At 72.5% G+C, this 114743-nt stretch carries 99 protein-coding genes and 2 tRNA genes (1 of these 101 only partly in view); 46 read left to right on the forward strand and 55 right to left on the reverse strand.

All coding sequences use genetic code 11. The annotated features are described in order from the left end of the window. Positions 1-79 precede the first annotated feature (79 nt). From BSZ37_RS16025 to BSZ37_RS16035, 3 genes are read left to right on the forward strand one after another with little or no spacing between them, the layout of a single operon-like run. Positions 80-1036: a ParB/RepB/Spo0J family partition protein gene (locus tag BSZ37_RS16025; protein ID WP_095511521.1), complete on the forward strand. Its 957-nt coding sequence runs from the start codon at positions 80-82 to the stop codon at positions 1034-1036. Positions 1037-1041: 5 nt separating this feature from the next. Next, on the forward strand, positions 1042-1659 hold the full coding sequence (locus tag BSZ37_RS16030) for a DUF5683 domain-containing protein (RefSeq protein WP_095511522.1): 618 nt from the start codon (positions 1042-1044) through the stop codon (positions 1657-1659). Positions 1660-1710: 51 nt separating this feature from the next. Beyond that, positions 1711-2379, forward strand: a complete 669-nt coding sequence (locus tag BSZ37_RS16035; RefSeq protein WP_095511523.1) for a hypothetical protein — start codon at positions 1711-1713, stop codon at positions 2377-2379. Positions 2380-2464: 85 nt separating this feature from the next. On the opposite strand, the gene BSZ37_RS22135 is transcribed toward BSZ37_RS16035, so the two are convergent. Next, positions 2465-2839 carry a hypothetical protein gene (locus BSZ37_RS22135; RefSeq protein ID WP_179299689.1) on the reverse strand — a complete coding sequence of 125 codons (375 nt, stop codon included), beginning with the start codon at positions 2837-2839 and terminating at the stop codon, positions 2465-2467. Between the two features lie 163 nt (positions 2840-3002). Here BSZ37_RS22135 and BSZ37_RS16045 point away from each other — a divergent pair, with 163 nt between their 5' ends. After that, positions 3003-3725, forward strand: coding sequence for an endonuclease/exonuclease/phosphatase family protein (locus tag BSZ37_RS16045; protein ID WP_179299690.1), 723 nt, complete (start codon positions 3003-3005; stop codon positions 3723-3725). Positions 3726-3740: 15 nt separating this feature from the next. Here BSZ37_RS16045 and BSZ37_RS16050 read toward each other — a convergent pair whose 3' ends face one another. From BSZ37_RS16050 to BSZ37_RS16065, 4 genes are all read right to left on the reverse strand, one after another. Then, positions 3741-3974, reverse strand: a complete 234-nt coding sequence (locus BSZ37_RS16050) for a hypothetical protein (protein WP_095511526.1) — start codon at positions 3972-3974, stop codon at positions 3741-3743. Between the two features lie 34 nt (positions 3975-4008). Beyond that, positions 4009-6384 (reverse strand): acyl-CoA dehydrogenase family protein, encoded by a 2376-nt coding sequence (locus BSZ37_RS16055; protein ID WP_095511527.1) that lies wholly within the window; start codon positions 6382-6384, stop codon positions 4009-4011. A 102-nt stretch (positions 6385-6486) separates the two neighbouring features. Next, positions 6487-6951 carry a methylglyoxal synthase gene (locus BSZ37_RS16060; RefSeq protein ID WP_095511528.1) on the reverse strand — a complete coding sequence of 155 codons (465 nt, stop codon included), beginning with the start codon at positions 6949-6951 and terminating at the stop codon, positions 6487-6489. 98 nt (positions 6952-7049) lie between these two features. Next, the gene (locus BSZ37_RS16065; protein WP_179299691.1) at positions 7050-8195 is read right to left on the reverse strand and encodes a M23 family metallopeptidase; all 1146 of its coding nucleotides are present in this window, start codon (positions 8193-8195) and stop codon (positions 7050-7052) included. Between the two features lie 124 nt (positions 8196-8319). Between BSZ37_RS16065 and BSZ37_RS16070 the strand changes: the two genes are divergently transcribed. Both BSZ37_RS16070 and BSZ37_RS16075 read left to right on the forward strand, forming a co-directional pair. Continuing rightward, positions 8320-8850, forward strand: a complete 531-nt coding sequence (locus BSZ37_RS16070) for a cytochrome c (RefSeq protein ID WP_179299692.1) — start codon at positions 8320-8322, stop codon at positions 8848-8850. Between the two features lie 99 nt (positions 8851-8949). Further along, positions 8950-10740: a hypothetical protein gene (locus BSZ37_RS16075; protein WP_095511531.1), complete on the forward strand. Its 1791-nt coding sequence runs from the start codon at positions 8950-8952 to the stop codon at positions 10738-10740. Between the two features lie 36 nt (positions 10741-10776). Here BSZ37_RS16075 and BSZ37_RS16080 read toward each other — a convergent pair whose 3' ends face one another. Continuing rightward, positions 10777-12843, reverse strand: coding sequence for a S46 family peptidase (locus BSZ37_RS16080; protein WP_095511532.1), 2067 nt, complete (start codon positions 12841-12843; stop codon positions 10777-10779). Between the two features lie 113 nt (positions 12844-12956). Between BSZ37_RS16080 and BSZ37_RS16085 the strand changes: the two genes are divergently transcribed. Further along, positions 12957-13646, forward strand: coding sequence for a lysozyme (locus tag BSZ37_RS16085; protein WP_095511533.1), 690 nt, complete (start codon positions 12957-12959; stop codon positions 13644-13646). 119 nt (positions 13647-13765) lie between these two features. Here the strand turns inward: BSZ37_RS16085 and rplI are convergent, their stop codons facing one another. The 13 genes from rplI to BSZ37_RS22145 all read right to left on the reverse strand — a co-directional run bounded on the left by rplI (position 13766) and on the right by BSZ37_RS22145 (position 25503). Next, the gene (gene rplI, locus BSZ37_RS16090) at positions 13766-14221 is read right to left on the reverse strand and encodes a 50S ribosomal protein L9 (protein ID WP_095511534.1); all 456 of its coding nucleotides are present in this window, start codon (positions 14219-14221) and stop codon (positions 13766-13768) included. 76 nt (positions 14222-14297) lie between these two features. After that, positions 14298-14621 (reverse strand): 30S ribosomal protein S18, encoded by a 324-nt coding sequence (gene rpsR, locus BSZ37_RS22875; protein WP_095512424.1) that lies wholly within the window; start codon positions 14619-14621, stop codon positions 14298-14300. A gap of 180 nt (positions 14622-14801) precedes the next feature. Beyond that, complete coding sequence (gene rpsF, locus BSZ37_RS16100) at positions 14802-15212, reverse strand: 30S ribosomal protein S6 (RefSeq protein WP_095511535.1); 411 nt, start codon at positions 15210-15212, stop codon at positions 14802-14804. A 239-nt stretch (positions 15213-15451) separates the two neighbouring features. Beyond that, positions 15452-16534 carry a peptide chain release factor 1 gene (gene prfA, locus BSZ37_RS16105; protein WP_095511536.1) on the reverse strand — a complete coding sequence of 361 codons (1083 nt, stop codon included), beginning with the start codon at positions 16532-16534 and terminating at the stop codon, positions 15452-15454. 26 nt (positions 16535-16560) lie between these two features. Further along, the gene (locus BSZ37_RS16110; RefSeq protein ID WP_095511537.1) at positions 16561-17001 is read right to left on the reverse strand and encodes a hypothetical protein; all 441 of its coding nucleotides are present in this window, start codon (positions 16999-17001) and stop codon (positions 16561-16563) included. Positions 17002-17006: 5 nt separating this feature from the next. Next, complete coding sequence (locus BSZ37_RS16115) at positions 17007-17432, reverse strand: hypothetical protein (protein ID WP_095511538.1); 426 nt, start codon at positions 17430-17432, stop codon at positions 17007-17009. A 71-nt stretch (positions 17433-17503) separates the two neighbouring features. After that, on the reverse strand, positions 17504-19342 hold the full coding sequence (gene glmS, locus BSZ37_RS16120) for a glutamine--fructose-6-phosphate transaminase (isomerizing) (RefSeq protein WP_095511539.1): 1839 nt from the start codon (positions 19340-19342) through the stop codon (positions 17504-17506). A 150-nt stretch (positions 19343-19492) separates the two neighbouring features. Further along, the gene (gene aroF, locus BSZ37_RS16125; RefSeq protein WP_095511540.1) at positions 19493-20542 is read right to left on the reverse strand and encodes a 3-deoxy-7-phosphoheptulonate synthase; all 1050 of its coding nucleotides are present in this window, start codon (positions 20540-20542) and stop codon (positions 19493-19495) included. Positions 20543-20637: 95 nt separating this feature from the next. Continuing rightward, complete coding sequence (locus BSZ37_RS16130) at positions 20638-21060, reverse strand: TonB-dependent receptor plug domain-containing protein (protein ID WP_095511541.1); 423 nt, start codon at positions 21058-21060, stop codon at positions 20638-20640. Positions 21061-21149: 89 nt separating this feature from the next. After that, positions 21150-21962, reverse strand: a complete 813-nt coding sequence (locus BSZ37_RS16135; protein ID WP_095511542.1) for a DNA/RNA non-specific endonuclease — start codon at positions 21960-21962, stop codon at positions 21150-21152. 144 nt (positions 21963-22106) lie between these two features. Continuing rightward, positions 22107-22895: an LPS export ABC transporter ATP-binding protein gene (gene lptB, locus BSZ37_RS16140; protein WP_095511543.1), complete on the reverse strand. Its 789-nt coding sequence runs from the start codon at positions 22893-22895 to the stop codon at positions 22107-22109. Further along, entirely contained in the window at positions 22892-24508 is a 1617-nt protein-coding gene (locus BSZ37_RS22140; protein ID WP_179299693.1) for an OstA-like protein, read from the reverse strand. The genes lptB and BSZ37_RS22140 overlap by 4 nt, the downstream gene beginning before the upstream one ends. 158 nt (positions 24509-24666) lie before the next feature. Then, positions 24667-25503, reverse strand: coding sequence for a hypothetical protein (locus BSZ37_RS22145; protein WP_179299694.1), 837 nt, complete (start codon positions 25501-25503; stop codon positions 24667-24669). Positions 25504-25779: 276 nt separating this feature from the next. Here BSZ37_RS22145 and BSZ37_RS16150 point away from each other — a divergent pair, with 276 nt between their 5' ends. The 9 genes from BSZ37_RS16150 to BSZ37_RS16190 all read left to right on the forward strand — a co-directional run bounded on the left by BSZ37_RS16150 (position 25780) and on the right by BSZ37_RS16190 (position 32074). Continuing rightward, complete coding sequence (locus BSZ37_RS16150) at positions 25780-26166, forward strand: STAS domain-containing protein (protein ID WP_095511545.1); 387 nt, start codon at positions 25780-25782, stop codon at positions 26164-26166. Between the two features lie 37 nt (positions 26167-26203). Next, a complete protein-coding gene (locus BSZ37_RS16155; protein WP_095511546.1) occupies positions 26204-26755 on the forward strand; it encodes an ATP-binding protein in 552 nt (183 codons plus the stop codon). Then, positions 26755-27891: a PP2C family protein-serine/threonine phosphatase gene (locus tag BSZ37_RS16160; RefSeq protein WP_095511547.1), complete on the forward strand. Its 1137-nt coding sequence runs from the start codon at positions 26755-26757 to the stop codon at positions 27889-27891. Before BSZ37_RS16155 ends, BSZ37_RS16160 begins: the two co-directional genes overlap by 1 nt. A 212-nt stretch (positions 27892-28103) precedes the next feature. Then, positions 28104-28631: a hypothetical protein gene (locus BSZ37_RS16165; protein WP_095511548.1), complete on the forward strand. Its 528-nt coding sequence runs from the start codon at positions 28104-28106 to the stop codon at positions 28629-28631. Between the two features lie 396 nt (positions 28632-29027). Further along, positions 29028-29474 carry a VOC family protein gene (locus BSZ37_RS16170; RefSeq protein ID WP_095511549.1) on the forward strand — a complete coding sequence of 149 codons (447 nt, stop codon included), beginning with the start codon at positions 29028-29030 and terminating at the stop codon, positions 29472-29474. A 1-nt stretch (position 29475) separates the two neighbouring features. Continuing rightward, positions 29476-30333, forward strand: a complete 858-nt coding sequence (locus BSZ37_RS16175; RefSeq protein ID WP_095511550.1) for an endonuclease/exonuclease/phosphatase family protein — start codon at positions 29476-29478, stop codon at positions 30331-30333. A 1-nt stretch (position 30334) separates the two neighbouring features. Continuing rightward, positions 30335-30925, forward strand: a complete 591-nt coding sequence (locus BSZ37_RS16180) for a YdeI/OmpD-associated family protein (protein WP_095511551.1) — start codon at positions 30335-30337, stop codon at positions 30923-30925. Between the two features lie 24 nt (positions 30926-30949). Beyond that, positions 30950-31714, forward strand: a complete 765-nt coding sequence (gene bla, locus BSZ37_RS16185; RefSeq protein WP_095511552.1) for a subclass B1 metallo-beta-lactamase — start codon at positions 30950-30952, stop codon at positions 31712-31714. A gap of 39 nt (positions 31715-31753) precedes the next feature. Further along, positions 31754-32074: a putative signal transducing protein gene (locus BSZ37_RS16190; protein ID WP_095511553.1), complete on the forward strand. Its 321-nt coding sequence runs from the start codon at positions 31754-31756 to the stop codon at positions 32072-32074. Positions 32075-32113: 39 nt separating this feature from the next. Here the strand turns inward: BSZ37_RS16190 and BSZ37_RS16195 are convergent, their stop codons facing one another. After that, positions 32114-32683, reverse strand: a complete 570-nt coding sequence (locus BSZ37_RS16195; RefSeq protein WP_095511554.1) for a GNAT family N-acetyltransferase — start codon at positions 32681-32683, stop codon at positions 32114-32116. Between the two features lie 116 nt (positions 32684-32799). On the opposite strand from BSZ37_RS16195, the gene BSZ37_RS16200 reads away from it, so the two are divergent. From BSZ37_RS16200 to BSZ37_RS16210, 3 genes are all read left to right on the forward strand, one after another. After that, positions 32800-35094: a glutamine--tRNA ligase/YqeY domain fusion protein gene (locus BSZ37_RS16200; RefSeq protein ID WP_095511555.1), complete on the forward strand. Its 2295-nt coding sequence runs from the start codon at positions 32800-32802 to the stop codon at positions 35092-35094. A 1-nt stretch (position 35095) separates the two neighbouring features. Continuing rightward, positions 35096-35617, forward strand: a complete 522-nt coding sequence (locus BSZ37_RS16205; protein ID WP_095511556.1) for a GNAT family N-acetyltransferase — start codon at positions 35096-35098, stop codon at positions 35615-35617. 225 nt (positions 35618-35842) lie between these two features. Continuing rightward, positions 35843-36142 carry a putative quinol monooxygenase gene (locus tag BSZ37_RS16210; protein WP_095511557.1) on the forward strand — a complete coding sequence of 100 codons (300 nt, stop codon included), beginning with the start codon at positions 35843-35845 and terminating at the stop codon, positions 36140-36142. A gap of 59 nt (positions 36143-36201) precedes the next feature. Here the strand turns inward: BSZ37_RS16210 and gltX are convergent, their stop codons facing one another. Beyond that, positions 36202-37683: a glutamate--tRNA ligase gene (gene gltX / locus BSZ37_RS16215; RefSeq protein ID WP_095511558.1), complete on the reverse strand. Its 1482-nt coding sequence runs from the start codon at positions 37681-37683 to the stop codon at positions 36202-36204. A 145-nt stretch (positions 37684-37828) separates the two neighbouring features. Here gltX and BSZ37_RS16220 point away from each other — a divergent pair, with 145 nt between their 5' ends. Both BSZ37_RS16220 and BSZ37_RS16225 read left to right on the forward strand, forming a co-directional pair. After that, the gene (locus BSZ37_RS16220) at positions 37829-38257 is read left to right on the forward strand and encodes a hypothetical protein (protein WP_095511559.1); all 429 of its coding nucleotides are present in this window, start codon (positions 37829-37831) and stop codon (positions 38255-38257) included. Beyond that, the gene (locus tag BSZ37_RS16225; RefSeq protein WP_095511560.1) at positions 38254-41478 is read left to right on the forward strand and encodes a M4 family metallopeptidase; all 3225 of its coding nucleotides are present in this window, start codon (positions 38254-38256) and stop codon (positions 41476-41478) included. The genes BSZ37_RS16220 and BSZ37_RS16225 overlap by 4 nt, the downstream gene beginning before the upstream one ends. A gap of 23 nt (positions 41479-41501) precedes the next feature. On the opposite strand, the gene BSZ37_RS16230 is transcribed toward BSZ37_RS16225, so the two are convergent. Together BSZ37_RS16230 and BSZ37_RS16235 are read right to left on the reverse strand one after the other, a co-directional pair. Continuing rightward, on the reverse strand, positions 41502-42008 hold the full coding sequence (locus BSZ37_RS16230) for an anti-sigma factor (RefSeq protein WP_095511561.1): 507 nt from the start codon (positions 42006-42008) through the stop codon (positions 41502-41504). 1 nt (position 42009) lies between these two features. Beyond that, positions 42010-42606 (reverse strand): RNA polymerase sigma factor, encoded by a 597-nt coding sequence (locus BSZ37_RS16235; RefSeq protein WP_095511562.1) that lies wholly within the window; start codon positions 42604-42606, stop codon positions 42010-42012. Between the two features lie 294 nt (positions 42607-42900). Between BSZ37_RS16235 and BSZ37_RS16240 the strand changes: the two genes are divergently transcribed. From BSZ37_RS16240 to BSZ37_RS16275, 9 genes are all read left to right on the forward strand, one after another. Continuing rightward, a complete protein-coding gene (locus BSZ37_RS16240) occupies positions 42901-44937 on the forward strand; it encodes a peptidylprolyl isomerase (RefSeq protein ID WP_095511563.1) in 2037 nt (678 codons plus the stop codon). Positions 44938-44939: 2 nt separating this feature from the next. Continuing rightward, positions 44940-45809, forward strand: coding sequence for a peptidyl-prolyl cis-trans isomerase (locus tag BSZ37_RS16245; RefSeq protein ID WP_179299695.1), 870 nt, complete (start codon positions 44940-44942; stop codon positions 45807-45809). 139 nt (positions 45810-45948) lie between these two features. Continuing rightward, the gene (locus BSZ37_RS16250; protein WP_095511564.1) at positions 45949-47301 is read left to right on the forward strand and encodes a peptidylprolyl isomerase; all 1353 of its coding nucleotides are present in this window, start codon (positions 45949-45951) and stop codon (positions 47299-47301) included. A gap of 77 nt (positions 47302-47378) precedes the next feature. Beyond that, a complete protein-coding gene (locus tag BSZ37_RS16255) occupies positions 47379-48371 on the forward strand; it encodes an AAA family ATPase (RefSeq protein ID WP_095511565.1) in 993 nt (330 codons plus the stop codon). A gap of 111 nt (positions 48372-48482) precedes the next feature. Next, positions 48483-49886: an amidohydrolase family protein gene (locus BSZ37_RS16260; RefSeq protein WP_095511566.1), complete on the forward strand. Its 1404-nt coding sequence runs from the start codon at positions 48483-48485 to the stop codon at positions 49884-49886. 61 nt (positions 49887-49947) lie between these two features. Then, the gene (locus tag BSZ37_RS16265) at positions 49948-51177 is read left to right on the forward strand and encodes an aminotransferase class V-fold PLP-dependent enzyme (RefSeq protein WP_218830532.1); all 1230 of its coding nucleotides are present in this window, start codon (positions 49948-49950) and stop codon (positions 51175-51177) included. 266 nt (positions 51178-51443) lie between these two features. After that, positions 51444-51602 carry a hypothetical protein gene (locus tag BSZ37_RS22150; RefSeq protein ID WP_179299696.1) on the forward strand — a complete coding sequence of 53 codons (159 nt, stop codon included), beginning with the start codon at positions 51444-51446 and terminating at the stop codon, positions 51600-51602. A 35-nt stretch (positions 51603-51637) separates the two neighbouring features. Beyond that, positions 51638-52411 carry a sigma-70 family RNA polymerase sigma factor gene (locus tag BSZ37_RS16270; protein WP_095511567.1) on the forward strand — a complete coding sequence of 258 codons (774 nt, stop codon included), beginning with the start codon at positions 51638-51640 and terminating at the stop codon, positions 52409-52411. Between the two features lie 333 nt (positions 52412-52744). Further along, on the forward strand, positions 52745-54808 hold the full coding sequence (locus tag BSZ37_RS16275; protein ID WP_179299697.1) for a peptidyl-prolyl cis-trans isomerase: 2064 nt from the start codon (positions 52745-52747) through the stop codon (positions 54806-54808). A gap of 3 nt (positions 54809-54811) precedes the next feature. On the opposite strand, the gene BSZ37_RS16280 is transcribed toward BSZ37_RS16275, so the two are convergent. From BSZ37_RS16280 to BSZ37_RS16315, 8 genes are all read right to left on the reverse strand, one after another. Next, positions 54812-56221, reverse strand: a complete 1410-nt coding sequence (locus BSZ37_RS16280; RefSeq protein WP_095511569.1) for an AMP-binding protein — start codon at positions 56219-56221, stop codon at positions 54812-54814. Continuing rightward, complete coding sequence (gene menC, locus BSZ37_RS16285; RefSeq protein ID WP_095511570.1) at positions 56218-57282, reverse strand: o-succinylbenzoate synthase; 1065 nt, start codon at positions 57280-57282, stop codon at positions 56218-56220. The genes BSZ37_RS16280 and menC overlap by 4 nt, the downstream gene beginning before the upstream one ends. After that, complete coding sequence (locus BSZ37_RS16290) at positions 57279-58199, reverse strand: 1,4-dihydroxy-2-naphthoate polyprenyltransferase (RefSeq protein WP_218830533.1); 921 nt, start codon at positions 58197-58199, stop codon at positions 57279-57281. Before BSZ37_RS16290 ends, menC begins: the two co-directional genes overlap by 4 nt. Next, entirely contained in the window at positions 58196-58540 is a 345-nt protein-coding gene (locus BSZ37_RS16295; protein WP_095511572.1) for a hypothetical protein, read from the reverse strand. The genes BSZ37_RS16290 and BSZ37_RS16295 overlap by 4 nt, the downstream gene beginning before the upstream one ends. A 108-nt stretch (positions 58541-58648) precedes the next feature. Beyond that, the gene (menB, locus tag BSZ37_RS16300; RefSeq protein WP_095511573.1) at positions 58649-59551 is read right to left on the reverse strand and encodes a 1,4-dihydroxy-2-naphthoyl-CoA synthase; all 903 of its coding nucleotides are present in this window, start codon (positions 59549-59551) and stop codon (positions 58649-58651) included. Next, positions 59544-60293, reverse strand: a complete 750-nt coding sequence (locus BSZ37_RS16305; RefSeq protein WP_095511574.1) for an alpha/beta fold hydrolase — start codon at positions 60291-60293, stop codon at positions 59544-59546. Before BSZ37_RS16305 ends, menB begins: the two co-directional genes overlap by 8 nt. Continuing rightward, positions 60290-62089, reverse strand: coding sequence for a 2-succinyl-5-enolpyruvyl-6-hydroxy-3-cyclohexene-1-carboxylic-acid synthase (menD, locus tag BSZ37_RS16310; protein WP_179299698.1), 1800 nt, complete (start codon positions 62087-62089; stop codon positions 60290-60292). The genes BSZ37_RS16305 and menD overlap by 4 nt, the downstream gene beginning before the upstream one ends. A gap of 24 nt (positions 62090-62113) precedes the next feature. Next, positions 62114-63490 carry an isochorismate synthase gene (locus BSZ37_RS16315; RefSeq protein ID WP_095511575.1) on the reverse strand — a complete coding sequence of 459 codons (1377 nt, stop codon included), beginning with the start codon at positions 63488-63490 and terminating at the stop codon, positions 62114-62116. A gap of 153 nt (positions 63491-63643) precedes the next feature. Here BSZ37_RS16315 and ubiE point away from each other — a divergent pair, with 153 nt between their 5' ends. Further along, the gene (gene ubiE, locus BSZ37_RS16320; protein ID WP_425442619.1) at positions 63644-64372 is read left to right on the forward strand and encodes a bifunctional demethylmenaquinone methyltransferase/2-methoxy-6-polyprenyl-1,4-benzoquinol methylase UbiE; all 729 of its coding nucleotides are present in this window, start codon (positions 63644-63646) and stop codon (positions 64370-64372) included. Between the two features lie 3 nt (positions 64373-64375). Here the strand turns inward: ubiE and dapF are convergent, their stop codons facing one another. Next, the gene (gene dapF / locus BSZ37_RS16325) at positions 64376-65251 is read right to left on the reverse strand and encodes a diaminopimelate epimerase (RefSeq protein WP_095511576.1); all 876 of its coding nucleotides are present in this window, start codon (positions 65249-65251) and stop codon (positions 64376-64378) included. 197 nt (positions 65252-65448) lie between these two features. Here dapF and BSZ37_RS16330 point away from each other — a divergent pair, with 197 nt between their 5' ends. Both BSZ37_RS16330 and BSZ37_RS16335 read left to right on the forward strand, forming a co-directional pair. Beyond that, positions 65449-66357, forward strand: coding sequence for a PhoH family protein (locus BSZ37_RS16330; protein ID WP_095512429.1), 909 nt, complete (start codon positions 65449-65451; stop codon positions 66355-66357). A gap of 69 nt (positions 66358-66426) precedes the next feature. After that, positions 66427-67215, forward strand: coding sequence for an MBL fold metallo-hydrolase (locus BSZ37_RS16335; protein ID WP_179299699.1), 789 nt, complete (start codon positions 66427-66429; stop codon positions 67213-67215). A gap of 10 nt (positions 67216-67225) precedes the next feature. Here BSZ37_RS16335 and BSZ37_RS16340 read toward each other — a convergent pair whose 3' ends face one another. Then, a complete protein-coding gene (locus BSZ37_RS16340; RefSeq protein ID WP_095511578.1) occupies positions 67226-67873 on the reverse strand; it encodes an NUDIX hydrolase in 648 nt (215 codons plus the stop codon). A 90-nt stretch (positions 67874-67963) separates the two neighbouring features. Beyond that, positions 67964-68758, reverse strand: coding sequence for an SDR family NAD(P)-dependent oxidoreductase (locus BSZ37_RS16345; RefSeq protein WP_095511579.1), 795 nt, complete (start codon positions 68756-68758; stop codon positions 67964-67966). A gap of 416 nt (positions 68759-69174) precedes the next feature. Here BSZ37_RS16345 and BSZ37_RS16350 point away from each other — a divergent pair, with 416 nt between their 5' ends. Continuing rightward, a complete protein-coding gene (locus BSZ37_RS16350; RefSeq protein ID WP_095511580.1) occupies positions 69175-69453 on the forward strand; it encodes a hypothetical protein in 279 nt (92 codons plus the stop codon). A gap of 81 nt (positions 69454-69534) precedes the next feature. Here the strand turns inward: BSZ37_RS16350 and BSZ37_RS16355 are convergent, their stop codons facing one another. The 11 genes from BSZ37_RS16355 to BSZ37_RS16405 all read right to left on the reverse strand — a co-directional run bounded on the left by BSZ37_RS16355 (position 69535) and on the right by BSZ37_RS16405 (position 82649). Continuing rightward, on the reverse strand, positions 69535-70380 hold the full coding sequence (locus BSZ37_RS16355) for a 3-hydroxybutyryl-CoA dehydrogenase (RefSeq protein WP_095511581.1): 846 nt from the start codon (positions 70378-70380) through the stop codon (positions 69535-69537). Between the two features lie 82 nt (positions 70381-70462). After that, positions 70463-71635 carry a thiolase family protein gene (locus BSZ37_RS16360; RefSeq protein ID WP_095511582.1) on the reverse strand — a complete coding sequence of 391 codons (1173 nt, stop codon included), beginning with the start codon at positions 71633-71635 and terminating at the stop codon, positions 70463-70465. A gap of 146 nt (positions 71636-71781) precedes the next feature. Then, positions 71782-72972 carry a glycosyltransferase family 4 protein gene (locus BSZ37_RS16365; protein ID WP_095511583.1) on the reverse strand — a complete coding sequence of 397 codons (1191 nt, stop codon included), beginning with the start codon at positions 72970-72972 and terminating at the stop codon, positions 71782-71784. 147 nt (positions 72973-73119) lie between these two features. Beyond that, positions 73120-73845, reverse strand: coding sequence for a sugar nucleotide-binding protein (locus BSZ37_RS22880; RefSeq protein WP_095511584.1), 726 nt, complete (start codon positions 73843-73845; stop codon positions 73120-73122). Continuing rightward, positions 73751-74317, reverse strand: coding sequence for a dTDP-4-dehydrorhamnose 3,5-epimerase (rfbC, locus tag BSZ37_RS16375; protein ID WP_095511585.1), 567 nt, complete (start codon positions 74315-74317; stop codon positions 73751-73753). Before rfbC ends, BSZ37_RS22880 begins: the two co-directional genes overlap by 95 nt. A 33-nt stretch (positions 74318-74350) precedes the next feature. Next, positions 74351-76279: a sulfate adenylyltransferase subunit CysN gene (gene cysN / locus BSZ37_RS16380; protein ID WP_095512430.1), complete on the reverse strand. Its 1929-nt coding sequence runs from the start codon at positions 76277-76279 to the stop codon at positions 74351-74353. A 187-nt stretch (positions 76280-76466) separates the two neighbouring features. Next, positions 76467-77381 (reverse strand): sulfate adenylyltransferase subunit CysD, encoded by a 915-nt coding sequence (cysD, locus tag BSZ37_RS16385; protein WP_095511586.1) that lies wholly within the window; start codon positions 77379-77381, stop codon positions 76467-76469. 132 nt (positions 77382-77513) lie between these two features. Further along, a complete protein-coding gene (locus BSZ37_RS16390) occupies positions 77514-79262 on the reverse strand; it encodes an SLC13 family permease (protein WP_095511587.1) in 1749 nt (582 codons plus the stop codon). Between the two features lie 94 nt (positions 79263-79356). Continuing rightward, on the reverse strand, positions 79357-80163 hold the full coding sequence (gene cysQ / locus BSZ37_RS16395) for a 3'(2'),5'-bisphosphate nucleotidase CysQ (RefSeq protein WP_095511588.1): 807 nt from the start codon (positions 80161-80163) through the stop codon (positions 79357-79359). An 80-nt stretch (positions 80164-80243) separates the two neighbouring features. Beyond that, positions 80244-81185: a UDP-glucuronic acid decarboxylase family protein gene (locus BSZ37_RS16400; protein WP_095511589.1), complete on the reverse strand. Its 942-nt coding sequence runs from the start codon at positions 81183-81185 to the stop codon at positions 80244-80246. 57 nt (positions 81186-81242) lie between these two features. Continuing rightward, positions 81243-82649: a UDP-glucose dehydrogenase family protein gene (locus BSZ37_RS16405; RefSeq protein WP_095511590.1), complete on the reverse strand. Its 1407-nt coding sequence runs from the start codon at positions 82647-82649 to the stop codon at positions 81243-81245. A gap of 200 nt (positions 82650-82849) precedes the next feature. Here BSZ37_RS16405 and BSZ37_RS16410 point away from each other — a divergent pair, with 200 nt between their 5' ends. From BSZ37_RS16410 to BSZ37_RS16420, 3 genes are all read left to right on the forward strand, one after another. Then, positions 82850-86545: a choice-of-anchor B family protein gene (locus BSZ37_RS16410; protein ID WP_095511591.1), complete on the forward strand. Its 3696-nt coding sequence runs from the start codon at positions 82850-82852 to the stop codon at positions 86543-86545. 165 nt (positions 86546-86710) lie between these two features. Continuing rightward, positions 86711-86783, forward strand: a tRNA-Lys gene (locus tag BSZ37_RS16415). 46 nt (positions 86784-86829) lie between these two features. After that, positions 86830-86913: transfer RNA gene (locus BSZ37_RS16420), tRNA-Leu, on the forward strand. 2597 nt (positions 86914-89510) lie between these two features. On the opposite strand, the gene BSZ37_RS16430 is transcribed toward BSZ37_RS16420, so the two are convergent. From BSZ37_RS16430 to BSZ37_RS16440, 3 genes are all read right to left on the reverse strand, one after another. Continuing rightward, positions 89511-90314 carry an IS5 family transposase gene (locus BSZ37_RS16430; RefSeq protein WP_425442620.1) on the reverse strand — a complete coding sequence of 268 codons (804 nt, stop codon included), beginning with the start codon at positions 90312-90314 and terminating at the stop codon, positions 89511-89513. A 197-nt stretch (positions 90315-90511) separates the two neighbouring features. After that, entirely contained in the window at positions 90512-91270 is a 759-nt protein-coding gene (locus tag BSZ37_RS16435; RefSeq protein WP_143537694.1) for an endonuclease, read from the reverse strand. Between the two features lie 201 nt (positions 91271-91471). Next, entirely contained in the window at positions 91472-93124 is a 1653-nt protein-coding gene (locus BSZ37_RS16440) for a sensor histidine kinase (RefSeq protein ID WP_095511594.1), read from the reverse strand. 209 nt (positions 93125-93333) lie between these two features. Here BSZ37_RS16440 and hrpB point away from each other — a divergent pair, with 209 nt between their 5' ends. The 3 genes from hrpB (at position 93334) to BSZ37_RS16455 (ending at position 98011) form a co-directional block, all read left to right on the forward strand. Next, positions 93334-95868 carry an ATP-dependent helicase HrpB gene (hrpB, locus tag BSZ37_RS16445; RefSeq protein ID WP_095511595.1) on the forward strand — a complete coding sequence of 845 codons (2535 nt, stop codon included), beginning with the start codon at positions 93334-93336 and terminating at the stop codon, positions 95866-95868. 68 nt (positions 95869-95936) lie between these two features. Beyond that, the gene (locus tag BSZ37_RS16450; RefSeq protein WP_095511596.1) at positions 95937-97019 is read left to right on the forward strand and encodes a hypothetical protein; all 1083 of its coding nucleotides are present in this window, start codon (positions 95937-95939) and stop codon (positions 97017-97019) included. An 11-nt stretch (positions 97020-97030) separates the two neighbouring features. Further along, positions 97031-98011, forward strand: coding sequence for a zinc-dependent alcohol dehydrogenase family protein (locus BSZ37_RS16455; RefSeq protein WP_095511597.1), 981 nt, complete (start codon positions 97031-97033; stop codon positions 98009-98011). A 35-nt stretch (positions 98012-98046) separates the two neighbouring features. Here the strand turns inward: BSZ37_RS16455 and BSZ37_RS16460 are convergent, their stop codons facing one another. Together BSZ37_RS16460 and BSZ37_RS16465 are read right to left on the reverse strand one after the other, a co-directional pair. Then, positions 98047-99201: an ATP-grasp domain-containing protein gene (locus tag BSZ37_RS16460; protein WP_179299701.1), complete on the reverse strand. Its 1155-nt coding sequence runs from the start codon at positions 99199-99201 to the stop codon at positions 98047-98049. Then, on the reverse strand, positions 99198-100589 hold the full coding sequence (locus tag BSZ37_RS16465) for an aminopeptidase P family protein (protein WP_095511599.1): 1392 nt from the start codon (positions 100587-100589) through the stop codon (positions 99198-99200). Before BSZ37_RS16465 ends, BSZ37_RS16460 begins: the two co-directional genes overlap by 4 nt. A 99-nt stretch (positions 100590-100688) precedes the next feature. On the opposite strand from BSZ37_RS16465, the gene BSZ37_RS16470 reads away from it, so the two are divergent. Then, positions 100689-101159 (forward strand): SRPBCC family protein, encoded by a 471-nt coding sequence (locus BSZ37_RS16470; RefSeq protein WP_095511600.1) that lies wholly within the window; start codon positions 100689-100691, stop codon positions 101157-101159. Positions 101160-101263: 104 nt separating this feature from the next. Here BSZ37_RS16470 and BSZ37_RS16475 read toward each other — a convergent pair whose 3' ends face one another. Together BSZ37_RS16475 and BSZ37_RS22155 are read right to left on the reverse strand one after the other, a co-directional pair. Continuing rightward, positions 101264-104305, reverse strand: coding sequence for a serine/threonine-protein kinase (locus BSZ37_RS16475; RefSeq protein WP_095511601.1), 3042 nt, complete (start codon positions 104303-104305; stop codon positions 101264-101266). Positions 104306-104367: 62 nt separating this feature from the next. Continuing rightward, a complete protein-coding gene (locus tag BSZ37_RS22155) occupies positions 104368-104946 on the reverse strand; it encodes an ECF-type sigma factor (protein WP_179299702.1) in 579 nt (192 codons plus the stop codon). A 99-nt stretch (positions 104947-105045) separates the two neighbouring features. Between BSZ37_RS22155 and BSZ37_RS22160 the strand changes: the two genes are divergently transcribed. The 5 genes from BSZ37_RS22160 to BSZ37_RS16500 all read left to right on the forward strand — a co-directional run bounded on the left by BSZ37_RS22160 (position 105046) and on the right by BSZ37_RS16500 (position 112649). Beyond that, a complete protein-coding gene (locus BSZ37_RS22160; RefSeq protein WP_179299703.1) occupies positions 105046-105495 on the forward strand; it encodes a hypothetical protein in 450 nt (149 codons plus the stop codon). An 18-nt stretch (positions 105496-105513) separates the two neighbouring features. After that, positions 105514-106551 (forward strand): DUF4397 domain-containing protein, encoded by a 1038-nt coding sequence (locus tag BSZ37_RS16485; RefSeq protein WP_095511602.1) that lies wholly within the window; start codon positions 105514-105516, stop codon positions 106549-106551. Between the two features lie 192 nt (positions 106552-106743). Continuing rightward, a complete protein-coding gene (locus BSZ37_RS16490) occupies positions 106744-107892 on the forward strand; it encodes an efflux RND transporter periplasmic adaptor subunit (protein WP_143537696.1) in 1149 nt (382 codons plus the stop codon). A 51-nt stretch (positions 107893-107943) separates the two neighbouring features. Then, positions 107944-111153: an efflux RND transporter permease subunit gene (locus BSZ37_RS16495; RefSeq protein ID WP_095511604.1), complete on the forward strand. Its 3210-nt coding sequence runs from the start codon at positions 107944-107946 to the stop codon at positions 111151-111153. Beyond that, positions 111150-112649 carry a TolC family protein gene (locus BSZ37_RS16500; RefSeq protein WP_095511605.1) on the forward strand — a complete coding sequence of 500 codons (1500 nt, stop codon included), beginning with the start codon at positions 111150-111152 and terminating at the stop codon, positions 112647-112649. Before BSZ37_RS16495 ends, BSZ37_RS16500 begins: the two co-directional genes overlap by 4 nt. Before the next feature lie 28 nt (positions 112650-112677). On the opposite strand, the gene BSZ37_RS16505 is transcribed toward BSZ37_RS16500, so the two are convergent. The 3 genes from BSZ37_RS16505 to BSZ37_RS16515 form a co-directional block, all read right to left on the reverse strand. Further along, complete coding sequence (locus BSZ37_RS16505) at positions 112678-113580, reverse strand: aminotransferase class IV (RefSeq protein ID WP_095511606.1); 903 nt, start codon at positions 113578-113580, stop codon at positions 112678-112680. Next, positions 113580-114293, reverse strand: coding sequence for a sulfotransferase-like domain-containing protein (locus tag BSZ37_RS16510; protein ID WP_095511607.1), 714 nt, complete (start codon positions 114291-114293; stop codon positions 113580-113582). Before BSZ37_RS16510 ends, BSZ37_RS16505 begins: the two co-directional genes overlap by 1 nt. Before the next feature lie 68 nt (positions 114294-114361). Then, positions 114362-114743: the final stretch of a caspase family protein gene (locus BSZ37_RS16515; RefSeq protein WP_095511608.1), read on the reverse strand. Its footprint extends 1088 nt past the window's final position; only the last 382 of its 1470 coding nucleotides appear in the window; its start codon lies beyond the right edge, outside the window; its stop codon occupies positions 114362-114364.

Here is a 114743-nt window from a genome sequence, read left to right on the forward strand (position 1 = left end):
CGAGCGCGTCGTGCTCGCCTCCCGCGCCACCCCGCCCGCGTCCTCGAACGACGCCCCCGACGCCTAACCCCTGCCCGCCATGGCCTCCCCCAAGAAAGCGGCCCTCGGGAAGGGTCTCAGCGCCCTCCTCCCCTCCCAGCCCGACGCGCCCGGCGACGAGACCGGCTCGCGCACGCGGCTCTACAACTTCGAAGAGCGCCGTCGCCTCGCGGGCCGCGTGGCCGACCTCGACATCGAGGCGATCCGCCCCAATCCCTACCAGCCGCGGACGGACTTCGACGAGGGCGCGCTCGACGAGCTCGCCGCGTCGGTCCAGCAGCTCGGCATCATCCAGCCGCTCACGGTCCGCGCCCTCGGCGACGGCCGCTACGAGCTCATCTCGGGCGAGCGCCGGCTCCGGGCCAGCCGCCGCGCCGGGCTCAAGCGCGTCCCGGCCTACGTCCGCGAGGCGGACACCGAGGCGATGCTGGAGATGGCAATCGTCGAGAACGTCCAGCGTGAGGACCTCAATCCGGTCGAGGTCGCTCTCGGCTACCAGCGCCTGATGGAGGAGGTCGGGCTGACGCAGGAGGAGGTGGCTGAGAAGGTCGGCAAGAGCCGGCCGACGATCGCCAACACGCTCCGGCTCCTCCGGCTCCCGCCGCGCGTCCAGGCGTCGCTCCGCGAGGGGGCCCTGTCGTCCGGCCACGCCCGCGCGCTCGTCGGCGTCGACGACGAGAAGGCGATGCTGGACCTCCACCGCGCGATCCTCGACGACGATCTCTCGGTCCGCGAGGTCGAGACGCGTGCGAAGCGGCTCCGCGAGGGGGATAAGCCGACGGCCAAGCCGGGCAAGACCGAGAAGCCCGCCTCGGAGGACCCGCTCGCGCCGCGCGACCGGCTCCAGATCGAGGCGATGCAGGACAAGCTCCGCGAGCACGTCGCCAGCCGCGTCCAGGTCAAGCACCGCGCGAGCGATGGCGGCGGGACGATCGAGATCTCGTACTACTCCGTCGACGACCTCGAGCGCGTCGTGACCCGCCTCTTGGAGTCGTAGCAGGGGTGCGCTCGCTTTTCGCGGCCGCCCTCGCCCTCGGGCTGGCGGCGGCGCCGACGGCCCAGGTCGTCGACTCCCTCGCCGCGCCCACCGAGGCGGCCGTACTGGACTCGCTCAGCGGCCGGACGCCCCGCGGCGCCGTTACGCGCGCCCTCGTCATCCCGGGGCTCGGCCAGCTCTACAACCGCCAGCCGGTCAAGGCGCCCGTCGCGACGGCCCTCGTCGTCGGCGCCGTCGTCTACTTCGTGGACCGCCAGCGGCAGTACATCCTCTACCGCCGCGCCACGGCGTACGCGGGCTGCCTCGAGGTCCCGGGCGACCCGGAGACGACGCCCGACCGGATCGAGATCTGCGCGGAGCCGCTCGACGAGTACGGCGACGAGTACGAGGTCGCCAGGGAGCGGGTCGCGACGCCGACCTTCTCGACGCTCAGCTCGGTCCGCAGCCGAGCGCGGGGTCAGCGCGACATCGGAGGCGTGGTGGTGCTCGCGGCCTATGCCCTCCAAGCGCTCGACGCCTACGTCTCCGCGGAGCTGGCCGACTTCGACGTCAGTGAGGACCTCAGCCTCCGCGTGGACCCAACGCCGGACGGTCCCGCGCTCGGCCTCCGCATTCGGCTCTGAGTTTATCCGGAGTCCAGGGAGGCCGATACCGGGACGAAAGCCGGTCGTCCCATGCGCCTCGTCGTCCTCATCGCCCTCCTCTCCCCCGTCGCGTTCGGGCAGTCCGCCCCCGCGAGCGCGCCCGACACGACGGTGGCGGATACAGCGACCGTGGCCTTCCTCCGCCTCGACCGCGTCGCGGACACCCTCGCCGCCGTCCGCGCCGAGCGCGAGCGAATCGAACGAGAGCAGGCCGAGCGGCAGCGTGAGGAGATCGCTGCCGACGTCGCGCGCGCCCAGGCCCAGCTTCCCCACACCGAAGCGCTCGGGACCACAGGCGCCGCGGTGGTCCTCCCGGGAAGTTGGACCGGCCCCGTCACAGTCGCGGAGGGCGAGCTCCCCGACTACGCCCTGTACACGGCGCGGAACGTCAACCCCGCCAGCCCGCTCGAAGGCGCCGTCCTGCGCGTCGAGCGCGTGACGGGCCTCAACGCCCTCTACCGCGAACGGTGGTCGAAGGGCCAGACGACATACGGGTACCACGGCGCGTCGCCCGTCGGGCCGATAGCGGTGCCGGAGGGGCTGGGCCTGGAGGTCTCCGGACCGGGGACGGGCGGCGCCGTCGCGTTCACCCAGCGCGGCGCGACGCTGTGGGCCGTCGCCGTCGAAGCGCCGGCCGGCACCTGGGCGACGCACCGGGCCGACGTCCTGGCGATCCTGGCGAGCGTCCGCCTCCCCTGACGCCGAAGCCGAGGCGGGCAGGGTCCAACGAAAACGGGGCGTGCCGCGGTGGCACGCCCCGTCGCGTTCGGGCGCCGGTCGGGGGCTAGTTGGAGCAGATCGAGCGGAGGATCCGCCGGCGCTCGTCGAGGGTGTCGAGCCAGCGGTGCTCCCCGACCTCGGAGTCCCCAAGGAAGTAGTCCCAGCGGTCGACCGTGTCCTCGTTGAGGACGACCGGCGTGGTCATCGTGGCCGTCCGCTTGAGGAGCGGCTGGAGGCCCATCTGGTGGACGAACGTGATGCGGCAGTCCTCGCCCTCGACGCGACGGACGGAGAGCCAGTTGTCGCCGCAGACGTGGCAGGTGAAGAAGCGAGCCTCGTGCTCGTCGGTCATGAAGTCGAGGTCGTCGGTCTCGTCGGCATCGAGGTCCATCGGGAGCATCGAGTACGAGCCGCAGGCCTTGCACTGGAGGCGATCCATAAGGGGCGGGAGATTCTGTCGGAGGATAACGGATGACGTGGGATCGTCGCACCTTACCTCCCCGTCTTCACCCCCGATTGTCGCCGTCTCCGTGGCCCGTCCCACTCGCATTTCCCCCTATCTCGCCGAGCTCCTGGCCGCCCCCCCCACGGAGCCCATACCGATGGGCCGCCGGCTCCGTGTGGCGTCGTACAACATCCACCGCTGGGCCGGCGTCCGCGGGGGACGCCAGTACGAGCCAGAGCGGGCGTCCGCCGTGGTCAACGAACTCGACGCTGACGTGCTCGCGCTCCAGGAGGTCCTCCGGCCCTTCAACGGCGACGATCCCCTCCGGCAGCTCGCTCAAGACCTGGGCTTCCACCTCGCGTTCGTCGTCACTCGGCTCCACAAACGGGGCGAGCTCGGGAACGCCGTCCTGTCACGGTGGCCCCTCTCTGGGGCTCTGACCATCGACCTTTCGTTCGGTCGGCTGGAGCGGCGTGCGGCCCTCGCCGTCCGAGTCGGCGATGAGGAGCAGAGCCTGCAGGTGGCCGCGACCCACCTCGCCCTCGTCGACCGGACCCGCGCGCGTCAGGTCCGCCACCTCCTCGACCACCCGCACCTCGTCGACGGTCCGGCCGTCCTCCTCGGCGACATGAACGCGTGGCGGCCCACGAAGGCGTCGCGGGCGCTCGACGACCACTTCCGCGACCGCCACCACAACGCGAACTGGCCGGCCTCCTACCCGTCAGTCCGCCCCGTCCTCGCGCTCGACCGGCTGTACGCTCGAGGCGCCCAGGTGGTCGCCCTCGAGACGCACACGAGCGAGGCCGCCCGCCGTGGCTCGGACCACCTCCCGATCATCGGCACGCTAGAGATCGACGAGCGGGACGCGGAGGGCGCCTAGACTCCTCTCCCGGATCTACTCGTCGACCGAGAGGAACCACTCGGCGTGCTCGCAGACGTCCGACTGGCGGTCTTCGTGGAGTACGAGCGTCTCCTCACGGAAGACGATCTCGAAGGCGCCCGTGACCGGCACGGCCCGGTAGCGCTCGTACGTCATCCGGTCGCCCGGCAGCACGAGCGTACCGCGGTCGTCGCGGAACGACTGGCGGACGACGTAGGCCTCGCCGGCGTCGAGGTCGGTGATGCGCATGAGGGGGTCGGCCTCGGTGTCGAGGCGGGCGTGGCTAGGGGTCGAGCGGCAGGCGACCGGAGCCGATCTCGGAACCCAGCACCTCGTCCGGGATGCCGAACGCGTCGACGAGTTCGACGGCGACGGGGCGGAGCCGGTGGAGCAGCCGGTTGACTTCGGTGCGGATGGCCTTCGAAACCGGTGCGTCGATCAGGTTCTGCTCGAGGAACCAGCCGCGGTCCTGCTCGAGGTGCTCCAGGGCGTAGAGGGCGCAGACGAGGCCGAGGAGCGTCTTGATCTGCCCATCCTCGACGGCCTCGACGGCGTCCTGAAACGCCTCCAACACCAACCGCTCGGCGTTCGCGGAGGCGAGGGTGAGCAAGTGATCCTGCACCTCGACGAACGCCTCGAACGAGTCGACGCCGGCGTCGAGGCGGCCCTTGAGCCGGGCGGCGACCTGGACGAGCAGCATCCGCTCGCGTCGCTCGAAGAGGTCGCGGTGCCAGGCCGGATCGAGGAGGTGGTCGCGGTCCGTGTTGCGTCGCGTGAGCGGGTTGATCTCGCCGATACGGACGGCCGCCTGCTCGCGGAGATAGCGGACGAGCCCCCACGCGTTGAGGTCCGAGAACTCCTGCCGGTAGCCGGCCAGGAGGCCCTTCGCGACCTGGAGTTGGAGGACCGTGTTGTCGCCCTCGAACGTGGTGAAGATGTCGGAGTCGGCCTTGCGGTGGGCGATGCGGGCGGACCACCGGAAGCCCTCGCCGCCGCACGCCTCGCGGGCCTCCTGAAGCGTCCGCGTGGCGTGCCACGAGGCCATCGATTTGAGCGCCGCCGCGCGACCCTCGATCTCGCGCGTGTCGCCGCCCATCTCGAGCGCGGCGAAGTCCTCCGCCAGCCGCGCGAGCGCGAACGTCAGGCCGTAGCTCGTGGCGACGAGCGGGAGCAGGCGCCGTTGGTGGCTGAGGTAGTCGAGGATGGCGACCTCGGGCCCGCCCGCCGGCCCGAACTGGCGTCGCCGATCGCCGTAGCGGACGGCCACGGTGAGCCCGGCCTTGGCCGCCGAGTTGGCCGCCGTCCCGACCGCGATCCGCCCGCCCACGAGCGTGCCGAGCATGGTGAAGAACCGCTTGCCGGCGCTCGGAATCGGGCTTTCGTAGGTGCCCTCGGCCGAGACCTCCGCGTAGCGGCTGAGGAGTGCCGTGCGCGGGACGCGGACGTCGTCGAACCAAAGTTGGCCGTTGTCGACGCCGTTGAGGCCCATCTTGTGACCGCTGTCGTCGATCCGCACGCCCGGCATCGGCTCGCCGGACGCGTCGCGGATCGGGACGACGAACGCGTGGACGCCGTAGCCCTCGCCGTCGATCTCGAGCTGGGCGAAGACGGTCGCCATCTGCCCGTGCGCCGCCGCGTTGCCGATCCACTCCTTGTGATCGTGATCACTCGGCGTCCGGATCACCCACTCCTCGGCATCGCGGTCGTAGGTCGCCGTCGTGTTGAGGTCGCGGACGTTCGAGCCGTGGCCGCGCTCGGTCATGGCGAAGGCTCCGGGCATCTCGAGCGAGCCGATCTGAGGCAGCAACTCGCGCCGCTGGTCGTCGCTCCCGAGCGCGTTGACGCTCCCGCCCCACAGCCCGAACTGGACGCCGTACTTCACCACGAGGCTGAGATCGTGCGTGGCGAGGATCTCGAAGACGGCGATGAACTTGGCGATGTCCCCGTCGCCGCCGGCCCACGTCGGATAGGCGACGGCGCCGAGCCCTTCGTCGGCCAGCTTCTGAGTCCACGAGAGGACGACGTCGCGGTAGGCCTCGTTCGAGATCGACGGCTCGGGGTAGGCGAAGAACGGGTCCGAGAGGAGGTCGCGGACGCGGTCCTTCGTCTCGGCGTAGCGCCCGTCGAGGAGCGCCTGCACGGCCGCGACGTCGAACGCGGGTCGTGGGATGCCAACCGGCTCCGCCTCGGGACGGTCCTCGACCAGGTCGCGGAGGACCTCCGGCCCCACCACGCCCAACATGTCCTCGACCTCGCGGAGGGCGCGCGCCGCCTCGGGTGCCAGCCCGGCCCCGTCGCCCGCGCCCACGAGGGCGGCGAGGTCCACGCCGAGGTCGGCGAGGGACTTCTCTGCGAGGTCCGGGACGTGGCGCGCGGCGCGGCGGATCGTGCGGACCCATCCGAAGTAGGTCGTCGCGTCCGGGGGCGAGTCGGGGTCGAGCCACGCAGCGACCTGCTGGCGGTCGGCGTCAGTCATCCACGCCTCGCCCGCGAGGCGATCGCGGGCCGCCGCGATCTCGGCCGGCGTGAGGAAGCCGTCGGCCCAGGCGACGTAGAGGAGCGGGAGGACGGAGGCCACCCCGCAGGAGAGCTCGGCGACGGGGTTGTCGCCCGGGCCAGCGCTCGGCGTGTCGGGCGGGAGGGTCGGCGTGTCGGCCATCGGGTCAAAGGCGGTTCCCGTCGTCAACGGGCGAGGCGCGCGGGGGATGCCCCGCCCCGAACTTTCACTCGCGCCTGAAAACCCAGGGCCCGCGTCCCGTCCTCAGTCTCCCCCCGCATCGACGGCCCGGTTGGCATAGGCCTCGTAGTCGGGGAGCTCCCGCTCGTACGGCCCGCTCATCAACGGCGAGGAGAACACGAAGTCGGCCGAGGCCCGATTGCAGGCGACGGGCACGTTCCACACGACGGCGATGCGAAGGAGCGCCTTGACGTCGGGGTCGTGGGGGACCGGCTCGAGGGGGTCCCAGAAGAACACGAGCACGTCGACCTCGCCCTCGGCGATCCGCGCGCCGAGCTGCTGGTCGCCGCCGAGCGGCCCGCTCCGGAGGCGCTCGACATCGAGGTCGAGCGTCTCGGCGAGGAGCCGGCCCGTCGTGCCCGTGGCGACGATGTGGTGCTCGGCGAGCGCGTCGCGGTTGTAGTGAGCCCAGGCGAGCAGGTCCGCCTTCTGGTGGTCGTGGGCGACGAGGGCGATCCGCTTGCGGGCGGGCGTGGCGAGGGTGGGCATGGCGCCGAGGAGACGGGCCGGCAAGGTCGCGCCCTGCAGCGCCACCGTCACCACCGAATTGGGACCGCGGCCCGGCCCGCCTCGGCGCCGAGGCGGAGCTACCAGCGGGGGGCGCCCTCGGCGGTCGTGGCGTAAAGGGCGAAGTAGCTGTACCCGCGGCGGGCCGGCTCGTAGCTGATGCCGCGGCGCTGGAGCATCCGGTTCGTGCTCCCGTCGGTCAGCCAGATGCCGAGCGAGACGCCCTCGACGGTCGGCCGGTCGACGGGCTCGGGGCCGACCTCGACGCGGATCGGGGCGCCCTCCTGCGTGAACGCGATCCGCCACGCCGGGACGTCGGCGGGGTTCGCGGCGGCGGCCTCCTCCCCCAGCCACGGGTAGCGTTCCAAGAGATCGAGTGGCTTCCCGCCCGGGAGGTCCACGACGTAGCCCTCGTCGAGCGAGCGGACGTACTCGGGGAACGTCAGGCCCGGGTTCTCGCGGAGCGCGAGGTAGAGCTCGGCGGGCGGCACGCCGGCGAGGTTCGTCCCAAAGAACCGGCCGTGGAGGTCGTTCGAGCCGAAGTACGCGGCGAACCAGAGCGGCTCGTGCTCATTGACCATGAACGCGATCTCGAGGTGCGTGTGGGCCCGCGCCCGCCCGAGGCCCCGGCCGGTGTAGCCCATCTTCCCGAGCTGCGCCCCCTGCGCGACGGCCTCACCTTCCGACACGAAAACCTCCGAGAGGTGCGCGTAGAGGCTGTAGATCGGGCTCCCGCTCCACTCGTGCTCGACCACGACGTACTTCCCGTAGCTCGACGCGCCCGCGCTCATGTTGGCGTAGGCCACGCGGCCCCGGTCGATGGCGAACACGGTGTCGATCGGCTCGCCCTGCGCGTCGCGGCCGACGGGCGCGATGTCGACGCCCTCGTGGACGCGCCGGAAGGTCCGCTGCCCGAAGATGGTCGGGACGGGGTCGCGGACGAACCCGTACTGGCCGCCCTCCCACTTTTCCGGCCGGAGCGAGTCGACCGTCATGTTGAGCCCCATGTAGAACTTGTCGGGCGCGTCGTTGAAGAGCGCGCCGTTCTCCGTCGGCAGGACGAGGTCGAGTCCGCCCGCCTCGGTCGACCCGCCGGACGGCTCCGATCGGGCGTCCGAGACGGACCGGGCCGTCGGAGACGACGGGGCATCGACAGGGGCGTCGCCCGACAGCTCACAGCCGGCGAGGACGAGGACGAGAAGGGCGAGGAGCGGCCGGAAGGGCATGGGTCGGCACAGAGAGGGACGGTTTGAACCGGGTGCGTGGGGCCATCCGTTCCGCTCCGCCGATGCGAACCGGGCGAATCCCTGACGCCGGCCGGGCGTCCCCCTCTCCCCCACCCGCCTGCCCGTGACCCGGACCCTCATCGTCGCCCTCCTGTCGCTCGCCGTCGCGTTGCTGTCGCTCCTGACGGCTCTGTTCGCCGCGTTCGCCCCGGACATCCCCACGGTCGCCTCCCGCGACACGGAGCGAGCCACGCGGGCCCGCGCCGACGAGGCGACGCTCCTCGACCACATGGTGCTCATGCAGCGCTACGTGGAGAAGGCCGCGCTCGCCGCCGACGCCGGGAACGGGCCGCTCACCGAGTTCTACGCCCAGAAGATCGACGAGCGCGCCGCGCGCGTGGTCGACGGCGGCTACGTGGTCGACGGGATCGACGTAAGCGCCATCGCGGCCGAGGTGGCGAACCCGCGCGCGGCGGCGCTCGCGGAGGCCGCCGCCAGCCGCGACAGCGCCCGCTTCCGCGAGGCCTACGCCCAGATGGTCGACGGGTGCAACACGTGCCACCGGCGCGCCGGCTACGGCCTCATCCGCATCCAGCGCCCCGACGCCGCGCGCTACCCGTCGCAGGCGTTCGGAGACGAGGCCCCTCCCGAGTAGCACGGACCTGCGAGGCCCACCCGACGTGACGTCGCACAGGTTCTCGGCGGCGTATCGTGTACCGGTCCCGTGCGGAGGACCGGTCCCCTCGCCCGCTCCATGTCACGCCTCCACGTCGCGCTCGCCGCCCTCCTCGTCACTGGGACCGCGGCATGCGGGGGCCCGTCGGCGCTCACGACCTCGGACGGCGGCTTCCCGCTCGCCGCCGCCGACTCGCTCGCCCGGACGCCCGAGGCGGACCTCGACCGGGCCGCCGCCGGCTACCGAGCCCTCCTCGCCGCCGCCGACTGGGCCCTCGCGCCGGACGACTCGGCCCACGTCCGGCGCCACCTCGCCCGCCTCGCGCCGCTGGCCCCCAGGCTCGGCCTCGATGGCGACCTCCGTACCTGGCCGACCGGCACCGGCGCCGACGCCCTCCGCTGGTGGCGTGCCCACGACCCGGCCCCGGCGACCGTCCCGAACGAGCGGCTCCGTGAGCACCTCGAACGCGGCCGGCTCGCCGACGCCGAGTACGTCAGCACGCGCCACCCCTCCGGCCTCGACGGCCGCGGGCGCCTCCTCCTCCGCCTCGGCGAGCCCGAGTGGGTCCGCAGTCCCTACAGCCTTACGCTGGCCCTCGCGTCCGGGGCGGCAGACGGCCTGTTCGTCCGCCCCGAGATCTGGGGCTACCCCTCCGTCTCTGACGCCGCCGTCTACCTCTTCACGCGCGGCGAGGGTGGGATGGAGGAAGTCTCGGCGCGAGAGCTGCTGCCGACCGGACTGCAGATGGGCCCGTCGTTGTCGCGGAGTGGGGAGACCACGATGATCGCCCGGGGGCTCTACGACCTGCTTCGGCCCGTGGCCTTCACGACGCCCGAGTACGCGCAGATTTGGGACCGCGCCGCCCGCTATCTGGACGAGGTCGCACTGGCGAGCGACGGCTCACGCCCGGCGGGTCTCCCGCCCGACCCGTACCTCGTCGACCTCCTCGAGGTCGACCGGATCGACCGGGAGCTCCGTCGGCGGCGCGCGGCGGAGGTCCCACTGACCCTCACGCGGGCAGCGGGAAACGCGATGGGACTCGCCGTCGACGCCCGCCCACTCCGGTTCCGCCAGCCCGACGGCTCGACGCGCGTCGAGCTCGTGTGGACCGTCCCGCCCGACGCCCTCACGGTGTCCCCCATCGAGTGGGCCACGCTCTCCAGCCTCACCGACGCCGACCGCGTGACGGGACTCGACGTCACGCTCACGACCTTCGACGCCGACTACGAGGCGGTCGGGTTCGGGCGCGAGCGGCTCGTGCTCGACGACGAGGCGGCCGGGTCCGGCCTCGCGCCGCGCGTGCTCCAGGTCCAACCGTTCCCGCCCGACGGGTCGCTCGCGCTCGGCGTCGAGGCCCGCTTCGGCGATGTCGTCGCCCGCCGCGCGGTCGTCCGCGCCGACACGCTGGCGCCGCTCCGGATCGCGGGCTTCGAGGTCAGCGACATCCTCCCGGTTACGCTTCCCGCCGAACAGCTCGCGGCCGACCCCAACGAGCTCGCCCTCGCCGACTACCTCCCGTTCGCGGTCACCGGCAGCACGCTTCGCCGCGGCGACCCGCTGGCCGTCGTGTTCGAGGTCTACGGCCTGTCGCCCGGCGACGACGGCCTCGCCCGTTACGCCGTCGCCTACGACGTGACAACGGAGGGGCCGAGAGGCGGGCTGATCGGCCTGTTCGGCGGGCGCCGCGAGCGCCGCGCGGCCTCCGCCCTCACGAATGAGACCGAGGCCGGGCGCGTCCGCGAGGCCGTCGCCGTCGACCTCTCGGCGCTCCTCCCGGGCGACGACCACGTCACGCTCGAGCTCCGCGTGACCGACGAGGCCACGGGCGCATCGGTCACGCGCTCGCTCCCGCTCCGGATCGTCGAGTAGGCCCGCCTCGACGCCGAGGCGGCCCCACCCGAGGCGCTACCGCCGAAGCGTCCCCTCTCGGATCTCCGTCACCAGCCCGTCGAGACCGTACACGTTGGTGAGGGCCTCGACCACCAGCCGCGTGTCGACCATCACGTTCCGTCCGCGCTCGGGCGCGTAGATGTAGTCGCGCACGAGGCCCTCAATCGTCCGGTCGAAGTTGAGCCCGACGAGCTCCCCGTCTCGGTTGACGACGCCCGAGCCCGAGTTGCCCCCGATCGTGTCGGAGGTCGACGTGAAGTTGACCGGCGTGGAGAGATCGACGCGGTCCTCGGCGTCGAGCCAGCGGGCCGGGAGGCCCCACTCGCACGGGTCGGAGGCGCCGGACGTGCAGAAGCTGTGGTACCGGTCGTAGAGCCCGTACATCGTCGTCATCGGCGGGGCGAGCGTGCCGTTGTATGGGTAGCCGCGGACGACGCCGTCGGTGAACCGGAGCGAGAACGTGGCGTCGGGCGGGACGGTGTTGCCGTAGGTCGCGAACCGCTCGCGGCCGAGCTGGCGGGCGATCTCGGCCTCGCGCGCCTCGAACCCGGCCGCGGCCGACTGGAAGTCCTGGATCTGCGGGAGCAGCCCGCGGACGAGCGCGACCGCCTCGTCGTACTCGGCCTGCTCGGGGTCCGGCGACGGCGTGGCCGCGAGGGACTCGGCGAGGAGGCGGTCGGCGGCGGCCTCGGCCGTCTCGCCCTCAAGCGCGTCGGGGAGGGCCTCGCCCTGCGCGCGGTAGTACTGGCGGAGCGCGTCGACCTGGGCGGTGAGGTAGGCCCGCTCCAGCACGGCCGGCCGTTCGGGGACGTTCGCGACGGCCAAGGCGTCGCCGCGCGCGAGGGCGAGCGCGCGGAGCATCAGCGACGAGCTGTACGAGCCGCTGAAGAGGGTCGAGAAGACGCGGTACGCGGCCGCCAGCTTGCGCTTTTCGGCCTGGATCGCGGCCTGCTGGTCGATGAGGGCGGCCGCCTCGGGGCTCGCGTCGCGGAAGGCGCGCTCGGCGGCGGCGCGGCGCGCGACGATGTAGGGGTCCGAGAGCCCGCGGAGCCGGCCCCCATACGCCTTCCGCGCGTTGCTCAGCCCGAAGATCTGGCTCCGGAGCTCGTCCGGGCTCGGCGCCTCGCCCGTCGCGAGGTAGGCCCGGAGCGCGGCCTCGCGCGACTCGATGAATCCGAGCGTTCCGCCCAGCCCGACGTCGCGGAGGAACTCGAGCTCGGCGACCGTCAGCCCGCGCGACGTGCTCCCAGGGTTGCCGATGACGAACACGAGGCTGCCGGCCTCGACGCCCTCCGCCGAGAGCGGGAAGTGCTCCTCCGGCTGGAGCGGCTGCCCGTCGTCGCCGTAGATCCGGAAGAACGCGAAGTCGGCCGCGTAGCGGGGGTACGTGAAGTTGTCCGGGTCGCCGCCGAAGAACCCCAGCGCCTGCTCGGGCGCCATCGCCAGCCGCACGTCGCGGTACCGCCGGAACGTGTACGCCGAGTACCGCCCGCCGTTGTACAGCCCGACGACTTGGACCACGTAGTCGTCAGTGTCGGCGTCCGGGGTCGTGATGCCGTAGGGCTGGAGGAGCCGCGCGGTCACGGCGGCCTCGGCCGTCTCGAACGCGGCCTCCCGCTCGGCGTCGGTCTCGGCCGCGTCGACGGCCGCGCTCATCTCGTCCGTCACGTCGTCGATGGCGACGAGTTGGTCCATCGTGAGGCCGGGCACGCGGCGCTCCTCGTCGAGCGAGGTCGCGTAGAACCCGTTGTCGAGCAAGTTCTCGCCGCCCTCGTCGACGGCCACGACGTGGCGCTGGGCACAGTGGTGGTTGGTGAGGACGAGCCCGTTCGGCGACACGAACGAGGCCGAGCAGCCAGGCATCCGGAGCGACGCGAGGCGCGCGCGGCGGTACCACGCCTCGTCGGGCGCGAAGCCGTACGTCTCCTCGAAGTACTCGGTCGGCGGGTCCTCGAACAGCCACATCTTGCCGCCGTCGAGCGGCCGGGCGCTGACGGTGTCGGGGTCGAACGCGGCCCCTTGCGCGACGGCGGGCGTGGCAACGAGGAGGACGAAAGAGACGAGAAGCGAGAGACGGCGCATCGGAGACGGGAAGGAGGACGCGAAGAAACTAGCACCCCCTCCCACCTCGCTCGGGCCCCGCCGCGGACGGGCCGGACCGCCGCCGTAGACTGCCGGTCCCTCCCCCCGCCGCCATGCCCCACCCCGCGAACGACCCGCTCCGGATCTCCGCCGCCGGCCTCGCCCTCATCGAAGGGTTCGAGGGCTTCGAGCCGGACTGGTACCTCGACCCCGTCGGCGTGCGGACCATCGCCTATGGGTGGACCGGCCCGCTCCCTGACGGCCTCGTCCCGCCGCTCTCGGAGGCCGAGGGCCGGCGCCTGCTCCGCGACACTGTCGGCGCGTACGAGACCGCCGTTCGTCGGCACGTCGAGGTCCCGCTCGCGCAGCCCCAGTTCGACGCGCTCGTCAGCTTCACCTACAACCTCGGCGCCTCGAACCTGTCGACGTCGACGCTCCTCCGGCTGCTGAACGAGGGGAAGCCCGGCGAAGCCGCGAAAGAGTTCGACAAGTGGGTGCTGGCGAACGGAACGCAGCTCGCGGGCCTCGTCCGCCGCCGCGCCGCCGAGCGCGCCCTGTTCGAGTCCGCCCCGGCCCCGCCGATGCCGAGCCCACCGGATCCGCCGCCGGTCGACCCCGGCCCGGAGCCCTACCGGCCCGTCCCGATCACCGACGTCGATCCGATCCCACCGCGACCGCCCCATTTCGTAGAGTCGGACCTCCCCGACCCACTTCCGGTCGACGACCCGCCGCACCCGCGCGTCCACCCCGAGCCGGACCCCGACGATCCTCCCGCCCCACCGGCCGGTCGGTCAGGCTGGTGACAACCCTGTCCGCCTCGGGCGGCCCACCGAGGCGGGCCGGCCCGAGAAACGCACGGCGGGGCGCCTCCCAGAGGGAAGCGCCCCGCGCGCGGTGGGAGCCGTTCTGTCCGAGGGCTCGGCTAGACCGAGGCCTCTTCCGGGACGACCTTGATCTTGAGCTCGGCCGTGATCTCCGGGTGGACCCGGACGGTCGCCGGGTAGACGCCCGTCGTCCGGATGTCCTCCGAGATCGTGATCTTGCGGCGGTCGATCTCGATGCCCTTGGCCTTGAGCTCGTCGGCGATCTGCTGGTTCGTGATCGAGCCGAAGATCCGGTTCTCCTCGCCCGTCTGGACGGGGATGAGGATCTCGGTGTCGTTGAGCTTGGCGGCCAGCTTCTCGGCGTTCTCGCGGGCGGCCTCGATCTTGTGCGAGGCCTGCTTCCGCTCCTCGGCGTACCGCTTGAGGGCGGACGGCGTGGCGGTGACGGCCATCTGGCGTGGGATGAGGAAGTTCCGCCCGTAGCCGGGCTTCACGTCGACGACGTCGCCCTTGATGCCGAGCGTGTCGTGGTCCTCGGTGAGGATGACTTTCATGTCGGTGTTGGTTGTCGGTGGTCGGTCCGCCGGTCGGCCGGTGGGGTCACCGGGGCCGGGCGCGCGGGCCGAGTCCCTACTTGACGTTGTCGGCGGCGAACGGGAGGAGGGCGACCTGACGGGCCCGCTTGATGGCCGTCGTCAGCTGGCGCTGGTACTTGGCCGAGACGCCGGTCATCCGGCGCGGGAGCATCTTGCCCTGCTCGTTGACGAACCGCTTGAGCGTCTCGACGTCCTTGTAGTCGATGTACTCGATGCCGGCCTCGCGGAACGGGCACTTCATCTGCGTGCTCGCGGCGCCGGGCGCCGCGATCCGCTGGAGGTCTTCCGGGTTGGAGGCGGCGACGAGGCGGCGGGCGACCTCGGGCGAGACGGCGCGCGGGGCGGGCTCGGAGCCCATCTGCTGCGCGGCCTGCTCGACGGCCGTCGGCGCGTCGGCGGACGTGGGGACCTCGGCGCTCTCGAGCGCGGCGCCGACGTTGGTCTCCTCGATCTTCGTGACCTCGGGGCCGTCGCCGTCGGCGGCGTCGGTGCCCGAGTTGGAGTTCTGGACTTCTGCCATCGTGTTGGGGGTCTCGGGTTAGGCGCGCTGGACGGGCGGCGCGAGCTTGGGGAGGTCCTGGCCCGACTGCTGGGCCTGGTAGTGCCGCTCCATCTTGGCGTCGTAGCGGAGGACGAGGTGGCGCATGATGTCGTCGTTGATGATCAACGCGCGCTCGATCTTGACCAGCCCGTCGTTCTTGCCGACCGGGAGGCGGAAGTTGACGACGACGTAGTAGCCGTTCCGCTTCTTCTCGATCGGGTACGCCAGCCGCTGGCTGCCGCGCTCCTCGACGTTCTCGACGTGCGCGCCGTTCTCGCTGAGGTACTGCGTCACGCGCTGGACGATGTCCTTCGTCTGGTCCTCGTTGAGGACCGGGTTGATGATGTACATCATCTCGTACATCGGGCCGTTCTCGGCCTGGGCCGGAGCCCCGTTGGCGTCTGCCATGGTGTCCCTGTGGGATACGGTGAGTGTCGTATGCCCGCGGCGCGCCGGGTTGTCTCCCCCGGAATCGGTCCTCCGCGAGCAGGGCGAACGTCCAACCTACCCCACCGTCGCCCCGAGGCGGGCGAAGCGGGGGCGAAGACGGGGTGGGAGAGCGGGCACGACCCGGCAGCTCCACCTCCCCGAGGGCACGCTGCCATGTCCCGGTTCCCCCTTCCCCAGTTCCCGGCGAGCGAAGCGCGCTACCCGTTCGCCGCCTCCTCCATGCGCGCCTCGCGGTCGGCGAGGGCGAGCGCCTTGACGATGGCGTCGAGGTCGCCGTCGAGGACGCCCTGGAGCGCGTGGTTCTTGTCGTCGCCCTCGAGGCGGTGGTCCGTCACGCGGCCCTGGGGCCAGTTGTACGTCCGGATCTTGCCGGAGCGGTCGCCCGAGCCCACCATCTCCTTCCGGGCCGCCGCGCGCTCGTTGTGGACGCGGTCGAGCTCGAGCTGGTAGAGCCGGCTGCGGAGCACCCGGAACGCCTTCTCCTTGTTCTTGATCTGGCTCTTCTCGTCCTGGATCGAGACCACGAGCCCCGTCGGCTCGTGCGTGAGACGGACCGCCGAGTCCGTGGTGTTGACCGACTGGCCGCCCGGCCCCGACGACCGGTACACGTCGACGCGGACGTCCTGCGCGCGGATCTCGACGTCGACCTCCTCGGCCTCGGGCAGCACGGCGACCGTCGCGGCGGACGTGTGGATCCGGCCCTGGCTCTCGGTCTGCGGCACGCGCTGGACGCGGTGGACGCCGGACTCGTACTTCATCCGCCCGAACACGTCCTTCCCCTTCAGCGCGAACGTGATCTCGCGGAACCCGCCGGCCGTGCCCTCGGACGTGTCCATAACCTCGATCTTCCAGCCCTTGCCGGCCGCGTACTTCTGATACAGCTCGAACAGGTCGCCCGCGAAGAGCGCCGCCTCGTCGCCGCCCGTCCCCGCCCGGATCTCGACGATCGCGTCGCGCGCGTCCTCGGGGTCCTTCGGCACGAGCTCCTCCTCGAGGTCCTTTGCCGCCGCCGCCAGCCGTTCGCGGACCTCCTCGAGCTCCACCCGCGCCATCTCGGCGAGCTCGCCCTCTTCCGAGGCCGCCATCTCCTTCAGCCCGTCGGCCTCCTCCTTGAGGTCCTTCCAGCGGCCGGCGGCTTTCACGGCCGGCTCCAGCGACGAGAGCTCACGGCCGAGCTTCGCGAGCTGGCCGGGGTCGCCGGCCACCTCGGGCGTCGACATCTCGGCCAGGACCTCCTGGTACCGAGCGAGCAGGTTGTCGAGGGCGTCGGTGTTGATCATCGGGTCGGCGGCGGCGGACCCGGAAGCTAGCCCCGCGCCGCGGCGGACTCCTCAGCCGGACGCGTCGTCGTCGCGCGAATCGTCTGAAGACTCGGCCCGCCCGCCACGTCGTCGAGGAGGACGTAGAGGTCGGCGCTGTCCCGGTGGCGGACCTCCACGAACGCGCCGCCGCCCGCTCGCACCAGCGGCACGACGGCCGAGGCGGGCAGGAGGCCGTCGCAGGGTGTCTCCGGCCCGATCCCCTCGACCTCGATCCGCTGGCGCTCGGCGTCGAACCGCGTCGACACGACGAGGCGGCGGTCGCAGCCCCGGTCCTCGACTGCCACAAGGCGGAGCCCGTACGCGCTCGCGTCGAGCGCCACGACCGACACCTCGACGACGCCCCGATAGGCCTCGGGCTGGTCACCGACCGCGTCGCACCCGACGACGTGGAGCGCCAGCGCGAGGCCGGTCAGCGCGAGGAGCACCCGCCTCATTCCGCCAGCGACGAGAACGACGTCCGGACCTCCCGGATGCCAAGCCCCGCGAACCCGAGGCGGATTTCGTACTCGTCCGTCTGTTGACCCTGCGACAGGAACACCCGGTAAGCGGCCCCGCCGATGTCGCGCGGGAGGTCGATCGCCACCTCCGCAGGGCCTTCGGCTGTTGCGCAGACGTCGCCGGCCGGCGGCAGCACGTCGCCGAGAGCGATCTCCAGTTCCCCATCGCCCCTATCCGCATCCGCCTCGATCCGGTAGCCGAGGCAGCCGTAGAGGTCGACCGTGCGGACCCGCAGGAAGGGGCCGTCTTCGTAACCGAGGTCGACGACGACGTTCCCCGGCGGCCCGACGGGCTCGGGGCCGACCGTATCACAGGCGACGAGGAGACCCGTGAGGGCGAGGACTGAGAGGAGACGCATGGCGGGAGGTGGAGGGCGTCTCAGGCTAGGCCGACCGCGACGCCTCCGAAATCCCATTCCAGGTCTCCCCTCTATTCGACCGTCACACTCTTGGCGAGGTTGCGCGGCTGGTCCACGTTGCACCCGCGCATGACGGCGATGTGGTAGCTCAGGAGCTGGAGCGGCACGACCGTCAGGAGTGGCTCGAACGCGTCGAGCGTCTTGGGCACCTCGACGACGTACTCGGCCAGTTCGTCGAGCCCCTCGTTCCCCTCATCGGTGATCGCGATGACGGTCCCGCCCCGCGCCACGACCTCCTCGACGTTCGAGATGATCTTGTCGTAGGTCGCGTCGCGCGTGGCGATGAACACGGTCGGCATGAACTGGTCGATGAGCGCGATCGGGCCGTGCTTCATCTCGGCCGCCGGGTAGCCCTCGGCGTGGATGTAGCTGATCTCCTTGAGCTTCAGCGCGCCCTCGAGCGCCACGGGGTAGTTCACGCCGCGCCCGAGGTAGAGGAAGTTGGAGGCGTACCGGTAGTCGCGCGCCATCCGCTCGATGAGCTCGGCGCCGTCGAGGACGGTCTGGATCTGCTCCGGAATCTTCGAGAGCGCCTCGACGTGCGTCTCGAAGTCCTCGTCGGAGAGGACGCCCCGCTCGTGGCCGAGGAGGATCGCGATCTGGGCCAGCACGGCGACCTGGGCCGTGAACGCCTTCGTCGAGGCCACGCCGATCTCGGGGCCGGCGTGGAGGTAGACGCCCGCGTCGGTCTCCCGCGCAATCGTGCTCCCGACGGCGTTGACGAGCCCGATGGCCAGGACGCCCGCGCCCTGCGCCTGCCGGACCGCCGCGAGGGTGTCGGCCGTCTCGCCCGACTGCGAGATCACGACGACCACGTCGCGCTCGGGGTCGAGGACCGGGTTCCGGTAGCGGAACTCGCTGGCGTACTCCACCTCGACGTTCACGCGGGCGAGCCGCTCGATGAGGTACTCGCCCACGAGTCCGGCGTGCCACGACGTCCCGCACGCGCAGATCACGATCCGCTCGGCCGCCGTGAGTTGAGGGAGCACGTCGTCGAGACCGCCCAGCTTGATCTGGCCCTCACCCGGCCGGACGCGCCCGCGCATCGCGTTCGCGACCGACTCCGGCTGCTCCATGATCTCCTTGAGCATGAAGTGATCGTACCCGCCCTTCGCGATCTCCTCGAGGTCCCACTCGAGCTCGTGGACCTCCTTCGAGACGGGCGCGCCCTCGATCTCGAACACCTCATACCCGTCGCGCCGGATCACGGCCATCTCGCCGTCGGAGAGGTACACGACGTTCTTGGTGAACTCGATGAACGGGCTCGCGTCGCTCCCCACGAAGTACTCGCCGTCGCCGATGCCGAGGAGGAGTGGCGACCCGTTGCGGGCCACGACGAGGCAGTCGGGATCGTCCTGGCTCACGGCCACGATCCCATAGGCGCCCTCGACACGCGTGAGCGTCTGGCGGATCGCCTCGGGGAAGTCGAGTCCGGCCTCCTTCTGGACGTCCTCGATAAACCGTGCTAGCACCTCCGTGTCGGTCTCACTCTCGAACGTGTAGCCCTTGTCCAGCAGCCGCTTCTTGATCGACGCGTAGTTCTCGATGATCCCGTTGTGGACGATCGCGAACCGACCGTCCGACGACGTGTGCGGGTGCGAGTTGACGTCGCACGGGGCGCCGTGCGTGGCCCACCGCGTGTGCCCCATCCCGACGGTCCCCTTGACCGGCCGTGACGCGAGGAGGTCGGCCAGCGCGTCGACCTTGCCCTCCTTCTTGCGCACGTCGAGCGAGCCGTTGACGACGGCCACGCCGGCCGAATCGTAGCCGCGGTACTCGAGCCTGCGGAGGCCGTTGACGAGGAGGTCGCCCGCCTCGCGGGGGCCGATGTATCCGACGATGCCGCACATAGGGGTGTTGGGGGTCTACTAGATGGGGAACTCGACGTGGTACCCGACGCGGCCCGGGCCGTTCTCCAAGTCCGGTCACTTCCCCCAAACGTCGCGCGCGGACGCTCCGTGTGGGACCGTCCGCGCCTCGGGGGACCGCTGAAACCTACGCTACGCCAGCGCCGGCGCGCGCTCGCCAGTCGGGAGCGTCCGCCCCACCACCTCGGCGACCCTGCGGACCTGGTCCATCAGGTCGGCGAACGCGTCGAGGTAGAGCGACTGGGGCCCGTCGGAGAGCGCCTCCGGCGGGTTCGGGTGCGCCTCAATCATGAGCCCGTCGGCCCCGCAGGCGACGGCGGCCATCGCCATCGGGCCCACCTTGTCGCGGATGCCGACGCCGTGGCTCGGGTCGACGATGACGGGCAGGTGGCTGAGCTGCTTGACGACGGGCACGGCGCTGAGGTCGAGCGTGTTGCGCGTGGCCGTCTCGAACGTCCGGATCCCCCGCTCGCACAGGATCACGTCGGGGTTGCCCTCGGCGAGGACGTACTCGGCCGACATCAGCCATTCCTCGACGGTCGCGCTCATCCCCCGTTTGAGGAGGACCGGCAGGCCCGCCCGCCCGACCTCCTTGAGGAGCGAGAAGTTCTGCATGTTCCGCGCGCCGATCTGAAACACGTCGGCGTAGCGCCCGACGACATCGACCTGGCTCTCGGTCATGACCTCGGTCACGACCTTGAGGCCGTGGGCGTCGGCCGCGGCGCGCATGATCCGGAGGCCCTCCTCCCCCAGCCCCTGGAACGAGTACGGACTCGAACGCGGCTTGAAGGCGCCGCCGCGCAGGATCCGGGCGCCCGCCGCGGCGACCGCCGCCGCGCTCGTCTCGATCTGGGCCTCGCTCTCGACCGAACACGGCCCGGCCATCACCACCAGCGCGGGCCCGCCGACCGGTACGCCCTCCACGTCGACGACGGTGTCCGTGGGGTGCCCGGCGCGCGCGGCGAACGTGTACGGGCTGGTGACGCGGACCACGTCGCGCACGTCGGCCAGCACCTTGATGTGGCGGAGGTCGAAGTCGGGTGGGACGCCCGTCGCACCGAGGACGACGGGCTCGGCGCCCGTGCGGTGGACGGCGAACCCGAACCCTTCGAGCGCGGCCTCGACGGCGTCGACGCGGGGGCCGTCGGCAGAGGGATCGGGGATGACGACGAGGCCGGCCATACGGGGGGGCTTTCAGTTCGGAATGAAAGTACGAGCCCCCCGCGCCTCAGTTCGCCCTTCACGCCGAGTCCGCCCGCTTCGGCATCGCGGCCGGGCTAGCGCCGACCGTTCGTGGTCGTGACGACGATGACGCCGTTCGCACCCCGCGGCCCGTAGCTCGACGTCTCGGCCGCGCTCTTGAGCACCCGGATGTCGACGATGTCGGCCCGGCGGACGCCCACGAGCGCGCCGCCGATGCCCGGCGACATGGGGGTCCCATCGACCACGTAGAGCGGCTCCTGCCCGCCCATGAACGACGACTCGCCGCGGACACGGACCTCGACGCCGTCGCCCGTCTCGATGACGGTGACGCCCGGGAACCGGCGGAGCTCGGCCTCGACGGGGCCCGTCGGGTTGGCCCCGCGGTCGCCCGCCTCGGCGTCCGTGGCGGAGGTGCCGCCGCCGTCCGTGCTCGACGAGGTCGATCCGCAGGCGGCGAGGGCGAGGGCCGTGGCGAGGAGGAGCGTCGCGCGGAGCATGGGAGGCCCGGTGGTTCGGAGCGCAACGTACGGCGCGGGCGTAGGGGCACCACGCGCGGTGCCCCTACCGCCGATGCCGACCGAGGGCGCTAGTAGCAGCCCTTGCCCTGGAGCCAGGACACCATGCTGTTCGCCTGCGACGTCCCCGACGATCCGCCGTAGGTCGTGTTCGTGAAGTCGGCCCCCTTCCAGACGCCGCCGATCTTGACGTCGGCGTGGAACTGGCTCGGCGTGAGCGTCGACGAGCTCGGGTAGTCGACGTCGACGTGGAACTCGACGGCGCCGCTCCCGAGGCGGCCGCACTTGGCGAGCGCGTTCTCGATCTTGACCCAGTTGCCGCGGTTGAAGTTGTAGTGCTGCGGGACGAGGTTCGCCCGTCCGCCCCAGCCGCCGAGTTGGCTCCCGACGAGGTGCCCGCCGTCGTACGTCGACGACGGCGAGCCCCAGTTGCCCACCGTCGTCTGGCACGACGACTGACGGGAAGCCGTGACGATCGGGCCAAGGCTCTTGAACGCGTTCGCCGGGCGCCCGCGCGAGTCGATGTAGTGGTCCTCGGGCCCGCCCGCACCGATCAGCCGAAACCACTTCACGCGGTCGCTGGTGGGGTAGTACTGCACGCAGGCTGTGATGTCGCGCCGGAGAACCTCTTCCTGGCCGAGGTCGATTACTTCGAACGCGATGCCATGGCGAGCGACGGCGGCGGCGACCTCGTCGTTGGAGGCCGAACTCAGGAAGTCCGAGAGGCCGTCGAGGCCGCCCAGGTCGGCGAGGAGCGCGGCGTACTCGGGGTCTTCCTCAGCCGCCTGGGGCGGCGCGACGGGCGCGTTCGTGTCGCAGCCGGCGAGGGCGACGAGGAGGGCGAGGGCCGCGAGCGGCAGGCGGAGCGTCGTAGAGAGGCGCATGGGGCGCGGGGGGGTGAGGGAGCCCGAGGCTACCCACTTTGCACGTCGTTCACATTGCCCGTGCGTCACGCCTGGACTGGGCGCCTCTCCCCTTTCCCGCTAGTGCCCCAAGACGGCCCCGTCCGCCTCGGCGTCGAGGCGAGGCTAGTCGGGGCGGTACCGCTCCAGGGTGAAGCTCTCCCCGAGGTACCGCCGCCGGACCTCCTCGTTGGCCGCCAGCTCCTCGGCCGTCCCCTCGACGAAGATCTTCCCGTCGTACAGGAGGTATGCCCGGTCCGTGATGGCCAGCGTCTCGTGGACGTTGTGGTCAGTGATGAGCACGCCGATGCCGCGCTCGCGGAGCTGGGCCACGATCCGCATGATGTCCTCGACCGCGATCGGGTCGACGCCGGCGAACGGCTCATCGAGGAGAATGAACCGGGGCCGCGTGGCGAGCGCCCGCGCGATCTCCGTCCGCCGCCGCTCGCCGCCCGAGAGCTGGTGGCCCTTCGACTTCCGGACGGTGTGGAGGCCGAACTCGCCGATGAGCTCCTCGACGCGCGCCTCCTTCTCGTCGCGCGCCATGTCCTGGAAGTCGAGGACCGCGCGGAGGTTGTCCTCGACCGACATCGCGCCGAACACGGAGGCCTCCTGGGCGAGGTAGCCGATGCCGAGGCGAGCGCGCTGGTACATCGGCGTCCGCGTGATGCGTTTTTCGGGGCCGCCTGCCGAACCGAGGTAGACCTCCCCGGCGTCGGGGCGGATCATCCCAACGACCATGTAAAACGTCGTCGTCTTGCCGGCGCCGTTGGGTCCGAGGAGGCCGACGCACGTCCCCTGCTTCACGGAGACGGAGACACCGTCGACGACGGTCCGGCGGCGGTAGCGCTTGACGAGGCCCTCGGCGCGGAGGACGAGCGGGGCGTCGGGGTCGGAGGTCGGGGCGTCGCTCATGGGCGCCCGGAAGATCGGTCGGCCTCGGCGGTCGCGTCGTCGTCTCCGCCCTCCTCCGCCTCGGGCGGGGCGTCGGCCGGGTCCTCCGGTGGATCGAACGAGGCGGGCGGGGCGAACGTCGGGCCGTAGCGCTCGAGCCAGCCGACCTCCCACCCGTCACCGAGCACGCTCGCGCGCGTCGGCGCGTCGGGGTCGTAGGCGAAGCCGGGCAGGCGCGGGTCGTCGGGGACGACGGTCGCGCCGTAGGTCGTCCCCTCGATGCCTCCGTAGCCAGTGACGCCGCGCAGTTCGCCGTCGGCGAACTGGAACGTGAGCGTGTCGGCCGAGAGCTCGTCGGCGCCCGAGAGCAAGCCGTCGGCGGTCGCGCGGTAGTAGACGACCTGGGCGTTCGGGCCGACGCCGAGCGAGCGGATCGCGTCGCCGTCGAACAGGCCGAGCATCCGGGCGCCCGCGATCTGCTGGAGCCGGCCGAGCGTCGAGTCGAGGCGGGCGGCGAACGCCTGGCCGCGCACCCGCAGTGAGTCGGCCGTGCCGTCGCGGACGCTCACGAACAGGCTGTCGCCGGTGAGCTGCGACCCATCCGCCCAGACGGACGGGCGCGAGCCGTAGAGGCCCAGCCAGTCGAGCGCGGGCGCGGTCGAATCCGCCGCGGGGGTGCGGACGAACCGGGCGGAGTCGGCGACGGCCGCCAGCCGGCGCTCCCACAGCCGCGCGCCGCCGGCGGCCGTGATCACCGTGCTCGTGTCGGCGCCCGCGACGAGGCGCGCGGCGTCGATCCGCGGGGCGCGGACGACCGTCGAGTCCACCCGACCCGTCGAGTCGGCGCTCAGAACCAGCAGCAGCGGCGGGCGAGCGGGTCTCCCCTCTCCAGCCTCCTCGCCACGGATCGACGCCGTCTCCTCCTGCCCGTCGAACAGGAGCGTCTCGCCGAAGAGGAACGTCCGCCGCGTCGAGTCCGGGTCCGCCTCGGGCGACCGTTCGACCGAGCCGCCGTCGCCGATCCGTTCGAGGACGACGCGGCCGTAGGCACGCGCCCGCTCGGTGCGGCGGAAGTAGACGACCGAGTCGGCGTCGAGCGCGGCGTCGGGACGGCGGAGCCGGACGGTCCCCGCGAAGTCGGCCCGCCGGATGTTGGCGTCGTAGGTCCCGCGCTCCGCGACGAGCGTCCCCGACGAGTCGTCCAGCGTCACCGGCCCCTCGAACTCGGCGACCCGCCGGGCCGACGAGTAGGTGCCCGACGGCGACGTGAGGACGGCCCCGCGGTGGAGGATCCGCCCCCCGCCCGAGAACGCCGAGACCTCGGCCCGGCTGTCGTACGTCGCCGTCGGCGCCAGCAACACCGACTCGCCATCCCCGACGCGGACGGCGCCGTCGGCGAGGGCCGTCTTGGTGTTCGAGTCGTAGGTGACGGTCGCCGCCGTGAGCGTGTCGCGCCCCGAGACGATGCGGACGGCGCCGTCGAGGACGACCTCGCCGCGCGTCTCGTAGTAGACCGCGCGGTTCGAGCGGAGGTCGGTCGTGTCCTGCCGGAGCCGGACGTTCCCCTCCAGCCGCCGCGTCGTCCCGGCCGAGTCCGACGTGACCTCGACGTAGTCGGCGTTGAGGATTTCCACCCGCCGCGTTTGCGCGGAGGAAGAGCTGGGAATCAAGAGACAGAAGAGGGCCAACCAAGCCACGAGCCGTGCCCGCTCGTGCGACGCATCAGGATGCCAGGGCCCAGATCGGCTCAGCCCCCAGGTCCCAGTCCCCCGTCCCGCGAGTGACGCGAGCCTCATTCCCGCACCTCGATCTCGCCGGTAGCGCGGCGGAACGAGTACCGCGAGAGGTCGGCCGAGGCGGAGAGGCCCACGCCGCGGACGCGCTCGCCCGGCCCGTCGAACGCGAACGCGCCCGGCGCCGAGAACCGCCCAGCCGACTCGCTCCACACCACCCGCTCCGCCTCGAGCGTCCGCCCGCCGGAGGCGAGGACGCGGACGCCGCCCGTCGCCGTGTAGCGCCCGTCGCTCCCGCTCACCGTCCGCGCGCGGACGGTCGCGTTGGCCTGCCCACCCAGCTCGACGACGGCGCCGCCGGAGGCCGTGAACGCCCCGCCCGGCGCCACCCGGAGCCTCGCCGCCTGGACGCGCGCGCTCGGCTCGCCCTGGATCTCGGCGCGGACGCGCCCGATGGCGGTGATCGTGTCGGCCTCGACCGTCAACCGCTGGGCCTCGATCTGGGCGCCGTCGCGGCCGGAGACGGTCGCCCAGACCTCGCCGTCGGCCTCGACGCGCGCGCCGTCGTCGTAGAGCCGGACCTCGCGGGCGCGGACCGAGCCGCGAGGGGCGCCCTCGTCGAACAGGCGGATCTGGACGGGCGCTGAGGCCGTGTCGCCGGGCGGCGGGCCGAGGTAGACGTACGGCGTGTCGCGCGCGAATTGGGCGAGGTAGGGCGCCTCGATCTCGAGCTGGGGCAGGCCGTCGGCGCTCGTGCGGAGGCGGGCGTTCCAGCTCTCGCTCTCCGGGAGGTCCTCGACGCCGACGCCCGGCGGCAGCCCCTCCACCGCGCGCCGCGTGCAGCCGACGGCGGCGAGCGCGGCGAGGACGACGAGCAGGAGGCGGGGGGGACGCACGGGGGCAAGCTAGCGAGGGGCGCCCTGGAGACCCCATTTGGGGTTCGAAACGCCCGGCGGGGTTACGGAATGAGCCGAGGGGCCGATACCGCCGGGGCCACCGCGGAGGGGCCGAGGCCGCCGAGAACGGCCGGAGCCTTTGATTTCGCGTCGTGTCGCGCCCGCGTGACACCCGCCGCCGATCCCGCGCACCGCGTGGTATGATATCTGTCGCGGGTTCCGATGCCGCCGCATCCCGGCCCCCTGCGATCCCCACCCGCCCGCCCGGGCGCACCCATGAGCTTCACCTTCCAAAAAGCGTCCCCCACCGCGGCCGTCGTCCGCATCGGCAAGGCGCTCGACTTCCGCAACGCCGCCGAGTTCAAGGCCGCCTGCCAGGAGCACGCCCGCCAGGGCATCCGGTACTACGTCCTCGACTTCTCCGGCACCGGCATCCTCGACTCGACCGGGCTCGGCGTCATCTTCTCGCTGTACCGCCAGCTCACGCCGGCCGGCGGGCAGGTCGTGTTCGCGTCGGTCAGCCGGCCCGTCCAGGTCGTCGTGCAGCTGACGCGGACCTACAAGGTCTTCCGCCAGTTCCCGACCGTCGAGGCCGCGCTCCAAGCGCACGCCGCGCCGGCCGCACAGGCCCAGATCCCGCAGCGCCCGACGGGCACCGCGTAAGGGCCCCGCCGCCCCCTCGTCCCCCCGGACGCCGGCCATGCCGACCCACGCCTTCACCGACCTCGACCGGGCCGTCGACGCCTTCCACGTCGTCGCCGACGGCTGGGACGCCGACCGCTCGATGGTGAAGGCGCTCGGTGCCGACGGGCTCCACGTGCTCCGGCTGACGCTCCACGAGTGGATCGCCAACCTCGTCCAGCACGCGAGCTTCCCCGGCGAGGCCGAGATCGTGCTGACGGTCGAAGTGGAAGGCGACGTCGTCCGGTGCGCCATCGAGGACACGTCGGACGGGTTCGACCTCGCGGCTCACCTCGAGACCCAGCGGTCGATCCTCGACGCGCCGGCCCCCTCCGAGCGGGGGCGCGGCCTGCTCATGCTGGTCAGCTGCGCCGAGGACCTCGACTTCCGGCCGGCCTCCGAGGGCGTCCGCCAGCGGCTGGCGTTCGCCATGCGCGACCCCGCGGGCGGCGACCTCGGCGCCCTCTTCCGTCCCGCCGACCTCGAGCTCGACCCGGACCTCGCCCGCTCGATGGGCGACGGCTACCTCTCGGACGTCCCGGCCTCGGGCCCCTCTCCCCGACACCCCTGATGAGCGCGCGCCCCCACGTCCTGGTCGTCGAAGACAACAAGACGCTCCGGCGGCTCCTCGAGTACCGCCTGGGCAAGGTGTTCGACGTGTCCGTCGCCGAGAACGGCGAGAGGGCGCTCCAGGCCGTCGAGGTCCGGACGCCCGACATCATCGTCTCGGACATCATGATGCCGGTGATGGACGGGTTCGCCCTCCTCGCCGCGCTCCGCGCCGACCCGGCCACGCAGGCCATCCCGTTCATCTTCCTCACGGCCAAGTCCGACGACCTCAGCCGCCAGAAGGGGCTCAAGAAGGGCGTCGACGACTACCTCACGAAGCCGTTCGACGTCGACCGGCTCATCACGCGGATCGGCCAGATCGTCCAGCGGAGCCAGGTCTACCAGACGAAGCTCAACGCCAAGATCGGCCGTGACTTCTCGGACCGGCTCCTGCCCAAGGAGATGCCCGACGAGCCGGGCTACCGGACGGTCTTCTTCTCCCGCCCCAAGGAGGACGGCGGCGGCGACCTCTTCGACTGGACGCGCGCCCAGGATGGCTCCTACCTCTTCACGGTGGGCGACATCATGGGCAAGGGGCTCCAGGCCAAGTTCTACGCCTTCAGCTTCCTCTCGTACATCCGGAGCACGGTCCACGCCATGCTCCGGCACACGCTGAGCCCGGCGACGCTCATGACGCGGGTGAACGAGATGCTGATCCAGGACGCCGTCCTGGAGGAGACGTTCGCCTCCCTCCTCATCATGCGGTGGGAGCCGGACAAGAACCGGATCATCTACGCCAACGCGGGCCACTGCCGGCCCATCCTCGTGACGCCCGACGGGCCCGGCCTCGTCGAGTACTCGGACCTCATCCTCGGGCTCGACCCGAACACGACCTACGAGGACCGCCAGCTGGAGCTGCCGCCCGACAGCGCGCTCCTCTGCTACACCGACGGGCTCAACGAGCAGGTCACGAAGTCGGGCGCGATGTTCGGCGAGGCCGGCGTCGCGCTCGGCGCGCAGGCCGCGCGGACGACCGACCAGCCGGTCCACTCGCTCCTGTCGTGGCTCCTCCGGCGGAGCGAGGAGCCGCAGTTCGGCGACGACGTGCTGGTGTTCTGGCTCCAGCGGCTGCCCAACGCCGAGGCCCGCGCGGCGTAGCGCCGGCACGGACCTCCTCCGCCTCGGTCCCGAGGCGGGCGCAGTCGGCCGCGTCGGCGACGAGCGAATACGTGGCCCCGGATCGTCGCGCGATAGGGATCTGTCCCGTTCTGCCTCCTGCGAGCCGACTATCTTGGGCGTCCATGCACGGTATGCCGATTGGATGAATCGGCAGAAACATCGGTTGCACGGCGATCGCCACCCCGCCTCCCATGAGAGCCCTCGTCCTCACTCTCGGCGCCGCCTTGCTGTCGGCCTGCTCGCTGCTGCAGAGCGACGAGCCCGACGCCCCCACCTCCGCCAGCCTCGTCGTGACCGACCGGGCGAAATACGAGGCCCGGCTTGTGAGCGACGGCCGCGACGCGATCGTCTTCGAGGTCCCGTTCGAGATCCGCAACACGACGGGCGGCCCGCTCTACCGCGTCGGCTGCCGTCGGCCCCCGAAGCCCGTGCTCGAGAAGCTCGAAGGGGGCCAGTGGGTCACAGCATACTCGACCGGCGAACTCCTGTGCTTGAGCCCGCCGTTCGTGGTCGCGTCGGGCGAGACCGGTCGGGACACGCTCCAGGTCTACGGCCACCTCTCGGGGCAGGACACGCTGCCGGAATTCAGGACGGAGGTCGAGGGGACGTACCGGCTGCAGCTCGAACTGTACTCGAGTCTGACCAACGAACAGGCACCGCTCGGGGAGGCCCTCGTGCCGCTGGCGGACCGGGTCTCGAACACGTTCGAGGTCGAGTGAGGGGCGCCGTGCATCCCCTCAAAGAAGCTGAATAGATCGAGCGTGGCGTCTGGGCGCGACGAAACAGGGGCACTGGGCGAAGGGATGCGATTCCAAGATGAGATCTACACCGCCTCGGAGCTTCTCGGCGTTGTTGATCAAATGTGGGCCGCTCACCATCACTTGCCTGACTGCGTCAACATGCTATTCGATGCCGGGCGATTAGACGAGGCACACGACTTCACCCGCGACTCATTTGATGAACGGAGACCGCTTTAGCGGCCCGGACGATGGGCAACACTTTGGACCGGGGCGATGGGTGACCCAACGGAAGAAACTGAGCCAGTCTGGAGCCCCACCGAGGCGGACGCAGACGAAGATGCCCCGTCGTAGACTCGGACACGCCACGCTGCCCCGATGCGCCTCCTCCCGCTCGCCGCCCTCCTCGCCCTCGCCGCCTGCCAGTCCGCCGCGCCGCTCCAGACGGGCGCCACCGGGCTCGACCACGCCGCGATCCACGTCTCCGACCTGGACGCCAGCGTCGCGTTCTACGAGCGGGTGTTCGACCTCGACGAGATCCCGGCCCCCGGCGACCCCGCGGTCATCCGCTGGCTCGGCCTCGACGGCGCCGAGCTCCACCTGATCCACTACGAGGGCGACGTGCCGCCGACCACGAAGGCCGTCCACTTCGCGCTCCGCGTGCCCGACCTCGACGCGCTCGTGGACCGGGTCGAGGCCCTCGGCGTGCCCTACTCCGACTGGCCCGGCGCGGCGTCGACGCTGAGCGTCCGCGGCGACGGGATCCGCCAGATCTACGTCCAGGACCCCGACGGGTACTGGATCGAGGTCAACGACGTCCGCTGACATGCTGCGACTCCTCGCCCTCATTCTGTTCGCGCTCACCCTCGGCGCGTGCGCGTCGTCCCGGCCGAGCGCCGACGCCGAGCCGGTCCGCGTGATGTCGTTCAACATCCGCGTCGACGTGGCCTCCGACGGCGAGGACGCGTGGCCGAACCGGGTCGAGGCCGTCGCCGCCACGATCCGCGAGGCCGACGTGGTGGGCCTGCAGGAGGCGACGCCGGCCATGCTCGACACCCTCATGGCGCGGCTCCCCGAGTTCCGCCGGTTCGGCGTCGGCCGCGACGCCGACGGCGGCGGTGAGCAGAGCGCGATCCTCGTCCGCCGTGACCGGTTCGACATCGTCGCGGGCGGGACGTTCTGGCTCTCCCCCACCCCGTCCGAGGCGGGCAGCGTCGGGTGGGACGCCGCGCTCCCCCGCATCGCGACGTGGGCCCGCCTCGACGACGCCCGGGGCCGGACGTTCACGATCCTCAACACGCACTTCGACCACATGGGCGAGACGGCGCGGACGGAGAGCGCGGCGCTCGTCGCCGACCGCGCGGTCGAGCTCGCCGGTCGGGGCCCGCTCGTCGTCACCGGCGACATGAACGCGACGCCCGATTCCGACGCCTACGCCGCGCTGGCGGCCGCGCTCGGCGACGCCCGGCTCGTCTCGGAAACGCCGCCAGCGGGCGGCGATGCGACGTGGAACGCCTTCGGGAGCGCGACCGACGACCGGCGCATCGACTACGTGTTCGTGAACGACCGCGTCCGCGTCCTCCAGACGGCGACGCTCGACCGGGCGATCGGCGACGTGCTCGGGACCCGCGACGCGCGGCTCCCCTCCGACCACCACGCCGTGACGGCGACCCTCACGTTCTGAGGTGCCGGAGCCGCCCCCCAACCACGTTCACCCGGAGAGCCGGGCCGAGTGGCGCGCGTGGCTCGAAGCGCACCACGACCGCGACGAGGGCGTCTGGCTCGTCCTCTACAAGAAGGCCACGGGCAAACCCACGCTCACCGTCGACGAGTACGTGTCGGAGGCCATCGCCTTCGGGTGGATCGACAGCACGCCGAAGAAGGTCGACGCCGAGCGGTCGGCGGTGTGGGTCGCCCCGCGGAAGCCGGGCTCGAACTGGTCGCGCCTCAGCAAGCAGCGCGCGGAACGGATGGAGGCGGCCGGGCTCATGACCGAGGCGGGCCGGGCCGCCATCGACCGCGCCCAGGCCGACGGCACCTGGACGATCCTCGACGACGTGGAAGACCTCGTCGTCCCCGATGACCTCGGGGCCGCGCTCGACGCGAACCCGCCGGCCCGTGCCGAATGGGACGCGTTCCCGCCCTCGGCACGACGCGGCATCCTGGAGTGGATCGTCAACGCCAAACGGGACGCCACGCGTGCGAAGCGGATCGAGGAGACGGCCCGGCTCGCGCGGGTCGGAAAGCGCGCGAACCAGTGGCCGCGCGAGGGGTAGGCGGCTCGTCCTCCCCACCCCGGCATGGCCCGCCTCGGTCTCCTCGTCGCCCTCCTCGCCGGCTGCGCCTCCGCGCCCGTCGCCCCCTACGCCCACCCGACGGCCGACGACGTGGCGCCTGGCGAGATCGCACTCCGCCAGATCCGCCCCGGCGTCTGGGTCCACGTCTCGACGTCCGACCTCGGCAACGGGCTGATCTACCCCTCGAACGGGCTCGTCGTCCGCGACGGCGACGGCGTGTGGCTGGTCGACACGGCGTGGGGCGAGGCGGCGACGGCCGCGCTCCTCGACGCCGTCGAGGCCGAGATCGGGCTGCCGGTCCGCGGCGCCGTCGCCACGCACTTCCACGACGACCGCGTCGAGGGCGCCGACGTGCTCCGCCAGCGCGGCATCCCCGTCTACGCCTCGTCGCTGACGCAGCGGCTGGCAGCCGCGGAGGACAACGCCGTCCCGTCCGATTCTCTCGCGGGGCTGACCGTCCCGGGCACGGCCGTCCGCCTGGGCCCGCTCGAGGTGCTGTACCCCGGCGGCGGCCACACCCGCGACAACCTCGTCGTGTACGCCCCCGGGGCCGGCGTCCTCCACGGCGGCTGCGCCGTCCACGAGATGGCGCGGACGCACGCCGGCAACGTCGCCGACGCCGACCTCGACGCGTGGCCGGAGTCGCTCCGGCTCGTGCGCGAGCGCTACCCCGAGGTGGAGGTCGTCGTCCCCGGCCACGGCTACCCCGGGGGGGCCGAGTTGCTCGACCACTCGATCGAGATCGTCGAGGCGGCGCAACAGGACTGAGCGGCGGGCCGTACCCGACATTCGCTGCCTCCCGTCGCCATGACCCGCGTCTTCAGCCACCCCGACCCCGCCATCACGCACCTCGTGCTCAACCGCCTCGAGCAGCTCGGGGTCGACGCCGTGGTCCAGGGTCAGGCGAATGGCCGGGGGATGGGCGAGATCCCGCCGATCGCCGCGTGGTCCGAGGTCTGGGTCGCCGACGGCGCGTCTCTGGCGGACGTCGAGGCCGCCGTGGCCGAGGTCACGGCCGAGCCCGTTCCGGACTCCGAGAACTGGACGTGCCCGACCTGCGACGAAGTCGTCGGAGGCCAGTTCAGCGCGTGCTGGGCGTGCGGGACGTCCGCGCCCGACGTGGCATAGACGCCGCCTCCGCCCGCCTCGACGTCGAGGCGGGCCGGGTCAGCCGTCGAAGTCGGCCGCGAGGAGGCCGTACATCGCGCTGTCCTTCCACGAGCCAAACGTGAACCACCGCTCGCGGAAGTAGCCCTCGCGCACGAACCCGAGCCGTTCCAGCAGCCGGATCGACCCGGTGTTGGCGGGGTCCACGTCCGCCTCGACGCGGTGGAGGTCCATCCCGTCGATCCCGAACCGGATCAGCGTGCGGACGGCGTCGGACGCCAGCCCGCGCCCGACGCGGTCGGGCCGGAGGATGAACCCGACGTCAGCGCGTCGATTTTGCCGGTTCCAGGCCCCGAGCGTCGCCGACCCAATCATCCGGTCGTCCGCCGGTTCGGTGATGGCCCACTGAAAGAGCGCCCGGTCACGGGCGTTCGCCTCGATGCCCTCGCGATAACGGCGGGCGGCGTCGAGGTCGTCGAGGGGTCCGTGGCTCCAATAGCGGAGGTGCGCGGGGTCCTCGAAGACGGCCAGCAGGTCGGCGTCGTCGGCCGGACGGACGGCGCGGAGGCGAACCCTCCCGCCGTCAAGCGTCGGGAGGCCAGCGGCGAACGGGTTGGAGGCATCAGCCATGGCGACGGGAGGCGGGAGGTGGCACAGACGGCCGTTTCCGAGCGGTCTCCACTACACGCGGGGACAGCGACCCCGGGTTCGTCGTTAGCCTCCGACTCGCCCCCCTCCCCCGCTCCGTGGACCGAGAGACCCCGAAGAACAACTTCCTCCGCGACATCGTCGCCGCCGACGTCGAGGCCGGCACCTACGACGGGCGTGTCGTGACGCGCTTCCCGCCCGAGCCCAACGGCTACCCACACATCGGCCACGCCCAGTCGATCTGCCTCAACTTCGGGCTGGCCGAGCAGTTCGGCGGGGCGACCAACCTCCGCTACGACGACACGAACCCGGAGGCCGAGTCCCAGGAGTTTGCCGACGCCCTCCTCGACGCCGTCCGCTGGCTGGGCTTCGAGCCGGCCGAGGTCCGCTACGCGAGCGACTACTTCGAGCAGTTCTACGCGTGGGCGCAGGGCCTCGTCCGGAAGGGGCTCGCCTACGTCGACAGCCAGTCGGACGAGGAGATCCGCCAGACCCGGGGGACGGTCACCGAGGCGGGGACCCCCAGCCCGTATCGCGACCGGTCCGTCGAGGAGAACCTCCGCCTGCTCGAGGAGATGAAGCGGGGCGAGCACCCCGACGGCGCCCACGTCCTCCGTGCGAAGGTGGACCCCGGGCCCGGCGACGACTGGCCCGTGATGGGCCACCCCAACATGAAGCTCCGGGACCCGCTGATGTACCGGATCCGCCGCGACGCCCACCACTACCGCCGCGGCGACGAGTGGGCCATCTACCCGCTCTACGACTGGGCCCACGGCCAGGGCGACGCCATCGAGGGGATCACGCACTCGATCTGCACGCTCGAGTTCGACGTCAACCGCCCGCTCTACGACTGGTACCTCGACGCGATCGGGGTCGAGGAGCCGCGGAACCACCAGCACGAGTTCGCGCGGTTCAACCTCGACTACACCGTGATGAGCAAGCGGAAGCTCCGCCAACTCGTCGAGGGCGGCCACGTCTCGGGCTGGGACGACCCCCGGATGCCGACGATCGCCGGGCTCCGCCGCCGCGGCGTCCGTCCCGAGGCGCTCCGGCGCTTTTTCGCCGACCTCGGCGTGACGAAGGTCAACGGCTCCGTCGAGATCCAGCAGCTCGAGTACGCCCTCCGCGACGACCTCAACCACGTCGCCCGGCGCGTGATGGCCGTGACGGACCCGGTCAAGCTCACGATCGAGGGCGTCGACGGGACGACCGAGGTCGACGCGCCGTACTGGCCCCACGACGTGACCCCGCCCGCCTCGGCCCCCGAGTCCCGGACGCTGCCGCTCTCCGCCGCGGTCTGGATCGAGCGCGACGATTTTTCCGACGACCCGCCGAAGGGCTGGAAGCGCCTCGCGCCCGGCGTGGCCGTCCGCCTGCGGCACGGGCCCGTCGTCGAGTGCCTCGGCGCCGAGCGCGACGAGGCCGGCGAGATCACCCACATCCACGCCCGGCTGACGGAGGACGCCAAGCCGACCGGCGTGATCCACTGGGTCGACGCCGAGCAGGGGCTGCCCGCGTCGTTCCGGATGTACGACCGCCTCTTTTCGGTCCCCGACCCCGCCGGGGCCGACGACTTCCTGAGCACGCTCAACCCGGACTCGCTGGTCGAGAAGACCGGCTACGTCGAGCCTAGCGTGGCCGACGATCCGCCCGACACGCGGTACCAGTTCGAGCGCATCGGGTACTTCTGGCGCGACCCCGAGGACTCGCTGCCCGGGGCGCTCGTGTTCAACCGGATCGTGGCGCTCCGCGACAGTTGGGCCAAGAAGGAGGAGCCGGCCGCTCCCGCCTCGGCGCCCGAGCCGAAGGAGCCGGCCGCGCCCGCCGGTCCTCGAGATCCCGCCTCGGCACTCTCGGACAAGGAGCGAGAGACGTACAGCGCGCTCGTCGTGCGCGGCGTGGGCGAGGAGGAGGCTGCCGTGCTCGCCGCCGACCCGACGCTCCGGTCGCTGTTCGAGTCGGTCCTGACGGCGTCCGGCAAGCCCCGCGAGGCCGGTGCCCTCGTGGTCCACGACCTCCGACGCGCGCTCGGCGACCGCGACCTCTCCGACTCGAAGGCCGAGGCGGACCAACTCGCGGCCGTGCTCGGGCTCGTTGACGACGGGACGCTGACGCGGAACGCCGCGGGCGAGGCCGTCGCCGCGCTCGTCGAGGAGGGCGGGACGGCCGAGGCGGCCGTCGAGCGCCGTGGCCTGGCCGCCGTCCGCTCCGCCGACGCCCTCACGCCGGCGGTGGACGCGGCCCTCGCCGACAACCCGGATGAGGTCGCGCGCTACCGCGCCGGGGAGGAGCGGCTGTTCGGCTTCTTCGTCGGCCAGGTCATGCGGCGGGCCGGCAAGGGCGCCGACCCGAGGGCAGTCCAGGAACTGCTCCGCCAAAGGCTAGCCGGGTAGCGTGGAGATTCGTCCCGCCACGCTCTCCGACGTCGGCCCGCTCCGCGACCTCGCCGAGCGGTCGTTCCGCGCGGCGTTCGCCGACCAGAACGATCCGGCCGACATGGACGCGTACGTCCTGGAGACCTTCACGTCGGAGCGCGTCCGCGCCGAGATCGACGATCCCGACAACCGCTTCCTCCTGGCGGTAGACGGCGGCGCGCTCCTCGGCTACGCCAAGCTCCGCGACGGCGACGCGGACCCGTCGGTGACCGGCCCGGCGCCGATCGAAATCGAGCGGATCTACGCGGCGCCCGAGTCCATTGGCCGAGGCGTCGGGCGAGCGCTCATGCAGGCGTGCCTGGACACGGCCGCCGCGATGGACCGCGAGACGATCTGGCTCGGCGTCTGGGAGCGAAACGACCGCGCCATTGCTTTCTACGAGCGATGGGGCTTCGAAACGGTCGGCGCGCACGGCTTCCAGCTGGGGTCGGACCCGCAGACGGACCTCGTGATGGCTCGCGCCGTCGGGCAGATCATCTGAGGCGAGGAGGAAGCGAGTCGGTCGGCCCCCGTCGATGCGGAGGGAGCCGGATCCGTCCACCGCCTCGCCGGTGGGCGCGGTCCCGGCCGCCCACACCATGCGACTCGTCCCCCTCGGCCTCCCGCCCCGCTGAGGTCGGACGGAGCCGCACATCCGATGTGGGATCGAACAGGGACGGCGACGGCCGGTTGGATTGGTCCCGTCCCTCCTCCCCCTCTCCGACCCATGGCCACCGAACAGAAAGCCCTCCTCGCCCGTCTCCACGCCAAGCCCGGCAAGGAGGCTGAAGTCGCCGCGTTCCTCAAAAGCGCGCTCCCGCTCGCCCAGCAGGAGGACGCCACGATCAGGTGGTACGCCCTCCAGCTCGACGACACGACCTTCGGCATCTTCGACACGTTCGCCGACGACGACGGCCGTCAGGCCCACCTCGACGGCGACATCGCCGCGGCCCTCATGGACAAGGCCGACGAGCTGCTGGACCGGCCGCCGCAGATCGAGCAGGTCGACCTGCTGGCCGCGAAGTAGCGCCCGGCTCCTCCAGCCTGCCCGCCTCGGTCGACGCGCCGAGGCGGGCGGGGTCAGGTTTAGCCCAGCGTGTCGGCCGCCTTCCGGAGCCGCCGGACCGTGGCCTCCCGCCCGATCACGACGAGCGTCTCGAACATCCCGGCGCCGGCCGGCGTGCCCGTCGCCGCGAGGCGGACGGGGTGGATGATCCGGCCGAAGCCGACGGCCTCGTCCTCCGCGAGCCCGCGCATGGCCGCCTCGGTGCTCGCCTCGGTAAAGTCGGCGTCGGCCTCGAGGCGGTCGGCGTAGAGGGCGACGAGGCGGGCGGAGTCGTCCTTCCAGCGCTTCTTAACGCCGGAGGGGTCATACGCGTCCGGGTCACCGAAGAGGTAGTCGGCGTCGGCGAGGTCGGACGTCTTGTCGAGCCGCTCGCGGAGGAGCCCGGCGGCCGCGACGAGCGCGGCCGCGTCGACCGCCCCGTGCTTGGCCTCGACGGCCGGGCGGGCCCGCTCGGCGATCTGCTCCGGCGACAGCTGGCGGAGGTGCTGGCCGTTGAACCAGAGGAGCTTGTCCATCGAAAACTGGACGCCGCTCTTCCCGATCCGCTCGACGTCGAACACGGTCACCAGCTCGTCGAGCGTGAACAGCTCGCGGTCGTCGCCGGGGTTCCAGCCGAGGAGCGCGAGGAAGTTGACGACGGCCTCCGGCTCGAACCCGGCCTCGCGATACTGGACCACACTGACGGGGATGTTGAGGCGGTCGGCCGAGCGCTTCGAGAGCTTCCCACCCGTCGGGCTCATAATCAGCGGGAGGTGCGCGAGGCGCGGCGGCGTCCACCCGAGCGCGCGGTACATCAGGAGGTGCTTCGGGACCGACGACAGCCACTCCTCACCGCGGATCACGTCGGTGATCCCCATGTGATGATCATCCACGACGTTGGCGAGGTGGTACGTCGGCATCCCGTCGCTCTTGACGAGGACCTGATCGTCGACGGTCGCCGTCTCGAACACGACGTCGCCGCGGACGCGGTCCGTGAACATCACCGTCTCCTCCTCCGGCACCATCAAGCGGACGACGTGCTCATCGCCCCGCTCGATCCGGTACTGGACCTGATCCGCGTCCAGCGTGAGCGAGTTCGCCATCTCGCCGCGCGTCGAGGCGTCGTAGGTCGGGTTCGGGTTCGCGTCCGAGCGATGGCGCTCCTTCATCGACTCGATCTCTTCCGGCGTGTCGAACGCGACGTAGGCGTGGCCGCCGTCGATGAGGCGCTGCGCGGCCTCCGCGTAGAGGTCGCGGCGCTCCGACTGGCGGTACGGGCCGGCGTCGCCGCCTTGGGTCGGTCCTTCGTCGACCGTCAGGCTGGCCCAGGCGAGACCGTCGAGGATGTCCTGCTCGGCCTCGGGGACGTAGCGGGACCGGTCGGTGTCCTCGATTCGGAGGACGAACGTGCCGCCCGTCTGCCGGGCCAGGAGGTAGTTGTAGAGCGCCGTGCGGAGGCCGCCGATGTGGAGGAGGCCGGTGGGCGAGGGCGCGAAGCGGACGCGGACCGGGGCGTCGGACATGCGAGGGGGGGGGAGCGGGGGTCAGAACCTATCTCGTGCCCCGACGCTTCGCCCGGAGGGTTTGTGAGGACCCGCGACAATTCTGGAGAGCCGTGAGCCCGTCTGCCCCAGGATTCCGCTTGGGGAGGAGACGCCCCCCGTTTCCATGGCCCGCCTCGTCTTGCTCACCTCCCTCCTCGTCGCCGGCTGCGCCGGCACGCCCGAGGCCGCCCCTCCGGCTCCGCCCGACTTCGCGCTCGCGTTGAGCCAGGGCGGAGGCTTCGCCGGCCGCTGGAGCGGCGTCGAGGTCGACGCCCGAGGCACCGTCACCACCTGGGAGGGAACGGGAGCCGACCGCAGGACGACGACCACCGACACGCTCGACGCCGCGGAACTCAGCGCCCTCTGGGACCGCCTCGACCCGGTCTTCTTCGACACCGACGTCGACGCCCCCGGCAACCTGACGGCCCGCATGGAGGCGTCGGGCGATGGGCGCGTCCACGCCACCGCCTGGGAGCCCGGCGCCCACGCCGCGCTCGACTCGCTCTACGCCGGCCTCACCCGCCTCCTCTCCTCAAACGCCGCAGTCCAATGACCGTTCGCCACACGCTCTCCGTCGTCCTCGCGGTCCTGCTGGCTGCCCTCGTCGCCGTTCCCGCCACGGCACAGAAGCGAACCGACGACCGGCGCCCATTGACCGGCCTCGACGCCGCCTCGATCCCGACCTACCCGTCCGTCCAGGCCTTCCTGGACGCGCGAGGCTCCGCCGCCCAGCCGGCGCTCCGTGACGCCGCGACGCCCGTGACCTCGGGTCGTCTCGCCCCGCTGGCGGCGCCCATCCGCCGGTCCCTCGGGGCGTTCACACCCAGCACAGGGGTCGCCCCGATCCGCGTCGAGCGGGCCCCGAACGGGACCGTCCGCTGGATGGAGGGCGATCTCAGCGCCGGCCTCGCGCAGCTCCGCACGTCCGGCACGGCAGGGCGCATCGCCGCGGCCCAGCTCGTCCTCGACGCCTATGCCCCGACGCTCCTCCTCGACATCCCGTCGGCCGAGCTCGCCCTGACTGACGCGGACACGGACGGGCTCGGCGCCACGCACGTCCGGTTCGCCCAGACCTACCAGGGCGTCCCTGTGTGGAACGCGGAGGTCCTCGTCCACCTCGACCGCGACGGCGCGGTCTACGCCGTCAACGGGACGTACCAGCCGACGCCGCGCGGCGTCGGCGTCACGCCGACGCTCTCGGCTGCCGACGCCCGCAGCGCGGCCGTCGCCGCGCTCGACGCGCTCGGACGGTGGCAGCCGCTCCCGGAGGGGACGGCCCGCTGGCTCGGGATCGAGGACGAGGCGCCCCGCCTCGTGATCTACCGGGATCCCAACGGGGCGCACCGTCTCGCGTACGCCATCGACCTCCACGCCAACCTGATCGAGTCGTACGAGATGATCGTCGACGCCCACTCGGGCGACGTGCTGGAGCGGCTGCCGCGGTTCTGCTCGTTCCTCCACGGCGAGCCCGCACCGCTCCTCTCGCTCGACGCGCCCCACCTGCTGGCGGCCCCGGCCGGCCGGGCCCAGTTCCAGAATGCCCAGGGGGTCGACTTGAACGGTGTGACGCAGTCGTTCCGGACCTGGCAGGCGGACGACGGGACCTCCTTCATGCTCTCCGACCTCGACAACCTCAACCCGGCCGCCTCGACGCTGCCGAGCAGCCAGTCCGGCGGGACGCTCACGCTGACGGCCAACTTCCAGGACATCGAGCAGGACCCGGGGCTCAACTACATCACGTCGACGAACAACACGTGGACGGACCCCGCGTCGGTTTCGGCGAGCTACAACATGCCCGTGACCTACGCCTACTTCCGGGACACGTTTGGCCGGCGAGCCATCGACGGCAACGACGAGTCGATGATCTCCGTCGTCCACATCAACAGCAACGGCCAGTCGCTGGCGAACGCGTTCTGGACGGGGCGGCTGATGGTCTACGGCAACGGGGACGGCGTCAACTTCGGGCCGTTCGCGGGCTCCCTCGACGTCTCGGCCCACGAGATGTCGCACGGCGTGATCCAGCACACGGCCGACCTCGTCTACAAGAACCAGCCGGGGGCGCTCAACGAGTCCATCGCCGACGTGTTCGGGATCATGGTCGACCGCGACGACTTCCTCTCTGCCGAGGACATCGTGATCGGGTCGATCGCGGGACGGGACCTGGAGAACCCGGACAACCCGGCCCTCGACCAGCCGCAGCCGGCCCACATGGACCAGTTCCAGCAGCTCCCCGAGAGCGTCGACAACGGCGGCGTCCACGTCAACAGCGGGATCCCCAACAAGGCCGCCGTGCTCGTGATCAAGGCCATCGGCCGCGAGAAGACGGAGCAGATCTGGTACCGCGGGCTCTCGAGCTACCTCACGCGCGAGAGCCAGTTCATCGACGCCCGGCTGGCGATGGAGCGCGCCGCACGTGACCTCTACGGCGACGGGGGCGCCGAAGTCGGCGCGGTGAGCGCGGCGTTCGCAGCGGTCGGCATCGGTGAGGCGACCGGTGGCGGGGGCGGTTCCGACGGCGGGGTCGACGACCTCCCCCCGCTCGCTGGCGGCCAGTCGCTCGTCACGTTCCTCACGGGGTCCGGCACCGTCGGCCTCCTCGACCTCACGGACCCGCAGAACGTGACGGCCGGCCTCCTCCCCGACGCCGTGGCCCGGTTCTCGGTGGAGGACGCCTCGCAGGTCTCGGCCCCGCGCGACGGCACCTCGGTGTGGTACGTCGACGCGCAGGGGCGGCTCGCCTTCGCGGACACGCAGACCGGCGCCGTGAGCACGTTCGACGGGGTATACGTCGCGGAACCGGGCGACCTCTGGACGGCGTCGATCGCGCCGGACGAAAGCATGGTGGCGCTCGTCTCCGCGTACCTCAACGACCCCCGGATTTACCTCTTCGACGGCACGAACTTCGGGGCCGTCGACCTCCTGCCGGAGACGACCGTGGAGGGCATCCGCGACGAATCCATCGACTTCCCGGACGTCGTGACGTGGTCGCCGAACGAGGCCGCCCCTCTCCTCACCTTCGACGCCTACCACGAGGTCCAATACGGGCCACTCGGCGCGCCCCTCGGGTCCCAGGTCGGCTACTGGGCGCTCCACGAACTCGACCTCGCGTCCGGGCGGATCTACGACCTCCTCCCGCCCCAGTCGTCCGGCGTCAACATCGGCAACCCGACGTACAGCAAGACCGACCCCGACGTGCTCGCCTTCGACGTGGCCGACCAGACCGGGGTCGAAACGTACGTCGTCGACTTCTCGGCCGGCACGGTGACGCCGCTCGGCACCTCGTCGTTCTCCGTCGAGGGCGCGTCCGTGACGGACGCGCAGCGGCCCTCGTTCTCCCCCGACGACCAGACCGTCGTCGTGTCGTCGCCCTCGACGGCCTCGCTCCTCTTCGTCGACCGACAGAGCCTCCAGGCGTCGTACCTGGCGTTCTCCGAACCGATCTACAATCCGTCGTGGTTCATGCTCGGCGGGACCCCACAGGGCAACACGCCCGCCGAGGGCGCCCCGCTGGCGACGATCGCGTTGGGGGCCCCCACCCCGAACCCGCTCGCGTCATCGGCCCGCGTACCGTTCACGCTCGCGGCGTCCGGGGCGGTGCGGCTGTCGGTGTTTGACGCCCTGGGCCGACGGGTCGCGACGCTCGTCGACGGGGACCGACCGGCGGGTGAGCACGCCGCGACGTGGAACGCAGCGGGTCTGGCCGGGGGCGTCTACCTCGTCCGCCTCGAAGTCGCCGGCGCCGTCCGCACCCGGACGGTCACGGTCGCGCGCTGACTCGGGAGCCCCCCCGTTGCCGCTCAGTCGGTGGCGGGGCGGGCGGTCCGCGGGGCCTCGACCGTCACGCCGGGGTCGATGAGGTAGAGCGACCCGTCTTCGAGGACGGCCTCGACGACGCGTTCATCCAGCGTCTGCGGCGGAGCGGCAGGATCGGAGGCGAGGACGCTGCCCAGGAACGCGGCCACGCACACGATGGCGAGCATGGCGCCGACGGAGACCCGCTGGCGGAGGGCGCCGCCGAGCGCCGAGCGGTCGGCCCGGCGCATCCGGGCGCGGCGCGACTGGCGGCGGACGCGGTCGAGCCGCGAGAACAGCGCCGCGTCGGCCGAGGCGGGCACGGCGAGGGGCTCCTGGCGCGCCGCGAGGCGGAACGTGAGGAGCGCGTCGAACTGCGTGCGGCAGTCGGCGCAGGTGGCGAGGTGGGCGAACAGGTCGGGCTGGCGGGCCGGGTCCAGCTCGCCGTCGACGTACTCGTTGAGGAGGACTTCGGCGTCCTCGTCGGGGCAGGGGAACAAGGCGAACGTCATCTCAGCGGACGGGGGCGGCGACGGCAGGGACGGACGCCGGCCCCGGCGCCTCGTCGGGGTGGAGCCACGGCCGGAGGATCTCGCCGATCTTCCGGCGGGCCTTGAACAGCTTGCTCTTGACCGAGGACTCGGTCGTCTTGGTCACGGCCGCGATCTCGGCGTAGCTCAGGTTCTGGTACTCCCGGAGCACGACGACCTCGCGGTAGCTCGGCGAGAGCTGGTCGAGCGTCCGGCTCACGAGCTCGGCCTGCTCGCTCTTGAGGAGGTTCCCGAACGGCGTGGCGCCGCGCGACGGGGGCTCTGGCGCCTCGGGCTCGAAGCCGACCTCGCGGCCCCGCTTGCGGAGCGCGTTGAGGCACTGGTTCCGGGCGATTGTGAAGAGCCACGCCTTGAACGACGTCGAGTTGAGGAGGCGCTCGCGGTGCTCGTAGGCCCGCGCGAACGTCTCCTGGAGGAGGTCCTCCGCGGCCGTCCGGTCGAGCAGCATCTTGGCGCAGTAGGCGAAGATGGCGCCCTTGTAGCGGTCGTAGAGCGCGACGAAGGCGAACTCGTCGCCCTGGCGGAACGCGTCGATCAGGGCAGGGTCGTCGGGCGGCATCGGCGACGGAGGGTGTGTCTGGTGTCGAGACACGCGATCGAACGGATCGTTGCTCTCCGCTCGTGTTTTTCTCCATCGTCCCTTGACGGACCGCCCTCAAGCGGCGGCGGCCTCCGCCTCGGCGAGGCGGCGCCCGAGGCGGAGGAGCGCGCAGCCGCTCGGGTCCGAGCGCGGGCGACCCGCCGGGGGCGTTTTCGCCGCACCTTGGAGGGACCGGGGAAACCCCGCGGTTAGCTTCCTCGCCCGAGACGCGCCGGAGAGGCCGGCGCGCAGACTCCCCCCTTTCGAGCCGAGATGCCCACGCCCCGCCTCGTCCTTTTCACGTTCGCCGCCGCGATCCTCGCCGGGTGCGGCGGGTCCCGCCCGTCGACCGAGCCGGCCCCGCTGGGGCCCGACGGGACGCCCATCGTCGCCACCTGGAGCGCCGACACCCTCACGCTCGCCGCCCTCGACGCGGCCTACGCCGCCACCGACGGCGCCGTCGTCGACACGACGCAGACGCCGCTCGCGCGCCGCCAGGACTTCCTCGAGCGCTACGTCGACTTCCAGCTCAAGGTCCTCGCCGCGCGCCAGGCCGGCTACGCCGACGACTCGTCGTACGTCGCCGAGGTCGCTGAGTACCGCGACCAGCTCGCCGGCCCCTACTTCACCGACCGCCGGATCCTCGACGCCATCATCGAGGACCTCTACTCCAAGCAGGCCGAGCAGATCGCCGTCTCGCACGTCCTGTTCCTCCTGAGCCCGGCCGAGCGCGACACGGCCGCCGTCTACGCCCGCGCCAACGCGTTGCGCGACTCGATCCTCGCCGGCCAGATCTCGTTCGGCGACGCCGCCGCCCAGTACTCCGAGGACCCGTCGGCCGCGTCGAACCGTGGCGACATTGGGTGGATCACGGGGGGCCGGACGGTCCTCGCCTTCGAGGACGCGGCCTACGACACGCCGGTCGGCGAGGTCTCGGAGCCGGTCCGCACCCGGTTCGGCGTCCACCTCGTCCACCCGACGGCGCGCGAGGCCAACCGGCCGGAGATCCGCGCCAGCCACATCCTCATCCGGACCTCCGACGAGGTCTCGGTCGACTCGGCCCGCGGCGTCATCGCGTCGCTCCGCGAGCGCGTCCTCGCGGGCGAGGACTTCGCCGAGCTGGCGCAGGAGTACTCCGAGGACCCGGGCTCCGGCGCCCGCGGCGGCGACCTCGGCATGTTCGGCCGCGGCCGGATGGTGCCGCCGTTCGAAGAGGCCGCCTTCGCGCTCCAGACCCCGGGCGACCTCTCGGAGCCGGTCGAGTCGCGCTTCGGCGTCCACCTCATCCAGCTCACCGAGGTCGCCGAGCGGCCGACGTACGAGGAGGCCTACCCCGAGCTCCGCTCGCTGGCGCTCCGGCTCCCGCGGTCGGCCGTCCGCCGTCAGGCCGTCGGGCGCGAGTACATCGACGAGGTCGGCGGGAGCTACGACGAGGCGCTCGTGCGCGAGGCCGTCGAGCAAGTCCCCTCCGACTCCCTCGTGGCGTTCGTCCGCGCGGAGGGCTTCGGGACCTACAACGACCAGACGTTCGCGACCGTCGGCGACTCGACCTACCAGTTCTCGGAGCTCGTCCCGGTCGTCTCACGAATGCGGTTCGGGCCGCACCCGGCCGGCGAGGTGATCGAGACGTTCCGCGCCTACGTCGACGAGAAGGCCGTCGAGCTGGCGATCTCGCGCCTGGAGGACCGCGACCCCGAGTTCGCCCGCGTCTTCCGGAGCTACGCCGACGGGGTCCTCCTCTTCCGGATCGCCGAGGACAGCGTGTGGACGCCGGCCAAGGAGGACACGGCCGGGCTCCGCGCCTACTTCGACGCGCACCCGGGCGAGTTCCGCTGGCCCGAGCGCCGCCGCGCCTTCGCGTTCCGCGCCGCCTCCGACTCGCTCCTCCGCGCCGTCGCCGCCGACCTCGACGCGGGCATGAGCGCCCCCGAGGCGTTCCGCGCCCGCCAGGCCGAGATCGACGCCAACCGGATCCGCCTCGACACGGTCTTCGTGGCCGACTCGACGGGCTCGACGCTCGACGCGGTCCTCAGCCTCCAGGTCGGCGACCGGAGCGAGGTCGCCCTCGAGCGTGCGCAGCGCGTCCTCTACGTGCTCGACGGCATCGAGGCCCCGCGGGACAAGACGTTCCAGGAGGCCCGCGCTGAGATCATCACGCGGTACCAGGACCAGGTCGAAGACGAGTGGGAGGCCCGCCTCCGCGCGCGCTACGACGCCGAGACCTACCCCGAGCGCGTGCCTGCCCAGTCGTCGGTGACGCTGCCCGAGCCGGAGGGCGCACCGACCGTGATCTCCAACGGCGCCCGGTAGCCTTGTCGGGACGCGTCCTCGTTCTCCTCGCACTGGCGGCGCTCGCCGCCTGCGCCGACACGCCGCCGCCCGACGCCCAGGGCGGCGGCACCGTCGTCGCTCGCGTGGGGGAATCGACGCTGACGGAGGGGGACGTGGCGGACGCGCTGGGCGACGTCCCCGCCAGCCTCGACAGCGTGACGGCGCGCGAGCAGGTCGTCGAGCAGTGGGTCCAGCGCGAGTTGCTCGTGCAGGAGGCCCGCCGCCAGGGGCTCGACCAGGACCCGACGGTCCGCCGCCGCCTCGCCGAGGCGGAGCGGGCCGCGCTCGAGCTGGCCGCGCTCAACGCCCACTTCGACCGCGTCCCGGCCACGCCGTCCGACGCCGAACTCCAAGCGTACTACGACCGGCACCGCGAGGCCCTCGCCCTCCGCGAGCCGTACGTCCGGCTCCGCCACCTCCGCCTGCGCGACCCGTCGCGCGCCGAGGACGCCCGCGCCTCGTTCCAGCGCGCCGTCGCCTCGGCCGTCCCCGACTCGCTCTTCGCCCTCGTCGCCCGCGAGTACGCCGACGACCCCGAGGGGGCCGTGGCCTTCTCCTCCGAGTACGTCTCCGAGAGCCAGATCGGCGCGCTCGACGACGTGCTCGCCGAACGGGTGTCCGCGCTCCCGGCCGGCGCCCAGGTCGCCGCGGTGCCCGTCGGCCGCGTGGTCCACGTGGTCCAGGTGGTCGACCGCGTGCCGGCGGGGACGGTCCCGCCGTTCCGGCTCGTCCGCGACGAGCTCGCCGAGCGGGTCGGCGTGCAGCAGCGGCGCGACGCCTCGGCCCGGCTCCTCCAGCAGCTCCGGGCCGAGGCCCGCTCCCGCGGCGCCCTCGAGATGCCCGAGGAGTGACGTCCCCGGTGAGGCGCGATGGGTCCGCCCGCCTCGGCGACACGCCGGGCCCGTCCAGCGCTCCCGCTCTCCACGCCGTTCTCGCGCAATACGGCGGCCCCTCCGGCCGTACTGCCCCCCGACCGATCCTTCCCGCCTGATGCGACCGATTCTCTCCGCCCTCCTCCTCGTCGTCGCGGCCGGTGCCGTGGCCCAGCCGGTGGCCCCCGGCCAGCGCCTCGACGGCATCGCCGCCGTCGTCGGCGAGCAGGTCGTCCTCTACTCCGAGGTCGACGCCCTCGTCCAGCAGACGACGCAGGGACGCGAGGCGCCGCCGGACCTCTGGAGCCGCGCGCTCGACCGCCTCGTCGACCAGCGCATCGTCATCGCGCGGGCCCGGCAGGACACGACGCTCAACGTCACCGACGACATCGTCTCGCAGCGGGTCGACCAGCAGGTGGCCCAACTCGCGGCGCAGGTCGGCGGCGAGCCCCAGCTCGTCCAGGCCTACGGCCGCTCGATCGACGAGATCAAGGTGTCGGTCCGCGAGGACGTCCGCGACGAGCTCCTGCTCCAGCAGTACCAGGGCCGCCGGATGCGCGAGGTCAAGGTGACGCCGGGCGAGGTCCGCGACTGGTTCGACCGGATCCCGGAGAGCGAGCGGCCCGAAGTGCCCGAGCTCGTCCGCGTGGCGCACATCGTCAAGATCCCCGCCAGCGACGAGGCCGGCGAGGCCCGCGTCCGCGCTTTCGCCGAGACCCTCCGAGACTCGATCCTCGCCGAGCAGGCCACCATCGAGGACCTCGCCAACCGGTACTCCGACGACCCCGGCAACACGAACCGCGACGGGACCCAGAACGGCGGGCTCTACACGACGCTCCGCCTGACCGACCTCGAGCCGCGCTTCCAGGCCGCCGCCGCCGCCGCCGAGCCGGGCGACATCTCGCCCGTGTTCGAGACGCCGTTCGGCTACCACGTCCTCCGCGTCAACTCCCGCGACGGCAACCGGATCTCGTTCAACCACATCCTCCTCCAGGTCGAGGTGGGCGAGGACGAGGCCGAGGCGGCGCGCGAGACGCTGTCGGTTCTCCGCGACTCGATCCAGGCCGGGACGCCGTTCGAGGCCATCGCCCGCCGCCACTCCGAGGAGCCCCAGAGCGCGGCACGCGGCGGCTACGTCTCCGTCCCCCAGACGCGCCAGCGCGACCTCTCGGCCGAGGGCCTCGGCCCCCAGTGGCGCGCGACGATCGACACGCTCGAGGTCGGCGAGATCTCGGAGCCCGCGCCCGTCACCCTCGCCGACGCCGAGGGCACGCAGGCCTTCCACATCGTCCTGCTCCAGAAGCGGACGCCGGCCCACCCGCTCTCCGTCACCGACGACTACGCGCTCTTGAGCCAGTACGCGCTCCAAGAGAAGCAGAACGAGGTGCTCCAGGAGTGGGTCGACGACCTCCGCGAGACGGTCTACGTCGACATCCGGGCCGAGCAGTACCAGCCGCCGGCGGGCGGCTAGCGGCCGTGTGATCTTGGAGGCCCGGAGGCGACCGTCTCCGGGCCTCTTCTCGTTTCCCCTCTTCCGCGCCCCTCTCCATGCCCATCGACCCGAAAGACCCCGCCGCCGTCGACGCGCTGGCGGACGCCTACCGCCAGCTCCGCGCCGAGGTCGGCCGGGTCGTGGTGGGGCAGGAGGCGGCCGTCGAGGGGCTCGTCGTGGCGCTCCTGGCGCGCGGCCACACGCTCCTCGTCGGCGTGCCGGGCCTGGCCAAGACGCTCCTCATCCGGACGCTCTCGGACGCGCTCGAGCTCTCGTTCCGGCGGATCCAGTTCACGCCGGACCTCATGCCGAGCGACATCACGGGCTCGGAGGTCGTCGAGGAGGAGCCGGGCACGGGCCGCCGCGCGTTCCGGTTCGTGAAGGGGCCCGTGTTCGCCCACGTGATTCTGGCCGACGAGATCAACCGGACGCCGCCGAAGACGCAGGCGGCGCTCCTGGAGGCGATGCAGGAGGGCCACGTCACGGCGGCCGGCCAGACGTTCGACCTCCCGAAGCCGTTCTTCGTCCTCGCCACGCAGAACCCGATCGAGCAGGAGGGGACGTACCCGCTGCCGGAGGCCCAGCTCGACCGGTTCATGCTCAACCTGTGGCTCGACTACCCGCCGTTCGCAGACGAGGTCGCGATCGTCAAGGGCACGACCTCGGGCGAGGCGGCGGAAATCCGCCCCGTTCTCTCGGCCGACGACCTCGGCGCGTACCAGGCGCTCGTCCGCAACGCGCCCGTGGCCGACCACGTCGTCGAGCACGCCGTCCGGCTGGCGTCGCGGACGCGGCCCGGCCGTGACGGCGCGCCCGACTTTGTGACGCAGTACCTCTCGTACGGCGCCGGCCCGCGCGCGAGCCAGTACCTCGTGCTCGGGGCCAAGGCGCTCGCGCTCCTCGACGGCCGTGTGACGCCCCTCGCGGCCGACGTCGACCGGATCGCGGTGCCCGTCCTGCGGCACCGGATCGTGACCAACTTCAACGCGGAGGCCGAGGGCGTGTCGAGCGTCGACGTGATCGAGCGGCTCGTCGGGCTGGGCGACTAGGAAGGGGGCGGGCGACCCGGTCCGCCTCGGGCCCGAGGCGGAGGGAGCTGGCCTGCGGTGCGCAACTCCCGGAGCGAGCGGCCGTCGGGTGAGGCCCCTCCCCCTTCCGCCATGCGCCTGCTCCTCGCCCTCCTCCTCGTCCCCCCCGCGCTCGGTCAGGACCTCGCGATCCGCGACGTCCACCTCATCGACGTCGAGGCGGGCGTGGTCGTCCCCGACCAGACCGTCGTGGTCGCCGACGGGCAGATCGTCGCCGTCGGCACTGACGTGGGGGTCCCCGACGGCGTCGAGGTCGTCGAGGGCGACGGCCGGTACCTGATGCCGGGCCTGTGGGACATGCACGCCCACCTCCGGCACCCGATCGCGCCGACGATCATCTTGCCCCAGCTCATGGCCCACGGGATCACGGGCGTCCGCGAGATGGGGTCCGAGTGCGAGAACAAGGACGACCCGGTCTGCCTCGACCAGATGCTCGCGTGGCGGGACCAGATCGCAGGCGGGACGCTCGTCGGGCCGCGGCTCATCGAGCTGAGCAGCTTCCCGCTCAACCCGCCGTGGGACTATGCCGTCGCCGAGGACGAGGCGCGGGCGATCGTCCGGGAACTCCACGGCCGCGGGGTCGACCTCATCAAGACGTACTACCGGCTCTCGCCAGAGGCCCTGGGGTGGATCGCCGACGAGGCCGCCGCGCTCGGGATCTACGCGGCCGGCCACCTCCCGCTGGCCATGACGACCGCCGAGGCGGCCGCGGCCGGCGTCCGGAGCGTCGAGCACACGCGCGACCTCCTGTTCGACTGCTTCCCCGGCTCGGCCGCGTTCCGCGCCGAGGCCCACTCGCAGAACCCACCGCCCGCCGTGATGCGCGCGATGGTCGAGGACCACGACCCGGCCGTCTGCGACGCGACGTTCGAGGCGATGATCGCCCACGGCACGGCGTACGTCCCGACCCACGTGACGCGCCGGATGGACGCGCTGGCCGACGACCCGGCGTTCCGCGACGACCCGCGACGTCGCTTCCTCCCCGCCATCGTCTGGGACTCGTGGCAGGCCGACGCCGACCGGATGATCGCCCTCGACCCGTCGCCCGAAGGCCGGGCGACGGGCCGCGCGTTCCACCGACTCGGGCTCGACCTCACGCGGCGTGCCCACGAGGCCGGCGTGACGGTCCTGCTCGGGACCGACGGCGGCGACACGTACAGCTTCTTCGGGTCGAGCGCCCACGACGAGTTGGCGCTCCTCGTCGAGGCCGGCCTCTCCCCCGCCGACGCCCTCGCCGCCGCCACGATCCGCCCCGCCGAGTTCGTCGGCCTCGGGGGCACGTTCGGGACCGTCGAGGCGGGCAAGCACGCGGACCTCATCCTCGTCCGCGCCGACCCACTCACCGACATCGAAAACGTCCGCCAGATCGAGGCCGTGATCCTCGGTGGGCGGCTCTTCGACCGGGACTCGCTCGACGCCCTGCGAGAGCGCGTCGAGGCCGCCGTCGCCGCGATGGACGCTGAGGAGGCTCCTTAGCCTGAGCACGAGTCCGCGAGCGCGCTCGCCCGTAGACTCCGGGGCCCTCGCCCCCCCGCCCGTGCTCGACCTCCGCGACCGCTTCGTCACCCCTCCGTCACCCGCCGCCGAGCTCCGCGCCTTCACCCACGGGCTGATGCCCCGGACCGTCCCCGCCCTCATGGCCGGGTTCTGCGAGGACTGGGCCGAGCGCGGCGTCGACGCCTGGAACCGCGTGCCCGACCGGTGGGGCCTCGGCCACGACACCGGCTGGTGGTCGATGCCCGAGGACCTCGCCGACGCCTACGTCGCCCCGATGCTGGCGGCGCCGGCCGGGACGTGCGTCCTCCAGCCGAACGTCCACTGGACGGTCCAGGCGCTCTTGTCGTGCGACGGGCCGTTCGAGGGGCGCGACGAGGTGGTGATGACGGAGGGCGAGTTCCCGTCGGTCCGCCACTCGGTCCAGCGGTGGGCCGGCCTGCGCGACCTCCGCCCCGTCGACGTGTCCGCAAACGCCGATTGGGCCGTCGACCTCGATGCCATCGCCGACGCCATCACCGACCGTACGGCCTGGGTCATCGTCTCACACGTCGGGTTCGCGACCGGCGAGGTGATCCCCGACGCCGACCTCCGCCGGCTCGCCGATGCCGCGCACGCCCGGGGGGCGCTCCTCGCCGTCGACGGCTACCACGCGACGGCCTCCCTGCCTCAGGACGTCGAGGCCATCGGGGCCGACGTCTACTTCGGCGGCTTGCTGAAAGAGGCCTGCGGGTCGAGCGGGAACGCCTACCTCTACGTCCGCCCCGGGCTCGACCTCCGGCCTCGCCTCGCCGGCTGGTTCGCCGACGCCGAGCCGTTCGCCTTCGCCCCCGCCCCGGCCGACCACCCCGAGGTGCGTCGTCGCTTCCTGGGCGGCACGACGGCCGTCGCGTCGATGTACCACGCCGTCGAGGGCCTGCGGATTCTGCTCGACGTCGGCATCGACGCCGTCCGCGCTGACACCCTCGCCAAGGGCGCGCGCGGGATCGAGCGGGCCGACGCGCTCGGCCTCCCGCTCCGCTCGCCCCGCGAGGCCGCCCGCCGCGGCGCCATGGTCGTCTTCGAGATCGACGCCGCCGACCGGCTCGTCCGCTGGCTCAAGACGCAGGACGTCTACGTCGATGCGCGGCGCGGGCGGCTCCTCCGGTTCTCGCCGTTCGTGTGGAACCCGGTCGAGGACGTCGACCGGCTCTTCGACGCCGTCGAGGAGGCCCTCGCCACCGGGGCCCACCGGGAGCTCCCGGAGATCGACGAGGGCGGCCCCGTCACGTAACGAATCTGCCCCGCGCCACGCCGATTCTACCCGAGGGGTTACGAATCCGTACCGGCCCCGCCCGTTGATTGGGGCCCGCGCGGCGTCGGACGATTACGGACGAGGAGCGGCCCGTCGAGCCCTCTGACGCAGCGTGGGGTCGTCGGAACGTTCCATGGTGGGCGGCTGATGTGGCGCGGCGAGGCTCCCGACGAGCCCGGGCGGGGAGCGGGGCAGACGATGGCACCGCCCTTGCGGAAGGGATCGGTACGCCTCCCACCTCACCCGTGCCCGCCTGGTCCCTCCGCTCCGCCGCCGTCCTCTGCCTCGCCGCGCTCGCCGCGCGACCGGCGGCGTCGCTCCTGGAGACCCTCGGACTCGCCGCCGCCGCGCTCGTCGTGGCCGCGCTGGCCGTCCGCCCGGCGGGCCGCTCGCGCCTCGCCTGACCGGCTCACCCCACCGGGCCGCGCCGCTACCGACCATGACCTCTTCGCTCCAAGACGCCGTCGAACGCTACTGCGCCGAGCGCGACGCAAACGGAACCCGCGCTGACGACTACGCCCGCTCCGTGGCCGTCGCCGCCCTCCCGCTCGTCCGCTCGCTCTCGCGGCGGATCGCGCTCCCGGACCACCCGCTCGCGTCCTACGCCGACCTCGAGAACGCGGGGATGCTGGGGATGCTCCAGGCGCTCGGGAGCTACGACCCCTCGCGCGGGACGCCGTTCGCGTCGTTCGCCTACGGCCGGATCCGAGGCTCCCTCGTCGACTTCCTCCGCACGATCGACTGCCTCAGCCGGGACCGACGGCGCCGCGTGGCCGAGGCCAACCGGACCGCCCAGACGCTCCAGCAGGAGCTCGGCGACGAGCCCCGCGCCGCCCAGGTCGCCGACCGACTCGGAGTGAGCGTCCGGTCCTACAACCGGCTCCTCGGCGACGCCCAGCAACGGTTCGCCCTCTCGCTCTACGACGGCCAGGGCACCGACCGGCCCTCCCCCATCGACACGCTCCCGGCCCCCGACGTCGAGCCGGCCGACGCCGACGCCGAGCGCCGGTCGCTCTACGCCTTCGTCGAGGCCCTCGTCGAGCGGCTCCCCGAGCGCGAGCAGCGGATCGTCCACCTGTACTTCTTCGAGGGCCTGACCCTCCGCGAGATCGCCGGCGAGTTCCACCTCACCGAGGCGCGGATCTCGCAGATCCTCTCCAAGACGCTCCGGACGCTCCGCGGGCGGATGGACCAGCACGCCGTGGCCGCCTAGCCACGCCCCCGACTCCCGAGAGGGAGAGAGAGAGCGATGGGCCGAGGCCCGGGGAGACCCGGCCTCGGTCGATCGTTTGGTGCCGGCCCTGCAGTCGGGCCCAGCGCGGGCCCGAGGCGGCCCGCCTCGGTGGCGACGCGGGGCGGGCCGACGGGACTCCTCCGTTTTTTCCCCCAGGATGCCCCCGGGGCCTCCCGTATCTTCTCCGCCCCTACGAGTCGGCCCACGTGCGCCGGCTCGTTTCTGGTTTCGGTGCCGCGCGATTCCCGCGGTGGCGCCGTTCGAGTACGACGATCGAGACAGACTCCGCGGAGGCGGATCGACATGGGAGTGATGAACAGCATTCGCGAGCGCGCCGGCGGCTTCATGGTCGGCGTCCTGGTGGTCGCCTTCGGCGGCCTCTGGGCGCTCCAGGACTCCGGCGCATTCGACGCCGTCGGCCTCGGGCCGGACGGCCGGACCATCGGCGAGGTCGACGGCGAGCCCATCGAGGGCGAGCTCTACCAGCGCGCCGTCGACCAGCAGCTCGACGCCTACCAGGCCCAGGGCCTCGAGGTCACGGGCTCGCTCCAGCGCAACATCGAGGACCGCGTGTTCGACAGCCTCGTCGACAACGCGCTCGTCGAGCGCGAGATGGACCGGCTCGGCGTCGAGGTCACCGACGACGAGGTGTTCGAGCTCATCACGGGCCCGACCCCCGACCCGCTCATCGCGCAGGTCTTCCCCGACGGGCAGGGCGGCGTCGACCGGGCCGCGCTCCAGCAAGTCGTCGAGGACCCGCAGTTCGCGGAGCAACTCCAGGCCATCGAGGAGCAGGTCCGCCGGAACCGCCGGCAGGCCAAGCTCTCGGCCCTCATCACGGCCACGACGCGCGTGACGCCGTCCGAGCTCCAGTCCGAGTTCGTCCGCCAGAACCGCCGCGCGACCGCCGAGCTCGTCGCGCTCCGCTACGCCGACGTCCCCGACGATCAGGTCGAGGTCTCGGACCGCGACCTCCGGAGCTACTACGATGACCACATCGAGGACTTCGAGCGGGACGCGTCGTACTCCATCGAGTATGTGGCCTTCGACAAGGCCCCGACCGCGGCCGACTCGGCCCGCGCGACGGACGAGCTCCAGGGCCTCGTACAGGGCTTCCGCCAGGCGCCGGACCCCGTGGCCTATGCCCGCCGCAACTCGTTCGGCGCCGCCGTCGACCCCGCGTTCGTCGGCGCCGGCGACCTCCCGGCCGAGTTGGCCTCGGCGGTCTACTCGAACCTGACCGAGGGCCGCGTGGTCGGGCCCGTGGTGGCCGGCGACCGGGCCTACGTCGCCCGGATCCAGGGCCTCCGCGACGGCGACGCGACGGCCGTCAAGGCCCGCCACATCCTCTTTCCGGCCGGCTCGGAGGACCAGGCCCGCCAGGTCCGCGAGCAGATCAACAGCGGCGACCTCTCGTTCGCCGCGGCGGCCCGTCAGTTCTCGACGGACCGGAGCAACAGCGCCCAGGGCGGCGACCTCGGCTGGTTCGGCGAGGGCCGGATGGTCGAGGCGTTCGAGCAGGCCGCCTTCGCCGCGCCCGAGGGCCAGGTGATCGGGCCCGTCCAGAGCCCGTTCGGCGTCCACCTCATCCTGGTCGAGGACCGGGCCACGTCGGAGGTGCAGCTCGTCCAGATCGAGCGGCCCGTCGAGGCCGACTTCGGCCGCGTGCTCGGCGAGGCCGAGGACTTCGCCGCCTTTATCGAGCTTGAGGACCGCGACTTCGCCGAGGAGGCCCAGGAGCGCGGCATCGCCCCGACGCCGGTCGAGGTCCAGGACAGCCAGGCCCAGGTGCCCGGCCTCGAGCTGGGCCGCGACTTCTTCCGCTTCCTCCGCCGCGCCGACGAGGGCCAGGTGTCGGAGCCGTTCGACGCGGGGGGTAGCTTCATCGTCGCCCGACTGGTGGAGCGCCGCGAGGCCGGTCCGGCCCCCTTCGAGGAGGTCCGCGGGCAGGTCGAGACGGAGGTCCTGACCGAACGCAAGAAGGAGGTCCAGACGGCCGCGCTCCAGAACGCGCTCGACGGCGCCTCCTCCCTCGGCGCGATCGCCGCCGCGGCCGGGACGGACGTCGAGACCGTGTCGGACCTCAGCATGGTCCAGGGGACGATCCCGAACTACGGCGTCGAGCCGCGCGCCGTCGGCGCCGCGTTCGGGCTCCAGCCGGGCCAGCGGAGCGGCGTCATCGCCGGCGACCAGGCCGCCTTCGTCGTCCGCACGACGTCGCTCACGGGCGCGACCGACGGCGAGTTCACGGCGGACGCCCGGACCTCGATCCGCGAGCAGCTCCTCCAGCAGAAGCGCTCGCGCGTCCTCCAGGCGTGGCTCCAGGGCCTCCGCGACGAGGCCGAGGTCGACGACTTCCGCAACGACCTGCTGTAGCGACTAGGACCTGGGGACGTGGGACTGGGGATCGTCCCCCCTCCCGTTCTCGCCAGACCCTGCCGCCCGGCGCTCCGCTTCACGCGTGAGCGCCGGGCGGTCCGGTTTCAGGCCTTCCGCGCCGCGCCAGGTGTGGAAGGCGACCGGCACCATGAACCCGGGCAAGGAAGCGCGAACCGCGTCCCCCAGCGCGACCCCGTTCACCTCGGCGTCGCCGTCGAGGCGGACGAAGGCGACCGGCCGGGCCCCGAACTCGGCATCAGGAACGGGCACGACGACGGCCTCTCGGACGCTGTCGAGCGCCAGCAGCGCCGCCTCGATGGCTTCTGGGCGAACGTTCTCGCCGCCCGACACGAACTGCAGATCGACGCGGCCGGTGACCACGAGCCGGCCCTCGGCGTCGAGATGCCCGACGTCGCCCGTCGGGTGCCACGTGGGCGCGGGCTGAAGGCCGTCCGGCCCGAGGGTCCCGGCGAACCGCGTCGGTCCGGAGACTTCGATCTCCCCAGACTCGGCGATGCGGAGGTCGCGGTGCGGGAGGGGCCGGCCAGAGGTCGCGAGCTCGACTCGGTCGGCGCCGGGCGCGGTCGCCGTGACGGTCGAGGTCATCTCCGTCATCCCGTAGCTGGTGACGGCGGGGACGCCCGCCTCGACCGCCGCGTCCAACAGGTCGGCCGGGACGGCGCTGCCGCCGAGCAGAACGGCGTCGAGGCCGCTCAGGTCGGCGCCGGCGTCGAGCAGCCGGCGGAGTTGGGTCGCGACGAACGAGGCGTGGGTCGGGCGGAGGCCGCTGATGCCCTCGACGAGCCCGAGGTCGGGCGGAGGAATGGCGATGGTCGCACCGGCCAGCGCGCACCGGACCACGACGCCGAGCCCACCGACGTGGTACAGCGGGAGATCGAGCAGCCACCGGCTCCGCTCGGTCACGCCCAGCGCCTCGTTCACGCCCCGCGCGCTCCACACGTGGTTGCCGACGGTGTGGAGGATCGCCTTCGGGGTTCCGGTCGAGCCCGACGTGTGGACGACGGTGAACGGTCGGTCGAGCGGGATCGACGGCGCCCCTCCCCTCGCGTCTCCCTCCGCCTCAGCGCCGAGGCGGGCGAGGTCGGCGTCGGTGAGGGCACGGTCGATACCGAGCCGGCCGAGCGCTTGGGCGACGGCGGCCGGCCTCCACCGCGTCGAGAGCGGGACGAGGACGCGGCCGGTGCGAAGCGCGGCCAGGACCCACACGACGAGGTCGGGCGACGTGTCGGCGCAGACGGCGACGCGTTCGGGCATCGCCGTTAGCCGTGCGGCGGCGTCCCCCACCCGGACGTCGAGGTCATGCCACGTCCACGTCTCGGCGCCAGTCGCCAGCGCGGGCGCCTCCGGCCGCGTCTCGGCGTGATGGCGGACGGGGTCGGGGACAGTCACGGGATCGAGACGGCGGGTGGCGACGCGAACAAGCCAGGCATGTCGACGCGAGCGCGGTCAAACGGGAGAGGCGAGAGCACGTCGGCTGCCAGCCACCGGTACGTGTCGAGCCCGGCCGGCTCAGCGCCCGTCGCCGCGGCCAACGCCGCGATGCCTCGGAGCCCGACGCCGCTCTCGAACGCCGCGCTCAGCACGGGCCGCACGCCGGCCGCCCGCGCCGCCGCCGCAAGCGCCAGCGTCCGCGCGACGCCGCCGAGGAGCGTCGGCTTGAGGACCGCGGCCTCGGCCCACCCCCGGATCGCGGTCCCGCCGCCGGGCTCCTGGAGCGTCTCGTCGAGCGCGAGAGGAAGGCCCGTGTCGTGCCAGAGCTCGGGCATCCGCTCTGGCTCGGCGAGGGGCTCCTCGACGTAATCGAGCACGACGCCGTCGACGCCCTCCGCAAACGCCACGGCCTCGTCCCACGACCACGCCCGGTTCGCGTCCAGTCGGAGCGCGACGGCCGCTGGCAACGCCTCATCGACCGCGCGGACGAGCGCCACGTCCTCGGCCACCCGCTGGCGCCCCACCTTGAGCTTTACCGCCACATACCCCGCCTTGGCGAGCCACAGGGCCGACTCGACCGCGGCATCGCCGGTCCCCATAACGAGCCCGTTGAGCGGGAGGACGACCGCGGGGTCGGGGTGAAGCACCTGCGGGGGCGTTCGCCCGACTTCGAGGGCTGCGAGGTCGAGGAGCGCCAGGTCGACGGCGAACCGTACCGAGGCGGGCAGGCCCGCGGCGTCGAGCGCAGCCGCGAGGGCTCCGCCTGGCAACCCCGCGCCCACGTCGATCTCGCGCCCCACGAGCGCCGCCCCGAGGTCACGCAGCGTGGACTCCGCCTCCGCCAGCGACTCGCGGCTGAACCCGGGGAGTGGAGCCGCGTCGCCCCACCCGACATGCCCTCCGATGCTCTCGACCCGAAAAAGAAGCCCATCTCGGGCCTCTCTCCGCTCGCTGTTCCACATGACCGGCTCCGCGAGGGGCAGCCGGTACGGCAGCACGCGAACGTCGGCGATCGTCACGTCAGCACCCAGCCGAGGGCGAAGGTGACCGAATACAGGAAGAGCAGCCCGGCGGTCTTGCCGAGGAGCGGGTTGAGGACCGCCGGGTCTTCCGTCGTCGCGAGCGTGCGGACGAGGCGACGGCCGAGGAGCGCCGCCAGCACGGCCGCGGCGAGCACGCCGAGATGATCGCGCGACACGAGCGCGAGCGCGGCCGGCACAACGACGGCGCCCGAGATGCAGTGGTTGTAGAGCCGGACGCCAAACGGCCGCCCGAACCGGACCACCAGCGTCCGCTTGTCGGCCGCCCGGTCCTCTTCCACGTCACGGACGTTGTTGGCAAGCAGGATGGCCGTGGCCAGAAACCCCGGGCCGAGGCCGGCGATGGGCACCCACCCCGGCAGGTCGAGCGCCTGCACGTAGTACGTCCCGCCGACGGCGACCGGCCCGAAGAAGACGAGGACGAAAAGGTCCGCCAGCCCGGTGTAGGCGAGGGCGTAGCGGCCGGCGGTGTAGGCGTAGCCGCTGGCGATCGACGCCAGCCCCACCGCGAGGATCGGCCAGCCGCCGCGGAGGATGAGGGCGATACCGGCCGCGAAGGCGAGCCCGAACGCGACGGCCGCCGCCGTCCGCATCTGCCCGGCCGTCACGAGACCCGCCGCCGTCGCGCGTGTCGGCCCCTTCCGCGCGGCGGTGTCGGCCCCGCGGACGAAGTCCTCGGCGTCGTTGGCGTAGTTCGTCCCGACCTGGATGAGGACGGCGCCGAGGAGCGCGCACGTCGCGGCGAGCGCGTGGAAGGCCCCGGCCTCGACCGCGAGCGCGATCCCGACCAGGACGGGCGCGATGGCGGCCGGCAGCGTCTTGGGCCGCGCGGCGTCGAGCCAGACCCTCCACCTCGGCACCGAGGCGGACGGGGTCGTGGGCGAGGCGTCGGTCACGTGATCCACAGGTCGAGGCGGTCGAGGAGCGCGTCGAGCTCGCGGCGATGGCGGCGCTTGAACTTGAGAAGGAGCGCGCCTTCCGTCGCGCCGGGCACGTCGCCGATGAGGCGCATCGGTCGCGTCCGGATCGTGAGCTTGTCGCCGAAGAACCCGCGCTGGTGGCGGACCTCTTCGAGGTCCGTGAGCTCGAACCGAAACGTCTCGGCGCTCCGGTCGAACATCCCGAACACCTTGACCTGGACCTCGATCACGACCTCGTCTTCGTCCACGCGGATCGCCCCGCGGCCTTCGGAAAAGCCGCCGTGGACGTCGCCGGTCGCGAAGGGGACGGAGAGCACGGGGAAGTCAGGTCGGGTGATCGGGTGAGGTCAGAAGTGAGGATCAGGAGGTGACGTTCGTTCGGGTTGCCCCCTTCTGACCTCATCCGATCCTACCTCCGCCCTATGCTACGGTCGGTAGCCGTCGGCGTCGAAGTTCGGGGGGCGGCCGGCGAGGTAGGCGTTCTTGCCCTCTTGGCCCTCCTCGGTCATGTAGAACAGCATCGTCGCGTGGCCCGCCAGCTCCTGGAGCCCGGCGCCGCCGTCCTCGTCGGCGTTCGCGGCGGCCTTGATCATGCGGATGGCAATGTTCGAGTTCTGGAGGATCTCGCGGCTCCACTGGACCGTCTCGCGCTCGAGCTCGGCGAGCGGGACGACCGTGTTGACGAGGCCCATGTCGAGCGCCTCCTGTGCCGAGTAGGGCCGACAGAGGAACCAGATCTCGCGCGCCTTCTTCTGCCCGACGATCCGGGCGAGGTGCGCCGTGCCATACCCCGCGTCGAAACTCCCGACCTTCGGGCCGGTCTGCATAAACCGCGCGTTGTCGCTGGCGATCGTGAGGTCGCACACGACGTGGAGCACGTGCCCGCCGCCGACGGCCCAGCCGTTGACGGCCGCGATCACCGGCTTCGGCATCTTGCGGATCCGCGTCTGGAAGTCGAGCACGTTGAGCCGCTGCGTGCCGGTCTCCTGGCCCTCGGCCATCTCCTTGTAGCCGTGGTCGCCGCGGATCCGCTGGTCGCCGCCGGAGCAGAACGCCTTGTCGCCGGCGCCCGTCAGCACGAACACGCCGACCGAGGGGTCGTCACGGGCGTCGTCGATGGCCCGGATCATCTCGGTGACGGTCGTCGGGCGGAACGCGTTGCGGACCTCGGGGCGGTTGATGGTCACGCGCGCGATGCCGACCGTGTCGGTCCCGGGCGCGCCCTTCTCGTAGACGATGTCCTCGAAGTCGCCGACGGACTCCCACTCGAAGGGGGCGGAGACGGTCGGGCGGTCGGTGAAGTGGTGCTTCTTCTTGGTCTCAGCCATCGGAGGGCGGATCGGGTCGGGTCAGGAAGTCGGTGAGGAGCGCGGCGAGGGCGTCAGGGGCCTCGGCCGGGAGGAGGTGGGCGGCGCCGGGAACGATGGCCGTCTCGAACCCGCCGGCCTCGGCCATCTGCTGAGCGAGACGAACGAACTTGGCGTCGCGGGCGCCTGCTACGGCGAGCGTCGGGGCGCGGATTCCGGCGAGCGCGTCCCAGTGGCTCGGCTGCGCGCCGGTGCCCATGCCCTCGAGGGATCGCCCGAGGCCGGCCGGGTCGTTGTGCGCGATCCGGTCGGCCGTGAGCCGGTGGCGGAGATCGTCGGGCAGACTGAACAGCGGCATCCGGTACCAGCGATCGACGAACGCCGGGAGGTCGGCGGCGATCTCGGCGGCGCGGGCCGCGTCGAGCGCCCGTCGCTCGGCCCGTTCCGCCTCGGCGCGGAGCCCGGGGGAGGCGGAGATGAGCACGAGCCGCCGGACGGCCTCCGGACGCGTCACGGCAACGTGGAGCGCCAGCCGTCCGCCCATCGAGTACCCGACGAGGTCGACCGGAGCTTCTGCCTGGCTTGCAACGAGGTCGGCCGCGCCGTCCACGGTGTGGGCCGCCTCGGGGAGCGCGTGGGCAGACCCGTGGCCGGGGAGGTCGGGCGCGTGGACGTCCCAGTCCGTCGGCAGGCCGAGGCGGACGGAGTCCCAGTCGGCGCCGCGGCCGAGGAACCCGTGGAGCAGGACGACGGGCGGCCTCATCTCCCGCTCAGCGCCTGGTCGACGGCCTCGGCGCAGGCGGCCTCGATCCGACGGCGGAGCGCGGTCTGTTGCTCACGGCTTGTCCGCACCTCGATGAGCACCGACGCGCCCGACGACAACCCCTGGTCGATCGCGGCCTCCAGCGCCTCGACGGACTCCGGCGCGTTGTACGCGAGCCCGGCCTGCGCCGCGGCGTGCTCGAACGTCAGTCCGTGCGGCGTGCCGAAAAACCGCTCGAACGTGTCCTCGACTAACCGGCCCTCACCGTGGGCGATGGGGAGCCGATGGAAGATCCCGCCACCGTCGTTGTTGACGCAGACGACGATGACCGGCAACCCGTCGCGGAGCAGCGCGAGGCTCGTCTGGTCGTGGAGCAGCGCGAGGTCGCCGATGAGGAGCCCCGTCGGGAGGCCCCGTCCGCGGGCGAACCCGGCGGCCGTGGCAACCGTCCCGTCGATCCCGCTGGCGCCGCGGTTCGCGGTGACGACGACGGCCGGCCCGCCCGCCTCGGCGTACGTGTCGAGGTCCCGAACGGGCATCGACGCAGCCGCCACGAGCCCCGCCCCTTTGGGGAGCGCGCGGACGATGGCCCGGGCGACGACAGGCTCGGAGAGGCCAGACTCGGCCAGAATGGAGTCCGCCGCCCGGCGGGCGGCCTGGGACGCCGCGCGCCAGCCGGACCGCCAGCCGTCTCCCAAGCGGCCCGTGCGGCGAGCGTCGCGCGACGCCAGCGACTCGTCGAGCGCCATGGCGACCGGGCCGACCGGCGCGACCAGCCGGTGCGTCACCCGGTGGACGGGGTCGATCCGCTCTCGACGGGGATGGACGTGGACGTAGAGGTCGGGTCGGGCGTCGGCGATCCACTGGGCCACGCGCTTCGACGTCGGCCGGCCGCCGAACTGGAGGACGGCCTCCGGGTGGAGGGCGCGGAGGGTGGCGCTCGTCAGCGCGAGATCGACCGCGACCGCCGCCTCGGGGACGTGACCGAGGCGCGCGCCCGAGAGGAGGTCCGGGAGGAGCGGCCAGCCGAGCCGGTCCGCGATCTCGGCCGCGGCGGTCGGCGTCTCGGCGTCCTCCGTGTCGAGCGGTCCGAGCACCACGACGCCCCGCTCGACCCCGTGGAGCCCATGCGCGAGCTCGCCGACTTCCGGGCGGACCGTCGGGGCGAGCCGGCGCGTGTACGGCTCCTCTCCCCCTGCCCACCCACCCAGCGCGTCCAATCGCACCGAAGGGTCGGATCCATCTGGCGTCCCCCCCAGCGGCTCCCGAAACGGGAGGTTGAGGTGGACCGGCCCGCCGTCGCACGCCCGAGAAACGGCTTCCGCGGCCGTCGTCAGGACCACCGCCGGGTCCACGGCCGGCGTCGGTGTCCCAAGATCGTGCGCCCAGAGGGCGACGGTCGCGAACAGGCCGGGCTGACGGATGGCCTGGTTCGCCCCGGTTTCGCGGAGCTCGGGCGGCCGGTCCGCCGTGAGGAGCACCATCGGCACGCCCGACTGGCGTGCCTCGACGGCGGCGGGGAGCAGGTTGGCGACGGCCGTCCCCGAGGTCGTCACGACGGCGGCAGGGCGGCCCGTCGCGCGGCCCCACCCGAGCGCGACGAAGCCCGCGGCCCGCTCGTCCCAGTGCACGAGCGCCTCGGCCTTCGGGTTGTTGGCGACGGCGACCGCGAGGGGCGTGCTCCGCGAGCCGGGGCAGACCACGAAGAACGTCGTCCCCTGGCGGACCAACTCCTCGACGAGCAGCGCCGCCCAGAGGTGGTTGACGTTCGGGGCGGAGACGAGGTGCGGCAGCACGGGGAGAGACGGAGGGCCGGGTGCCTACGCCTCGACGCGCGCGTCGAGCCCGAGCACGCGAGCGAAATCGCCGATCTTGTGCTCGATCTCGGCCCACTCGGAGGCCGGGTCGGAGCCAGCGACGATGCCGGCGCCGGAGTACAGCGAGAGCGTCCGCCCGTCGACGAGCCCGGAGCGGATGCCCACGGCGAGGTCGGCCGCCTCGCGGCCCCGCTCGTCCCGGCCGATCCAGCCGATAGGCCCGGCGTAGAGCCCGCGGTCGAACGGCTCCAGCCGGTCGATGGCGTCGAGCGCCTCCGGCGTGGGCGTCCCGCCGACGGCCGGCGTCGGGTGGAGCGCCCGCAGCACGTCGAGCACGCCGGTCGAGGCGGGCAGGGTCGCGCGGATGCCGGTGTGGAGGTGCCGGCCCCGGGCCAGCGTCATCGCGCCGGCCTCGGAATCGACCTCGACGCGCTCGGCCAGGGGCGCGAGCGCGTCCGCGATGGCGTCGCGGACGTAGACGTGCTCCCGGCGGTCCTTTTCGCTGGCCATGAGCTCGGCGCGGAGCGCGTCGTCGGCGGCGTCCGTTTCCGAGCGCGGCCGGGTTCCAGCGACGGCCTCCGTCGAGAGCTCGCGACCGTCGATCCGGACGAGCCGCTCCGGCGTGGCCGTCAGGAACGCTGACTCTCCGTCGGGCGACGTGAGGGCGTGGTAACACCGCGGCGTGGCCGCTTCGAGCCGCTGGAGCAGCCCGGCGGCGTCGACGGGCTCCTCGAACGAGAACCGCGCGCGGCGGGCGAGGACCACCTTTTCGAGATCGCCGTCCTCGAACGCCGCCAGCGACCAGCGAAGCATCCGGTCCCATTCCGCCCGCGCGGGATCGTCCCGGCGCATGTACGGGAGTGCGAGCTCGCCCTCGGCTTCGGGCGCGGGGCCACAGAGCGCAGCGAGCGCGGCGTGCGCCACCGTCGGGGATTCGCCCGGCGCGAGGTGGACGGCGAGCCGGGCCGTCCGGCCATCCGAGCGGAGCTCGACGCGGGGCAGCACGACGCGGACCGCGCCGAACGCGGCCCACTCCTCCCCCACCTCAGCCGCGGCATCGAACCGGGCCGTCGCGAACAGGCGGGCGCCAGCCGGAAGCGAGCCCATCAGGTCATCGACCGCGTCCGCGTCCGTGAGTGACCGGGCGTCGATGGTGAGGGCGGCGCCCACGCCGGCACGGGCCTCGTCGTCTCCCCGGCCCCGCCAGTAGTGGACCGGAGCCCCCTTCTGTCTCGCCACCCACCGGAGCGGGTCGACGGGGTCGACGGGCGTTTCGACACGCAGGACGCAACGTCCCGACCAGCCGCGGACGACTCGATCGAGGGCCTTCGCGAGGCGGAGGGCGGGCGCGGAGGCCGGGGCGAGCGGGGTGGCGGGCACGGGCGCGGGGGGGACGTCCGAAGGTACGGGTGTCAGGAACTACCTGACCTCCCGCCTTCGGGTTTCAGAAAATAGTGAAAGCATGGAGCCTTCACCCACCCCGGGCACCCCGAGCGCCCCTGGTCGGTAACGTGGTCCCCTCCGCCCCCTCCCATCGTGACCAAACCGCCCATCGGCCAGGCCCCCGGCAAGCGCGAGCACGTCGAGGCCATGTTCGACGAGATCGCCCCGCGCTACGACCTGCTCAACCGGGTCCTGTCGTTCGGCATCGACGTCCGGTGGCGGAAGCAGGCCGTGGCGTTCCTCGCCGAGGCCATCGACGGCCGCCCCGAGCGGCTCCTCGACGTGGCGACCGGCACGGCCGACCTCGCCATCGAGGCGCTCCGCCTCGGCGGCGACGTGGTCGGAGTCGACATCTCGGAGGGCATGCTGAGCGGCGGCCGCGAGAAGATCCAGAAGCGCGGGCTGACCGATCGCGTCACGCTCGTCCAGGGCGACGCGGCCGACCTCCCCTTCGAGGACGACCGGTTCGACGGCGCGCTCGTGGCGTTCGGCGTCCGCAACTTCGAGGACCTCCAGGCCGGGCTGGAGGGGATCCGCCGCGTGCTCCGGCCGGGCGCCCCGCTCGTCATCCTCGAGTTCAGCCACCCGACGGCGTTCCCAGTCAAGCAGGGCTACGAGTTCTACTCGAAGCACGTCCTCCCGCGCGTCGGCAAGGCCGTCTCTGGCTCGTCGGAGGCCTACGAATACCTCCCGGAGTCGGTCGCCGCCTTCCCGGACGGCGAGGACTTCCTGGCGGTGATGCGTGCGGCCGGCTATTCCGCGCCGGCTGTCAAGCCGCTGACGTTCGGGATCTCGAGCCTCTATCGCGGTCGGGCCTGAGACTCACCCGAGCCACGCGATGGTGCCCTCGTAGACTGTCTCGGCCGGCCCCGCGAGCGTGAGGTCCGAGATCTCGTCGCCGTCGACGCGGAAACCGACGATCAGCGTCCCGCCCGGCATCTCGACCGCGACCGACTGTCTCTCGGCGTCGCCGAGGTGCCCGTCGAGGCGGGCCGCTAAAGCCGAGGCCATCGCGCCCGTCCCGCACGCGAGCGTCTCGGCCTCGACCCCTTTTTCGAACGTCCGCGCCCGGACGCGCGCCTCGGGGCCCGTCTCGACGACCTCGACGAAGTTGACGTTGGCACCCGTCGGCTCGAACGCGGGATCACGGCGGAGACGCGGGCCGGCGCCCGCGACGTCGGCCGTTTCGACATCCGCCGTGAACACGACGGCGTGCTCGGTCCCGGTCCAGATTTGGAGGACACGCTCGCCCCCGGAGATGTCCGCCACGCCGAACCCGCGCGGCGGCGGCACGTCGAGTTCGACCGGGCCGGACGGCTCGCCCCCCTCGACCCGGGCGCGGTACGGGCCGCCGTCCGTGTCGAACGCGAGGTGGACGACCCCGTCCGCCTCGGCGCCGAGGCCGGCGCGGACGGCGAACCGGGCGAGGCAGCGCGCGCCGTTGCCGCACATCGTCCCGAGGGAGCCGTCGGCGTTTCGGTAGCGCATGCGGAAGTCGGCGTCGGAGTCGTTCGCCGGTTCGTCGAGCGCCAGGAGGCCGTCGGCGCCGACGCCGGTGCGGCGCGGGCAAAAGCGCCGGGCGATCGCCGCGAGCTCGTCGTCGGAGAAGTGGAGGAACCGGTTGTCGAGGACGACGAAGTCGTTGCCGGCGCCGTTCATCTTGGTGAACGGGACGACGAGGGGCGTGCGGACGATCATGCGCGCCGTACGCCGTCCGTCCCACACCGATCCCGGTCCGATCCCGGACCCCCGGTCGCGCGCGCGCGTAGCCGCCTCTGACGCCCCGTCGTCTCCCCCGCCCCGCTAGCTTCCATCTCCCCACGCCCCCCGACCGCTTGGCCGAGATCACCGACACCGTCGACCGCACCATCACCGTCAACGGCGCCGAGCCGCTGATGCTCTTCGGATTCAACGACGTCTACCTCCGCAAGATCGAGTCCGCCTTCTCCGACACCCGTGTCGTCGCGCGCGGCGACCAGCTCAAGCTCCGCGGGCCCGAGTCCCAAGTGGACCGGATCGAGCGCGTGGTCGGCGAGCTGGTGATGATCCTGAACCGGAACGGCAACCTCACCGAGAACGACGTCGACACGGTCCTCGACCTCGCGCGCGTCGGGACCGGGCTGCGCCGCTCGGCCGGCCAGGACGCCATCTTGTTCACGCCGGCGGGCGGGACGATCCAGGCCAAGACGCCGGGCCAGACGCGGCTCGTCGAGGCCGCCCGCCAGTCCGACATCGTGTTCGCCGTCGGGCCGGCCGGCACGGGCAAGACCTACACGGCCGTCGCGCTCGCCGTCGGCGCGCTGAAGAGCCGGCAGGTCAAGAAGATCGTCCTCACGCGCCCGGCCGTCGAGGCCGGCGAGAGCCTCGGCTTCCTCCCCGGCGGGTTCAAGGACAAGGTCGACCCGTACCTCCGGCCCCTGTACGACGCCCTCGAGGACATGATCGAGCGCGAGAAGCTCCAGAGCTACCTCGAGCGGAACATCGTCGAGATCGTCCCCCTCGCGTACATGCGCGGGCGGACGCTGAACAGCGCGTTCGTCATCCTCGACGAGGCCCAGAACGCCACCGCGGGCCAGATGAAGATGTTCTTGACGCGCCTCGGCGCCGGCAGCCGCGCCATCGTCACCGGCGACGCGTCGCAGACTGACCTCCCGAGCCGCACGCAGTCCGGCCTCGTCCGCGCCCGCGAGATCCTCGACGGCGTCGACGGGATCGACTTTATCGACTTCGGCAAGGAGGACGTCGTCCGCCACAAGCTGGTGAAGGACATCATCGAGGCCTACGAGCGGGCCGGGAACGACTAGCGAATCGATGGGAAAGGCGGAACGGGAGCGGGCCGCAGCGGTCCCCTCACCCGCTTCCCCCGACGACCTGTGCAGTACGGCGACCTCGAGATCCACGCGCTCCCCGAGGGGCGGTTCACCGTCGGCACGGACAAGCGGTTCGTGCCGCACGCCGAGGGCGACCCGGCGCGGAAGGGGACGCTGTTCATCTCGGTCACGCCGTTCTTGGTCCGCGCGCCCGAGAGCACGTTCCTCATCGACACCGGCCTCGGGTCGTGGGCGGAGGGCCGGGGGACCGAGTTCCTGATCGAGGGCCTCGCCCGCCTCGGCGTCGCGCCCGAGGCGGTCGACCGCGTGGTCCTGTCGCACCTCCACTTCGACCACTCGGGCGGCGCCATCACGCCCGTCGGCGCCGAGTGGCGGCCGACGTTCCCCAACGCCGACTACGTGATCCAGAACGCGGAGGTCACGGCCGAGGGCTACCACGGCGAGTCGGAGCGTGCCCGCGAGCTCGTCGTCGATACGCTCGACCGGGAAGGTCAGCTCGTAGCGGTCGAGGGCGATGCCGAGGTAGGGCCGGTCGCGCTGGAGGTCACGGGCGGGCACACGGGCGCGCACCAGATCGTTCGGATCAGGACCGGCGACCTCCAGGCCGTTTTCGGCGGCGACGTTCTCGGGACGCCGGGTGCCGTCACGCGCCGCTATCAGGCGAAGTACGACGTGGACGGGAAGCGGTCCCAGGAGTGGCGCGACCGGCTCGTCGCCGAGGCCGCCGAGGCGGGCCACCTCCTGCTGTTCTACCACTCGACGAGCCGGCCGGCGGCGTTCGTCGAGGAGAGCGCCAAGGGCGTCCGCGAGGTCGAGCCAGTCCAGCTCTAGACCCTGACCGTCAGGCCACCTCGCGGAGGACGGCGACGAACTCGGCCAGCATCATGGCCGTCGCGCCCCACACCTCGAGGCCGGCGAGGTCGAAGAACGGGACGTCGAACTCGCCCAGCGGCGCCGCCCGCATGGACGACCCGCGGCGTGCGTCGTCGAGCACGTCGGCCAACGGGACCTCGACGACGGCGGCGACCTCCATCTCTTGCGCCACGAACGGCGGGCGCGCGGCCGTCGTCGCCACGATGGGCCAGACCGAGAACCGCGACGGCGGGATGTAGATGGGGGTCAACCGACCCAGCACCTCGACCGCTTCGGGCGCCACGCCGACCTCCTCGAACGCCTCGCGCCGGGCGGCGTCCTCGGGCGTCTCGCCGTCCTCGAGGCTCCCGCCGGGCAGCGAGACCTGTCCTGCGTGGTCGCGGAGGTGCGACCGGCGGACAGTCAGCACGAAGTGAGGCGTGCCGGCCTCGTCGGGATACAGCAGCACGAGCGTCGCCGCGGGGCGCCCCTCGTTGAGCTCGGTCGAGAGGGTCTCGACGGTGGCGCGTGCCGGGAACGGCGCCATCTCGGCGTGCGCGTCGTGGCCGGGGAGCGGCCGGCGGAGGCGGTCGGCGAGCGCGGCGCCGAGGCGGGTGAGGTCGAGGTCCGGGGGCATCGCCCGCCCTACGCGTCGGGGCGGGCGCGGCTCCCGGACCCCGACCACGGCCCAGGTCAGCCCGCCTCGGCGACCCGCCCGAGGCGGGTGCTACCGGCCCTCGACGCGGTCGGCGGCCTCGCCCCGGGCGATCATCGTGAAGCCGGACTGGACGCGCGGCGTGAGCAGGAGCTCCTGGACGTTGACGTGGGCCGGCGCGTGGGCGCAGTACACGACGGCGTCGGCGACGTCCTCGGCCGAGAGCGGCGTCGTGTCGGCGTAGACGGCGTCGGCCCGCTCGCGGTCGCCGTCGAAGCGGACGAGCGAGAAGTCGGTCTCGACCATCCCCGGCGAGACGGCGCTCACGCGGATCGGCGTGCCGTGGAGGTCGACCTTCAGCCCGTCGGTGAGCGCGCGGACGGCGTGCTTAGTGGCGCAGTACACGACACCGCCGGGGTAGACGGTGTGGCCGGCCGTCGAGGCCAGCGTGATGACGTGGCCGCGACCGCGATCCAGCATCCCCGGCACGAGCGCGCGGAGCCCGTTGATCACGCCCTTCACGTTGACGTCCACCATCCGGTCGACATCCTCGACGGTGTTCTTCCACACGGGGTCGAGGCCCTTCGACAGCCCCGCGTTCAGGACGGCCACGTCCACCTCGGCCCAGCCGTCGGGGAGGCCGGCGACGGCGTCGAGGTGGGCCTGCGCGTCGGTCACGTCGAGCGGGACGACGAGGGCGGTGCCCGCGCCGAGCGCGCCGTTGAGGTCGGCGGCGAGCGACTCCAGGGCGTCGGTGGAGCGGGCAGCGAGGACGACGCGGTCGCCGCGGGCGGCGAAGGCGCGGGCGCAGGCGGCGCCGATGCCGGCCGAGGCGCCGGTGATGAACACGGTCAGCGAGTCGGGCATGGGTCCAGGAGAGTGCCCCTCTCGAACCCGCCCTGGCGGGCGCCGATCCCTTCCGGGCCCGCGCCGATTCGAGGGCAGGGCTGACCCGCAAGGCGCCGGCCCTGCGGAGAGACCGACGAGCCTCCCCCCTCTTCCACGCGCTCCGTCCTGCCCGTCCTCGCCCTCTTGCTAGCGCTCCCCGTCGTCGCCGTCTCGGCCGCCAGCGCCCCCTCCTCGGACCGCGCCGCGCGACGAGCCACGAAGTCCGCATCGCGTATGCCTCGACCGAGGGCGACCTCCGCACGGCGACGATCCGCATCGCGCGCCAGCGCGGTGCACGCCCCTCCTGGCGCGGCGCCATCAAGCAGATCGCCGTCCGCGGCCCTGACGGATGGATCCTCATCGAGTCCGTCCGCCCGATCGAGGGCAGCGTCGACGTGCGCGCCCGGATCCCGTCCCCCCGTCATCTCACCGCGTTCGCCCTCCTCACCGAGACGGGTGCGTCGCACGTCTGGACGGATCCCAGCACCAACGATGAGCCCGAGGGCGAGCGCGGGTGTCCGGGGGGCACGTGTCTGGAGATCATCGACCCCTGGACCTGCACCTCCTCCGACCCCGACCCCTGGGGCGAGGACGACGGTAGCGAGGACAAGACGGAAGGGTCCGAGGACGCCGGCAGCGACGACAAGGACGAGTTCATGTCCTTCGGCATCTAGCTTCGGGCACCGATTGGAAGCGGCCCGGCGAGTCGTCAGTCTCGCCGGGCCGCGGAATGTCCGTTCTGCGCGGGCTGGCCGTCAGTCGTAGGTGTAGAACCCCTGACCGGACTTCCGGCCGAGGTAGCCGGCGGCGACCATCTTCCGGAGGAGCGGGCACGGGCGGTACTTGTCCTCTCCGAGCTCGCGGTGGAGCACCTCCAGGATGGCGAGGCACACGTCGAGGCCGATAAAGTCGGCGAGGGTGAGCGGACCCATCGGGTGGGCCATCCCCAGCTTCATGACCGTGTCGACCGCCTCGGCCGTCGCCACGCCCTCGTGGACGCAGAACACGGCCTCGTTGACCATCGGCATGAGCACGCGGTTCGAGACGAACCCGGCCGCGTCGTTGACCTCGACGGGCACCTTCCCGAGGTCCTCGCTGAGCTGGCGGACCGTCTCGTACGTCGCGTCCGACGTCGCGAGGCCGCGGACAACCTCGACCAGCGTCATCACCGGGACCGGGTTGAAAAAGTGCATCCCGATGACCTGATCCGGCCGGCGCGTGGCCGCGGCGATCTGGGTGATCGAGATGGACGACGTGTTGGAGGCGAGGATGGCCGCCTCGGGCGCTGCGTCGTCCATCTGCTCGAAGATCTTGGCCTTGAGCGTCGCGTCCTCCGTCGCCGCCTCGACGACGAGGTCCGCCTCGGAGACGCCGCGGGCGAGGTCGGTCTGCGTGGCGATGCGCCCGAGCGTGGCCTCCTGCTGCTCGGCCGTGATCCGCTCCTTCTTGACCTGCCGGCCGAGGTTGGCGTCGATGGTGCCGAGCGCGGCGTCGAGGCGGGACTGGTCGAGGTCGACGAGCGTGACGGCGTGGCCGGACTGGGCGAACACGTGGGCGATGCCGTTGCCCATCGTGCCAGCGCCGATAACGGTGACGTTCATAGTGAGGACTGGGGACTGCAAGGACTGGGGGGCGAGGGGATGCACGGGAACCGGAGGGTCTCCAGTCCCGAGGGGACACTCCCTAGTCCCGTTCTACGATGATCGCCGTGGCCTCGCCGCCGCCGATGCAGATGGCGGCCAGGCCACGCTTGGCGTCGCGCTCGGCCATGGCGTGGAGGAGCGTCGTGAGAATCCGCGCGCCGCTCGCGCCGATCGGGTGGCCGACGGCAACCGAACCGCCGCGGACGTTGAGCTTCTCGCTCGGGATGCCGAGCGCGTCCTGAGCCGCCAGCGCCACGACCGCGAAGGCCTCGTTCACCTCGAACAGGTCGATGTCGTCGAGCGTCAGCCCGGCCTTGTCGAGCACCTTGTTGACGGCCTCGATGGGCGCCGTCGTGAACTCCATCGGCGCCTGGCTGTGCTGCGAGGTCGCGACGATCCGCGCCATCGGCGTCTTCCCACTCGCCTCCGCCCACTCGGCCGAGGCGACCACGAGCGCGGCGGCGCCGTCGTTGATCGTGCTCGCGTTGGCGGCCGTGACCGTCCCCTCCTTCGAGAACACGGGCCGGAGCTGCGGGATCTTATCGAAGTTGGTCCGCGCCGGCTCCTCGTCCGTGTCGACGACGGTGTCGCCCTTCCGACCGGGGACCGTGACGGGCACGATCTCCTCGGCGAACGCGCCGTTCTCCGTCGAGGCCTGGGCCCGGCGGTAGCTCTCGATCGAGAACGCGTCCTGACGGTCACGGGGGACCCCGCACGTCTCGCCGCACTGGTCGGCCGCCACGCCCATCGCCACGCCGTCGTAGGCGTCGCGGAGCCCGTCGTGGAAGAGCCCGTCGATCAACTCGCCGTTGCCGTAGCCGTAGCCGTAGCGGGCCTTCGGGAGGTAGAACGGTGCTTGGGACATGTTCTCCATGCCGCCCGCGACCACCACCTGCGCGTCGCCCGCCCGGATGGCCTGATCCGCAAGCATGACGGCCTTCATCCCGCTGCCGCAGACCTTGTTGATGGTCATGCAGTGGACCGACTGCGGGAGGCCGGCGCCGAGCGCGGCCTGACGGGCGGGCGCCTGCCCCTCCCCCGCCGTCACCACGTTGCCCATGATCACCTCGTCCACGTCGCCCTCCCCGACATCGGCCCAGGTGAGGGCCCCCCGGATGGCGGTGGCGCCGAGGTCAGGCGCGGAGACGGACGAGAGGGAGCCGCCAAAGGACCCGACGGGCGTGCGGGCGGCGGAGAGGATGACAGAAGCCATGGGGAGAGGGGAAGGCCGGAAGCGTTTCCGACCAAGCTATCCGGCCCCGTCCCCGGTGGCGTTGACGGGGGGTGAAAAGGAGCGCTGGGAGCCCCTCCTCCCGACCAGGTCCCTCGACCTCGACGCCAAGGTGGGATGGGTCGCCGCTACCGCTCCGGGCCAGCGACTGGCTCGAACCGTCCGTGGGGGATCCGGCCGGCCCGAGGCGCCTTGGCGCTCTCGCCGGTGCGCTCCTCGACGAGTTGCCGGAGACGACGCCGATGCTGCGCGAATCGGACGATGGCCACCGGCGATGGCAAATAGTGGACGTAGCTCAGGAACGCGTAGACCCCTCCCGTTCCGGCTGCGAACGTGACCAGTGCGGGGACCCACCGCTGGCCCGACATGACGACGCCGCCGAGCGCCAGGAACGTCCCGAACAGGTAGAGCGTGACGGCCGCCTGCCGGGTCGACATCTGCGCCTGGAGGCGGTGATGGATGTGATCTCGGTCCGCGGAGAAGAGCGGCTTGCCGGTCATGCGGCGGCGCAGGATCGAGACGCCCGTGTCGAGGACCGGGATGCCCATGATCACGGCCGGGATCATGAGGGCGAGAACGGGGTGGGGGTGCGACGTCCCCCGCAGTGCGTACGCCGCCAGGACGTAGCCGAGGAACAGGCTCCCGCTGTCGCCCATGAAGATCGACGCCGGATTGAAGTTGTACCGGAGGAACCCGAAGAGCGCGCCGCTCACGGCCGCCGCCAGCACCAGCGCGCCCAAGTCGCCCCGCATGGCGTGGGCCCCAGCCAGCCCCCAGAACGCGATGGCGACGACGCCCGCCGCCAGCCCGTCCATTCCATCGATCAGGTTGACCGCGTTCATCATCCCGACCATCCACACGACCGTGAGGACGACGGAGACGGCCAATGCCAGACTCCCCCCCCCGAGCGGCCCGTCGAATACCACGACCCGGGCGCCCCCGAGGAAGGCGAGCGCCGTCACCGCGAGCTGGGCGGCGAACTTGGCCCGGTACGTGATCTCGCGGAGGTCGTCCCAGAACCCGACGGCCGCGATACCGAGCGCGCCGAGGACGACGAACGGGTGCGGCAGCGTGAGCGCGCCCGAGATCGAGCGCGGCAGTTCGAGCCGTGCCACCGTCATCACCCCGATGCCGAGGCACGCCGCGCCGACGATGGCGACGCCCCCTACGTTGGGGACCGCCCGGGCGTGGACTTTCCGACGCCCATCCGGGGTATCGATCCACCCAGCGCGGGCTGCGATCCTCCGAACGACGGGAACGAGCGCAAGCGCCGCCACAAGGCTGACGAGGAACCCGAGGGCCAAAGCGATCACGGGCATGACGGACGGGTAGACTGGAGGGATTCGGAGCTCGTAAGGCGACCGTGAGCGCTGTGCCTTAGATACTGCGAAGGGGCCAAGCGAACAAGATCCTCCCGCTCCACGACGGGATTCATCTCATCCCCGTATCGCGTTGATTTCCGTGACCTAGCGAGCTCCCGACATCGACGGTGACACCACGCACCGGTCGCCACCTCGGAGCCGAGCGCGCCGCGCGTCGGAGCATGCTGAAGCCCGACCCCTGACTGGCGCCGCGCGGCCGTCGGGTAGGCCTCCTTCGAGATCAGGTGACCGGGACGAGTGGAACCGCTCCCATCGCCTGTCCCGCCGCCACCGCGGCGTCTCCTGCTCATACCACATCGTGACCGGAAGCCCTCCCAGGTGGTGCCGCCAGGTGATTCTGGCCCACCCATCGGTTGCGTGACGGGCTGCGACCAGCGCCGCGTGCGCGATGTCGGCCGTAGCCGTCGGGTGGGGACATTGGCCGGCGACGACGGCGAGGCGGGGTTGCTCGTTGGCGGGCCGGAGCATCCTGGTCGCAAAACTGTTCGCCGTACCTTCGAAGACCCTTGCGGTCCGGAGGGTCTCTGCCCGATCTGTGGCTGCCCCAACAGCAGCCTCACCGGCGGCCTTGCTCGCGCTGTAGACGCTCGGCGGCGCTACCGGGGCGTGCGGGCTAGCGGTCCCATCGAACACGTTATCGGTTGAGAGGTGGACGAGCGGGATGCCCGCGGCTTCGGCAAGTCCAGCGAGGTAGCGGGCCTCGTCACGAGCACCCTCATGAGACGAAAGGGGCGTTCGGGAGCCCGTCACCGGCGAGATCGGCCAGCGACGGGAGGGAGCGGTCCTTGGCCGAGAGGAGCGGGGCCTCATCGAGGGGCCACTCAATGCCGAGGTCCGGGTCGTCCCACCGAACGCCGCCCTCATCGTCCGGGCGGTACACGTCGGTGCACTTGTACAGCACGTCGGCCTCGTCGCTGAGCACGCAGAACCCGTGGGCGAAGCCGGGCGGCACCCACAGCTGGCGGTGCGAGCCCTCCGTGAGCGTCACGCCCTCCCACTGGCCAAACGTCGGCGAGTTCGGCCGGACGTCGACGACGACGTCCCAGATCCGCCCGCGGATGGCCTCGACCAGCTTCCCCTGCGGGTGGTGCCGCTGGAAGTGGAGCCCACGGAGCGCCCCCCGGACCGACCGGCTGTGGTTGTCCTGGACGAACGCGGCGGGGATGCCCGCCGCGGCGTAGCGCTCGGCCTGGTAGCGCTCGAGGAAGAAGCCTCGGGCGTCACCGAAGACGCGCGGCTCGACGACGAGCACGCCGGGCAGCGCGGTCTCTCGGACGGTCATAGGGAACGCGCGCGGCGTGGACTGGGGGATGGGCTAGGCGTCCCGCTCGACGATGCCCGCCTCGGTGAGCGCGTCGAGCACGACCTCGACGGCTTCGTCCACGCTCATGGTGGCCGTGCGGAGCGTGATCTCCGGGTCGGCGGGCGCCTCGTATGGCGCCGAGACGCCCGTGAGGTTCTGGATCTCGCCCGCGTCCGCCTTCGCGTAGATCCCCTTCGGGTCGCGCTCCTTCGCCGTCTCCACGTCGACGTCGACGAATACCTCGAAGTAGCGGCCGCCGGGGATCAGGTCCCGGACGCGGTCGCGGTCGGCGGCGTACGGCGAGACGAACGTGCAGAGCGTGACGGCCCCGGACTCGAAGAAGAGCCGGGCCACCTCGCCCACCCGGCGGTTGTTCTCGCGACGGTCGGCCGGACTGAAGCCGAGGTCGCCCGAGAGCCCGTGGCGGACCTGGTCGCCGTCGAGCAGCATCGTCTTGACACCCGCGTCGAACAGCCGACGCTCGACCTCCCGGGCGACCGTCGTTTTGCCTGAACCCGAGAGGCCGGTGAACCAGAGGACCGCGGCCCGGTGGTCCTGCTTCGCCTCGCGCTCGTCGCGTGGGATGTTGAGGCCCTCCCAGACCACGTTCGGCGAGACCTGGCGGTCCTCGAACGCCGCGGCCGCATCGGCCGAGCGCTCGAGGCGGGCGGCCTTGCCGGCCACCTCCTCCGGGCTCTGGCTGGCCCCGCGGATCATCCCCGCGGCAACCGTCGCGTTCGAGTACGGGTCGATGAGGATGAAGGCGCCCGTCGGCTTCGATTGCTGGTACGGGTCGAAGAACAGCGGCGCCGCCGTCGTTACGCGGACACGGCCGATGTCGTTGAGCCCCAGCGTGTCGGCGCCCTCGCGGTGGAGCGTGTCGACGTCGACCCGGTAGACGATCTCGTCGACGAAGGCCTTGACCTCCCGCGTGGTGTGGCGGAGGAGGTAATGCCGGTTCGGCTGGAGCTCTTCCTCGGCCATCCAGCACATCATGGCCTCGACGCCCGTGCCCACCTCGGGGATGTTCTGGGGCCGGACGAGCATGTCGCCGCGCGAGACGTCGATCTCGTCCTCGAGCGTGAGCACGACGGCCTCGCCGGCCCCCGCCTCGTCGAGGTCGCCGTCGAGCGTCGTAATCGTCTTGACCGTCGAGCGCGTGCCAGCCGGGAGAGCCAGGACCTCCTCGCCGGGGCGGATCGCGCCGGACGCGATGGTGCCCGCGAACCCACGGAACGTCTGGTCGGGCCGGATGACGGTCTGGACGGGGAACCGGAAGTCCCTAAGGTTCCGGTCGCCAGCCACGTTGACGTGCTCGAGGTGGTGGAGCAGCGTCGAGCCGCCGTACCACCCCATGTGCTCGCTCCGCTCGACGACGTTGTCGCCCTTGAGCGCCGAGACCGGGATGAAGTCGACGTCGCGGAGGTCGAGCTTGGCCGCGAAGGCTGAGAACTCGTCGACGATCCGGCTGTACGTCTCCTGGGCGTAGCCGACGAGGTCCATCTTGTTGATGGCGACCACGACGTGCGGGATGCCGAGGAGCGCGGCGATGAAGGCGTGCCGCTTCGACTGCGTCTGGACGCCGCGTCGGGCGTCGACGAGGACCACGGCGAGGTCGGCGGTCGAGGCCCCCGTGACCATGTTCCGCGTGTACTGGACGTGGCCCGGCGTGTCGGCGATGATGAACTTCCGCCGCGGCGTCGCGAAGTACCGGTACGCCACGTCGATCGTGATCCCCTGCTCCCGCTCGGCCCTCAGCCCGTCCGTCAGCAGCGCGAGGTCGGGGACCCCGTCGTCGTCGGTCCCCCGGGCCCGCGAGGCCTCCGAGACGGCCTCGAGCTGGTCCTCGAAGATCGACTTCGAGTCGTAGAGGAGCCGGCCGATCAGCGTGCTCTTCCCGTCGTCGACGCTCCCGGCCGTCGTGAACCGGAGGAGGTCCATGTCGAGGTACCCGTCGGAGGGGTCGACCGGGGGGCCGTCGGGGGCGCCGGCCTCGGCGGCGAGGCGGGCGGGGTCGGTGCCGTTGGTCTGCATGGTCGAGAGCGGGGTGCGGGATCGGGGATGTGGGATGGGTGAGGACGAGCGATGGGCTCATCCCTCGACGTCCCTCTTAGAAATGGCCCTGGTTCTAGAAATAGCCCTGCTTCTTCCGGTCCTCCATGGCCGCCTCCGACCGCTTGTCGTCGTGGCGCCCCCCCCGCTCCGTCTGCCGCGCCGCGGCCACCTCCCGGATGACCTCCGGGAGCGTCGACGCCGTGCTCCGGACGGCCCCCGTGCACGTCGCGTCGCCGACCGTCCGGAACCGGACGGTCTCCCGCCTCACGGCCTCGCCGGCCTGGGGCCCGGCGAACTCCGTCACGGCGAGGAGCGTCCCCCCCCGCTCGAACACGTCCCGCTCGTGGGCGAAGTAGAGCGCGGGGAGCCCGACGCCCTCGAGCGCCACGTACTGCCACACGTCCATCTCCGTCCAGTTCGAGAGCGGGAACACCCGGAACGTCTCGCCGACGTGGCGGTGCCCGTTGTAGAGGTCCCAGAGCTCGGGCCGCTGGTTCTTCGGGTCCCACTGGCCGAACCGGTCGCGGGCCGAGAAGAACCGCTCCTTCGCCCGGGCCTTCTCCTCGTCGCGCCGCCCGCCCCCGAACGCCGCGTCGAACCGGTGCTCGGCGAGGGCGTCGAGGAGCGGGACGATCTGGAGCCCGTTCCGGGAGGCCTCCGGCCCCGTCTCCTCGACGACGCGGCCGGCGTCGATGGCCCCCTGGACGGAGGCGACCTCGAGCCGGAGCCCGAGCCCGGCGACGAGGGCGTCGCGGAAGGCGAGGGTCTCGGGGAAGTTGTGGCCCGTGTCGACGTGGAGGAGCGGGAACGGGACGGGCCCGGGGTGGAACGCCTTCCGGGCGAGGTGGACCATGAGGATCGAGTCCTTCCCGCCGGAGAACAGGAGGGCCGGCCGCTCGAACTGGGCGGCCACCTCGCGCATGACGTGGATCGCCTCCGCCTCGAGCGTCCGGAGGTGGGACGTGCGGAGAGTGCGCTTCGAAGCCATGAGTCGATTCGGTCGGGGGGTCGTCGGAAGCTAGCAGAGGCCGGGCATCCCGTCCGCCACGTGCGGTCCTTGGTTGAGAGTTGACGCGCCCCGGGCTGGAAGTGGCCCGCATCGGCGCCGAGGCGGACCGGGCTACAGCCACACGAGGGCGCACACCGTCACCGTCACGGCGCACACGATGAGGCTCACCGGCAGTCCCGCCCGAACGAAGTCGGTGTAGCGGTAGCCGCCGGGCGCGAGCACCATCAGGTTCGTCTGGTAGCCGATGGGTGTGAGGAAGCTGGCCGCGCTCCCGATCGTGACCGCGACGGCGAACGGGATCCAGCTTACGCCGAGGTCGGCCGCGACCGCCAGCGCCACGGGGAGCACGAGCACGGCCGATGCCTTGTTCGTGATGAGCTCGGCCAACCCGTTGGCGAGGAGGTACACCACGAGGAGCGTCACGACGGGCCCTGCGACCGCGACCGCCTCGATGGCCCTCGCGGCCACGCCGGCCAGCCCCGTCGTCTCAACGGCCGCCCCGATCCCGAGCGCGGCGCCGATCACGAGGAGGACGGGCAGGTCGACGGCCCGGCGCAGCGAGCTGCCGCGGAGGCAGCCGGTCACGACCATCCCGAGCGCCCCGGCGAACGTGGCCGTCGCGAGCGGCATCACGCCGAACGCCGCGAGCGCGATGGCCCCGAAGAGCAGCGCCAGCGCCACCGGCGCCCGCCTCGTCACGCGCCGGACGTGCCCGACCGGCGCCACGAGCGCGAAGTCGTCGGACTGCGAGGTCAGGCGGTGGGCGAGCGCGCGGCGGCCCTCGACGAGGAGGAGGTCGCCGGCCCGGAGCGGAACGCGCCCGAGGCCGCCCTCCAAGTCCTCCGTCTTCCGCCGGAGCGCCAGCACGACGCCGCCGTACCGCTCACGGAACTCGACCTCTCGGAGCGTCTTCCCCTCCAGCCGCGAGTTCGCCGCGACGACGGCCTCGTAGAGGGGAAGATCCGGCCCGTCGGCGCCCTCGAGCGACGGCTCGGTCCGCTCCAGCCCGGTCCGTGCCAGGAGACCGTCGAACGCCGCCGAGCCTCCCACGAAGGAGAGGACGTCGCCGGGCAGGAGGACCGCCTCGGGCGCCGCGTCGCGGGTGTCGCCGTCGCGGCGGATCCGAGCGAGGTAGGCATCGCCGAGCGTCCGGAAACCCGCCGCCTCGACCGACTGGCCGGCGAATGGAGCCGTCTCGGCCACACGGAGTTCGAAGTGGTAGCCACGGCGCGCGGCCGGATCTTCCCCCCCGTCGTGTTCGGGGAGCAGGCGGTGCCCCCCGAGCCCGTAGTACAGCGTCACCAGCAGCACGGCCGGCACGCCGACCCACGTCAGCGTGAAGAAGCCGAACCCGGGCAGGCCCTCGGCCAGCAGGAGCCCGTGGACGACGACGTTCGTGCTCGTCCCGATCAGCGTGAGCCATCCGCCCACGATGGCGGCCGTCGAGAGCGGGATGAGGAGCTTCGACGCGGCCGGGCCGTCGCGCTGCCACGCCTGCACGCGCGGGATGAGCATCGCCACGATGGGCGTGTTGTTCAGGACGCCAGACAGAAACGCCGTCGGGAGCATCAGCCGGAGGATCGCGGGGCCGGCCTTCCGCGACCGGGGCCGGAGCAGCCCGTCCAGAAACCCCAGGGCGCCCGTCCGGTCGACGCCCGCCGCGAGCACGAACAGAGACCCGATGGCGACGACCGCCGGATTCGAGAAGCCGGCGAACGCCGCGTCGGGCTCCACGACGCCGGCCACGAGGAGCAAGCCGAGCGTCCCCAGCAAGACCATGTCGGTCCGCGCCACGCCCCGCACGAGCGCGCCGACCATGAACGCGAGCGCGCCCAGCGTATACCACGCCTGCCAGGTCATGACGAGGGCACGAGGGATGGGAGATGATGGGTGGGGCCGGTGCCTCGGCCGCCACATGGGCTCCCCCCTGCCACACGCTCCTTCCCCGCTGCCTTCACGACAGCCACGGCCGCCAGGCGAGGGCGGGGTCGCCCCAGCAGAACACCGATGGGTTGCGGAGGTCGTCCTTGTTGTAGGCGAGCCGGTCGTCGGCCCGCGTCGAGACGCCGCCGCCAGCGGCCTCGACGACGGCCTGAGCCGCGGCCGTGTCCCACTCGAAGGTCGGGACCGTCCGCGGGTAGAAGTCGGCCTGGCCCTCAGCGACGAGGCAGAACTTCAGCGACGAGCCCATCGAGGCGGACTCGACCGATCGTCCCTCGGCCTCGATGCGCTCGAGGATGGCGGCCACCTCGGGCCCCGCGTGGTCCCGGCTGGCGACGACCGTGAGGGCGCCCTCCGGCGCTGGCCGTGTCGCGATCGCAACGGGGTCCGCGCCCTTCACCTGCTTCCACGCCTCGCCATCGGCGGCGAAGTACGTCACGCCGAGGACCGGGACGTGGACGACGCCGAGGACCGGCGCACCATCTTCGATGAGGGCGATGTTGACCGTGAACTCGCCGGAGGCCTTCCCCCCCGCGGTCGAGCCTTTGACGAACTCCTTGGTCCCGTCGAGCGGGTCGACGCACCAGAACCGGCCCCATGCCTTCCGGTCCTGAGATTCGGGGTCACCCTCCTCGGACAGGAGCGGGATGCCAGAGCCTGCGAGGTGGTCGGCGATCGTCCGGTGGGCGGCGAGGTCGGCCTGCGTCAGCGGCGAGTCATCGGCCTTGGCGTCGACGGTGAGCGGCTGGCCGTAGAAGGCGAGGATGGCGTCGCCGGCGGCGCGGGCCGCCCCGAGGGCGAGGGCGAGGAGGTCAGACACGAGGGAGTTCGGGGGGACGGGGCCGGCAAGATCGTCCAGCGTGGTCGCCCCGTCGCGTTGATCTCCCGAGGCGGGCCGGGTCAGGCCGCCTCGACGCGTTCGCGGAAGTAGTCGAGGGTCCGGCGGAGCCCCTCGGCCCGGCCCACCGTCGGCGCCCAGCCCAGGACCTCCCGCGCCCGCGTGACGTCGGGCTGCCTCACCTTCGGGTCGTCCGACGGCAGGGGCTCGTACGTGATCGTCGACGACGACCCCGTGAGCGCGACGACCTCCTCGGCGAACTCCTTGATCGAGACCTCGTCCGGGTTCCCCACGTTGACCGGGTCCGTCTCCCCCGAGTGCAACAGCCGCCAGATTCCCTCGACGAGGTCGTCGACGTACTGGAAGCTCCGCGTCTGGGACCCGTCGCCGAAGACCGTGATCGGCTCGCCCCTCAGCGCCTGGCCCATGAACGCCGGGAGGGCCCGCCCGTCGTCGAGCCGCATCCGCGGGCCGTACGTGTTGAAGATCCGGACGATCCGCGTGTCGACCCCGTGGGACCGGTGGTACGCCATGGTCATGGCCTCGGCGAACCGCTTGGCCTCGTCGTAGACCCCGCGGCTCCCGACCGGGTTCACGTGGCCCCAGTACGACTCGGGCTGGGGGTGGACCTGGGGGTCCCCGTACACCTCGCTCGTCGAGGCGAGGAGGAACCGGGCCCCCTTCGCCTTGGCCAGGCCGAGCGCGTTGTGGGTCCCGAGGGACCCGACCTTCAGCGTCTGGATCGGGAGCCGGAGGTAGTCGATCGGGCTCGCCGGGCTCGCGAAGTGGAGGACGTGGTCGACGTCGCCCGCGACGTAGACGAACGTCGAGACGTCGTGGCGGACGAACTCGAACCGGGGGTGCCCGACGAGGTGGGCGACGTTGTCGGGGTTCCCCGTGACGAGGTTGTCGACGCAGACGACGTCGTGGCCCTCGGCGACGAACCGGTCGCAGAGGTGGGAGCCGAGGAAGCCGGCGCCGCCGGTGATGAGCGTGCGGGGCATGAGCAGGGGATGGAGGATGAGGGACGGGGAATGAGGGAGTGTCCCTCTCCCGCTCTGCTACGCTGCCGTTTCGCGGTCCGAGACCTCCTGGGCCGGGAACGACGGGCGGCCGACCGAGCGGTACGTGAAGCCGAGGCCGGCCATATGCTTTGGGTCGAACACGTTCCGGCCATCGAACACCAGTGGCGCGCCGTCGCCGGCCATCGACTGGCGGACGCGGGCGAGGTCGGGCCGGCGGAACTCGGGCCACTCCGTCGCCACGACGAGCGCGTCGGCGCCGGCCGCCGCGTCGTAGGCCGTCTCGGCGTACGACAGCGACCCCGTGCCCCCGAGCGGCTCGCGCTCGAACGCGGCCCTCGTCGTCTCGACGGCCTCGGGGTCGAACGCGACGACGTCGGCCCCGAGGCCGACGAACTCGCGGATGAGCACGTGGGCCGGCGCCTCGCGGACGTCGTCCGTGTGCGGCTTGAACGCGAGGCCCCACACCGCGATCGTCTTCCCGTCGAGGCGGCCGTCGTTGTCGCCGAGGGCGTCGACGATGTGCGGCACCATCGACTTGCGCTGCTCGTCGTTCACGCGGAGCACGGCGTCGAGGATCTCGAACGAGTACCCCTCCTCGCGGGCCGTCCGGTGGAGGGCCTGGACGTCCTTCGGGAAGCACGACCCGCCGAACCCGATCCCGGCGTACAAGAACTTCGGCCCGATCCGGCTGTCCGTCCCGATCCCGCGGCGGACCTTGTCGACGTCGGCGCCGACCCGGTCGCAGAGGTTCGCGACCTCGTTCATGAACGTGATCTTCGTCGCGAGCATCGCGTTCGCCGCGTACTTCGTCATCTCGGCGCTCGCCTCGTCCATGACGAGGATCGGGTTCCCGCTCCGGACGAACGGCTCGTAGAGCCGGGTCATGAGCTCGGCCGCCCGCTCCGAGTCGGTCCCGACGACGACGCGCTCGGGCTTCATGAAGTCGTCGACGGCCACGCCCTCCCGGAGGAATTCCGGGTTCGAGACGACGTCGAAGTGCTTGCCGGCCTCGAGCCCGTAGGCCCCGACGGCCGCCGTCACGCGGCGGGCCGTCCCGACCGGGACCGTGCTCTTGTCGACGAGGACCTTGTACCCCCAGTCGGGGTGGGCCGCCAGGAGCTCCCCGATGTCGTCGGCCACGCCGAGGACGTACTGGAGGTCGGCCGAGCCGTCCTCGGCCGGCGGCGTCGGGAGGGCGAGGAACACGACGTCGGCCGGCGCGAGGGCCTCGGCGAGGTCCGTCGTGAAGCGGAGCCGGTTCTCGCGGCGGCCCCGGTCGAAGTAGACCTCGAGCCCGGGCTCGTAGATCGTGAGGCGCCCGTCGCGGAGGCTCTCGACCTTCCGGGCGTCGATGTCGACGCAGGTGACCTCGTTCCCCATCTCGGCGAAGCAGACGCCCGAGACGAGGCCGACGTATCCGGTTCCAACGACGGCGATGTTCATAAGAGACAGTCCGGGTTTGGGGAAAGGCGGCAAGGTATCGGGCCGCGCCGACGCGAACAGAACCCACCACGATAAAACTGCTGACTCTGACGAATCCTCACGGAGTCACCCTTCTGGTCAGGACATCCCACGTGGTGGCGTGAGTCGGCCGCACTGTGGATCTTCCGGCGCCTACGGGCCCTTCCATCCCCCCCGTTTCCATGCGCTTTCGTCCCCCCGCCCTCCTCCTCGCCGCCTTGTTGGCGACGGCCGCCTCCGCCCAGACACCTTGTGCTGGCGGCACGGCCGGGCCGTACGCGTGCCACGACGTGGACCTCATGGGCCACCTGCCACTAAGCACGTTCGTCAGCCCGGGGTCCAGCGCGCCGTCGGCCGGCAACGACATCTGGGGATGGACCGACGCCGATAGTGGGCGTGAGTTCGCCCTCGTGGGCCTCACGAACGGGACGGCGTTCGTCGAGATCACTGACCCCGCCTCGCCGGTCTTCCTCGGCAAGCTCCCGACGGCCACCTCGAACTCGTCGTGGCGCGACGTCAAGACGGTCGGTGACTTCGCTTTCATCGTGAGCGAGGCCGGGAGCCATGGAATGCAGGTGTTCGACCTGTCCAAGCTCCTGACGGTCTCCTCCCCGCCCGTTACGTTCACCGCCGACGCTCGCTACACCGGCTTCGGCAACGCGCACAACATCGTGGTGGACGAGGACTCGGAGTTGGCGATCGGCGTCGGGTCGTCCGGGACGTGCAGCACCGGGCTCCACATGGTCGACGTCTCCACCCCCCGGAGCCCGACGTTCGCCGGCTGCTACGATGGCGACGGGTACACCCACGACGCGCAGTGCCTCGTCTACGACGGGCCCGACACGGACTACACGGGCCACGCCATCTGCGTGGCGTCCAACGAGGACTCCGTGACCATCGTCGACGTGTCGACTCCGGCGTCCCCGGTCCAAATCTCGAAGGCGTTCTATCCGAACCCGAGCTACACGCACCAGGGCTGGTTCGCCGACGACATGCGGTACTTCATCGTCAACGACGAGACCGACGGCAACAGCACGGCGCCCACACGGACGATCGTGATGGACCTGCTCGACCTCGACGAGCCGGACTTCGCCTTCTTCCATGACGGGACCACGGCGGCGACGGACCACAACCTGTACGTCCACGAGGGCCGCGTCTTCCAGAGCAACTACCGCGCGGGGCTCCAGATCCTCGACGCAGCGGGCCTCGGCGGCGGGTTCATGACGCAGGTGGCCTACTTCGACACGTTCCCGTCGAGCGACGCGCACGGCTTCGACGGGCAGTGGAGCAACTACCCGTACTTCCCGAGCGGGATCGTCGTCGCCAACGACATCTCGAACGGGCTGTTCGTCCTCGCGCCCCGCGAGCCGGCCGCGCCCCCGACCGCCTCGGTGGCGCCGGCCGCCGTCGACGCGACGCTGGCGCCGGGCGAGACGGGCGCGGCGACCGTGACGGTGGCGAACGGGAGCGGCGGCGGCCCGCTGATCTACGGCGCCACGCTCCAGAACATCTCCCAGCCCGACGGCTCGCTCGCCCGACGGCCGTTCTTCGCACGGCCCGCCGACTCGCCGGACCGCTCGGTGGCCGTGGGCGGCCGTCCCGACGGCGTCGACCCGGGCGCACTCGCCGAGGCCCCCCGTGAGTCCGCCGAGGCGCCCGGACTCGCCCCGCTCCTGGGCAGCGGGGGGCCCGACGCGTTCGGGTACGCCTGGATCGACTCGGACGAGGCCGGGGGCCCGGCGGTCGACTTACAGGACATCGCAGGCTCCGGCACGGCCGTCACGTTCACGCCCGCCGGCACGTTCGCCGCCAGCGACGAGGGCTATGCCGACGTCGCCTTGCCCTTCGCCTTCCCGTTCTACGGCGCCGACAAGTCGAGCGTCCGCGTCTACACCAACGGCTTCCTCACCTTCTCGTCGACCGTCGGCAACTCGTATACGAACCCGTCGGGCTTCCCGGGGACCAGCGGCCCGACGAACATCGACGACGTGATCGCCCCGTTCTGGGACGACCTCGACCTCAGCTCCGCAGGCACGGTCTACACCGAGACGCTCGGCGACGGACGGTTCGTCGTCCAGTGGGATGAAGCGCGTCTCTACGACGCATCGGGCTCGTCGATGACGTTCCAGGTGATCCTCGCGCCCGACGGGACCATCGAGTTCCAGTACGGGACGATGACAGGGACGACCAACGGCGCGTCGGTCGGGATCGAGAACGCGACGGCGACCGACGGGCTGGCGGTCGTCACGAACGCGGCGTACGTGACCTCGAACAAGGCCGTCCTGTTCTACAGCCCCGTGGTCTGGGCCTCGCTCTCCGGCGCCACGAGCGGCACGCTCGCCCCCGGCACGTCGGCCGACCTCTCGGTCGACCTCGACGCGACCGAGCTCCCCGAGGGCACGTACACAGCCGAGCTCGCGGTCTCGACCAACGACCCGTCGGCCCCGTCGATCACCGTCCCCGTGACGCTCACGATCGGCAGTGACGGGTCGATCTCGCTCGTGGTCAACGGCCCGCGCGGCTCACGCTTCCTCGGCGTCCCCTCCCCCGGCGTGACGGTCGACGACCTCGCCGCCCAGAACCTCGTCCGCGGCGTGCCGGGCTACTACCCAGCGGCGAACCCGCCCAACCTCTGGACGAGCTACGACGCCGTCGCGGCCGAGTGGACCGTGTCGGCCGGCACCGGTGAGGCCCTCCAGCCCGGCCACGGGTTCCGCTGGTACATGTACGACCGGAACGTCGGCAACCCCGACGTCTCCCGGTCGGTCGAGCTCCCGTTCACGCTCTCGACGGACCTCCCCCCGAACACAGCCGACGTCGTGATCGAGCTCCAGACGGGCGGGTCCCGGTTCAACTACCTCGCCAACCCGTTCGGGACGGACCTCGACCTGACCGGCATCTATTCGTGGCCCGGCGGCGACGAGATCGCCCCGGCCGCGCCGATCCACGTCTACAACCCGGTCACGCGGGCCTGGGACGACGCGCCGTCGAGCCTCGGTCCGTGGGAGTCGTTCCGCGTCCGCGCCAAGGGCCCAAAGGCGAACGGCGACCCGCGGGTGCTGACGATCCCGGCCTCGGCCGCGGGCGCGTCCGCCACGCGCCGCACCGTCGATGAGCGTCCCCAGTTGGCGCTCGAGCTCCGCGGGACCGACACCGACGGACTCCCCCTCGCCGACCAGGCCTTCACGATCGTGTTCTCCGACGACGCCCACGCGGGTCTGGACGACGCCGACGGCTTGAAGCTCCAGCCACCGGCCGATGCTTACGTCGTCGTCGGGGCCCGCCTCGGCGAGGCGTTTGTGGGCCTCGACGCCCGGCCGTTCGCGGCCGGCGAGGTCCCGCTCGCCCTCGACGCCCGCGGGGCCGCGCGGACGATGACGCTCCGGTGGGACGCCAGCGCGCTCCCGGCCGGGCTCCCCGTCGCGCTCGTCGACCTCGCGACGGGCACGGAGGTCGACGTCCGGGCCCGGACCTCGTACACGTTCGACGTCGCCCCGCGCCCGGCCCTCGCCGAGGACGCCGTCCTCGCCCTCGGCGAGCTCGCCGACGGGGCCGCCGCGACGGACCGGTTCGTCCTCCGGGTCGGGGCGGCCCCGGCCGACGCCGGGGCCGTCGGGGCCCTCGAGGTGACGGCCGTCGCGCCGAACCCGTCGAGCTCGACGGCCCGCGTCGCGTTCGCCGTCCCGACGGGGGGCCGGGCCCGCGTGTCGGTCGTCGACGTCCGGGGCCGGGAGGTCGCCGTGTTGGTCGACGGGGTCGTCGCGGCGGGCCGGCACGAGGCGGTCCTCGAGTCGGCCGGGCTCGCGGCGGGGGTGTACCTCGTCCGGGTCGAGGCCGGCGGGCGGGTCGCGACGCGCCAGGCCGCCGTCGTCCGGTAACGGCTCGGTCGCTCCCGCTGGCGGCCCCCGTCGCCAGCGGGGCCGGCTTCGTCAGGGGCGGGCGGCATCTTTGCGCGCGCTCCACATGAGCCCGTTGCCCCCCTCCGGCGGCCGGCCTAGTTTGATCGCCTGCCCGCCGAGATGACGGCGCCCCGCCGTCGGCATGGCCCCGTAGCTCAGTTGGCAGAGCAGCTGGCTTTTAACCAGCGGGTCGTAGGTTCGAGCCCTACCGGGGTCACCGATCGGCCACGTTCTTTCTGTCGCGCCTCGGCGCGAGGCCTCTTGCCCAGGTGGTGAAATTGGTAGACACGCACGCTTGAGGGGCGTGTGGAGTAAAATCCGTGCTGGTTCGAGTCCAGTCCTGGGCACTCAAGGATCCCGTGAGGGGCGAAATCGGCCTGAATGGCTTCGATTTCGCCCCTCGCGGCGTTTCGGGGAACGTGTGGGAAGCAAAGCGGCGGCCGAAGCGAGGCAGACATCGCCGGCCGAGCGCCGGACGTACTGATTCGAGGATCGCTCGTACGTCCCCCGTGCGCCGTCGGCCATGGGCTCCCGGGCCGTCACTTCGACATGCCGTGGTAAGGACCGGCGGTCCAGCCGCCGAGGCAGGCTGTCTCGATCTCGGTGGGAGGTCCTGGACGAGTTGGCCGGCTCTTGCGGTTGCTCACAGGGGGCCAGGGGACCCACGGCAGCGCCAGAAACTGAGGGAAGACTCGGGGAATGGATGACATGTCTGAAACGTGAGCTGCGTACACTCCAGAGGCTCGGGACGACAGGCCTGGGCCGGCTCGAAACTCGGCCGGGCCGCGCTCTGTGGTGGGGGGCGGCCCGGCCAGATCGCCTTGGTCGACCGGCGGCCTAGTGGACGCAGTCCTGGCTGCCCATCGTCCTTCGACTTCTTGAGCCGGCAGACCGCTGGACAGTCGGCCCAGTGGGGCCGGTAGCTTCTGGCGATAGCTTTTGGCGGTCGGCGGCGGGTTCGTGCGGAGCCGGGCGCCCCCTTCCACCCCGACGCCGAGGCCCGGCCAGGCGAGAGCCCTGATGATCGACGTGCTTGCGGCTGGCGGCCAGCCGGAAAGCGCGGGGAGACGGTCGCCGAGCGGGGACGTCTGGATCTGTCCGGCGACGGCTCGGACCGCCTCGACGCCGAGGCGGGGGCACCCGGGCGGGCGTAGCCGGGATCTAGCGGGGGTCGCTTGTGTCGCGCACGCGCCGGCCGGACCCGTCCCAGTCTCGGACTGGGACCGCGATGGGATACGACCCCGGAATGTCAAGTGACCGAACCGTCGGTGGCGACAGATCCGCCCCCTCCTGCGTTGGCACGGGCCTGGGTGAGTGGCAGTCAGACGTGGCGCCTGACGCATGGCGCGGCGTCTCTGATGGTGCGGCGCCCGTGGTGGGGAGCCCGCCTTCGCTCTGCGCCAGGGCGCCCTCCATCGGAGGGCGCCCTGGCGTGGTCGTGCATGGTACACGCCCGTGACGTTCGGCTTACCTGTACGGTCTGGGGTGGGGCATCGCCGATACGTCCGGTCGGCGGGGCTCCCAGGGGCGTCGACAAACCCACCACACCTGTTCGCAGACGTCGATGGGAGCCCCGCCGGTTGGGGCGGGCGGGAGTGAACGCCAGGAATTGGCTCTGGCGAACTCGGGCGTAGGCTCGTCGAGGCGGGAGGACTCGCGATCGCTGGCCCCTCGACTCTCGGCCTACGGTTTCCCAATCCCAAGGCCCGCCCACATCGTCGCGGAGGTCGCGAGGTACGGGCGCTGGCAGAGCGTGAAGGTCGCGCTGGGATGGCGGCGGTGGCGGAATCGCCGAGCGAGGGTTCCGTACTCGATGCCGTAGGCCCACCCGCAGCACGGCCTCCCGCCCAGGGCCGCCTCGGCCTCGGTGAGCGCTTCGGCCTGATCCGACCGGGGGCGTCAGCTCCTGCTGACCTGGGAGAGAGAGTGAGAGGCCCCGTATGCAGGACTCTGAGTGAGAGCCCCACTGGTATAGGCCCTCCCCTTCCCGAAGTCAACTTGGTTAGCGCCCCGATCCAGCCTTCCGCCCGCAGGCGAGGACGGCTCCGATGGGTTAGACACGCGCGCGCCGCCGGGACAGGACGTGGCCGACGCGAACCGAGAGGGTGAACGACGCGACGGCGAGGGCGGTGACGGCGAGAGCGATGGCGTACACAGGTCGATGGGTGTGAGGCAGGCCACGTTAGGCGAGAACGGGCGCCATCGGCCTCCGGTGATCCCACGACTCGTGCGGCCATGCATCGACGGCCGCCGCTCTCCGCTACGACGCCTGTCTGGCGTACGCCACGGACGCCGGAGCCGCGCGGCCATCGTCGAGGGCCTCTTTGAAACGGCGCTTCCGCAACCGAGCGGTCGGCGTCAAGCCGATGGCCCACCACACGAGGCGGGCGCGATCGGACACGGAGAGCCCGTCCAATGAGGCGCGGGCAGCGAGGTCACGTCCCACGAGGACTCGCAGCGCAAGTCCCCCGCGGCTCGGCGCAGAATCGGGGGCGCGTCGAGCCGACGCGTCCGCGTGCTGTAGGACGGGAAAGCCGATGGGAGACCGCCTGGCGGTCTCCGAGTGGAGCGTCGTCTCGCCCATCGGGATGTGGTGGGAAACCTCGCAACGTGGCGACGCCCGCCCCGCCGACCCCACAGCCGTTCCCTGACGTCCCCCCTGGCCCATCCCTGAACCGCCTCGGCACCCGCCCCGTGAAGAACGGTGGCGTGGCAGGCCCCGCTCAGGCAGGCCCCGCTCAGGAGTGAGAGGCGGACGCGGCAACGAGGCCAGCCAGCGCGGCGGCGAAGCCGAGCACGAGGTCAGGCGTGAGAGTGTAGAGGATCACAACAGGCAGTGGAAGGTGGTGGGACGAGTGCGTCGGCCCCTAGAACCTCCGAGTGGAGCCCGCGGACGGCGTCCGACACGGAGACCCGTCCCTGTCCTACGGCGCCGGTTTAGGACCTATCCGAAAAGGTAGTCGTCGGCTGAGATCGGGCATCGGCGCCAGACGATCACGGCACACGCCAGGTGGAGCAAGGCCGCGAAGTTCTCGGCCTTCTTCTCCCACCGGATTAGCAGCCGCCGGAACCGGTTGAGCCACGAGTGCGCCGCCTCGACGACCCATCGTCGTGCCCGGTACCCCGGCATCTTCAGCGCCAGCTTCTCGTCGCCTCGGCTCAGGATGTGGGTGACGTACCCCGATGCGCTCAGCGCCGAGCGGACCGAATCGAAGTCGTACCCCTTGTCGGCGCACAGGTGCTGCTCGGCCTCGAACGACACGACGGCCATCGAGTCGAGCACGGGCTCGACCTGCGTCATGTCGTTGCGGTTGGCGCCGGTCACGACGAGCCCGACCGGGAGCCCGTGGCCTTCGGTGAGCAGGTGGCGCTTGGTGCCCGACTTGCCGCGATCCGTCGGGTTGGGGCCGGTCGCCGCGCCCCCGAGCGGCGCCTTCGTCGTCGCCCCGTCGATCGCTTGCCACGTCCAGTCGAGCCCGACGGAGGCGTCGAACTCGACGAGTCCCGTCGCCCAGAGGTGAGCGAAGACGTCGGCCTCGGCCCACTCCTGGAACCGGTCGTGGACGGTCGAGGCCGCCCCGAGACACCGTGGCAGCGCCTTCCACTGGATGCCGGTGGTGAGCACGTAGAAGATCGCGGCGAAGACCTCGCGGTCGGGCTTCCGGGGTCGGCCTCCACCGGGTGGCTCGGGGAGCAGCGGCTCGACGGCGGCCCAGAGTTCGGGGGGCGGCAGGAAGCGGGCGTCGATCTCAGACTCGAAGTCGGGCGCGCTAGCTTGAGCGCGTGCGGGCGTCGCGGGCACGTCGGGCGTGAGGAGAGGTAAGAGTCCCTCAAGCTAGACGGCCGGGCGCCCGCACCCTTTTCGGATAGGTCCTTAGCCCCCCGGACCAGGGCCGCCCCCTGTCACGCCCGCGTTCCGACGACGCGGACGCATCCCCGTCATCGCTACCGCGCCACCGTCAACTGGCGAACGACGACGTGTTCGCCGGCCGCGAGGCGGACGAGAAGGAGGCCAGCTGGCACGTCGGCGAGGTCGAGCACGACCCGAACCACGCCCGCAGGCGGCTCGCCGGCCTCGACGCTCACGACGCGGCGGCCGAGCACGTCGACCACCTTGGCGGTCACCGAGGTGGGCGCGTCGAGCCGGAGCGTCGCCGTCAGCGGACCGGCCGACGGGTTCGGGAAGACGGCCGCCTCGGGCGCCGCCTCGACCGAGGCGGCCAGGGCCGGCCGGTTCGGCGCGCGGTGGATCTGGGACGCGTTGAGTGAGCCGCGCGACTCGTAGCGCGGGCCGTGCCATTGGAAGTGTTCGTACTCCGACCCGACGCCGATGAGTCGGATCGTCCGGAGGTACGGCGTGGAGTTCGTCTCCTCGATCCCGACGTCCTCCGACGTCAGCCCGGCCGAACTGGGGCGAGAGTCGAGGAGGAACGGATTGGGCTGGCCCTGGCGCGTCGCGATCCACTCCGAGCGGGCGTGCTCCTCGGCGCTCGTCGGGTCGGCGTAGTGCCAGTCGATGAGGTCCCGGGCCATCGCCGCGAAGAAGGCATCGCCACCGGCCGACGAGACCTCCGAGGGGTAGATCGTGGCGACGTAGAACGCCGAGCGAGCGGCGTCCCCCTTGTGGTCGTGGCATGGCCCGAACCGGCCCGCGAAGCCCAGCGTCGGATTCTGCTGGCCGAGCTCGCTCCACTCCTCGGCCACCGTCGCAGGCGCTGTCCGTCGTGACCTGGGCGCCACGGTATCAGCGGTCGGCGTCGGCGTCGACGACCTCGCCGAACCGGTGGCTGGTGCGGTCCGAGTTGGCCTCGATCCGCGACGGGTACAGGTTGTGATGGCTCCGCGCCGGCTCCGACGCCGCCCCGCACCCCTGCGGCCGGTTGTGCTCCGCGCGCCTCGCGCGAATTACGCGCCCGCCTCGGTGCGCCCCTCGACACCCTCGGAGGCGGCCCCGACCGTCGCCGAGGGGGGGGCGATGCCGTCGCCGGCCGGAGGCGCGCCGGGCAGGCACACCACGAACGTCGTCCCCTCCCCTTCCTCGGTCTCGACCGACAGCTCGCCGCTGTGCCCGTGGACGACGATCTCGTAGGCCAGCGACAGCCCGAGGCCGGTGCCCTCGCCCGTCGGCTTGGTCGTGAAGAACGGCTCGAAGATCCGGTCGCGGACCTCGGGCGAGATGCCGATCCCGTTGTCGGCGATCTCGACGCGGACGCCGCCGTCGCCCCAGGGCCGCGAGGTCACGGTCAGCGTCGGGTCGAAGTCGGGCGCCTCGGCGGCACGCGCGCGGAGGGCCTGGAGCGCGTTGTCGAGGAGGTTCAAGAACACCCGCCCCATCTCTTCGGGCACCATCACGACCTCGCCCACCTCGGCGTCGAAGTCGGTCTGGATGTCGACGTTGAAGCCGGTGTGCTCGGCCCGCATCCCGTGGTAGGCCAGCCCGACGTACTCCTTGAGGAGGCTGTTGAGCGGGGCCGGCCGGCTCGGGCCCGGCGTGGCCCGGCTGTGGGCCAGCATCGAGCGGATGATCCCGTCGGCCCGGCGCCCGTGCTCGCGGATCTTGACGGCGTTCGAGCGGAGGTCGTCGAGGAGGTCGCCAGACGTGTCGAGGGCCTGGGCGACCGTCTGCTGGTCGTCCTCGCGGATCTCCTGCTCGAAGTCGTCGAGGAGCTCGACGAGGAGCTGGGCGAAGTTGTTGACGAAGTTGAGCGGGTTCTTCAGCTCGTGGGCGACCCCGGCCGTGAGCTGCCCGAGGCTGGCCATCTTCTCCTGCTGGACGAGCTGCGTCTGGGCCTGCTCGAGCCGGCTGAGCGAGGTGGTCAGCTCGGCCTGCTGCTGCTCGAGCTCGGAGCTCCGGGCCTCGAGCTGGCGGCCCCGCTGCTGGAGCCGGTCGCGGAGCCGCGACAGCCGGAGCGTCCCGCGGTACTGGGCCCGCCGGCCGGCGTAGAGCGCCGCGCTCATGGCCGTGCAGAGGAACGTCACGAGGACGAGGTACGACATCCGGCGGACGCCCTCGCCCGGATCGGTGATCTGCCCGACCTCGCCCAGCATCACGGCCGCCCCCGTGTGGAGGACCGTGATGATGACGCCGAGCGCGAGCGTCTGCACGGGCTGGAACGGGACGGTCCCGACCGTGAACAGGAGGAGCAGCGACAGCCACGCCGCGAGGAACTCGATGTCCTGCCGCCCCACGTCGACGTACATCAGGATGCCGGAGCCCACGAGGACGTAGGTGGCCAGCAGCCACCGGCTGATGTGGAGGCCCGGCCGGAACCGCGCCACGCCGAGGAACACGGCGGCGATCGCGTACACGAACAGCTTCTCCGAGAGCGCGTCGCCGATCTGCCCCGCCGCCCCACGCATGCCGGCCCCCTCCAGCACCGACGTCACCCCCGCCGACACGCCGACCCCGACCAGCGCCACGATCCCGAACAGCCCGGCCACCTTCATGCCCAGCACCGACGCCCCGTCGAGGACGGCCCGGAACCCGGGGTCGCGCTCCGCCCGCGAGGGAGCGACGTAGCGCTCCCAGAGCACTCGAAGGCGGACGGAAGGGGACATCGGGCGGCGGTTGGGCGCCCCTCCTACTCAGCACCTCGCGGATTGTCCCCGGGAGCTCGGCGCGCCCGAACCGCCCGCGGAGCCGCCCATCGGACGCACCGGCGGAGCGCCCCCCACGGACCGGACTCCGCGTCCACCGTCGCCCCTGCGCTCGCGCTCGACGAGAGACCGCCCGAACTTCGGGGCCATCCCGACGAACCCACCCTCCCATCGACCTCCCCGGCCCCCCGCTCCCCGTCGACGCCGTCCTGCCCCGCCTCGTCGCTGCCCTCACCGAGGCGGACGCGGCCGTGCTCCAGGCGCCGACCGGCGCCGGCAAGACGACGCGCGTCCCGCTCGCCCTCCTCCAGGCCGACTGGCTCGGGGACCACGGCATCCTGATGCTGGAGCCGCGGCGGATCGCCGCGCGGGCGTCGGCGCGGCGGCTCGCGGGCCAGCTCGGCGAGCGCGTCGGCGAGACGGTCGGGCTCCGCGTCCGGGGCGAGACGCGGGTGAGCCGGCGGACCCGGATCGAGGTCGTCACCGAGGGCGTGCTGACGCAGCGGCTCCTCCGCGACCCGGGGCTGGAGCAGGGACGCACGGTCGGCGTGGTCGTATTCGACGAGGTCCACGAGCGGAGCCTGCAGAGCGACCTCGGGCTCGCGTTGTCGCTTCAGGCACAGGGGCTTCTGCGACCCGACCTCAAGCTGCTCGCTATGAGCGCGACGCTCGACGGGGAGCGGTTCGCGGCGCTCCTCGACGGCGCGCCCGTCGTGACCAGCGAAGGGCGGACGTTCCCGGTCGAGGCCCGCTACCTCGGGTCGCCGCGGCCCGACGCGTCCGGCCGCGCACCGCGCATCGAGGACGCGGTCTCCGCCGCGGTCCGCAGGGCCCTCGAGGACGAGGAGGGCAGCGTGCTCGCGTTCCTCCCGGGCTCGGGCGAGATCCGACGGGCCGCCGAGCGTCTGGAGGGCACCGTGCCGCGCGACGTCACGATCGCCCCGCTCTACGGCGACCTCTCAGCGCGCGACCAGGACACGGCGGTCTCCCCCGCCCCGCCCGGCACCCGGAAGGTGGTCCTCGCGACGAGCATCGCCGAGACGAGCCTCACGATCGAGGGCGTCCGCGTGGTCGTGGATTCCGGGCTCGCGCGGCGGCCGCGGTTCGACGCGGGCAGCGGGATGAGCCGGCTCGAGACGGTCCGCGTGAGCCGCGCCGAGGCCGACCAGCGGCTGGGCCGCGCGGGGCGCATCGAGCCGGGCGTCGGGTACCGGCTGTGGAGCGAGGTCGAGCACGCCGCGCTCCGGCCGTTCGCCCCGGCCGAGATCACGCAGGCCGACCTCGCCCCGCTCGCGCTCACGCTCGCCGCCTGGGGCGCCGCGCCCGACGAGCTCCGCTGGCTCGACCCGCCCCCCGAGGCGGCCTTCGAAGCGGCCCGCGAGCTCCTCCGCGAGCTCGACGCCGTCGACGCCGACGGCGCCCTCACCGACCACGGCCTCGCCATGGCCGACCTCCCGATGCACCCGCGCCTCGCCCACCTCGCGCTCCGCGCCCGGGAGATGGGCCGCGCCGGGCTGGCGGCCGATCTCGTCGGCCTGCTGTCGGAGCGCGACCTGTTCCGCTACGCTGGGCGGCTGCCCGACGTCGACCTCCGGCTCCGCATCGAGGCGATCCGCGGGGCGCGCGACCTTTCGCATCGCGGCGCCCGGCTCGACCGCGGGGCGCTCCACCGCGCGCGCCAGGAGGCGAATCGCTGGCGGAGCGCCTGGAAGGCGACGGACACGCCTGGCGACCTCGACTGGGCCGGCCCGCTCCTCGCCCTCGCCTACCCCGACCGCCTCGGGCAGCGCGTGGGGGAAACCGCAGAGGGCGCGCGCTACCGGCTCCGCGAAGGGCGCGCGGTACTCCTCGACCGCGACCAGCCGCTCGCCGACGCGCCCTTCCTCGCCGTGGGCGACCTGGACGACCGCCGCGGCGGCGCCCGCGTCTTTCTGGCGGCGCCCCTCGACGCCGACGACATCGAGTCGCTGTTCGCCGACCAGATCGTGGAGGACGAGTCGGTCGGGTGGGACGCCGAGGCGGGCCGGGTCGTGGCCCGGCGCGTCCGCCGGCTCGGGGCCGTTGTCCTGTCGGAGGCGCCGATCCGCGACCCCGCGCCGCACCTCGTGACGGCCGGACTCGTCGAGGGCGTCCGCCAGGCCGGGCTCGGCGCGCTGCCGTGGGCGAAGGAGACGCGCCGCCTCCGCGAACGGATGGCGTTCCTCCACCACCACCTCGGCGCCGACTGGCCCGACGTCTCCGACGACGCGCTGCTCGACGGGCTGGAGGACTGGCTCGGCCCGTACCTCGCCGAGATGTCGCGGCTGTCGGACCTCGGCCGCCTCGACCTCGGGATGGTGCTGCGCCAGCTCGGCGGGTCGCGCGCCGAGCTCGACCGGCTGGCGCCGTCGCATGTGACCGTCCCCAGCGGCTCCGTCCGCCCGCTCGACTATTCCGATCCCGACACGCCCGTGCTGGCCGTGAGACTCCAGGAAGTGTTCGGATTGGAGCAGACGCCGCGCGTGCTCGACGGCCGCGTGCCCGTGCTGATGCACCTCCTCAGCCCGGCCCAGCGCCCCGTCCAGGTCACGACCGACCTCGCCTCGTTCTGGCGCGACGCCTACTTCGACGTGCGGAAGGACATTCGGGGCCGCTACCCGAAGCATCACTGGCCCGAGAACCCGCTCGAGGCCACGCCCACCGCCCGCGCCAAGCGCCGTCGCTGACCTCCTCTGCCTCGGCGCCGAGGCGGGGGGACTCGACACGGGGAGGGCCGCCGCCGGATCTTCGGGGGATGCGCCTTCTCCCTCTCCTGCTCCTCGCCCTGCTGGCGGCCCCCGCCCGGGCCAACATGGCGAACCCGGTCCAGCCCGGGACGCCGGCCGGCGAGCCCGCAGCCGCGCTCGACGGCCTCCGCGTGGCCCGTGAGGTTCTGACGCTCGACCTCCGCCCGCTCGAGCGCGGCCGGCCGTTCGCCGTGATCGAGGTTACGTACCGGATCGTCAACACGGGCCAGGGCCGCGTCGTCCCGCTCGACTTCGTCGCCCTCGGCGAGGGCGTCGACGGGGCCGAGGTGTGGGTCGACGAGCAAGCCGTCGCCGTCCGCCGCCTCGACTCGCTCGCCGTCCCGCCGCTCTGGACGATCGCCAAGAGCACCCCCGCGCTCGACGGCGACGCGCTCCCCTACGAGGCCGACGACGGCTTCGGCACGCCGACGGGCCTCCGGTTCGAGGCGCCGATCCCGACCGGCCAGCACACGGTCCGCGTGCGGTACCGCGTGCGCCTCGGGTCGTACGACGCGGGCGACCACCCGAACCGCGTCTGGCAGCTCGCCTACAGCCTCGCGCCGGCCCGGCTGTGGGACGGCTTCGGCCAGCTCGACGTGGCCGTGCTCGTGCCGGAGGGCTGGGACGTGGCGACGTCGCTGCCACTCCGGCGCACCCCGGGCCGGTTGGAAGGCCGCTTCCGCGGCGTCCCCGGCGACGTGCTGGCGGTCTCCGTCCGCGCGCCCGCACCGCCCCTACGACTCCCGCTGCGGATCGCCGGGTTCGTGACGGCGCTCGTCATCGTCGGGTTCTTCGGGGTCGTCTCGGGCAAGCTGGCGAAGCGGTCGGGCCGCGGCGTGTGGTGGGCCCTCCCCGGCACGGCCCTCGGCGGCATCGTGGCGGGCGTGGCCCTCGTCGCCATCGTCGCGACCGCCGACGACCTCGGCGACTCGTCTGCCTACGGCTACGGGACCCTCCTCGGGATGATGTTCGTCGGCGGCCCCCTCGCCATCCTCGTCGGCGCCGCGCTCACGCAGGCCATCGCCGTGTGGACCCACCGCCGGACGCCGCCCGCGTCTCCGCCGCCCGACGAGCGCTACCGACTCAACTGATCCCGCCCCCGATGCGCGCCCTCCGCTTCCACCGCCACGGCCCGCCCGCCGAGGTCCTCCAGCTCGACGACGTCCCGATGCCCGAGCCTGGCCCCGGCGAGGTCCGTGTCCGCCTCACGCACCGATCGGTCAACCCGGCCGACCTGTCGATGGTGCGCGGGACGTACGGGCGCACCCGCGAGCTCCCGGCCGTCGGCGGGAACGAGGGCGTCGGCACCATCGAGGCGCTTGGCGAGAACGTCGAGGCCGGCCGCCTCGGGCAGCGCGTGGTCAAGCTCGGCGAGGCGCCGACGTGGCAGGAGGCCGTCGTGCTCCCGGTCGCCGAGACGGCCCCGGTCCCCGACGCGCTTTCGGACGAGGCCGCGGCGCAGCTGTTCGTCAACCCGCTCACGGCGTGGCTCCTCCACGAGGCCGTCTCGCTCCACGCGGGCGACGTGCTGGTGCAGACGGCCGGGGCGAGCGCCGTCGCCCGGATCGCCGCCCAGCTGGCCGTCCGGCACGGCGCCCACCCGGTCGCGATCGTCCGTCGCGAGAGCTACCGCGAGCCGCTGGAGGCGATCGGCGCGACGGTCGTGGTGGCCGACGAGGACACCAAGGAGGCGCGGGCCGCGCTCCGAGAGGCCGTCGGCAAGGACGGCGCGAAGGCCGTGTTCGACCCCGTCGCGGGCGACCCCGGGGCGCTGGCGACGTCAGCGCTGGCGGAAGGCGGGACGCACGTCGTGTATGGCGCGCTCAGTGGGGACCCGTTGCCGGTCTCCCCCGCCGCCCTCATCTACCGCAACGTCCGCGTTCGGGGCCTGTGGCGGACGCAGTGGGCCTCCCGCGCGACGCCCGCCGCCCTCCGATCCGCCCTCACGGCGCTGGCCGACCTCGTCGTCGAGGGCGCGATCACGCTCCCCGTCGCCGACACCTTCGACCTCGGCGACGCTGCCGAGGCGGTCCGGGCCGCGACCTCGCACGGCCGCTGGGGCAAGGTGCTGCTGGAGGGATGAGGAGGGATCGGAGTTGGACCTCCAGCCCGCAGGCCTCATCCCCCTCTCCTGTCCACCTCCACCCGAATCGCGTCGACCGCCGCCGCCAACCGGGCCTCGGCTTCGGCGGCCGTCTCGGCCGTCACGAGCACGTGGCCGACCTCCTGGCCCGTCCCCTCGCGCGTGCCGACGGCGTCGCCCGGCCCGACGCGGAGCGAGCAGACCTCGACGCCGGGCATCGCCTGGGCCGCGTCCGCGCCCTCGGCCGCCACGACGGTCCCCGGCCCCGGGTGGAAGAGCCGGACGGCCGCGGCCCGCGAGGGCTCCGCCGGCATCCCGGGCGCCTCGCCGCAGGCCAGGCGGAGCACCGCCTCCCACGGGTCGGCGCCGTAGGCGTGGTGGATGAGCGGCATGAGGTGGCCGCCGGGCGGGCGGGCCGCCAGCTCGCCGAAGACCGGCCCGCTCGGGGTGAGGAACAGCTCGGCGTGCGTCATCCCCCGCGTGACGCCCAACGCCACCCGGGCCGCCTCGGCGAGTCCGAGGGCGGCCTCGCGGTCGGACGCCGGCAGCGGGGCCGGGACGAGGCTCGACCACGCCGGCTCGAGGTACTGCGTCGGGCTGATCCACACCGCCTCGCCGTCGACCACGAACGACTCGACGCTCATCTCGACGCCGTCGACGAACGACTCGGCCATCCAGCCCGGCGGCAACGCGGGCGGCACCTCCGCCGCGTCGCGAACGACGACCGTCCCCCGACTCCCGGACCCGACGGCCGACTTGAGCACGAGCGGAAGCCCCAATCGCTCCACGATCTCGTCGCCTCGGAGCCCGTCTTCGGCCTCGACCACGTCGGCGCAGGGGATGCCGGCGGCGCGGGCGGCGCGCTTCATGGCCCGCTTGTCGCTGCACCGATGGGCCGCCTCAGCGGGGAGCCCGGGCAGACCGAGCGCAGCGGCGAGGTGCGCGGCCGGCGGCACCGACCGCTCCGTCAGCGCGACGACGGCCGCGGGCTCGTGCGCCCGGACCGCCGCGGCGACCGATTCCCACGGCTCGGCCTCGGGGTCGAACGGGGCCACGACGACGCCCGCGAGCCGAGCCGAAGCCTTAGGGCCGGGCGCCTTCTCGACGACGGCGACCACCGGGCGCCCCAGCCGCTCGGCCGCGTCGAGCGCGCCCGCCCGGAGGCCCACGGTGACGACCGGCGACCTCATGCCCCGCCCTGCACGGCGGCCTCCACGTCCTCGGGCCGCTTCGGGATCGGCGGCCCGAGCACGCGGTGCCCGTCGTCGGTGATGAGCACGTCGTCCTCGATCCGGACGCCGCCGAAGCCGACCCATTGTTGGGCTTCGTCGTAATCGACGGCGTCGGCGTAGCGGCCCTCGGAGCGCCAGAGCTCGATGAGGACGGCGTTGAAGTAGAGGCCGGGCTCGACGGTCATGACGTGGCCGGGGCGGAGCTCGCGCGCGAAGCGGAGAAACTTCGTCCCGAACTGCGTGCTCCGGGAGGCCTCATCGGCGTACCCCACGCGGTCCTCGCCGAGCCCCTCGAGGTCGTGGACGTCGAGGCCGAGCGGGTGCCCGAGGCCGTGGTGGAAGAACAGTGTGTGGGCTCCCTCGGCCACCAGCTCGTCGACGTCGCCCTTGAGGAGCCCGAGGTCGACGAGACCGGCGGCCAGGGTCTTGGACGACAGGTCGTGGAGGTCACGGAACGAGACGCCCGGCGCGCAGCCGGCGATGCACGCCTCCTGGGCCTTCAGGACGAGGTCGTAGATCGCGCGGTGGCGCTCCGAAAACGTCCCGCCGACGGGCGAGACCCGGGTGATGTCGGACGCGTAGCCAGAGTTCGGCGCGACGCAGCCGGCGTCGTGGAGCAGGAGCTCGCCCGCTTCGAGGACGTGGCTGCCGGCGCGGTGGTGCGGCACTTCGCCGCGCGTCGTGACGATGGCTGGGAACGAGAGGTACGAGCCCCGCGACGTCGCGGCCGACTCGATCGCCGCGGCGACCTCGAATTCGGTCCGCCCCGGTTGGGCCATCCACATCGCCGTCCGGTGCATCTCGTCGGCGATGGCAATGGCGTGCTCGATCTCGGAGACCTCCTGCGGCGTCTTGACGAGCCGCTGCGCGATCACGGCGTCCGTCAACACGTCTGATGCCTCGACCGCCTCGGGCGCGACGCCGAGGAGGTTGCCCAGCCGGATCCGGTGCTCGGCCCGGTACGGCGGGAGCACGTGGATCGTCCGCCCAGCCTGCCGGGCCGCCGCGACGACGCCACCGAGCGCGTCGGGGGGGGCCGAGTCGGGGATGTCGGCGGCGGACGCGCGGTCGGCGACCGAGGGGCGCTCGCCGTCCCACACGCGGTCCTCGATCGTCGCCTCGCGGCCGTAGAGCGTGGCCTCGCCGGAATCGGCGTCGATCGTGAGGGCGAGGCCGGGCGCGTCGGCGCCGGCGTAGTACCGGAAGGAGCCGTCCTGGCGGAAGGGGTAGTGGTTGGCCGCGTAGTTCATCGGCGCGGCGTTGTTGCCGAGCAGCACGATGAGCCCGCCGGAGACGGCGTCGGCGAGCGCCGCGCGGCGGGCGGCGTAGGTGTCGGGAGCGAACACGAAGGGGGACGGAAACAGGAAGAGAGGACCCCGAAGCTACAGGCGGTCGGATCCCAGGGGCGCCGGGGCCGGTTCGGGCCGCCCGTCTCCCCCCGCCCCGTGGCCCGCACGCACCGCCTCCACACGACGACCTGGCTGCCCCTCCCCCGCGACGAGGTGTTCCCGTTCTTCGCCGACGCCGAGAACCTCGCGGCCATCACGCCGCCCGAGCTCGCCTTCGAGATCGTCACGCCGACCCCGATCGACATGCGGCCGGGCGCGCTCATCGAGTATCGCCTCGGGCTGTTCGGCGTCCGGTTCGGGTGGCGGACGGAGATCACGGCATGGGAGCCGCCGTACAGGTTCGTCGATCAGCAGATCGAGGGCCCCTACCGGCGGTGGCACCACACCCACACCTTCGTCGAGGCGGCCGGACCCGACGGGGAGCCCGGCACGCAGATGGACGACGTGGTGCGGTGGGAGCTCCCGCTGTGGCCGCTCGGCGAGGTCGCCTACCCCGCCGTTCGCGCGCAGCTGGCGCGGATCTTCGGGTACCGCCAGCGGCGGATCCGCGAGCTGCTGATCGGCTGAGATCATGGCGGACGGAGTCGGTGCCCGGCCGAACCCAGGCAGGGCCCACTCCCCGCGGATCCGTCGCGGCCCGCCGGTCGAGGCGGCGAGCGCCCAGCCATTCGTCACCATGCGCCCCGCTCGGCCTCTGCCTTGAGCCGAGTCCACCCGGGGTCCACATCGGTCCACATCGCAGCGAGCCGGCGGTACTCAGCCCGAGACGCCGCCCCTCGGCCGAGTTCGCGAAAGGCCCGGGCCCGTCCGACGGAGTACGACGGGAGGTGGTAGTCGGCCCCCCGGCCCCAGCCGACGTCGCGGACCGAGTTGTACCACCGGAGGGCTTCGCGTGGATGCCCGAGGCGGGCATGAGCTCGGGCCCGGAGCAGGCGCGGGAGCGACTGAGCGTATACCGGGGAGAGCCAGCCGGCCCGGTCGAGGGGGACAGAGAGCGCGCCATCCAGAGCTGCCAGCGCCTCGGCGGGCCGGTCGCGTGCGAGCGCGTCGGCCGCCCGGAGCGTCCCGGCCATTGAGCGGGCGAGCGGGTCGGCGGCCCGGCGCTCGAGCCGGCGGAGGCGGAGGGACACGTCGGCGCGGTCGCCGAGGCGTGCGCTGAGGACGCCATGGAAGTAGTCGAGGACGGCCCCCTGGAGCCCGGAGTGGAGGAACTCGTTCGTCTCATCGGAGAGCGGCGCCCAGAGCGTGTCGTGGGCGGCCACCTCGGCGCGGGCCCGCTGCAGGGCCGCCCTCGTGTGAGGGAGGTGGGGGTCGGCCATGACGGGCACGCTGTTAAGGAGCCACCACCCACGGCCGTGGCCGCTCCGGATCTCGGCCTGGTAGCGGTCGCTCCGCCCCGCCTGGCCTGCCATGAGCGCCAGGAGCGCCTGTCGCTCACGCCCGTACTCGCGCTCCGTCGTCGGGCGCCCCGGCGAGAAGTACCCCTCGCCCACCACCTGGGCCCGGCCGACGTCGCCGACCGGAAGAAGCGCTCGGTGGAAGAGCATGCCAAGGGCCCCCACGCGTGGCCCGGCCTGGACGGCCTCGGCGAGCTCGTCGGGGGCGTCGGCTACGAGCGCGGGGTAATGACGAAACACGTCCTCGAAGGCGGCATCGGGCGAAGAGGGGTAAAGCGCGACGAGAGAATCCAGCGCGGTGGGATCCAGGCGAAGCGAGAGCTCGATCAGTTGGAACAGCCCCTCTCGGCGCTCGCCGCTGAGCCGAACGGCCCGCTGCGCCAGAGCCAGGGGCTCATCGAGCGGCCGGCCCTCATACCCGTTGTAGGCGAGAAGGTGGTCGGCGAGCAGGGCGAGCGCGGCGGGGTCGTCGGGGTCGTCGAGGAGGAGTTGGCGGAGCGAGGCCTCGGCCCCAGCCACGTCGCCGGTCATCTCGAGGAACTCGGCCTCGGCCCGGCGCCGCGCCCGGCGCGGGAGACCGGCCCGGTGCCGGTAGGCCGCGCGTGTGGCACGCCGGTAGGTCTCGAGCCCGTTCTCACGGCTCCAGTACGCGACCTCGGCGAGGTCCATCCAGGCGAGGGCGAACGTCGAATCGAGGGCCACGGCCCGTTCGAAGGCCCCGATGGCCTCGCCCGAGCGGAACTGACGGACCAGCCGGCGCCCCTCAAGGTGCGCCTTTAGGGCCGGGAGCGACCGGGTCGTGAGGCTCTCGAGCGGCCCGCCGGTCCCGCCGCCGTCGGCCACGAGAAGGGACGCCGCCAGCCGGTCGAGCGCATCGAGCAGCCCGGCCTCCGTCGTCTCTACGTGGGCCGTCGCCCGGCGCTCCCCGTCGGCGCCGTAGAGCGCCCCCGTGACCGAGAGCCGAGTCCCCACCGCGACGACGCGGCCCGTTACAAACTGGCTCGCCCCGAGCTGGCGCGCCAGTCGGGCCCGTCCTCCCAGCGTCGCGGCCCCGCTGGCCCGCTCAAGGACCGCCGCCGGATCAACCGTCCGCACGCCGCCTCCGTCAAGCCTCACGTTGAGAAGGTCGACCGCCCCCTCACCGAGATACTCGGCCCCCCCGACGACGTCGAACGGGAGGACGGCGAGGATTTCGACCTCGTGCGGGGGAACGCGCGCCCTCGACGCCCAGACGCCGGCTCCGAGGACGACGAGCGCCGCTAACGCGACCCCGAGTGCCGGCCGCCGCCAGCGCCGGCGTGGCGCGGTCCCCGCCCGGAGTCGGGCCGCGACTTCAGCTGCAGACGCCGGCCGCCGAGCGGGGTCTTTCGCGAGGCAGTCCAGCACGAGCTGGGCCAGCGGCCGCGGGACCGACCCTGGCAGCGGATTCGGCGTGTCGTGGCGGACGGCATGGACCCACGCATCGCCCGCTGCCGAGAAGGGCCGCCGCCCCGCCAGCGCCTCGTACAGGACCACTCCCAACGCCCACAGGTCGGCCGGGGCGCCGACCGCCTCGCCCCGGGTCTGTTCCGGCGCCATGTACGGAGCCGTCCCACGCGCGGTCCCGGTCGCGGCTGCGCCTTCGGCGACCCGGGCGATCCCGAAGTCCAAGATCTTGAGACAGGGCACCTCCTGACCTGGGACGGTGGCAAGGAAGAGGTTGGCCGGCTTGACATCGCAATGGACGATCCCCGCGGCGTGGGCGACGGCGAGTCCCTCGGCCGCCTCGGCCCCGAGGCGGGCCACCTCGGCCGGCGCGAGTGGGCCCCGGCTGAGCCGCTCACGAAGCGTCTCGCCCGAGTACAACGGCATTGCCAGGTACACACGCCTGTCCGGCGCCTCCCCGGCATCATAGACGGCACACACGTGAGGGTGGTCGAGAGCCGCGAGGGCCCGGGCCTCGGCGAGCAGCCGACGTCGGGCCTTGGGGTCCGCCGAGAGCCACGCCGGGAGCAGCTTCAGCGCGACCTCCCGCCCCAGCCGCTCGTCGACCACGCGGACGACCTCCCCCATTCCCCCTCGTCCCACTACGTCGAGGACGCGGTACGGGCCGATCCCCCCGCCCTCACTCCGACCCGCCTCCCCGAGGAGCAACGGGACGTCGGCCGCGGCCCGCGAGAAGAACGCGGACGCGTCGGGATGCCACCCCAGCAGGCTCTCCACCTCCGCACGGATGACGGACTCGGCGCTGGCCAGCAGTCGCGCGCGTTCGTCAGGGCTGGCCGCGAGGGCCGCCTCGAAGACCGTGGCAACCCGGTTCCAGTGGGTGAGCTCCATGTGCGGAATCAACACCGTCTAGCGCACGACCGCAAGCGGCTCCCCAGCAAAAAATGGCCGGATCAGGCCACCAGCTCGCGTCGGAGCCACGCCTGAGCCAGCGCCCACCCGCGCTTGACCGTGGCCGACGACAGGCCAAGCGCGGCGGCGGTCTCCTCGACCGTCATCCCGGCGAACAGGCGGCACTCGACGATCCGGCTCTCCCGCTCACTCACGCGCTCGAGCCGGCGGAGCGCGTCGTGGACGGCCAAGAGGGTATCGGGTGTGAGGGCGTCCGTTCCGGCCGGCTGGTCGTAGGCCTCGATGAGATCGAGATGGACCGCGTCGCCCCCGCGCTTGAGCGACCGCTTGGCCTCGGCGTAGTTGACCAAGATGTGGCGTACGGCCCGGGCGGCGACGCCGAAGAAGTGGGCCCGGGTCTCGAACGATCGGTCGCCGGCCCCGACGAGCTTCAGGAACGCCTCGTGCGCAAGGGCGGACGTGTCCAGGGTGTGGTCGCCGCGCCACCGACCGCGCTGGCGCCCTGCGATGGCCCGCAGTTCGTCATAGACGACCGGGAGGAGCCGGTCGAGCGCGTCCCGGTCGCCGCCGGCGACGCCCTGAAGAAGCCGGGTGACGGTGGACGGGTCGGGGGCCTCCATTGGAAAAAGTTGAGTGCACGTGATCCGCGTCGGCCGGATACCCGGTCCAGCCCTGACCGGGGCCCAACCTACGGGCTCCCTCCTCTCACCTCCGCACCCATGCGCCCGTTCCTCCTCCTCCTCCTGCTCACTCACCTCGTAGCCTGTGACACGGCCGAGGTCGGGGGGCCCGTGACCTTCACGTTCACCCAGGCCGCGACTGGCCCGTCCTCGTTCGCCGGCACGTTCACACTCACGGGCGCCTACACTGACTCGGGCACGACGACCGACGAGCTCACGATCACGAGCGCGCCCGGCGAGAACCCGCTCGTGGCGACCGGCCGGCGGACGGTCACGGGCGAGGGCGGTTCGTTCGTCCTGACCGGAGACGCCACGGTCGACCTCGCGAACCCGTCCGCCGCCGTGATCGCCGGGACGTGGCGCGTGGCCAGTGCCACGGGCGGCTACGAGGGGCTGACCGGATCGGGCACGATCTCCGGCACGGCCGACTTCGCTGCGGCCCAGCCGAACGGGACCGTCCGCTACACCGGCGAGCTCAGCCCCCGCTGATCCACTCTCCCTCCCGCCATGCCCTCCCTGCTCCATCCGCTCGCGCTCGTGCTCGCCGCCGCGCCGGCCCTCGCCCAAGCCCCGGCCCGCGGCCAGGACATCCACGCCTCGCCCGACCCCGACCTCGCCGTCGTCGACGTGTACTTCGAGGGGGCCCTCGCTCTCGACGACTTCACGTACCTCAGCGCGACTCCGTTCCATGACCTCCCTCCGGGCACCCACACGGTCGCTGTCGCGCCGTCCACCTCGACCAGCGCTGCCGACGCGTTCTATTCCATCGAGGTGACGCTCGAGGCCGGGGCGCGCTACACGGCTGTGCTCACAGGCGTCCTCGACGCCTCGGCGCACCAAGCGCACCCCGACGGAGAGCCTCTGGATTTCCGGCTCCTCCCCCTCACCCCGGCGGTCGAGACCTCGTCCTCCGGCCATGGGTACCGGTTCATCGGCGCCTCGCCCGACATGCCGACCGTCGACGCGACGCTCCCTCTGTTCGACGACCTCGTGATCGGAACCGGCATCCGATTCAACACGGCCACTCCCATCGGCCAGGCTGTGGCCGGGGTGTACGACGTCGCGTTCGTTGACCCCAGCTCGGGCGGGCGCCTGGCGCTCGTCCCCCGCGTGCCGACCGGCCCCGACGGCCAAGCTGCCGTCTACGTGCTCACCGGGTTCAGGACCCCGGCCGATGACGGAGACGGGCCGGGGCTGGTCCTGCTCAAGGTGCTCCCCGACGGCTCGACGGTCGTCCGAGAGGCCCAGGTCGAAGAGGCCGTGGCTCGAGACGACCGACGGCGCGGCGCCTCCACCCATCTCCTTCTCACCCCGTCGGTCGTCGAGGCTGGACGGCCCGTTTCGGTTCGTCTCGACGCCTCAGGCCCCGTGTCGATCGCCATCTACGACATGCTGGGACGGCGAATTCGAACGGTCCACGATGGTCCGACCCTGGCCGGTGCCTCGCACCGAGCTGAGACGCACACGCTCCCCCCGGGCTCCTACCTCGTCAGAGCCCAGGCGACCAACGACGCGTGGGTTGCCCGACTGACAGTCGTCCGCTGAATGGGGACCGAATCCGGCTCTCCCGGCCCTCGACCCATCGCCGGAGGCGCCCCGTCCGGCGATGGACTGTGCCGCTCGTGCCCACGAGAGTGCGGTTCGTGACGGGACGGGTCAGGAGAGCCCTCGTTGGGCTCCGTTGGTCGAACAAGTATTTGGGGTCGGGGTAGTATCGGACGGCCTGTCCCCGCCTCCTTGGCACTCACTCGACCGCAGAAGACCTCCCTCTGGATCGGCGTCGGCCTCGTGGCCATGGCCCTGCTCGTCGTGCCCCGCTTCTTTGGTGACGAGGAGCCAGCCGGGCCGGCGGCCGGCGGAGCCGGGGGCCCGCGTGGCAACGACACCCTCGCCGTCACCGTCGCCCCGGTCTCGCAGGAGCTCCTGGAGGACCGCGTCACGACGACCGGCACGCTCCTGCCGTGGGAGGCCGTCGAGGTCCGCGCCGAGGTGGCCGGGCGCGTCGTCGCCCTCAACTTCGCGGAGGGGAGCTTCGTGGGGCAGGGCCAGACGCTCGTCTCGCTCGACACCGAGGTCCTCCGCGCCCAGATCGAGGGCGCCCGCACCCGCCGCGACCTCGCTCGGACGCAGGCCCAGCGCTATCGCGAGCTGTTCGAGATCGGCGGCCTCAGCCGCCAGGAGCTCGACCAGGCCGACAGCGAGGCCCGCGTGCTCGACGCCCAGCTCGCCGAGTTGGCTGCCGAGGTGCGCCGACGACAGGTCGTCGCCCCGTTCGCGGGCGAGATCGGGCTTCGGCAAGTCAGCGTCGGCGCCTACGTCGCGCCGGGCGACCCCATCGCGACGCTCCGCATCACGGGCCAGCTCCGGCTGGAGTTCACGGTCCCCGAGCGCTACCTCGGCCAGATCCGCGAGGGCCAGCCGGTCCGGTTCTCCGTGCCCGGCCAGGAGGACCCGTTCGTGGGCACGATCTACGCGACCGAGCCGAACGTCGACGCGTCGACGCGGGCGTTCACCGTCCGCGCCCGCGTGCGGAACCCCGGGGGCGTGCTCGTGCCCGGCGCCTTCGCCGAGGTCGAGCTGGTCCTCGACGAGATCCCCGAGGCGCTCCTCATTCCGACCGCCTCGGTCATCACGGGGGCCGACAGCACGACCGTCTTCGTCGTTCGCGACGGGACCGCCGTGCCACGAGCGATCACCACGGGCGTCCGCACGACCGACCGGATCCAGGTCACCAGCGGCCTCTCGCCGGACGACGTGGTCCTGACCTCGGGCCTCAACCAGGTCCGCCCCGGCCAGGCGATCCGCACGGGCGGCGCGTTCGACCCCACGCAGGTCCGCCCCGCGAGCACGACCGCCGAGGAGCGCGCCTACCAGACCGCCGACTAGCCCCGCCCCGTCCGCCTCGGCACCGAGGCGGCCCCACTCCCCTCCCACCCCGTGGCCTCGCTCTACGACGTCTCCGTCCGGCGGCCCGTCTTCGCGACGGTGCTGTCGCTCGCGATCCTGATCGGCGGGGCGATCGGGTACATGGAGCTCGGCGTGCGCGAGTACCCGATCGTCCAGACGCCGGTGATCTCGGTCTCGACGAGCCTGCGGGGTGCCAACGCGGCCGTCATCGAGAGCCAGGTGACCGAGCCCATCGAGGAGTCGGTCAACGCCATCGACGGGATCCGGTCGATCACGAGCACGAGCAACGAGGGCCGGAGCACGGTCCGCGTCGAGTTCGACCTCGGCGCCGACCTCGACGCCGCCGCGGCCGACGTCCGCGACCGCGTGAGCCGCGCGCGGGGCCAGATCCCGGACGAGGCGGAAGAACCCGTCATCTCGAAGGCGAACACCGACGGCGAGCCGGTCATCTTCCTCAACCTGTCGAGCGAGCAGTACTCGCTCCTGGAGCTGTCCGACATCGCGGACAACTTTTTCGCCGAGCGGCTCCAGACCATCGACGGCGTCGCCTCCGTCGACATCTGGGGCGACAAGCGGTACGCCATGCGGATGTGGATGGACCCGGCGAAGCTGGCCGCCTACGGGCTCACGCCGGGCGACGTCCAGCGGGCCGTCCAGACCCAGAACGTCGAGCTCCCCGGCGGGCGGATCGAGGGCGACCAGGTCGAGCTGACCATCCGCCCGCTCACGCGGCTCTCGACGGTCGAGGATTTTCAGAACCTCGTGCTCAAGAACGACGGGACGACGCTCGTCCGGTTCTCCGACGTCGGCCGCGTCGAGCTCGGCGCCCAGAACCTCCGGACGGTCCTCAAGCGCGACGGCGTCGCGATGGTCGGCGTCGTGCTCCGGCCGCTCCCCAACGCCAACGCCATCGACATCGTCGACGAGTTCTACGACCGCGTCGAGGAGATCAAGCCCGACCTCCCGCCGGGCATCGAGCTCGGCATCGGGTTCGACAACACGGAGCCAATCCGGGCCTCGATCGAGGAGGTCCGGAACACGGTCTTTATCGCGCTGATCCTCGTCGTGCTCGTCATCTTCGCGTTCCTGCGCGACTGGCGGACGACGCTGATCCCGGTCCTCGTCATCCCGGTCTCGCTCGTCGGCGCGTTCGGCGTGATGGCGCTGGCCGGGTTCTCGATCAACGTCCTCACGCTCCTGTCGCTCGTCCTCGCGATCGGGCTCGTGGTGGACGACGCGATCGTGGTGCTGGAGAACATCTACGCCAAGATTGAGGGCGGCATGGACCCGATCCGGGCGGCCGTGGTGGGGACGAAGGAGATCTACCTCGCCGTGATCGCGACGACGCTGGCCCTCGTGGCGGTCTTCCTCCCGATCATCTTCCAGAGCGGCGTGATCGGCGCGCTCTTCCGCGAGTTCGGGCTGACGATCGCGGCGGCCGTCGTCATCTCGTCGTTCGCGGCGCTGACGCTCACGCCGATGCTCTCGTCGAAGCTGCTCAAGCGGCGCGAGACGAAGCCGTGGCTCTACCGGAAGACCGAGCCCACCTTCGAGCGGCTCAACGGCGCCTACCGCCGGTCGCTGGGCGCCTTCCTCCGCGCGCGGTGGCTCGCGTTCGTCGTCATCGCCCTCGCCGGCCTCGGCGTATGGTGGCTCTTCTCGAACCTCGAGAGCGAGCTGGCGCCGGCCGAGGACCGCTCGCAGATGCGCGTGTTCGCGAACGCCCCGCAGGGCCGCGGCTACGCCTACATGGACGCCTACACGGACGAGCTCATCCGGCTCCTCCAGCGCGAGGTGCCCGAGGCGGAGGCCATCATCTCGGTGACGTCGCCGGGCTTCGGGTCGTCGGGCTCGGTCAACTCGGCGTTCGGGAACGTCATCCTCGTCGAGCCCGACCAGCGGGAGCGGAGCCAGGACGAGATCGCCAACGCGGTCCAGCGCGAGCTGGCGAACCTCCCCGGCGCGCGCGTGTCGGTGAGCCAGCCCGCCTCGATCTCGACGTCGTCGGGCCGGGGCTCGCCGGTCCAGATGGTCCTCCAGGCGCCGAACCTGGAGGCGCTCCAGGACGCGCTCCCGGCGTTCATGGAGCGGGCCATGCAGGACCCCGCCTTCGCCTTCGCCCGTGCCGACCTCGAGTTCACGCTCCCGGAGCTCCAGATCGTGGTGGACCGCGACCGGGCGCAGTCCCTCGGGATCCAGCCGCTCGACGTGGCGCAGGCCCTCGCGGTCGCCTTGAGTGAGGGCCGGTTCGGCTACTTTATTCGCAACGGCGAGCAGTACGAGATCATCGGGCAGCTCGAGCGGGAGGCGCGGGCGGCGCCGAACGACCTCCAGGGCATCTTCGTCCGCAGCGCGGCCGGGGCCCCGATCCCGCTCTCGAACCTCGTCACGCTCACGGAGTCGGCCGCCCCCCCTCAGCTGTACCGCTACAACCGGTTCACGGCGGCGACCGTCTCGGCCGAGCCCGCGGAGGGCGTGTCCCTCGGCGACGCGATCGAGGCCATGCAGCAGGTGACCGACGAGACGCTCCCGGTGGGGTTCACAACGACGTGGACGGGCCAGAGCCGCGACTTCCTCGAGACGGGCGGGTCGATTTACGTCGTGTTCGGGCTCGCCCTCGTCCTCATCTTCCTCGTCCTCGCGGCCCAGTTCGAGAGCTTCCGCGACCCGGTCACGATCCTCCTCACGGTGCCGCTCGCCCTCCTCGGCGCGCTCGGGGCGCTGTGGCTGTTCGGGAGCACGCTCAACGTGTTCAGCCAGATCGGCCTCGTGATGCTGATCGGGCTGGTGACCAAGAACGGGATCCTGATCGTCGAGTTCGCCAAGCAGAAGCGGGAGGACGGGCTCGACCGGCAGGAGGCCGCCGAGGAGGCCGCGGCGGCGCGTTTCCGTCCGATCCTGATGACGGCGTTCTCGACCGTCCTCGGCACGCTCCCGATCGCGCTCGCGCTCGGGTCTGGCGCCGAGAGCCGCGTCCCGATGGGCCTCGCCGTCATTGGCGGCATGGTCGTCGGCACGTTCCTGACGCTCTACGTGATCCCGGCGCTCTACACCTACATCGCGAGCCGCGAGGCGACGCGGATCGCGGACGAGATCGACGCCATCGAGGACACCGCTGCAGGTGACGGGGCGGCCACCGGTACGCCCGGCCAGCCTGTGGAGCTGGCGCCCGAGGCGGGCGGCGACGGGACCGAGGCGGAGCCGGCCGCGCTCGTCGAGCCGACGCGGGACGACTCGTGACGACGTTCGTGCGGCTCGTTCTCCTCGCCCCTGCTCTGCTGGCGGTCGCCGCCAGCGCGCAGCCGACCTCGCTCCGGCAGGACTCCATCCCGCCCCTCCCCGACTCGCTTCGCCTCTACGGCGGCACGGTCGCGACCCGGATCGACCTTCCGGACTTCCCGCTGCCCGCCGACGCGCTCCGCCTGACGCTCGAGGAGGCCGTCGACCTCGCCCTCGCGCGGAACCCGGACGTCGCGGTCTCGGCGCTCGAAGGGCTCCGGGCGGCCAACGACGTCACGCGCGGGAACGCGGGCTACCTCCCCACGCTCGACGCCAGCGCCGGGCTCGCCGGCGCGCGCAGCGACGTGCTGTTCGGGAGCGGTGGCGGCGGCGGGGCCGGGGACTCGACGGGAACGGGCGGCGGCGGACTCCGCTCGTCGCAGTCGACCGCGCTCGACGCCGCGGTCGGGCTCGGGTACACGGTCTACGACGGCGGCCTCCGCGCGGCCACGCTCCGGCGGCTCCGCGCCGAGGCCCGCCGCTTCGCCCTCCTCGCCGACGCCGATGCCGAGCAGCTCGTGCTCGACGTCACGGCCACCTACCTCGACGCCGCCCGCCAGGCCGACCTCGCCGACGCCTTCGCCGAGGCCGTCGCGGTCTCCGAGGACCGCCTCCGGATCGCCCAGGCCGAGGTCCGCATCGGGACGGCCGCCGAGATCGACGCGGCCCTCGCCCTCGCCGACTACAACGCCGACCGCGCAGCGCTCCTCCAGCAACAGGTGCTCCTGGAAGGGGCCCGCGCCACGCTCGGCGGCCTCCTCGCCCTGCCGGACCCCGATGCCGTCGTGGTCACCGACACGCTCGCGCTCGCCCCCCCCGCCGACCTCGGCGCGCTCGCGGATCGGGCCGCGACCGAGAACCGACGGATCCGCTCGCTCGAGGCCGCCGAGCTCGCCGCCGCCGAGGAGGTCGACGCGGTCCGCTCCGAGTACCGACCGACGGTCCGCGCCTCCGCTGGGCTCGGGCTGACGGTCTTCGACCCCGGCTTCCTCCCGCCCGACTTCGCGCCGGCCGTCGGGCCGAGCCTGCGGTACGGGCTGACCGCTTCGCTCCCCCTCTTCGACGGCGGCGAGCGCGACCGGCGGCTCCAGAACGCCAGGATCCGCGTGCGCCAGGCCGAATTGACGACGGAGGGCGAGGCGGCGTTCGTCCGCGGCCGCGTGGCCCGGCTGGCCGCGCTGGCGCGCGGCTATCGGGCGCTCGTCGACCTGGAGTCACAGAACGAGGCCATCGCGCGCGAGAACGTCCGCGTGGCGCTCGCGCAGCTCCGGCTCGGGTTCATCACGCCTGTCGATCTGAGGCTGGTCCAGCTCACGCTCGTCGACGTCCGGCGGCGACGGGTCGAGGCCGTCTACCAAGCCCGCCTCGCCGAGGCCGAGCTCCGCCTCCTCGCCGGCGAGTTGCTGCCGGGAGGCTCGGTCCTGACGCCGTCGATCTTGAGCACGGTCGACCCTTAGGCCCGCCGCGGCGCCGAGGCCGTCGGGATCAGTCCAGGATCGGTTCGCCGCTGGCGGCGACCTCGGCCGTGAACAGCTCCGTCAGCCGCTGCGTCATCGCCCCCACCGTGCCGTCGCCGATGGTCCGCCCGTCGAGGCGGGTGACGGCGGCCAGCTCGCCCATCGTGCCGGTGCAGAACATCTCGTCGGCGCGGTAGGCCTCGGGAAGCGAGAGCCGCGCCGGACGGGCCGGAATGCCGTTGGACCGGCAGAGGTCGAGGACCGTCTGCCGCGTGATCCCCTCGGGGCACGCGTCGGTGTGGCTCGTCAGGACCTCGCCGCGACGGACGAGGAACACGTGCGTCCCGTTGCACTCCGCGAGGAACCCGTCGCGGTCGAGGAGCAGCGCCGCGTCGGCGCCAGCCGCGTTGGTCTCAATCTTGGCAAGGATCGACTGGAGCAGGTTGTTCGAGTGGATCTTCGGGTCGAGGCAGTCGGGCGGGAAGCGCCGCACGGACGACGTCTGCAGCGTGAGCCCGCCCTTGTCGTAGACCGGCGCCTTCCACTCCGCCAGCACAATGAGCGTCGGGCCCGACTGGTTGAGCCGCGGGTCCATGCCGGACGTGATCTTGGTCCCCCGCGAGAGCGTCAGCCGGATGTGGACCCCGTCGCGCATCCCGTTGGCCTCCAGCGTCTTGCGGATCTCGGCGACGATCTCCTCCCGGCTCGGGACGCCCGCGATGGCGATGGCCTTGGCCGAGTCGGCCAACCGATCGAGGTGCTCGGTCAGGCGGAAGATCTTCCCGTCGTAGAGCCGGAGCCCCTCCCACACGCCGTCGCCGCCCTGGACGAGCGAGTCGAACGGCGACACGCCGGCCTTGTCGCGGTGGACGAGCCGTCCGCCGACGTTGACGATGAGGTCCGCGTTGCGCGGGTCGAACTGCTGGAGCATCAGGGGAGCCGGTGGTCGGCGAGCGTGTCGTAGAGGGGCTGACAGTCGGCGACGAGCGGCGCCAGCCGGTCCGGCACCTCGACCGCCTCGGGGCGCGGCGGGGCGAACCCGGTCGAGGCCTCGACGGAGGCGTACCAGTGCTCGGCCCACACGCCGTCGGTCGCGCGGGGGCCCGGCGCCCACGAGAGCATGGCCGGGTCGAACGGGACGCCGAGGCGGGCACAGAGGGCCCGCAGCAGGCGCTCCGGGTCGCGGAGCACGTCGGCCGCGTCGATCACGGGCGGCGCGGCGCCGTCGCGCTGGGCCATCCGGTCGAACAACTCCACCTGCTGCGGGAGGCCAGTATCGGCGAGCGTCGGGCCGGGCGTGACCCGGTCGAGGGAGACGACCATCGCGGCGGGGTCGCGGATCAGGAAGGCGTGGCGGAAGCTTGGGTGGTCGAGCCACTCGCGGCCCACGTGCGGGAGCAGGTGGTGGGCCATGTGCTTCTGGTACCAGATCCGCGCGGCGCCGGGGACGGGGCCGGAGAGCGTGGCCGCCACGTCCTGCCACTCGGTCGGCTGGCTGGCGAGCACGGCGTCGCGGCCGGGATGGTCGAGGCCGGTGGCGGCGAGGTACGCGGCGTAGAGCGGCTCGTCGACGACGGCGGCGTCGGGCCGGCTCCCCCACGACCGCAGGAGGGCCGTCGAGAGGTTGCGCGGCCCGCTCCACATCGCGACGCGGACCGGCTGGGAGGGCGAGGGAGCGGATAGCACGTCGGAGTCTACAGCCCCTCGCCCCGTCAGTCCATCGCGGCGAGGAGCGCCCGGGCGTGGGGCTGGCCGAGGCCGGCGGCGCGCTGGAGCCACTGGCGGGCGGCCTCCGGGTCAGCCTCAACGCCACGGCCGTCGTGGAGGAGGACGCCGAGGCGAACCATCGCGTCGGCGTGACCGGCGAGGGCGGCCCGTTCGTAGAAGTCGGCGGAACGGGCGGCGTCGGCCGGGACGCCGCGGCCGGCCTCGTAGAGCACGCCGAGGTTGGCCTGGGCCGGCGCGTGCTCCTGCCCCGCCGCGAGCGCGTAGAGCCGGGCCGCCTCCGCCGGGTCGGCAACGACGCCGAGGCCGCGGTCGTAGAGCGACGCGAGGTTGTTCTGGGCCGCCGCCCGCCCCTGCTCGGCCGCCAGC

It is taken from the genome of Rubrivirga marina, from assembly GCF_002283365.1.
GTDB lineage: Bacteria > Bacteroidota > Rhodothermia > Rhodothermales > Rubricoccaceae > Rubrivirga > Rubrivirga marina.

Coding starts and splice junctions, on each gene's coding strand:
- BSZ37_RS16025 (WP_095511521.1), top strand. CDS start 80: ATGGCCTCCCCCAAGAAAGCGGCCCTCGGGAAGGGTCTCAGCGCCCTC.
- BSZ37_RS16035 (WP_095511523.1), top strand. CDS start 1,711: ATGCGCCTCGTCGTCCTCATCGCCCTCCTCTCCCCCGTCGCGTTCGGG.
- BSZ37_RS22135 (WP_179299689.1), bottom strand. CDS start 2,839: ATGGATCGCCTCCAGTGCAAGGCCTGCGGCTCGTACTCGATGCTCCCG.
- BSZ37_RS16045 (WP_179299690.1), top strand. CDS start 3,003: ATGGGCCGCCGGCTCCGTGTGGCGTCGTACAACATCCACCGCTGGGCC.
- BSZ37_RS16050 (WP_095511526.1), bottom strand. CDS start 3,974: ATGCGCATCACCGACCTCGACGCCGGCGAGGCCTACGTCGTCCGCCAG.
- BSZ37_RS16055 (WP_095511527.1), bottom strand. CDS start 6,384: ATGGCCGACACGCCGACCCTCCCGCCCGACACGCCGAGCGCTGGCCCG.
- BSZ37_RS16060 (WP_095511528.1), bottom strand. CDS start 6,951: ATGCCCACCCTCGCCACGCCCGCCCGCAAGCGGATCGCCCTCGTCGCC.
- BSZ37_RS16065 (WP_179299691.1), bottom strand. CDS start 8,195: ATGCCCTTCCGGCCGCTCCTCGCCCTTCTCGTCCTCGTCCTCGCCGGC.
- BSZ37_RS16075 (WP_095511531.1), top strand. CDS start 8,950: ATGTCACGCCTCCACGTCGCGCTCGCCGCCCTCCTCGTCACTGGGACC.
- BSZ37_RS16080 (WP_095511532.1), bottom strand. CDS start 12,843: ATGCGCCGTCTCTCGCTTCTCGTCTCTTTCGTCCTCCTCGTTGCCACG.
- BSZ37_RS16085 (WP_095511533.1), top strand. CDS start 12,957: ATGCCCCACCCCGCGAACGACCCGCTCCGGATCTCCGCCGCCGGCCTC.
- rplI (WP_095511534.1), bottom strand. CDS start 14,221: ATGAAAGTCATCCTCACCGAGGACCACGACACGCTCGGCATCAAGGGC.
- rpsR (WP_095512424.1), bottom strand. CDS start 14,621: ATGGGCTCCGAGCCCGCCCCGCGCGCCGTCTCGCCCGAGGTCGCCCGC.
- rpsF (WP_095511535.1), bottom strand. CDS start 15,212: ATGGCAGACGCCAACGGGGCTCCGGCCCAGGCCGAGAACGGCCCGATG.
- prfA (WP_095511536.1), bottom strand. CDS start 16,534: ATGATCAACACCGACGCCCTCGACAACCTGCTCGCTCGGTACCAGGAG.
- BSZ37_RS16115 (WP_095511538.1), bottom strand. CDS start 17,432: ATGCGTCTCCTCTCAGTCCTCGCCCTCACGGGTCTCCTCGTCGCCTGT.
- glmS (WP_095511539.1), bottom strand. CDS start 19,342: ATGTGCGGCATCGTCGGATACATCGGCCCCCGCGAGGCGGGCGACCTC.
- aroF (WP_095511540.1), bottom strand. CDS start 20,542: ATGGCCGGCCTCGTCGTCATCCCCGATCCCTCTGCCGACGGCCCCCGC.
- BSZ37_RS16130 (WP_095511541.1), bottom strand. CDS start 21,060: ATGCTCCGCGCGACGCTCCTCCTCGCCACGGCCCTCGCCCTCGCCGCC.
- BSZ37_RS16135 (WP_095511542.1), bottom strand. CDS start 21,962: ATGCGCCTCTCTACGACGCTCCGCCTGCCGCTCGCGGCCCTCGCCCTC.
- lptB (WP_095511543.1), bottom strand. CDS start 22,895: ATGAGCGACGCCCCGACCTCCGACCCCGACGCCCCGCTCGTCCTCCGC.
- BSZ37_RS16150 (WP_095511545.1), top strand. CDS start 25,780: ATGAGCTTCACCTTCCAAAAAGCGTCCCCCACCGCGGCCGTCGTCCGC.
- BSZ37_RS16155 (WP_095511546.1), top strand. CDS start 26,204: ATGCCGACCCACGCCTTCACCGACCTCGACCGGGCCGTCGACGCCTTC.
- BSZ37_RS16160 (WP_095511547.1), top strand. CDS start 26,755: ATGAGCGCGCGCCCCCACGTCCTGGTCGTCGAAGACAACAAGACGCTC.
- BSZ37_RS16165 (WP_095511548.1), top strand. CDS start 28,104: ATGAGAGCCCTCGTCCTCACTCTCGGCGCCGCCTTGCTGTCGGCCTGC.
- BSZ37_RS16170 (WP_095511549.1), top strand. CDS start 29,028: ATGCGCCTCCTCCCGCTCGCCGCCCTCCTCGCCCTCGCCGCCTGCCAG.
- BSZ37_RS16175 (WP_095511550.1), top strand. CDS start 29,476: ATGCTGCGACTCCTCGCCCTCATTCTGTTCGCGCTCACCCTCGGCGCG.
- bla (WP_095511552.1), top strand. CDS start 30,950: ATGGCCCGCCTCGGTCTCCTCGTCGCCCTCCTCGCCGGCTGCGCCTCC.
- BSZ37_RS16190 (WP_095511553.1), top strand. CDS start 31,754: ATGACCCGCGTCTTCAGCCACCCCGACCCCGCCATCACGCACCTCGTG.
- BSZ37_RS16195 (WP_095511554.1), bottom strand. CDS start 32,683: ATGGCTGATGCCTCCAACCCGTTCGCCGCTGGCCTCCCGACGCTTGAC.
- BSZ37_RS16210 (WP_095511557.1), top strand. CDS start 35,843: ATGGCCACCGAACAGAAAGCCCTCCTCGCCCGTCTCCACGCCAAGCCC.
- gltX (WP_095511558.1), bottom strand. CDS start 37,683: ATGTCCGACGCCCCGGTCCGCGTCCGCTTCGCGCCCTCGCCCACCGGC.
- BSZ37_RS16220 (WP_095511559.1), top strand. CDS start 37,829: ATGGCCCGCCTCGTCTTGCTCACCTCCCTCCTCGTCGCCGGCTGCGCC.
- BSZ37_RS16225 (WP_095511560.1), top strand. CDS start 38,254: ATGACCGTTCGCCACACGCTCTCCGTCGTCCTCGCGGTCCTGCTGGCT.
- BSZ37_RS16230 (WP_095511561.1), bottom strand. CDS start 42,008: ATGACGTTCGCCTTGTTCCCCTGCCCCGACGAGGACGCCGAAGTCCTC.
- BSZ37_RS16235 (WP_095511562.1), bottom strand. CDS start 42,606: ATGCCGCCCGACGACCCTGCCCTGATCGACGCGTTCCGCCAGGGCGAC.
- BSZ37_RS16240 (WP_095511563.1), top strand. CDS start 42,901: ATGCCCACGCCCCGCCTCGTCCTTTTCACGTTCGCCGCCGCGATCCTC.
- BSZ37_RS16250 (WP_095511564.1), top strand. CDS start 45,949: ATGCGACCGATTCTCTCCGCCCTCCTCCTCGTCGTCGCGGCCGGTGCC.
- BSZ37_RS16255 (WP_095511565.1), top strand. CDS start 47,379: ATGCCCATCGACCCGAAAGACCCCGCCGCCGTCGACGCGCTGGCGGAC.
- BSZ37_RS16260 (WP_095511566.1), top strand. CDS start 48,483: ATGCGCCTGCTCCTCGCCCTCCTCCTCGTCCCCCCCGCGCTCGGTCAG.
- BSZ37_RS16270 (WP_095511567.1), top strand. CDS start 51,638: ATGACCTCTTCGCTCCAAGACGCCGTCGAACGCTACTGCGCCGAGCGC.
- BSZ37_RS16275 (WP_179299697.1), top strand. CDS start 52,745: ATGAACAGCATTCGCGAGCGCGCCGGCGGCTTCATGGTCGGCGTCCTG.
- menB (WP_095511573.1), bottom strand. CDS start 59,551: ATGGCTGAGACCAAGAAGAAGCACCACTTCACCGACCGCCCGACCGTC.
- BSZ37_RS16305 (WP_095511574.1), bottom strand. CDS start 60,293: ATGAGGCCGCCCGTCGTCCTGCTCCACGGGTTCCTCGGCCGCGGCGCC.
- dapF (WP_095511576.1), bottom strand. CDS start 65,251: ATGATCGTCCGCACGCCCCTCGTCGTCCCGTTCACCAAGATGAACGGC.
- BSZ37_RS16330 (WP_095512429.1), top strand. CDS start 65,449: ATGCTCTTCGGATTCAACGACGTCTACCTCCGCAAGATCGAGTCCGCC.
- BSZ37_RS16340 (WP_095511578.1), bottom strand. CDS start 67,873: ATGCCCCCGGACCTCGACCTCACCCGCCTCGGCGCCGCGCTCGCCGAC.
- BSZ37_RS16345 (WP_095511579.1), bottom strand. CDS start 68,758: ATGCCCGACTCGCTGACCGTGTTCATCACCGGCGCCTCGGCCGGCATC.
- BSZ37_RS16355 (WP_095511581.1), bottom strand. CDS start 70,380: ATGAACGTCACCGTTATCGGCGCTGGCACGATGGGCAACGGCATCGCC.
- BSZ37_RS16360 (WP_095511582.1), bottom strand. CDS start 71,635: ATGGCTTCTGTCATCCTCTCCGCCGCCCGCACGCCCGTCGGGTCCTTT.
- BSZ37_RS16365 (WP_095511583.1), bottom strand. CDS start 72,972: ATGCCCGTGATCGCTTTGGCCCTCGGGTTCCTCGTCAGCCTTGTGGCG.
- BSZ37_RS22880 (WP_095511584.1), bottom strand. CDS start 73,845: ATGAGGCCCCGCTCCTCTCGGCCAAGGACCGCTCCCTCCCGTCGCTGG.
- rfbC (WP_095511585.1), bottom strand. CDS start 74,317: ATGACCGTCCGAGAGACCGCGCTGCCCGGCGTGCTCGTCGTCGAGCCG.
- cysN (WP_095512430.1), bottom strand. CDS start 76,279: ATGGACCTCCTCCGGTTCACGACGGCCGGGAGCGTCGACGACGGGAAG.
- cysD (WP_095511586.1), bottom strand. CDS start 77,381: ATGGCTTCGAAGCGCACTCTCCGCACGTCCCACCTCCGGACGCTCGAG.
- BSZ37_RS16390 (WP_095511587.1), bottom strand. CDS start 79,262: ATGACCTGGCAGGCGTGGTATACGCTGGGCGCGCTCGCGTTCATGGTC.
- BSZ37_RS16400 (WP_095511589.1), bottom strand. CDS start 81,185: ATGCCCCGCACGCTCATCACCGGCGGCGCCGGCTTCCTCGGCTCCCAC.
- BSZ37_RS16405 (WP_095511590.1), bottom strand. CDS start 82,649: ATGAACATCGCCGTCGTTGGAACCGGATACGTCGGCCTCGTCTCGGGC.
- BSZ37_RS16410 (WP_095511591.1), top strand. CDS start 82,850: ATGCGCTTTCGTCCCCCCGCCCTCCTCCTCGCCGCCTTGTTGGCGACG.
- BSZ37_RS16440 (WP_095511594.1), bottom strand. CDS start 93,124: ATGTCCCCTTCCGTCCGCCTTCGAGTGCTCTGGGAGCGCTACGTCGCT.
- BSZ37_RS16450 (WP_095511596.1), top strand. CDS start 95,937: ATGCGCCTTCTCCCTCTCCTGCTCCTCGCCCTGCTGGCGGCCCCCGCC.
- BSZ37_RS16455 (WP_095511597.1), top strand. CDS start 97,031: ATGCGCGCCCTCCGCTTCCACCGCCACGGCCCGCCCGCCGAGGTCCTC.
- BSZ37_RS16460 (WP_179299701.1), bottom strand. CDS start 99,201: ATGAGGTCGCCGGTCGTCACCGTGGGCCTCCGGGCGGGCGCGCTCGAC.
- BSZ37_RS16475 (WP_095511601.1), bottom strand. CDS start 104,305: ATGGAGCTCACCCACTGGAACCGGGTTGCCACGGTCTTCGAGGCGGCC.
- BSZ37_RS22155 (WP_179299702.1), bottom strand. CDS start 104,946: ATGGAGGCCCCCGACCCGTCCACCGTCACCCGGCTTCTTCAGGGCGTC.
- BSZ37_RS22160 (WP_179299703.1), top strand. CDS start 105,046: ATGCGCCCGTTCCTCCTCCTCCTCCTGCTCACTCACCTCGTAGCCTGT.
- BSZ37_RS16485 (WP_095511602.1), top strand. CDS start 105,514: ATGCCCTCCCTGCTCCATCCGCTCGCGCTCGTGCTCGCCGCCGCGCCG.
- BSZ37_RS16505 (WP_095511606.1), bottom strand. CDS start 113,580: ATGCTCCAGCAGTTCGACCCGCGCAACGCGGACCTCATCGTCAACGTC.
- BSZ37_RS16510 (WP_095511607.1), bottom strand. CDS start 114,293: ATGTGGAGCGGGCCGCGCAACCTCTCGACGGCCCTCCTGCGGTCGTGG.